Annotated in this window: 116 protein-coding genes (2 of these 116 running past the window's edge); 65 read left to right on the top strand and 51 right to left on the bottom strand. The window is 49.4% G+C overall.

Going from position 1 to position 115343, the window contains the following annotated elements; genetic code table 11:
• A protein-coding gene (dnaE, locus tag ACO0LH_RS17820; RefSeq protein WP_422942469.1) for a DNA polymerase III subunit alpha crosses the window boundary here: on the bottom strand, positions 1–91 show its 5' end (the start). Its footprint begins 3428 nt before the window's first position; 91 of the gene's 3519 nt are visible here — the first part of the coding sequence; its start codon is at positions 89–91; its stop codon lies beyond the left edge, outside the window.
• 277 nt (positions 92–368) lie between these two features.
• Here dnaE and ACO0LH_RS17815 point away from each other — a divergent pair, with 277 nt between their 5' ends.
• The 7 genes from ACO0LH_RS17815 (at position 369) to ACO0LH_RS17785 (ending at position 9131) form a co-directional block, all read left to right on the top strand.
• A complete protein-coding gene (locus ACO0LH_RS17815) occupies positions 369–2393 on the top strand; it encodes a TonB-dependent receptor plug domain-containing protein (protein WP_422942468.1) in 2025 nt (674 codons plus the stop codon).
• A gap of 3 nt (positions 2394–2396) precedes the next feature.
• Positions 2397–3377: an ABC transporter substrate-binding protein gene (locus ACO0LH_RS17810; RefSeq protein WP_422942467.1), complete on the top strand. Its 981-nt coding sequence runs from the start codon at positions 2397–2399 to the stop codon at positions 3375–3377.
• Complete coding sequence (locus tag ACO0LH_RS17805) at positions 3374–4702, top strand: diguanylate cyclase (RefSeq protein ID WP_422942466.1); 1329 nt, start codon at positions 3374–3376, stop codon at positions 4700–4702. The genes ACO0LH_RS17810 and ACO0LH_RS17805 overlap by 4 nt, the downstream gene beginning before the upstream one ends.
• 176 nt (positions 4703–4878) lie before the next feature.
• Entirely contained in the window at positions 4879–6612 is a 1734-nt protein-coding gene (locus tag ACO0LH_RS17800) for a glutamine--tRNA ligase/YqeY domain fusion protein (RefSeq protein ID WP_422942465.1), read from the top strand.
• A gap of 19 nt (positions 6613–6631) precedes the next feature.
• Entirely contained in the window at positions 6632–7219 is a 588-nt protein-coding gene (locus ACO0LH_RS17795; RefSeq protein WP_422942464.1) for a hypothetical protein, read from the top strand.
• Complete coding sequence (locus tag ACO0LH_RS17790; protein ID WP_422942463.1) at positions 7216–8274, top strand: DUF262 domain-containing protein; 1059 nt, start codon at positions 7216–7218, stop codon at positions 8272–8274. The genes ACO0LH_RS17795 and ACO0LH_RS17790 overlap by 4 nt, the downstream gene beginning before the upstream one ends.
• Positions 8275–8966: 692 nt before the next feature.
• Positions 8967–9131 (top strand): hypothetical protein, encoded by a 165-nt coding sequence (locus tag ACO0LH_RS17785; RefSeq protein WP_422942462.1) that lies wholly within the window; start codon positions 8967–8969, stop codon positions 9129–9131.
• Positions 9132–9214: 83 nt separating this feature from the next.
• On the opposite strand, the gene ACO0LH_RS17780 is transcribed toward ACO0LH_RS17785, so the two are convergent.
• The 3 genes from ACO0LH_RS17780 to ACO0LH_RS17770 all read right to left on the bottom strand — a co-directional run bounded on the left by ACO0LH_RS17780 (position 9215) and on the right by ACO0LH_RS17770 (position 12463).
• Positions 9215–10021, bottom strand: coding sequence for a hypothetical protein (locus ACO0LH_RS17780; protein WP_422942461.1), 807 nt, complete (start codon positions 10019–10021; stop codon positions 9215–9217).
• Positions 10022–10141: 120 nt separating this feature from the next.
• Complete coding sequence (locus tag ACO0LH_RS17775; protein ID WP_422942460.1) at positions 10142–11233, bottom strand: serine hydrolase domain-containing protein; 1092 nt, start codon at positions 11231–11233, stop codon at positions 10142–10144.
• A 318-nt stretch (positions 11234–11551) separates the two neighbouring features.
• A complete protein-coding gene (locus ACO0LH_RS17770) occupies positions 11552–12463 on the bottom strand; it encodes a LysR family transcriptional regulator (RefSeq protein WP_422942459.1) in 912 nt (303 codons plus the stop codon).
• Between the two features lie 115 nt (positions 12464–12578).
• On the opposite strand from ACO0LH_RS17770, the gene ACO0LH_RS17765 reads away from it, so the two are divergent.
• From ACO0LH_RS17765 to ACO0LH_RS17735, 7 genes are all read left to right on the top strand, one after another.
• The gene (locus ACO0LH_RS17765; RefSeq protein WP_422942458.1) at positions 12579–13376 is read left to right on the top strand and encodes a putative hydro-lyase; all 798 of its coding nucleotides are present in this window, start codon (positions 12579–12581) and stop codon (positions 13374–13376) included.
• Between the two features lie 37 nt (positions 13377–13413).
• Positions 13414–14307, top strand: coding sequence for a DMT family transporter (locus ACO0LH_RS17760; RefSeq protein WP_422942457.1), 894 nt, complete (start codon positions 13414–13416; stop codon positions 14305–14307).
• Positions 14308–14447: 140 nt separating this feature from the next.
• On the top strand, positions 14448–16190 hold the full coding sequence (locus tag ACO0LH_RS17755; protein ID WP_422942456.1) for a serine hydrolase domain-containing protein: 1743 nt from the start codon (positions 14448–14450) through the stop codon (positions 16188–16190).
• A gap of 248 nt (positions 16191–16438) precedes the next feature.
• Positions 16439–16852 (top strand): DUF4124 domain-containing protein, encoded by a 414-nt coding sequence (locus tag ACO0LH_RS17750; RefSeq protein WP_422942455.1) that lies wholly within the window; start codon positions 16439–16441, stop codon positions 16850–16852.
• Positions 16852–17205, top strand: a complete 354-nt coding sequence (locus tag ACO0LH_RS17745) for a YkgJ family cysteine cluster protein (RefSeq protein ID WP_422942454.1) — start codon at positions 16852–16854, stop codon at positions 17203–17205. Before ACO0LH_RS17750 ends, ACO0LH_RS17745 begins: the two co-directional genes overlap by 1 nt.
• Before the next feature lie 63 nt (positions 17206–17268).
• Positions 17269–17775 carry a hypothetical protein gene (locus ACO0LH_RS17740; protein WP_422942453.1) on the top strand — a complete coding sequence of 169 codons (507 nt, stop codon included), beginning with the start codon at positions 17269–17271 and terminating at the stop codon, positions 17773–17775.
• A gap of 23 nt (positions 17776–17798) precedes the next feature.
• On the top strand, positions 17799–18146 hold the full coding sequence (locus tag ACO0LH_RS17735) for a TfoX/Sxy family protein (RefSeq protein ID WP_422942452.1): 348 nt from the start codon (positions 17799–17801) through the stop codon (positions 18144–18146).
• A gap of 68 nt (positions 18147–18214) precedes the next feature.
• Here the strand turns inward: ACO0LH_RS17735 and ACO0LH_RS17730 are convergent, their stop codons facing one another.
• Positions 18215–18787, bottom strand: a complete 573-nt coding sequence (locus ACO0LH_RS17730) for an outer membrane beta-barrel protein (RefSeq protein ID WP_422942451.1) — start codon at positions 18785–18787, stop codon at positions 18215–18217.
• Positions 18788–19072: 285 nt separating this feature from the next.
• On the opposite strand from ACO0LH_RS17730, the gene ACO0LH_RS17725 reads away from it, so the two are divergent.
• The 9 genes from ACO0LH_RS17725 (at position 19073) to ACO0LH_RS17685 (ending at position 28748) form a co-directional block, all read left to right on the top strand.
• Positions 19073–19774: a hypothetical protein gene (locus ACO0LH_RS17725; RefSeq protein ID WP_422942450.1), complete on the top strand. Its 702-nt coding sequence runs from the start codon at positions 19073–19075 to the stop codon at positions 19772–19774.
• 271 nt (positions 19775–20045) lie between these two features.
• Entirely contained in the window at positions 20046–21311 is a 1266-nt protein-coding gene (locus ACO0LH_RS17720; protein WP_422942449.1) for an MFS transporter, read from the top strand.
• 441 nt (positions 21312–21752) lie between these two features.
• On the top strand, positions 21753–22589 hold the full coding sequence (locus ACO0LH_RS17715) for a heme-binding protein (RefSeq protein ID WP_422942448.1): 837 nt from the start codon (positions 21753–21755) through the stop codon (positions 22587–22589).
• Between the two features lie 140 nt (positions 22590–22729).
• Positions 22730–23923 (top strand): FAD-dependent oxidoreductase, encoded by a 1194-nt coding sequence (locus ACO0LH_RS17710; RefSeq protein ID WP_422942447.1) that lies wholly within the window; start codon positions 22730–22732, stop codon positions 23921–23923.
• Between the two features lie 57 nt (positions 23924–23980).
• Positions 23981–25996, top strand: coding sequence for a hypothetical protein (locus tag ACO0LH_RS17705; protein WP_422942446.1), 2016 nt, complete (start codon positions 23981–23983; stop codon positions 25994–25996).
• Between the two features lie 211 nt (positions 25997–26207).
• Entirely contained in the window at positions 26208–26570 is a 363-nt protein-coding gene (locus ACO0LH_RS17700) for a VOC family protein (RefSeq protein ID WP_422942445.1), read from the top strand.
• A gap of 2 nt (positions 26571–26572) precedes the next feature.
• Positions 26573–27070, top strand: a complete 498-nt coding sequence (locus ACO0LH_RS17695) for an EVE domain-containing protein (protein WP_422942444.1) — start codon at positions 26573–26575, stop codon at positions 27068–27070.
• 118 nt (positions 27071–27188) lie between these two features.
• Entirely contained in the window at positions 27189–28130 is a 942-nt protein-coding gene (locus tag ACO0LH_RS17690; RefSeq protein WP_422942443.1) for a hypothetical protein, read from the top strand.
• 99 nt (positions 28131–28229) lie between these two features.
• Positions 28230–28748, top strand: coding sequence for a hypothetical protein (locus ACO0LH_RS17685; RefSeq protein ID WP_422942442.1), 519 nt, complete (start codon positions 28230–28232; stop codon positions 28746–28748).
• A 59-nt stretch (positions 28749–28807) separates the two neighbouring features.
• Here the strand turns inward: ACO0LH_RS17685 and ACO0LH_RS17680 are convergent, their stop codons facing one another.
• Positions 28808–29182, bottom strand: a complete 375-nt coding sequence (locus ACO0LH_RS17680) for a nucleotide pyrophosphohydrolase (RefSeq protein ID WP_422942441.1) — start codon at positions 29180–29182, stop codon at positions 28808–28810.
• A gap of 276 nt (positions 29183–29458) precedes the next feature.
• On the opposite strand from ACO0LH_RS17680, the gene ACO0LH_RS17675 reads away from it, so the two are divergent.
• Positions 29459–30496, top strand: a complete 1038-nt coding sequence (locus ACO0LH_RS17675) for a phasin family protein (RefSeq protein WP_422942440.1) — start codon at positions 29459–29461, stop codon at positions 30494–30496.
• Positions 30497–30594: 98 nt separating this feature from the next.
• On the opposite strand, the gene ACO0LH_RS17670 is transcribed toward ACO0LH_RS17675, so the two are convergent.
• Positions 30595–30738: a hypothetical protein gene (locus tag ACO0LH_RS17670; protein ID WP_422942439.1), complete on the bottom strand. Its 144-nt coding sequence runs from the start codon at positions 30736–30738 to the stop codon at positions 30595–30597.
• 14 nt (positions 30739–30752) lie between these two features.
• Between ACO0LH_RS17670 and ACO0LH_RS17665 the strand changes: the two genes are divergently transcribed.
• On the top strand, positions 30753–31493 hold the full coding sequence (locus ACO0LH_RS17665) for a hypothetical protein (protein ID WP_422942438.1): 741 nt from the start codon (positions 30753–30755) through the stop codon (positions 31491–31493).
• Positions 31494–31630: 137 nt separating this feature from the next.
• Here the strand turns inward: ACO0LH_RS17665 and ACO0LH_RS17660 are convergent, their stop codons facing one another.
• The 3 genes from ACO0LH_RS17660 to ACO0LH_RS17650 all read right to left on the bottom strand — a co-directional run bounded on the left by ACO0LH_RS17660 (position 31631) and on the right by ACO0LH_RS17650 (position 33410).
• A complete protein-coding gene (locus tag ACO0LH_RS17660) occupies positions 31631–32164 on the bottom strand; it encodes a GNAT family N-acetyltransferase (RefSeq protein ID WP_422942437.1) in 534 nt (177 codons plus the stop codon).
• A 133-nt stretch (positions 32165–32297) separates the two neighbouring features.
• Entirely contained in the window at positions 32298–33143 is an 846-nt protein-coding gene (locus tag ACO0LH_RS17655; protein ID WP_422942436.1) for a PA4780 family RIO1-like protein kinase, read from the bottom strand.
• 9 nt (positions 33144–33152) lie between these two features.
• Complete coding sequence (locus tag ACO0LH_RS17650; RefSeq protein WP_422942574.1) at positions 33153–33410, bottom strand: hypothetical protein; 258 nt, start codon at positions 33408–33410, stop codon at positions 33153–33155.
• Between the two features lie 243 nt (positions 33411–33653).
• Between ACO0LH_RS17650 and ACO0LH_RS17645 the strand changes: the two genes are divergently transcribed.
• The 8 genes from ACO0LH_RS17645 to dut all read left to right on the top strand — a co-directional run bounded on the left by ACO0LH_RS17645 (position 33654) and on the right by dut (position 42201).
• The gene (locus tag ACO0LH_RS17645) at positions 33654–34487 is read left to right on the top strand and encodes a hypothetical protein (protein WP_422942435.1); all 834 of its coding nucleotides are present in this window, start codon (positions 33654–33656) and stop codon (positions 34485–34487) included.
• 13 nt (positions 34488–34500) lie between these two features.
• Complete coding sequence (locus ACO0LH_RS17640) at positions 34501–35436, top strand: fused MFS/spermidine synthase (RefSeq protein WP_422942434.1); 936 nt, start codon at positions 34501–34503, stop codon at positions 35434–35436.
• Positions 35437–35572: 136 nt separating this feature from the next.
• Positions 35573–35785, top strand: coding sequence for a hypothetical protein (locus ACO0LH_RS17635; protein ID WP_422942433.1), 213 nt, complete (start codon positions 35573–35575; stop codon positions 35783–35785).
• Positions 35786–35911: 126 nt separating this feature from the next.
• Entirely contained in the window at positions 35912–36889 is a 978-nt protein-coding gene (locus tag ACO0LH_RS17630) for a bifunctional riboflavin kinase/FAD synthetase (protein WP_422942432.1), read from the top strand.
• A 68-nt stretch (positions 36890–36957) separates the two neighbouring features.
• On the top strand, positions 36958–39822 hold the full coding sequence (ileS, locus tag ACO0LH_RS17625) for an isoleucine--tRNA ligase (protein WP_422942431.1): 2865 nt from the start codon (positions 36958–36960) through the stop codon (positions 39820–39822).
• A 108-nt stretch (positions 39823–39930) separates the two neighbouring features.
• Positions 39931–40467 carry a signal peptidase II gene (lspA, locus tag ACO0LH_RS17620; RefSeq protein ID WP_422942430.1) on the top strand — a complete coding sequence of 179 codons (537 nt, stop codon included), beginning with the start codon at positions 39931–39933 and terminating at the stop codon, positions 40465–40467.
• Positions 40468–40485: 18 nt separating this feature from the next.
• A complete protein-coding gene (coaBC, locus tag ACO0LH_RS17615) occupies positions 40486–41694 on the top strand; it encodes a bifunctional phosphopantothenoylcysteine decarboxylase/phosphopantothenate--cysteine ligase CoaBC (protein WP_422942573.1) in 1209 nt (402 codons plus the stop codon).
• Positions 41695–41751: 57 nt separating this feature from the next.
• Positions 41752–42201 (top strand): dUTP diphosphatase, encoded by a 450-nt coding sequence (gene dut / locus ACO0LH_RS17610; protein ID WP_422942429.1) that lies wholly within the window; start codon positions 41752–41754, stop codon positions 42199–42201.
• A 97-nt stretch (positions 42202–42298) separates the two neighbouring features.
• On the opposite strand, the gene ACO0LH_RS17605 is transcribed toward dut, so the two are convergent.
• Together ACO0LH_RS17605 and ACO0LH_RS17600 are read right to left on the bottom strand one after the other, a co-directional pair.
• Entirely contained in the window at positions 42299–42823 is a 525-nt protein-coding gene (locus ACO0LH_RS17605) for an NADPH-dependent FMN reductase (RefSeq protein ID WP_422942428.1), read from the bottom strand.
• A gap of 57 nt (positions 42824–42880) precedes the next feature.
• Complete coding sequence (locus ACO0LH_RS17600) at positions 42881–44797, bottom strand: lipase family alpha/beta hydrolase (protein ID WP_422942427.1); 1917 nt, start codon at positions 44795–44797, stop codon at positions 42881–42883.
• A 271-nt stretch (positions 44798–45068) separates the two neighbouring features.
• Here ACO0LH_RS17600 and ACO0LH_RS17595 point away from each other — a divergent pair, with 271 nt between their 5' ends.
• Positions 45069–45938: a pirin family protein gene (locus ACO0LH_RS17595; protein WP_422942426.1), complete on the top strand. Its 870-nt coding sequence runs from the start codon at positions 45069–45071 to the stop codon at positions 45936–45938.
• Between the two features lie 4 nt (positions 45939–45942).
• Positions 45943–46347, top strand: coding sequence for an OsmC family protein (locus ACO0LH_RS17590; protein WP_422942425.1), 405 nt, complete (start codon positions 45943–45945; stop codon positions 46345–46347).
• Between the two features lie 50 nt (positions 46348–46397).
• Here ACO0LH_RS17590 and ACO0LH_RS17585 read toward each other — a convergent pair whose 3' ends face one another.
• From ACO0LH_RS17585 to clpS, 3 genes are all read right to left on the bottom strand, one after another.
• The gene (locus ACO0LH_RS17585; protein ID WP_422942424.1) at positions 46398–46676 is read right to left on the bottom strand and encodes a hypothetical protein; all 279 of its coding nucleotides are present in this window, start codon (positions 46674–46676) and stop codon (positions 46398–46400) included.
• 83 nt (positions 46677–46759) lie between these two features.
• The gene (gene clpA, locus ACO0LH_RS17580; protein WP_422942423.1) at positions 46760–49060 is read right to left on the bottom strand and encodes an ATP-dependent Clp protease ATP-binding subunit ClpA; all 2301 of its coding nucleotides are present in this window, start codon (positions 49058–49060) and stop codon (positions 46760–46762) included.
• Positions 49057–49365, bottom strand: a complete 309-nt coding sequence (clpS, locus tag ACO0LH_RS17575; RefSeq protein ID WP_422942422.1) for an ATP-dependent Clp protease adapter ClpS — start codon at positions 49363–49365, stop codon at positions 49057–49059. The genes clpA and clpS overlap by 4 nt, the downstream gene beginning before the upstream one ends.
• A gap of 398 nt (positions 49366–49763) precedes the next feature.
• Here clpS and ACO0LH_RS17570 point away from each other — a divergent pair, with 398 nt between their 5' ends.
• The 3 genes from ACO0LH_RS17570 to ACO0LH_RS17560 all read left to right on the top strand — a co-directional run bounded on the left by ACO0LH_RS17570 (position 49764) and on the right by ACO0LH_RS17560 (position 52115).
• Entirely contained in the window at positions 49764–49967 is a 204-nt protein-coding gene (locus tag ACO0LH_RS17570) for a cold-shock protein (RefSeq protein ID WP_110257373.1), read from the top strand.
• A gap of 133 nt (positions 49968–50100) precedes the next feature.
• Positions 50101–51468, top strand: coding sequence for a cache domain-containing protein (locus tag ACO0LH_RS17565; protein WP_422942421.1), 1368 nt, complete (start codon positions 50101–50103; stop codon positions 51466–51468).
• Positions 51465–52115: a response regulator gene (locus ACO0LH_RS17560; RefSeq protein ID WP_422942420.1), complete on the top strand. Its 651-nt coding sequence runs from the start codon at positions 51465–51467 to the stop codon at positions 52113–52115. Before ACO0LH_RS17565 ends, ACO0LH_RS17560 begins: the two co-directional genes overlap by 4 nt.
• Positions 52116–52193: 78 nt before the next feature.
• On the opposite strand, the gene icd is transcribed toward ACO0LH_RS17560, so the two are convergent.
• Positions 52194–53447, bottom strand: a complete 1254-nt coding sequence (gene icd / locus ACO0LH_RS17555) for an NADP-dependent isocitrate dehydrogenase (RefSeq protein ID WP_422942419.1) — start codon at positions 53445–53447, stop codon at positions 52194–52196.
• A 329-nt stretch (positions 53448–53776) separates the two neighbouring features.
• Between icd and ACO0LH_RS17550 the strand changes: the two genes are divergently transcribed.
• Both ACO0LH_RS17550 and ACO0LH_RS17545 read left to right on the top strand, forming a co-directional pair.
• Entirely contained in the window at positions 53777–54322 is a 546-nt protein-coding gene (locus tag ACO0LH_RS17550; protein ID WP_422942418.1) for a pseudouridine synthase, read from the top strand.
• Between the two features lie 145 nt (positions 54323–54467).
• A complete protein-coding gene (locus ACO0LH_RS17545; protein WP_422942417.1) occupies positions 54468–54677 on the top strand; it encodes a hypothetical protein in 210 nt (69 codons plus the stop codon).
• Between the two features lie 334 nt (positions 54678–55011).
• Here the strand turns inward: ACO0LH_RS17545 and rpsT are convergent, their stop codons facing one another.
• Positions 55012–55275 (bottom strand): 30S ribosomal protein S20, encoded by a 264-nt coding sequence (gene rpsT, locus ACO0LH_RS17540; RefSeq protein ID WP_162040741.1) that lies wholly within the window; start codon positions 55273–55275, stop codon positions 55012–55014.
• A gap of 302 nt (positions 55276–55577) precedes the next feature.
• On the opposite strand from rpsT, the gene ACO0LH_RS17535 reads away from it, so the two are divergent.
• Positions 55578–56171 (top strand): GNAT family N-acetyltransferase, encoded by a 594-nt coding sequence (locus ACO0LH_RS17535; protein ID WP_422942416.1) that lies wholly within the window; start codon positions 55578–55580, stop codon positions 56169–56171.
• A gap of 18 nt (positions 56172–56189) precedes the next feature.
• On the top strand, positions 56190–57359 hold the full coding sequence (locus ACO0LH_RS17530; protein ID WP_422942415.1) for a vWA domain-containing protein: 1170 nt from the start codon (positions 56190–56192) through the stop codon (positions 57357–57359).
• A gap of 241 nt (positions 57360–57600) precedes the next feature.
• Here ACO0LH_RS17530 and ACO0LH_RS17525 read toward each other — a convergent pair whose 3' ends face one another.
• Positions 57601–58428 carry a response regulator gene (locus ACO0LH_RS17525; protein ID WP_422942414.1) on the bottom strand — a complete coding sequence of 276 codons (828 nt, stop codon included), beginning with the start codon at positions 58426–58428 and terminating at the stop codon, positions 57601–57603.
• A 149-nt stretch (positions 58429–58577) separates the two neighbouring features.
• Here ACO0LH_RS17525 and ACO0LH_RS17520 point away from each other — a divergent pair, with 149 nt between their 5' ends.
• Positions 58578–60569, top strand: coding sequence for a DNA topoisomerase IV subunit B (locus ACO0LH_RS17520; RefSeq protein WP_422942413.1), 1992 nt, complete (start codon positions 58578–58580; stop codon positions 60567–60569).
• Positions 60570–60620: 51 nt separating this feature from the next.
• A complete protein-coding gene (parC, locus tag ACO0LH_RS17515) occupies positions 60621–62948 on the top strand; it encodes a DNA topoisomerase IV subunit A (protein WP_422942412.1) in 2328 nt (775 codons plus the stop codon).
• Positions 62949–63030: 82 nt separating this feature from the next.
• On the opposite strand, the gene ACO0LH_RS17510 is transcribed toward parC, so the two are convergent.
• From ACO0LH_RS17510 to hutU, 8 genes are all read right to left on the bottom strand, one after another.
• Positions 63031–64674: a diguanylate cyclase gene (locus ACO0LH_RS17510; protein WP_422942411.1), complete on the bottom strand. Its 1644-nt coding sequence runs from the start codon at positions 64672–64674 to the stop codon at positions 63031–63033.
• Complete coding sequence (locus ACO0LH_RS17505; protein ID WP_422942410.1) at positions 64675–65067, bottom strand: response regulator; 393 nt, start codon at positions 65065–65067, stop codon at positions 64675–64677. It abuts the gene before it with no gap.
• Positions 65068–65119: 52 nt separating this feature from the next.
• Complete coding sequence (locus tag ACO0LH_RS17500; protein ID WP_422942409.1) at positions 65120–65332, bottom strand: hypothetical protein; 213 nt, start codon at positions 65330–65332, stop codon at positions 65120–65122.
• Positions 65329–69042 carry a DUF748 domain-containing protein gene (locus ACO0LH_RS17495; protein WP_422942408.1) on the bottom strand — a complete coding sequence of 1238 codons (3714 nt, stop codon included), beginning with the start codon at positions 69040–69042 and terminating at the stop codon, positions 65329–65331. The genes ACO0LH_RS17500 and ACO0LH_RS17495 overlap by 4 nt, the downstream gene beginning before the upstream one ends.
• Before the next feature lie 149 nt (positions 69043–69191).
• A complete protein-coding gene (gene hutI / locus ACO0LH_RS17490; protein WP_422942407.1) occupies positions 69192–70412 on the bottom strand; it encodes an imidazolonepropionase in 1221 nt (406 codons plus the stop codon).
• A complete protein-coding gene (locus ACO0LH_RS17485) occupies positions 70412–71020 on the bottom strand; it encodes a HutD family protein (protein ID WP_422942406.1) in 609 nt (202 codons plus the stop codon). The genes hutI and ACO0LH_RS17485 overlap by 1 nt, the downstream gene beginning before the upstream one ends.
• An 81-nt stretch (positions 71021–71101) precedes the next feature.
• Entirely contained in the window at positions 71102–72643 is a 1542-nt protein-coding gene (gene hutH / locus ACO0LH_RS17480) for a histidine ammonia-lyase (protein ID WP_422942405.1), read from the bottom strand.
• 214 nt (positions 72644–72857) lie between these two features.
• Positions 72858–74561, bottom strand: coding sequence for a urocanate hydratase (gene hutU / locus ACO0LH_RS17475; RefSeq protein WP_422942404.1), 1704 nt, complete (start codon positions 74559–74561; stop codon positions 72858–72860).
• 292 nt (positions 74562–74853) lie between these two features.
• Here hutU and ACO0LH_RS17470 point away from each other — a divergent pair, with 292 nt between their 5' ends.
• A complete protein-coding gene (locus ACO0LH_RS17470) occupies positions 74854–75261 on the top strand; it encodes a rhodanese-like domain-containing protein (protein ID WP_422942403.1) in 408 nt (135 codons plus the stop codon).
• Positions 75258–75743: a GNAT family N-acetyltransferase gene (locus ACO0LH_RS17465; protein ID WP_422942402.1), complete on the top strand. Its 486-nt coding sequence runs from the start codon at positions 75258–75260 to the stop codon at positions 75741–75743. The genes ACO0LH_RS17470 and ACO0LH_RS17465 overlap by 4 nt, the downstream gene beginning before the upstream one ends.
• Before the next feature lie 129 nt (positions 75744–75872).
• Here ACO0LH_RS17465 and ACO0LH_RS17460 read toward each other — a convergent pair whose 3' ends face one another.
• Together ACO0LH_RS17460 and ACO0LH_RS17455 are read right to left on the bottom strand one after the other, a co-directional pair.
• Positions 75873–76679: an isocitrate lyase/PEP mutase family protein gene (locus ACO0LH_RS17460; RefSeq protein ID WP_422942401.1), complete on the bottom strand. Its 807-nt coding sequence runs from the start codon at positions 76677–76679 to the stop codon at positions 75873–75875.
• A 166-nt stretch (positions 76680–76845) separates the two neighbouring features.
• A complete protein-coding gene (locus ACO0LH_RS17455; protein WP_422942400.1) occupies positions 76846–77625 on the bottom strand; it encodes a 3-oxoacyl-ACP reductase family protein in 780 nt (259 codons plus the stop codon).
• 165 nt (positions 77626–77790) lie between these two features.
• Here ACO0LH_RS17455 and ACO0LH_RS17450 point away from each other — a divergent pair, with 165 nt between their 5' ends.
• The 5 genes from ACO0LH_RS17450 (at position 77791) to ACO0LH_RS17430 (ending at position 80855) form a co-directional block, all read left to right on the top strand.
• Complete coding sequence (locus ACO0LH_RS17450; protein WP_422942399.1) at positions 77791–78735, top strand: LysR family transcriptional regulator; 945 nt, start codon at positions 77791–77793, stop codon at positions 78733–78735.
• Positions 78736–78819: 84 nt separating this feature from the next.
• Complete coding sequence (gene hutC / locus ACO0LH_RS17445; protein ID WP_422942398.1) at positions 78820–79509, top strand: histidine utilization repressor; 690 nt, start codon at positions 78820–78822, stop codon at positions 79507–79509.
• A 216-nt stretch (positions 79510–79725) separates the two neighbouring features.
• Positions 79726–79923, top strand: a complete 198-nt coding sequence (locus tag ACO0LH_RS17440; RefSeq protein WP_422942397.1) for a hypothetical protein — start codon at positions 79726–79728, stop codon at positions 79921–79923.
• Between the two features lie 66 nt (positions 79924–79989).
• Positions 79990–80631, top strand: coding sequence for a DUF2242 domain-containing protein (locus tag ACO0LH_RS17435; RefSeq protein WP_422942396.1), 642 nt, complete (start codon positions 79990–79992; stop codon positions 80629–80631).
• 8 nt (positions 80632–80639) lie between these two features.
• Positions 80640–80855 (top strand): DUF3820 family protein, encoded by a 216-nt coding sequence (locus ACO0LH_RS17430; RefSeq protein WP_422942395.1) that lies wholly within the window; start codon positions 80640–80642, stop codon positions 80853–80855.
• Between the two features lie 89 nt (positions 80856–80944).
• On the opposite strand, the gene ACO0LH_RS17425 is transcribed toward ACO0LH_RS17430, so the two are convergent.
• From ACO0LH_RS17425 to ACO0LH_RS17385, 9 genes are all read right to left on the bottom strand, one after another.
• The gene (locus ACO0LH_RS17425) at positions 80945–81337 is read right to left on the bottom strand and encodes a hypothetical protein (RefSeq protein ID WP_422942394.1); all 393 of its coding nucleotides are present in this window, start codon (positions 81335–81337) and stop codon (positions 80945–80947) included.
• Between the two features lie 174 nt (positions 81338–81511).
• Positions 81512–82339, bottom strand: coding sequence for an SAM-dependent methyltransferase (locus tag ACO0LH_RS17420; RefSeq protein ID WP_422942393.1), 828 nt, complete (start codon positions 82337–82339; stop codon positions 81512–81514).
• A gap of 165 nt (positions 82340–82504) precedes the next feature.
• The gene (locus ACO0LH_RS17415; protein ID WP_422942392.1) at positions 82505–82777 is read right to left on the bottom strand and encodes a hypothetical protein; all 273 of its coding nucleotides are present in this window, start codon (positions 82775–82777) and stop codon (positions 82505–82507) included.
• 268 nt (positions 82778–83045) lie between these two features.
• Positions 83046–83873: an SAM-dependent methyltransferase gene (locus ACO0LH_RS17410; RefSeq protein WP_422942391.1), complete on the bottom strand. Its 828-nt coding sequence runs from the start codon at positions 83871–83873 to the stop codon at positions 83046–83048.
• 151 nt (positions 83874–84024) lie between these two features.
• Positions 84025–84270, bottom strand: coding sequence for a hypothetical protein (locus tag ACO0LH_RS17405; protein ID WP_422942390.1), 246 nt, complete (start codon positions 84268–84270; stop codon positions 84025–84027).
• Positions 84271–84500: 230 nt separating this feature from the next.
• Positions 84501–84773 carry a hypothetical protein gene (locus tag ACO0LH_RS17400; RefSeq protein ID WP_422942389.1) on the bottom strand — a complete coding sequence of 91 codons (273 nt, stop codon included), beginning with the start codon at positions 84771–84773 and terminating at the stop codon, positions 84501–84503.
• 115 nt (positions 84774–84888) lie between these two features.
• Positions 84889–86637, bottom strand: coding sequence for a tetratricopeptide repeat-containing diguanylate cyclase (locus tag ACO0LH_RS17395; RefSeq protein ID WP_422942388.1), 1749 nt, complete (start codon positions 86635–86637; stop codon positions 84889–84891).
• A gap of 21 nt (positions 86638–86658) precedes the next feature.
• Positions 86659–86874 carry a hypothetical protein gene (locus ACO0LH_RS17390; protein ID WP_422942387.1) on the bottom strand — a complete coding sequence of 72 codons (216 nt, stop codon included), beginning with the start codon at positions 86872–86874 and terminating at the stop codon, positions 86659–86661.
• A gap of 102 nt (positions 86875–86976) precedes the next feature.
• Positions 86977–88686 (bottom strand): M14 family zinc carboxypeptidase, encoded by a 1710-nt coding sequence (locus tag ACO0LH_RS17385; RefSeq protein ID WP_422942386.1) that lies wholly within the window; start codon positions 88684–88686, stop codon positions 86977–86979.
• Between the two features lie 135 nt (positions 88687–88821).
• Here ACO0LH_RS17385 and ACO0LH_RS17380 point away from each other — a divergent pair, with 135 nt between their 5' ends.
• Positions 88822–89934, top strand: coding sequence for a threonine aldolase family protein (locus tag ACO0LH_RS17380; RefSeq protein WP_422942385.1), 1113 nt, complete (start codon positions 88822–88824; stop codon positions 89932–89934).
• A gap of 29 nt (positions 89935–89963) precedes the next feature.
• Here ACO0LH_RS17380 and ACO0LH_RS17375 read toward each other — a convergent pair whose 3' ends face one another.
• Together ACO0LH_RS17375 and ACO0LH_RS17370 are read right to left on the bottom strand one after the other, a co-directional pair.
• Positions 89964–90434 (bottom strand): SRPBCC family protein, encoded by a 471-nt coding sequence (locus ACO0LH_RS17375; RefSeq protein WP_422942384.1) that lies wholly within the window; start codon positions 90432–90434, stop codon positions 89964–89966.
• Positions 90435–90473: 39 nt separating this feature from the next.
• Entirely contained in the window at positions 90474–91301 is an 828-nt protein-coding gene (locus ACO0LH_RS17370) for an AraC family transcriptional regulator (protein WP_422942383.1), read from the bottom strand.
• Between the two features lie 75 nt (positions 91302–91376).
• Here ACO0LH_RS17370 and ACO0LH_RS17365 point away from each other — a divergent pair, with 75 nt between their 5' ends.
• Entirely contained in the window at positions 91377–91655 is a 279-nt protein-coding gene (locus ACO0LH_RS17365; RefSeq protein ID WP_422942382.1) for a hypothetical protein, read from the top strand.
• Here the strand turns inward: ACO0LH_RS17365 and ACO0LH_RS17360 are convergent.
• From ACO0LH_RS17360 to ACO0LH_RS17335, 6 genes are read right to left on the bottom strand one after another with little or no spacing between them, the layout of a single operon-like run.
• A complete protein-coding gene (locus ACO0LH_RS17360; RefSeq protein WP_422942381.1) occupies positions 91652–92986 on the bottom strand; it encodes a TAXI family TRAP transporter solute-binding subunit in 1335 nt (444 codons plus the stop codon). The genes ACO0LH_RS17365 and ACO0LH_RS17360 overlap by 4 nt on opposite strands.
• 5 nt (positions 92987–92991) lie before the next feature.
• Positions 92992–93798 carry a competence/damage-inducible protein A gene (locus ACO0LH_RS17355; RefSeq protein ID WP_422942380.1) on the bottom strand — a complete coding sequence of 269 codons (807 nt, stop codon included), beginning with the start codon at positions 93796–93798 and terminating at the stop codon, positions 92992–92994.
• A 24-nt stretch (positions 93799–93822) separates the two neighbouring features.
• A complete protein-coding gene (locus ACO0LH_RS17350; protein ID WP_422942379.1) occupies positions 93823–94665 on the bottom strand; it encodes an EI24 domain-containing protein in 843 nt (280 codons plus the stop codon).
• Complete coding sequence (locus ACO0LH_RS17345; RefSeq protein WP_422942378.1) at positions 94662–95642, bottom strand: sterol desaturase family protein; 981 nt, start codon at positions 95640–95642, stop codon at positions 94662–94664. Before ACO0LH_RS17345 ends, ACO0LH_RS17350 begins: the two co-directional genes overlap by 4 nt.
• Positions 95642–96400: a polysaccharide deacetylase family protein gene (locus ACO0LH_RS17340; RefSeq protein WP_422942572.1), complete on the bottom strand. Its 759-nt coding sequence runs from the start codon at positions 96398–96400 to the stop codon at positions 95642–95644. Before ACO0LH_RS17340 ends, ACO0LH_RS17345 begins: the two co-directional genes overlap by 1 nt.
• A gap of 55 nt (positions 96401–96455) precedes the next feature.
• Positions 96456–97430 carry a cytochrome D1 domain-containing protein gene (locus tag ACO0LH_RS17335; protein WP_422942377.1) on the bottom strand — a complete coding sequence of 325 codons (975 nt, stop codon included), beginning with the start codon at positions 97428–97430 and terminating at the stop codon, positions 96456–96458.
• Between the two features lie 410 nt (positions 97431–97840).
• Between ACO0LH_RS17335 and ACO0LH_RS17330 the strand changes: the two genes are divergently transcribed.
• From ACO0LH_RS17330 to ACO0LH_RS17320, 3 genes are all read left to right on the top strand, one after another.
• Complete coding sequence (locus ACO0LH_RS17330; RefSeq protein WP_422942376.1) at positions 97841–98197, top strand: FKBP-type peptidyl-prolyl cis-trans isomerase; 357 nt, start codon at positions 97841–97843, stop codon at positions 98195–98197.
• 9 nt (positions 98198–98206) lie between these two features.
• A complete protein-coding gene (locus ACO0LH_RS17325) occupies positions 98207–98635 on the top strand; it encodes a fosfomycin resistance glutathione transferase (RefSeq protein WP_422942571.1) in 429 nt (142 codons plus the stop codon).
• A 77-nt stretch (positions 98636–98712) separates the two neighbouring features.
• Positions 98713–99234 (top strand): DUF4410 domain-containing protein, encoded by a 522-nt coding sequence (locus tag ACO0LH_RS17320; RefSeq protein WP_422942375.1) that lies wholly within the window; start codon positions 98713–98715, stop codon positions 99232–99234.
• Positions 99235–99349: 115 nt separating this feature from the next.
• On the opposite strand, the gene orn is transcribed toward ACO0LH_RS17320, so the two are convergent.
• Positions 99350–99937 carry an oligoribonuclease gene (orn, locus tag ACO0LH_RS17315; RefSeq protein WP_422942374.1) on the bottom strand — a complete coding sequence of 196 codons (588 nt, stop codon included), beginning with the start codon at positions 99935–99937 and terminating at the stop codon, positions 99350–99352.
• A 42-nt stretch (positions 99938–99979) separates the two neighbouring features.
• Between orn and ACO0LH_RS17310 the strand changes: the two genes are divergently transcribed.
• The 5 genes from ACO0LH_RS17310 (at position 99980) to ACO0LH_RS17290 (ending at position 105150) form a co-directional block, all read left to right on the top strand.
• Positions 99980–101239, top strand: coding sequence for a M48 family metallopeptidase (locus ACO0LH_RS17310; protein WP_422942373.1), 1260 nt, complete (start codon positions 99980–99982; stop codon positions 101237–101239).
• Positions 101240–101249: 10 nt separating this feature from the next.
• A complete protein-coding gene (locus ACO0LH_RS17305) occupies positions 101250–101600 on the top strand; it encodes a 4a-hydroxytetrahydrobiopterin dehydratase (RefSeq protein ID WP_422942372.1) in 351 nt (116 codons plus the stop codon).
• Positions 101600–102505, top strand: coding sequence for a ribosome small subunit-dependent GTPase A (gene rsgA, locus ACO0LH_RS17300; RefSeq protein ID WP_422942371.1), 906 nt, complete (start codon positions 101600–101602; stop codon positions 102503–102505). The genes ACO0LH_RS17305 and rsgA overlap by 1 nt, the downstream gene beginning before the upstream one ends.
• A gap of 442 nt (positions 102506–102947) precedes the next feature.
• Positions 102948–104768: a tetratricopeptide repeat protein gene (locus tag ACO0LH_RS17295; protein ID WP_422942370.1), complete on the top strand. Its 1821-nt coding sequence runs from the start codon at positions 102948–102950 to the stop codon at positions 104766–104768.
• Between the two features lie 208 nt (positions 104769–104976).
• A complete protein-coding gene (locus ACO0LH_RS17290) occupies positions 104977–105150 on the top strand; it encodes a hypothetical protein (RefSeq protein ID WP_422942369.1) in 174 nt (57 codons plus the stop codon).
• A gap of 70 nt (positions 105151–105220) precedes the next feature.
• Here ACO0LH_RS17290 and ACO0LH_RS17285 read toward each other — a convergent pair whose 3' ends face one another.
• Genes ACO0LH_RS17285 through ACO0LH_RS17270 form a run of 4 tightly spaced genes read right to left on the bottom strand, consistent with a single transcriptional unit; the run spans position 105221 to position 109128 of the window.
• Positions 105221–106366 carry an alginate O-acetyltransferase AlgX-related protein gene (locus ACO0LH_RS17285; RefSeq protein WP_422942368.1) on the bottom strand — a complete coding sequence of 382 codons (1146 nt, stop codon included), beginning with the start codon at positions 106364–106366 and terminating at the stop codon, positions 105221–105223.
• Between the two features lie 9 nt (positions 106367–106375).
• The gene (locus ACO0LH_RS17280) at positions 106376–107773 is read right to left on the bottom strand and encodes an MBOAT family O-acyltransferase (RefSeq protein ID WP_422942367.1); all 1398 of its coding nucleotides are present in this window, start codon (positions 107771–107773) and stop codon (positions 106376–106378) included.
• Positions 107774–107793: 20 nt separating this feature from the next.
• Positions 107794–108450, bottom strand: a complete 657-nt coding sequence (locus ACO0LH_RS17275) for a cell division protein FtsQ (protein ID WP_422942366.1) — start codon at positions 108448–108450, stop codon at positions 107794–107796.
• 18 nt (positions 108451–108468) lie between these two features.
• Entirely contained in the window at positions 108469–109128 is a 660-nt protein-coding gene (locus ACO0LH_RS17270; RefSeq protein ID WP_422942365.1) for an SGNH/GDSL hydrolase family protein, read from the bottom strand.
• Positions 109129–109692: 564 nt separating this feature from the next.
• On the opposite strand from ACO0LH_RS17270, the gene argF reads away from it, so the two are divergent.
• The 3 genes from argF to ACO0LH_RS17255 all read left to right on the top strand — a co-directional run bounded on the left by argF (position 109693) and on the right by ACO0LH_RS17255 (position 112604).
• Complete coding sequence (gene argF, locus ACO0LH_RS17265; protein ID WP_422942364.1) at positions 109693–110607, top strand: ornithine carbamoyltransferase; 915 nt, start codon at positions 109693–109695, stop codon at positions 110605–110607.
• Positions 110608–110985: 378 nt separating this feature from the next.
• Positions 110986–112218, top strand: a complete 1233-nt coding sequence (locus ACO0LH_RS17260; RefSeq protein ID WP_186954132.1) for an argininosuccinate synthase — start codon at positions 110986–110988, stop codon at positions 112216–112218.
• A 71-nt stretch (positions 112219–112289) separates the two neighbouring features.
• Positions 112290–112604 carry a pyrimidine/purine nucleoside phosphorylase gene (locus tag ACO0LH_RS17255; protein WP_422942363.1) on the top strand — a complete coding sequence of 105 codons (315 nt, stop codon included), beginning with the start codon at positions 112290–112292 and terminating at the stop codon, positions 112602–112604.
• A 164-nt stretch (positions 112605–112768) separates the two neighbouring features.
• On the opposite strand, the gene ACO0LH_RS17250 is transcribed toward ACO0LH_RS17255, so the two are convergent.
• Positions 112769–112924: a DUF3096 domain-containing protein gene (locus ACO0LH_RS17250; protein WP_422942362.1), complete on the bottom strand. Its 156-nt coding sequence runs from the start codon at positions 112922–112924 to the stop codon at positions 112769–112771.
• Between the two features lie 510 nt (positions 112925–113434).
• Between ACO0LH_RS17250 and ACO0LH_RS17245 the strand changes: the two genes are divergently transcribed.
• Positions 113435–115343: the 5' portion of a DUF4214 domain-containing protein gene (locus ACO0LH_RS17245; RefSeq protein ID WP_422942361.1), read on the top strand. 212 nt of this gene lie beyond the right edge of the window; 1909 of the gene's 2121 nt are visible here — the first part of the coding sequence; its start codon is at positions 113435–113437; the stop codon falls past the right edge of the window.

Here is a 115343-nt window from a genome sequence, read left to right as displayed (position 1 = left end):
GGATACGTAAATGCACGAATGCTGGTTCATAGGGCTTGGCGACGGCAACTTCCTGGCCAGCTTCAGGGGAAATAGTTAATTCTGTAGTCATCCCGCTATTCTACAGCCTTGCCCCCGCTCTCCAGAAGCTTTGCATCATTCAAACTTGTTGCATACAGATAACAAAATTGCCAGAAAAATGCATGTATCTTAATAATCTAAACCAAATCGCAGGGCTGCAAGCAAAAAAATAACCTAAAAACAACAATTCTCAACAAACTGTAAAAGAGATGAAAAACTTAATAAAGTTTTCAGCTTTGCACTTAAACTCTGGATTGGGCTTGTTGTGTTACTCTAAATCAACAAACTTTCTGATGCCGGAGCCTATCTTGTCAGCTGAAAAAATCAGCCCCATTTATCTTTACCGAGGCATACTCTTGCACGCCAGATATGGTGCGTATGCCCTGCTCTTGCTCGCTGCCACGCAGGCACACGCTGCTACCGGTGGTGAAGAAGCGGTTTTGCTAGATGATATTCCGGTGGTTCTGTCTGCGTCGCGCCTGTCGCAACCAGTCAATGAAGCTCCGGTTGCCGTCACCATCATCGACCGGCAAATGATCAAAGATTCCGGCGCCTGGGATTTATCTGAAATTTTCCGGCTGGTACCGGGCATGTATGTGGCCTATCATGCTGACCCGTATTTCTCCGCAGACAGTACCGTTGCCTACCACGGCATGGTCACGACCACTACATCAGACCGCATGCAGGTATTGATTGATGGCAGATCGGTGTATTCCACCTTGTTTGGCGGCGTCAACTGGAGTGATCTGCCCATCGTTCTCGACGATATTGAACGCATAGAAGTCATACGCGGGCCTGATTCTGCCAGTTATGGGGCCAATTCTTATTCTGGGGTGATCAATATCATTACCCGGCATCCGACAGAGACCCAGGGCAAGATGGTGTCCGTGGCGGCCGGCAATGGCCGCAAAGAAGCGATTGTCCGCTTTGGTACCAAAAATGGCGCCTTAAGCTACCGGCTCACCGCCAGCGTTCGCGAAGATGCCGGGGAAGACGCCAATATCAAGAATGCCACCTCAGCCTTTACTTTCTGGACGCTGAACAAATACGACAACAAAACCATACAAAACCTGAATTTGCGTGCAGATTACCAGCTCAATTCTGCGGACACCTTTGAATTGCAGATGGGCTATAACGGCGGCCCGCGTGAGGTAGGTGAGTTCAATAACGTCTCTGCCATCAGTCGCAAGGCTGAAAACCATTTTGAGATGCTGCACTGGCGTCGCGCGCTCGAAGGTGGGGGTGAATTGTCGGTACAAGCTTTTCATACCGTTGAACGCGTTTATGCCAGCCTCAAGGATTCTGATGGCGTCAGCAATGGAGATGCCATACTGCGTCGTTATGATATCGAAGTGCAGCATACCTTCTCGGCATTTCAGGATGCACGACTGGTCTGGGGTGGTAGCGTGCGTTATGACCAGACCTATGCACCGTATTACCTCGGCGTCGGTGACAATCAATATTTATTCGGTGACTTCCCCTACCATTTGCGCCGCTTTTTCGGCAACCTCGAATGGCGCGCCCGCCCGGACCTGATTTTTAATGTCGGCGGCATGATGGAAAATAACAGCTACACCGGCACAGACACCACGCCGCGCTTTGCTGCCAACTGGCATTTCCAGCCCGGACATACGTTTCGCTTCAGCCATTCGCGGGCAACGCGTTCGCCTTCCGTATATGAAAAAGTCTATGACGCCTATTGGCGTGGCCCCAATTTTTACCCCGGCCTGCCAGAAATGCAGACTGAACGCGTGAAATCAACCGAAGTTGGCTATATGGGCAAGCTAGGCAAGGTCGATGTCGATTTCCGCCTGTTTTATGATGATTACAGTCAGCTTATCGATGTCAGAAACAAACGCTCTGCTGCCGGTGGCAACCTGAATGCAGGCAAAGCCATCATGCGCGGTTACGAAATGCAGCTGAAGGCTCCGCTGACTGACAAAACCCGTCTCATCTATGGCTTATCTGGCGGTGGTGTGAAAAGCGACAATGTCAATGGTGTCGTGTATAGCGATTCGCTGCCCAAATACAGCCAGAGCCTGCTGCTCAGTCACAAGTTCAATGACCAGTGGAGTGGCAGTCTGGCTGGCTATCAGGTCGCGCAAACCAAATTTAATGCCACTGACTATAATCCCTCAGAAAACCGTGGTTACTTCATTAATGGCAATAAGCGACTTGATGCCAGGCTCAACTATCAGTTCAAGCTGGCTGGCAGTCAGGCCGAATGCTCATTGATTATGCAAAACCTGGGTGACGCACGGTATTTTGAATACCGTCATGACAATGAAGTGCCGGGGCGCGTCGTCAGACTTAACTTCAGGCTGGATCTTTGAGATATGCTGTTCCGGCATGCCAGGCAACTTACGCAAAAATTTACGGTGCTTGCCAGCCTGGGCATGGCATTTTTTCTTTTGCTCCTGCCCGGAAAATGCCTGGCGATAGATAATCTCACCATATTGCTAAGTGAAGATGGGGCAGCCTATACAGAATTTGCGACCAGCCTCAGCAACCTGCTGGCGCAAGGCAATACAGCAAAAACCTCGGTCAAGATCATCAGCCTTCCCAACTTCAAGTATGAAGACTTGTCACGCAATGCCAATAACCAGTTACTGATCGCGGTCGGTACACCAGCCATGACCACCATGGCGCAAAAACCGCCTGCGATGTCTGTATTAAATGTCCTCGTTACCCATAACGCTTTCCAGAAAATCGCCAGGCAATATGGCCGTAATCAAGACCCGCATCACTTCTCGGCGATCTATTTTGATCAGCCATGGAACCGTCAACTAGCGCTCATCAAGGCAGCACTGCCCAATCGCAACCGCATAGGCCTGTTATCAAGCAAGGAAACTGCCGACCTGCTACCTGGCTTAACCACCGCGGCCAAAGAAGCCGAACTGCAAATCAATATGGAAACCGTCAATGAAGATGCCGACCTGCTACCTTCCTTGCGCAAGCTTTTGAACAACAGCGATGTCTTGCTGGCAGTTCCCGATGCGGCTATCTACAACCGCTACAACATTCCCAGCATTTTGCTCAACAGTTACCGCCAGAAGGTGCCTTTGTTCGGGTTTTCAGCATCCTATGTCAAGGCCGGTGCGCTGGCGGCGGTGTTCAGCACCGCCAGCCAGATCAGCCAGCAGACCACAGAGATTATTGCCAGCCTACCCACGCATGGCTATTTACCTTTACCGCAATATCCGCGTTACTTCACAGTGAACGTCAATGCGCAAGTTAACCGTTCCCTGAGTCTGGATGTGGAAGATGAAAGCAACCTCATGCGCAAGTTGAAGTCCGCTACGGAGCGTGCCCCATGAAGAACTGGCCACTCGCGCACCGCATATTATTACTGGCGCTGGCACCGGTCTGGATTATTTCTGTCCTGCTGGTGCTGCTGGTCGTCATTGTCGGCATTACTGAAATTGATGGGGCATTGAAAGCACGTGGGGTCGTCATCACCAGGCAACTCGCACCCGCCAGTGAATATGGTGCTTTTTCAGGCAACCGCGAAGTCTTGCAGGCGCTGACACAATCGGTCATGAAAGAAGATGATGCCAAAGCCGTCATCATTACCGATGCCAATAATAAAATACTTGCCGTCAGTGGCAAACCCAGCAAGATCAGCCCTGAACTTGCCAACGCTGCCGATAACGGCAAGGTCATCAAGGGGGAACATGGCTCACTGATTTTTGGTGCGCCAATTTACCAGGGCAAATCCACCAATGAAGCCTTTGACTTGTTTGACCGTGTCCCCAATGAAGACAGCAGCAAATTAAAATTGCTGGGTCATGTTTATCTGGAATTGAGCGCTGAGGCTAGTCGCCAGAGCAAGAATGTCTTTGTCACCATCAGCATACTGATAGGCCTGGTAGGCACCGCCTGTGCATCGGTACTGGCGATGCGCATGAGCCGCGACCTGACGCTGCCCCTGTCACGTCTGCTGGTCGGCGTACACCTGATGGAAAAAGGGGAATTGGGCACGCGCATAGAAGCCTCTTCCGGCGGTGAATTGCAGGAGCTGGAAGCCGGTTTTAACCAGATGGCAGAAAAGCTGGAAGCCAGTCACAAATCCATGATGGAAGTCAATGCCAATCTCGAAAGCCTGGTCATCGCCCGCACCCATGAACTGGAAATGCGCAATCATGACCTGGAATTATTATCGAGCACCGATCGCTTGACCAACCTGCACAATCGCCTGAAACTGGAAAAAATACTGGAAGAAGAACACCAACGCAGCCTGCGCTATGGCACCTTCTTTTCCATCGCCATTGTCGATATCGACAAATTCAAGCAGGTCAACGATACTTTTGGCCATCAAACGGGCGACAAGGTGCTGGTCGGTATCGCCAGTATCTTACAAAACCACGTACGCAGCATGGATGCCGTCGGACGCTGGGGTGGTGAAGAATTTTTGATTATTTTCCGTGAAACCAATATCCACGCCGCTGTCGCCATCGCAGAAAAATTGCGTTGCGCTATTGCCAACCATGAGTTTGAACAGGTGGGCGTCAAAACAGCAAGCTTTGGCGTCACCACTTACCAGCACCCTGACGGCATCAATGAAATGATGATACGTGCCGACAATGCTCTTTACTATGCCAAGAAAAGCGGCCGCAACCGGGTCGAATACAAGGCAGACTGATCAAGCAGGGCAATATTGCCCTAACACCTACAAACGTGGTCATTCAGACAAATCAAAGCAGACTGAAATCAGCGCTATCTGCCAGTGACACCAAACAGTCGCGCCTTCCATGCTGCGCTACGGTAAAATGCTTGTCATCTCCATATTTAAAAGATCATATTAATTGATCAACACCTATGAGCAACGATATCAAAAATAACGCCAACACTGCTGTACCAGCACCCATTTCGAATTTTCTGCGCGCCATTATCGACAACGACCAGGCTGCGGGCAAATATGCGCGTGATGGTTTGCCCACGGTCATCACCCGCTTTCCGCCTGAACCAAATGGCTATTTGCACATAGGCCATGCCAAATCGATTTGCCTGAACTTTGGCCTCGCACGCGATTACGCTGGCCGTTGCCACCTGCGCTTTGATGACACCAATCCTGAGAAAGAAGACCAGGAATATGTCGACACCATCATGGACAGCGTCAAATGGCTGGGCTTTGACTGGAATAACAAAGGTGAAGAACACCTGCACTATGCGAGTGACTATTTTGACCGTCTGTATGAAATCGCCGAATACCTGATCGGCGCAGGCCTGGCCTATGTCGACAGCCAAAGTGCCACCGACATGGCGACCAACCGTGGTGATTTTTCCAGACCAGGTGTGAACTCGCCTTTCCGTGATCGCGCACCAGCAGAGTCACTGGATTTGCTGCGCCGCATGAAGGCAGGTGAATTCAAGGATGGTGAACACATCCTGCGCGCCAAGATAGACATGGCGTCGCCCAACATGAATTTGCGCGACCCTGCCATCTACCGCATACGCCATGCCCACCATCATCGTACTGGCGACAACTGGTGCATCTACCCCATGTATGACTACACGCATCCACTCTCAGATGCGATAGAAAACATCACCCATTCAATTTGCACGCTGGAATTTCAGGACCACCGCCCTTTCTATGACTGGATCATAGAACGCGCTGCTGAAGGTGGTTTCTTCAAAAAACCAGTACCGCAACAATATGAATTCGCCCGTCTGAACCTGACCTATGTCGTCACCAGCAAACGCAAGCTGCGCCAACTGGTAGAGCAAAACATCGTCACCGGCTGGGACGACCCGCGCATGCCTACCATCGTCGGCATACGCCGCCGTGGCTACACGCCAGAATCCTTGCAATTGTTCTGCGAACGTATCGGTGTCACCCGCTCAGATGGATGGATAGACTACAGCACGCTGGAAGGCTGCCTGCGCGAAGATCTTGACCCCAAAGCACCACGCGCCACCGCCGTGCTACGCCCGCTGAAGCTCATTATCGACAACTTCCCGGAAGGCGAAAACATCGCCTGCACCGCACCTATCCATCCGCACCACCCTGAACTGGGTAACCGCGAATTCACGATAGGCAAAGAACTGTGGATAGAACAGGAAGACTTCATGGAAGAGCCCGTCAAAGGCTACTTCCGCCTCTTCCCAGGCAACAAGGTGCGTCTGCGTTATGGCTATGTCGTTGAATGCACAGGCTGCGACAAGGATGAAAACGGCAATGTCATCGCCGTGCATTGCAACTACTTCGCCGACAGCAAATCTGGCACCGAAGGCAGCGCCAATTACAAAGTCAAAGGCAATTTGCACTGGGTCAACGCTGCCGACGCACTGGAAGCCGAAGTACGCCTGTACGACCGCCTGTTCACAGATGCCAACCCCGATGCCGGCGGCAAAGACTTCATGGCCTTGCTAAACCCGAATGCGCTGGAAGTAGTACGCGCCTATGTAGAACCTGGTCTAGCAACGATCACACCAGATACACGTTTGCAGTTTGAACGCCACGGCTATTTTGTGGCAGATCGCGTGGATTCTGTTGTTGGCAAGCCTGTGTTTAACAGGGTGACGACGTTGAAGGATTCGTGGGGAAAGTGATTCTATAAGGGAAGTGTAAATGTTACATCGTGACGCAATTCAGTTGGGATTCAAAAACGAAAATCCATTAGATCAAATTGCAAGAAAAATTTATGTTACCTACCCTTCCTTTGTATTTGAAAAGAACTTTGAACTTAAGTTTGAAATTTTTAACGAAATTGCAAACAGATGGAATATTCCAATAAATCAAATTTTAATCACCGGATCGGCGCATACAGGTGAAAGTTTTCACAAAGCAAATCAATTTACAAGTGGTGAATCTGATTTAGATGTTGCCATCATAAGCGAACGTCTTTTTTTGGAATACTTAGACTACGCCTGCAAAGCAACGAATGGATATAAGGATTTGTCAAAATTTGAGCGCAGAGATGGCAAGAGTGTCTACGACGGTTTCGTAAACAATTTGGCGAGGGGCTTTTTTCGCCCAGACCTCATGCCACTATGTCAAGCAAGAACTTCATGGTTTGATTTTTTTCAAAAAATCTCTCAAAAACATTTAGCAAAATTTAAAAGTATAAACGCTGGCATTTATTCGACTTTACAGACTTTTGAATACAAGCAAATTGAAAATATTAATAATGCAAAACAGTTAATTGGAAAAAAATGATTAAATATCAAATTCGTTCTAGAGAACTGCTGGATGTCGCAAATGAAATTAAGACAGGTAGACTTATTATCTCTCCATACTTTCAAAGAGATTTAGTATGGCGTGAACTGCATAAAATTGATTTCATAAATACCATCTTACTTGGGTTTCCTTTTCCTCAAATATTTATCTCAAGGGGAAAAATTGATGTTGATACGATGACGTCGACTTCTTGTGTAGTCGATGGCCAGCAACGCATGAACGCAATAATGGGTTTTCTCAAGGATGAATTCTCTATCGCGGGGAAAAAATATAGTGAATTTACCCCTACAGAAAAAGAAAAATTTCTCAAATATGAAATTCCAATTATCGATCTTGATCTAGCGGAAGACGATCCACAAATCATTCAAATCTTCCAACGACTAAATAGAACGTTTTATTCTTTGTCTAAAATAGAAAAACTAGCCACCGAATATGCGCCGTCAGAATTTATGTTTGTTGCAAAATTTCTGTCAAAACAATTAGTACTAGAAGAAGAAAATGCACTCACAATTGATCCAAATGTACCACCGTCTTTCTATGATTGGGCGAAATCAAAAAAGATATCCTATTTTCATAAATGGTTAATTGACGGAGATATATTTTCAAATTATGAACTTTCCAGAAAAGTGCATTTACAATTTGTGTTAAACCTGATGGCCACGGTAATGGGAGGCTTTTTCAACCGAAATGATCTATCTGAACGTTACTTATCAGATTTTTCAGAATCATTCGTACGCAAAGATGAAATAGTAAAAAAACTTGAGGATTCAGCCCAAATATTTAATAGATTTCGCTTCCCCAAAAAATCATATTGGTTGAACAAGTCAAATGCTTTTAGCTTAATTATTGTAATTGCTAAACACTTAGATAGTTTGGACGAATCCAAGCTTTTAATAATTAAAGAATCACTTATTGAATTCGAAAGAGATGTTTCTCCCGATTACGCATTGGCAGCAAAAGAAGGTGTAAATAATACGAAAGAAAGAAGTATAAGGGATGCTGAATTAACTTCTCTTTTCTTACATGCAATGTAAATCGTCATCGGATATCCCAAGATTGCGTGGCTAAATAACCGCATAAAATTCTTCTGTCTCGTGTAAATCCAGTACGTAGGGTGCGCTATGCGCGCCCTATATCTTTAGAAAAATTCCGATGCAGAATTATCGACGATCTCGCATTCAGAGTGCCATCTATTTCTTAACTGTCATCGGCTTTCAAAAACGTACAATATTAACAAACCCATTATTACGATAAGCGATGCGAACAGCAATTCAGATAGCCCGTCACTTTCATCCATTTGATATTGATGCATGGGGATTACCTATGATTGCTACCATCAGGAGAAGCTGATTTTTCCTTGCGTCGGGCTATAATAAAATACCCGGCATCTCAAGACTGCACCGCTGAATTAAGAGCACAAGGCATTTCCGCTTCACGTAATTCAAGAGGAGAATTCGGCATCTAGCGAAGTCTTTTTTGGGGGCATTGAATCCGCGATGATGAGGAATTTACAAAGCACTTGGAGTATATACATTGGAACCCTGTCAAGCATGGCTTGGTAGCTAGTGCGGTCGATTGGCCGCATTCAACATTTCATGTTTACGTTAAACAGGAAATACTATCCCCAGATTGGGGGACCGATAGCAAATTACCTGTAACAAATGATTTTGGCGAGTAGTACTTGGTGCGAATGACGCATCTTACTTGCTATCTATGAGAACAGCATATGGAACAGCATCAGCAAGACCTGAGCGACCCTATCGCAGAAAAATTGCGTGATACCGCAACAATGGAAAAAATTATGCAACGTGCTGTCAAGGACGCCGTTGATAAAGCGCAGCATATGGGGTTTCTCCCGCCTCCACCATCTGCTGCGACAAAAGAGTCTTAAGACCAATACGCTTCTTGTGGAAGGACGCGCGATGCGCGACGCCCCGAACTGCTTAAGCAGCGTAGTCAGTTTCGATTATTGAATCAATAAGCTCTGTTACTGGCAGACTTGGCGCGTTGACCGGCGAACTGCCCTCGTCCAAAACCTGTCAAATTCCAGTGTCCGGCCACACCACCTGTCTTGAGATTGATGTTGCCGTCGAAACTGGCTGAGCCTGCCAGCCCCTTCCCTGTCATTTGCACGACACCATTTGTCGATACTTTACCGGTAATCGTGAAACTGCTATGGGCGGTGCCTGAATCGGCAGAACCAAAGATATTGCCGGTGTGATCAACGTGGATATAAAACGTACCTGTATCGGCACCGTTATAGCTGCCGTAGTAATCACCAAGAATACCCGTATAGCCAGCTTCACTGGCCTCGTTTTGTGCAGATTCTTTGGCGAGCAGTGTTGCCTGTGAGCGAAGCTGGTTAAGATTGATTCCGGTTTTGCCAGGCGAGTCTGTTTCGACATTCGCTGTTATCTCTGCAAACGATTTTGCTGCTGGAGGTGCAGGCAATTTCTCGGCTGATGCCGGGGTCAATGTCGTTCTGGGCGGCTGCACAGATTCTTTTTGAACCGAAGGGGGCGGCGTTTGATGCTTTTCTTCTTGATGCTTTGCTGCTTGATACTCTGCTTTTTCATGCTCTTTTTTTGATAGCGATGGATCTGTTTGTGGCATAACAGGTGCCAGAAAAGTCACTGTGCTTCTGGATGCATTCTTGTCTGTCTGGGGAGCAGTGCTGCGGGATAAAGCCAGGAAGAACAGGACGTGCATCATCAGGATGACGAACAAAGGCCGTATCCTGATATAGGTAGTTTCATGCAATGCTTGCTGCGTTAATGTCATTCACTTATCCACTGTCTTGCATGCCTTCCATCGCTCACGATGAAGGCTCTTGTGTTGCCGCGCCAGCTTTTTATTTCACTGATGGCTGCCTGCACATATGCGCAGGTAGCCATTCTCCACTTACTGGGTCAGCGGAAAATCAGCATTGATGATCTTGTTGCCGATATCGCTGACGCTGACATCTGCATTCGACAAGATTACGACACCTCTACCCGCTTTTTTATCAAAGGCGATATAACTGCTGTAGCCACCTGTCTTGCCTTCCAGACCGAGGATGGAACTATCGAATTTATTATTATAGCCACCCCAGACAAGCAAGAGGCGGTTGCCTGGCTCAAACGGCATTTGCAGTTTGCGCATGGTGCCGTTCAAGGGCGTCTTGGTCTGATCCATATTGGCAGCGAGGAATTTGAGCATGTCATTGGCAGATGAATGCAAGCCGCCCGCACCTTCGAATGAAGTAAAGTTCCAGGCAGGTACGGTGGCAAATTGTGCCTTGCTGCTATAACCCGTTGCCAGACGTTTTTGCAAACCTGCATCCAGATTAACGCCGGTGACTGTCATGCCCAGAGGGGTACTGACACGATTTTTGATCAGTGTGTCATAGTCTGTACCGGCACGCTGGCTGAGTGCCAGGCCCAGCAGCCCATTACCAAAACTTGAATAGACATAACGGCTGCCGACATCGTATTTCAATTGGTAGCCGGACAGAAATTCATAGGCCTTGGCAGCTGTAAAACCTGTATAGGGATTATCGCTGCCAGAGTTGCCGGGTGCAGCGGGCAGACCAGAGCGGTGCGATGACAGGTCTGCGAGTGTGATTTTTCTGTCGTCATAATAGGGCACCCTGATACCATCAGGCAGGTAAGTAGTGATTGGTTCCTTGAATCTGATTTCACCTTTTTCTGCCATGTCCATCATGGCTACGCCAGTAAACGCGCTGGTGATGGAACCAATTTCAAACAGGGTATCGGCATCAACCGGGCGACGCTCGGCCAGGTTGGCATAGCCGTAGCTAATCACTCTGCTGCCTTTTTCGTCAACAATGCCAACCACCATGCCGACACCTTTTTTGTCTGTATCGATGCGCTGTTTGATGATGTTCATGATGTCTGCATCAGACACGGATGTCGCTGCATGCGCCTGGAATGCGCCAAATGCCAGCGTTGCCATCAACAATTTGAAAGGGAGAAGGCGGTATGTATTTTTCATGTTCAATATGCTTTCTGATTCAGGATTAAGAAAACCAGATCTGTTCTTGGAGAGATCTGCAAACCAGAATTCATTTCATCCACAGAGATGAGATAAGTTCCAGTAAAACTTTGCGAAGACAATTTTTCCTTCGCCGGTGACGCCTGATTGCGTGCACATGGCGCAATATAGGCAATACCTTCCGCGCAAGTTGGCAGATTGAGACAGAAGCACAATTTATGGGATTGAACGTTGAATTTTGCGGGACGAAATAACTGAGCCGGGCATAGGCAGCGTGCACATGGCCGCTCAATTAGTCCTGAAAACGAACTGGCGATGTCAGCGGGCTAGTGGCAGCACAAGCCCGCTTAGTTGCAATACTTCACGCGCCATGGTGACGAGCTTGCCATCAGCCAGCCCTTGCTCTTGCCGCAAATAGGAAACGTAATACATCAGGGGATTCAGCGGCGGTTTTACTGTCAGCGTGCGGATAATTCCGCTCTTGATTTCTGCATCCACCACGGCGCGCGGCAGCACAGCGATGGCGTGGCCTGCTGCGACCAGCTTGATCATCATTGCCATGGAGTTGCAGATACTGAGGTTCTCAGGCTCATGGCCTGCCAGCCTGAACCATTCCATGACGACATTGCAGATCGTCGTTGGCGAGGGCATGGCGACAACGGGTAGCGTGGCCATGCCTGCAGGGTGAAGCGCTTGTTCATTCAATACGGTTTGGGTAGATGCCACCCAGGCCAGGTCAACATGGCCTATCGCAATATCAACGACATGCGGTGCCGAGACGGGGTCGCTGAGGATGGCGATGTCGAGTTCACGGGCATTGAGTTTGCGGCTGAGGTTGGCCCCCACATCGATAGTCAGTTCTATACGCACATCGGGGTACTGGGCTTTTAGCCGCCCCAGCAACTCAATCAGGCCCGACATGGCAGTGGATTCATTGGCGCCCAGGCGTAGCAGACCGCGCATGGGGTTGCGCCGTTTGCTGATTTGCTCGAGGTCGTCAGACAGGCGCAGCATTTTTTCTGCCTGTACCAGCACATCACGTCCCACCGGGGTGATAACGGCACGGTGGCCACCACGTTCAAACAGCTTGAGGCCGAGTATGTCTTCCAGCTCCTGGATTCTGGCACTGATGGTGGGTTGTGTCAGGTGCAGGTGCTTGGCTGCGGCATGAAAACCGCCCAGGCGGGCTATCCAGTAAAAGGTTTCAAGTTGTTGTAGTGAGGGGCGCATGATAGATAAATCTTATCAACTATTGGCAATAACTTCAATTATCTTCTATCAACAGTGCATTTTATACTGGCTGAACCCGCCCCTCTACGACACGTATCACAGCTATGGAGCAGCCATGTCAGTACCTTTATTTGCCTCTCAATCACCCGCGCAATTGCGTCAGGCCATACGACACGGCGTATGGCGCAAGGAAACATCTGGGCTGGCAGCCGGTTTCGTCCAGGTCAACCTGGTCATTTTGCCCGAGCAGGATGCAAGCGAGTTTCACCGGTTTTGCCAAAAGAACCCCAAGCCCTGCCCCTTGATTGCGGTGTCTGAAGTTGGCAATCCCTTTATACCTGCACTGGGGGCAGATCTGGATATACGCAGCGATGTGCCGCGTTACAAGGTATTTCGTGATGGTGAGGTACTTGCAGAACCGGATGACATTACAGATCTCTGGCGTGATGATCTGGTGACGTTTGCGATAGGCTGCTCTTTCACTTTCGAGCATTCGCTAATAGAAAATGGTATTGCCATTCGTCACATAGAACAAAACCGCAATGTGCCGATGTACCGCACTTCCGTTCAGACTGCACAGTCAGGTCCTTTTCACGGGCCGCTGGTAGTAACAATGCGCCCGATGAAGGCAGCAGATGCGATACGGGCGATACAGATTACTTCACGCTTCCCTGGTGTGCACGGTGCGCCTGTACATATCGGTGACCCTGCGCTGATCGGCATTTTTGATCTGTCGAGGCCAGATTATGGCGATGCAGTCGACATCCATGATGATGAACTACCCGTATTCTGGGCTTGCGGCGTGACGCCGCAAGCGGCGCTTAGCCAGGCCAGACCGGCTTTGTGTATTACCCATGCCCCGGGCCATATGCTGATGACAGATTTGCGCAACAATGATTTTTCCATACTTTGATCACTACCGTCACTGCGATTGAGGGAGTGAGCATTTAATGGGCCTGGTATATGGTTTGGTCGTGGCACTGATATGGGGTGCGCAACCAGTAGTCGCAACTTTTGGTTACCGTGCGTCTCTGGATATTTTCGATTTGACGCTGTTGCGCTTTACTGCCAGTGGCTTGCTGATGCTGCCCTTGCTCATCAGGCGCGGTGTGTGGGATGCCGCCGGAATAGGCTGGCCAAAAGCGCTGGTCTTGCTGCTGCTTGCCGGCCCCTTGTATAACATGGTGCTGGTGGGTGGACTGCATTGGGCACCTGCTTCACATAGTTCACTGATCTATCCGGCCTTTACGCCCTTGTTTACATCCCTGCTGGCGAAGTTGATGCTGGACAGGCGTGACAGGATACCCTTGCTTGGTCTGGGTTTGTTGGTGACTGGCGTACTGGTGGTTAAAATTGGCAGCGTTTTAGCGTCTGGGACTGGAATTGAGGCTGGCCATGCCAGCAATGCCGCCTACACAGAGGCATGGCGCGGTGATTTGCTGTTCATGCTGGCAGCGTTGATGTGGTCGCTGTATACGGTATTGATGCGGCGCTGGAATACGGACCCCTTATCTGTCGTCAGCGTGGTACAGGTAGGTGGTTTGTTGTATGTGCCGGTTTATTTTGTATTTGCCGGCACGGTATTGTTCCAGCGCGATTTTGGTGCTATCGCCATACAGACCGTCTATCAGGGCGTATTGGTGAGCGTCGTATCAACACTCCTCTTTAACCTGGCTGTGCGCCAGATAGGCGCTAAAGCGTCGATGTTTACCGCATTGATGCCGCTGGTAGGCGTATCGCTCGCCATCCTCGTATTGGGCGAAGCGATGAGCTTGTCCTTGCTGGCTGGCGCCGTGCTGATTTCTACGGGCCTGTTCTTTTCATTAAAGACTGGCGACAAATAAGCCCATGCACGACACGGCTTCAAGATCTCTGTTCTGCGTTTCATCCTCCGATTTTTGTATTCTGTCGCAAAGTCATGCTGCACCAAGCTGAAAACTTTTACATTAGGCTGCGATTATCCTGACCATCACCAGAGGAAACCATGTCCAGCCATCATTTAGCGCCGGAAACTTTGACACTTGAAACACCTGTACAGAAAAAATCCCGCTCTGCATTACTCAATAAGACAAACATCCTGGCCTGCTTTCTGGCGGCGACGCTCAGCCCCTTAGCGACCTTTGCCGCCAGCATTCCCCTGCCATCAGTAAAAAGCCTGGCGGGTGAATGTGATGCTGTTTTAAAAGACACGCCTGCTGATGGCCCCGGCACCGTGGTGCTGCTGGCAAGACGTGGCGAATTGATTTGCACTGCGGCACGTGGCATGGCAGATGTGGAATTGCAGCAGGCATTAAAACCAGAGCATCGTTTGCGCATAGGCTCCATCAGCAAACAGTTTACCGCTGCGGCCTTGCTGAAACTGGTGGATCAGGGTAAAGCCAGAATCGAAGATCCTTTGTCGACATACATTCCAGATTTTCCGAATGGCGGCAACATCACTTTACTGCAATTATTGAATCACACTTCAGGTATCGCCAGCATTACCAGTGTGCCGGGTTTTGACGAAAATACCCAGCGCATGGATAAAACCAGCAAAGAATTAATGAAACTGATTACTGATCTGCCGACTGATTTTGCACCAGGCAGCGCCTGGCGTTACAGCAATTCTGGCTATATTGTGCTGAGTGCGGTCATAGAAAAAATCACTGGCAAAAGTTGGCATCAGGCACTGGACGAGTTACTGTTCAAGCCACTGCACCTAAAAGAAACCACGTATGAAGACCCCGCACAAATCTGGCCGGGCCTGGTGCGTGGCTATCGGAAAGACAACCAGGGTCGCATCAGCCCAGCGGCCCCTATCAGCATGACCGTGCCACAAGGTGCAGGTGCACTCATATCAACAGCAAAAGATTTGTGGCAGTGGAATGAAGCCCTGCATGGCGGGCGTGTCTTGTCACCGGCTTCGTACAAGCAAATGATCACAGCGCAAGGTGCAGCAATCAAGGACAACTATGGCTTTGGCATCGGCGCACGCCCTGTTCGCACGCAAACGGCCATATGGCACAACGGTGGCATCAATGGCTTTGTTTCAGACCTCTACTATTTACCTGAAAGCGGGACCACCGTCGTGCAGTTAAATAATCTGGAAGCAAGGGTGCAAGCCTACGCCTTGAAGCTGGCAGCAATGGCCATCGGTGACCCTATTCTGGCGCTGGCAGCAGAGAAATGGACAAACGATCAGTTAAGCTCTGCGCAAGGTGAGTATGTGAAGGATGGCGTCAGCCGCACCTTGCGCTTGCGCGAAGGCAGGCTGTATTCGCAACGCCAGGGTGGCCGGGCCCTGGCTTTAAGTACCGCCAGTCAACAGCGTCTTGGCTTTGATGACGACGCCTTGAGTTCAATACAATTGGAGAGGGATGCGCAGGGAAAGGTGACTGCCCTGCATTTCTACCCGCAAGGCAATAGCAAGGCAGAAGTGTGGGTACGCAAAGGCGATTTACCAGCCGAAGCGGCTGTGGCCGCTTTGAGCGAAGAACAGATTGCCCGCGTCATCGGTTCTTATACAAGTCCAGGTTTCAGCACGGAAGTAAGACGCAATGGCAAGGGCGGGCTGGAAGTACAGGCCAAAGGGCAACCCAGCCTGGAAATCGTTCCTATCACCGCAAACAAATTCAAGCTGACTGCGGTTGAAGCGACACTAGAGTTTGAAACCCAGGGCAAACAGGCGCAAAGTGTCAATTTGCATCAGGGTGGGCGGATACTGGTTTTACAGCGGGTGCAAGAATAAACTTCGCAGATAAAAAATAACGTGGCACGAGAGCATAGTGCTGTTATAGGACTATTATCACTACTCTCGTGCAATTTTAAAGGAACTGGTACACTGCGCCAAACCAGATCGATACCAGATACGATCTGGTACATCACATTGCCAATGTAATTTTTTTCTGTATCATTTTGATGAATATGCTGTACCAAAACAAATTTCTTTTCAAATTCAGGCAAGGTGCTTTCGCCTGCAGCATCCTCGCATTGTTGATGTCAGGTGCAGTCCAGGCAGAAATATATAAGTGGGTGGATGCCAGTGGTCACACCCACTATTCTGAAAACAAGCAGGATGCTGGCAATGCCAAGGCTCAGGAAGTCAAGGTCAGCGACGCTGGTGGCAGTGGAAAATCAAGCACACAAAGCTGGCAAGAACTGGAACTGGCTTTCAAACAGCGCCAGGCTGCACGCAAGAAAGAAGCGCCCGGTTCCAATGCAGCACCCAAGACAAAAACCAGCCGCGGCGACCAAATTGTGACCGATGCCAGCCGCTGTGAAGATGCACGCCGCTTGTTACCCGCCATCAAAGAAGGTCGCGCTTATCATCGCACCATTTCACCAGGCACGCAGGCAGATGCAAATGACAGAACCATCGCTGAAAATGATATCAGTCAATTTTGCCATTGATGGAAAAAGCTTCGACTGACAAAAAAGAACCCTGTCTTGATTGTGGTGCCTGTTGCGCCAGTTTCCGGGTTTCGTTTTACTGGGCAGAAGCGGAAATATCAAAGATACCTGATTCCCTGATTGAAACCCTCACACCTGTCTATACCTGCATGGCTGGCACCAATAGCAGACAACCGCGCTGCCAGGCACTGACTGGCAAGGTTGGGCAGTCAGTGAAATGCGAAATTTATGCGCAACGCCCCTCCCCGTGTCATGAAGTGCAGGCTGGTGATGAGAAATGCCTGCAGGCGAGAGCACGCCATGGCTTGCCAGCCCTGTTGCCACCGGCGATACCCGCCCTTGCCGAAACCTGAATCTGTCAATATCTGCATTAAGGTGTAGGATGCAGGCTACGAACACATTCAAGAGAAATTCCCTTGCCACACGATATCCAAAACAGCAGCGACACCATCCCCAACGACGAAGATAAAATCCAGGAAGCACGCTTATGGCGTGACAAGGGCTGGACAGCACGTGTCATCAAAAATGATGATGACGAAGGCTGGGCCGTTGCCATGATCAAGGATGGCGAACCCGAACCGGCTCTGGTAGGCCCCTGGACCATGGGACGCGACAAGAAAAATCCCAAGCCACTGGACAATAATGCCTTCAGTACGCTGGTGAAAACCGCTTCAGAAGTCATACGCCGCCATGAACAGCAATTGCATGCCACACTGCACAAAAGCATGATGGTAGCAACCGCTGAAGCTGATTACAAAATCATGCTAGACATCGTACCTGATGAAGATGACCCGTATGCATGGTTAAGCGCACAAGATGCCAATGGCACTGACCTGGCCAAAGTCAGGGTTGCACCTAACTTCAAGCTGAACCTGCAAAATGCCAATGCCTGGATCGCTGACGAATTTCGCCGTCCGGAATAAGGTGGTTTCATCCCGAATAAATCATGGCCTCACAAGCAAGCTTTGTAGAATTTATCCTTGACCAGCTCAGTAGCTGCGAAGACGTGCAGGCGAAAAAAATGTTTGGTGAATATGCGTTGTATATGTCGGGAAAAATGTTTGCCCTGATTTGTGATGACCAGTTATTCATCAAGCCAACGACGGCTGGCCGCGGCCTGTTAAACATGGTGAACGAAGCACCACCCTACCCGCAGGCCAAACCCTGGTATCTGATCGACAGTGACTTACTGGACGACCGTGATGCTTTGAGCACGCTTGCACGCACCACAGCCGCAGCTTTACCCTTACCAGTTAAGAAACCAGGGAAATCGGCGAAAAAAGCCGGTACCTGAAAAGCAAAACAAATAGTGCGGCGGTGTCACTGGTAATGAGAACTGGCCAGTAAATGCCGCCATCTTACTTAGAAATTGTATTGCACACCTACAGAGAAGTTACTGACGGCGCTGCCCTTGTTGGAAAAAGTCTTGGGATTGTATTTTTCAAATTCTGTACGAACTGCCAGGTTGTTGTTGAACTTGTAGCTTAAGCCCACACCATACAAAGCCTGATTTTCTGAATAGGAACCACTATCCGGCGGCAAGCCTGAAGTCGCATATGTCGAATCGGTTTTCAAATGTGCGATACCTAGTTTGGCAAAACCGGTAAAAGCCTCGCTAAATTCATATTTGTATAAACCAGCCAGACTCAGGCCGGTTTTCTTTTGGTCGCTATTGCCAGGCACCAGGTTGAGGCTTCTTGATGTTGTACCCGAAGCAAAATAGCCGGCTTCGACTGCAAAATTTTTGTCTATATCGTAGCCGCCAAAGACCTTGAAACTGGTGGCTTTGGCATCACATGAAGCTGCATAGTTGCAACGATCATTGGTGTCGCTCTTGCCGACAGAGCCGCCGACATAAACCTGGGCAGAAGCAAAAGAGCTGAGCAATATGCCCGCGGCAGCACACGCGATGAGGGAAATTTTTTTAATCAACATAAAAATCCTTATTCATTTAAATACGTTTCTGAACTGAATCAGAAAATCTTGCCCGGAACAAGAATAAGCATTTGGCATTTGCCAATTTTATTGGCTCATTGTTGCTCTGGGAGCAATTTGCATTGTATAGAAAGCAATGTAAAAATAAAACCAAATTGCGCAAGTACTGTTTTAGTAGCTTATTGGTATCGCCTGAATAGACCTTGGCGACCAAACCCTGCATTCAAGGTGAGAGTGATTTCGTTTTTTAAAACGAAATCACTCTGCCTGCATCCTGGAGAATGAATGGCATTTGATCCATTAAATCTGAAGAAGGCGTCCAGCCATTTTGAAGACAGTCTGAATCGCGTCATTGATGAGCGCGTCGCCCCTCTGGTTGACCGTTCGATTCATCAACTGAGTAATGAAGTATCCGAAGTCATTCGCCAGGCCGGTGAACAGGTGGATCGGAATATCGCGTTGTTGTCTGATGAAATTCACAATCAGCGCAGCATGACCAAGGATGACATCAAAGCCCTGATCGACTACTCCACCGCACAGATCGGTGCAGCCATAGATCAGCGCATCGTGGCGATCAAGCATGAGACGTCCACACTGATTAATGAGAAAGTCGATCTGCTCAAATGTGAGCTCGAAGATGCCGCCGTCAATAGCCGCAAGACCATGTATGCCAACGTCGCCATCTCTATTGGTGCAGCCATGGTGATGGCATTGATTGGTCTGGTGTATAAAAAAATATCGCTTGGCGAAGTCAATCTTTTGAACGTATTTCGTGTTTCCCTCTTGTCTTGTGCCACCTTTGCCTTTGTGCTGTCAGTCTTGAAAGTGATACAGCGCTGGCGCAGCATGAAACGCGTCAAGAAAGGCGTGGCTACTGTAGCAATTAGCTACCTGGGTGTACTGCGCCCCAACGGTGCAGCGGGTTTGTTTTTATTGAGTCTGCTACTGTTGGCAGGCTGGGCCTGGCTATATCTGGGCAAGCTTTGAATGCGATGCCATCGCACCAGTATGGGCCGATAAGCTAGGTACTGGCGACAAGCTATTTATCAAACGTGTCCTTATTGCGACCCGGCAACAGGATTTGACAATTGAGCGTACAATTATTAAATCCTTGAAGTACCGACATATGCCTGAACTGGTGGCCGTGTAATTTGCCGTGAACTTACTTTGTTGCCGGCTATCTCACCCCAAGCTTCATCACAGACAAATGTGTCGTTTTCTGTTGGCACCAACACCCCGGTGAACGACAATTTTATCTATGCAAAACAAGACTTTCAATCCCGTATTTAATTCCTATCTGATCTATGTTGGAGTGGCCATTGCCTCAGGTGGTGTAGCCTTATACACACCCATCATCGTGTCAGAAACCGGTAAGGCTTTTTCGGGTTTTTGGGCGGCATCGATTTTATTTGGACTTAATCTGGGGCGTGTGCTTGGCTCTTATCTGGGTAGCCGTTTCCCGCGACTGGCCAATCATCCGTTTGCAATATCAGGCAATATCCTGCTCGAAGGCATTGCCCTGTATTGCATGGCATATTTGCAGCAAGCCTGGGCATTGGCACTATTTGCCTTGCTGGCGGGCCTGGGTAGCGGTCTGTCATTTCCGGGTTTGAAAAATTATCTGCTAAAACTAAAAGACTTGGATCAGGCATCGCTGTTCAGCCGTCTAGCGTTTGCCATACGCATGGGACTGGTCGGCGGGTATCTGACCGCGAGTTGGGTGCCGCACGAACAACTGAAAATCGTGTTTTTAATCGTCCTGATTACTTTCATCGTGTACGGCCTGTTCATGCTGATCGCCATGAAAGCGATCAGCACCAATGAAACCCAGGGTCTGGCGATGGCGCTTGAAAAACAAGTCCCCAGTGATGCGATGCTCGCTTCATCTGATTCCGATGAAAAACTGCCGTCAGCGCCAGAGCATCTGAGATTGCCACTGATGTTTCACTTATCCAATTCAGTGTTCTGGTGTTTTGCAGTTCAACCCATGATAGGCTTCAGTTTACATATTCCTAAATTTACGCCTGAAATCCCGGTTTCTACACCGTTCTGGCTGGCTGCACTGGTCATCATTTTTTTCCAGATTCCGATCTCCAAACGCGCAGTCCGTACCCGTGATCATTTCAGATTTTTGAAGATAGGTTATTCATGCCTGTTCCTGAGTTTTGCGCTGATGGTGGTATTTACCCACAGCGCAGCAGCAGTGATCGTTTCTGCGATCCTGCTGTCTTTTGGCCAGGTATTTTACGGCCCTTCACTCGATGTGCTGATCGCACGGTTTGCCAATAAATCGGCGGCAGATACCGGTAGCCTGATGTCGCAACAAATGTTTTATCAAAGTATGGGCACGATGGTGGGCAGCATGGCGGGTGGTCTGTTGTTCGATCTGGCACAAAATCTGCACTTGCCAGGCTTGAACTGGTTTCTGCTGGCAGCAGCCAGCCTTGCCATGATGGTCATGAGCAAGACCAAAATCCCCATGCTGTATCACAATGCCAGCCAGCAAACACCCGGGATTCATTAGACCGCTGCATCGTAACGTTGAAATTCAATCCGCTTGCTACTGACCGCAACGGCAGTCTGCTTTTTCACTTTGAAACGGATAAGTAGACAAGCAGGTTTTCGAACTCATTTCATCCTAATTGACTGATTGAGTTCTCATATATTGTCCAGGCACACCTATGCCTGCACCTGCGGTAAGTGGCCGCAATAGCGCCCCTCCTGTATTCCGTCTCTTCCTTTTATCTCTTGCATTCGCTTGCCTGCGAACAAAATCTCCCTTTTTATTTTAGAAAAAACCCCCTTTTCAAGTTAGTTTTTTTACTATACTATTCAATAACTTAAATTATCTTTTAAGCAATTTTACATTTCTTGCCTTACCTCACTGATTTCCTGCGTCTGCGTATGCCTTTAAAAGGCAAACCCAGATTTTTCTTGTGCAACAAAAACCGGAAGGATGTAACCCATGATCGCCAATATGCCATTGCGTGCGGCCCCACCGGGCAATCTCAGCTCTTCACCTTTAGGCCCTCTTGCAGAACTGGAGGGCACCTGGGCCGGGCGCGGATTCAATCTGATCGCAGTACCAAACAAGCAGCACAACGCCGATTTCAGACTGATCCTGAATTCAACGACGGAAAGAATACAATTCAGCGCTATTGGTGGTGTCGTGCCAAATCGCGGTTCTGCACAGAATGACATAGGCATTTTTGGTCTGACTTACTTGCAGCACGTCAATGACATTCAGACCATGGAAGGCATCCATGTCGAACCTGGCATCTGGTTGAATGTGCCTGCAACCACGGCACCGGCCGCCCCGGCAAGCATAGTGAGGCAATCGACAATCCCGCATGGCGACTCCTTGCTGGCCCAGGGAAAAGGCTTTTCAGTACAGGGCGGGCCACAAATTTCCCCCGTCAGTTCAAAACCGACAGGCCCAGGACTTGCCTCGAAACATCTGGGCTATCTGGCCCCCTACACCCTGACACAATTACCACCTGGCATGAAACAGGCCTATGTTGGAGATATGAATCAAGCCTTGCTCGATTCCATACAGGGCCAACACATCATCAATACGACTGTCTTGACTGTGGCATCCATCCCGGTAGGCGGCATCGTCAACATCCCATTTGTCACAGTCAATGCGAATGCCACCAAACTGGAAGCCATCTTCTGGATAGAAACCGTGCAACGGCCAGATGGCAGTCAGTTCATGCAATTGCAATATACCCAGACGGTCATCCTGCGTTTTCTTGATATTGACTGGCCCCATATCTCGGTGGCGACATTGATCAGGACCTGAGCTTTACTCAGGCGGCACAAAGAAAAGTCATGTGTGCATCGCGTCGGCTTTAGATAATTTTTTTGGCCAATGCGATGCCCATCGCCAGCAAGCCGGTGCAACAGACCGGGACGGTAAGCCTACACGTCAGAGGGAATCAAATGGAAGACGGAAAGCAGTTTGATGTCATCGTCATCGGTGGCGGACCCATGGGCTTGTCGACAGCCTATCACCTGAGCAAGCGCAGGACCAAAACCCTGGTACTGGAACAATTTACGTTTATCAATCAACTGGGCAGCTCTGCCGGTGTATCGCGACAGTTCCGTATTCCCTATCCTGATGAATACATGGTCAAGCTGGTTAAGCAATCGATACCGTTCTGGGATGAACTGCAAAGCCTGACACCCGTACCATTGATGGATGAGGTAGGTACGCTATGGTTTGGTGACCCGGATGTGCATTCCACCGAGGGCAATATCAGACAAGCTGAACTGGCCCTGAAAGCACAGGACGTAGCTTACACAAGCGTCAATGCGTCCGAACTGGAAAGCCAGTATCACTTCAAGAATTTGCCCTCGACTTATACCGGTCTGTTCCAGGCCCAGGGTGCCAGCATAGATTTGAAGGCAACCCAGCAAACCCTGTATCACTGGAATAAAGAATCCAGTCTGGTCACACTCAAGGAAGAGGCTCCGGTTACAAAAATAGAGCACCGGCACCAGCAATTTGAAGTCACGACCCCACTTGGCACTTTCACGGCAAAAAAACTGGTGCTGGTACCTGGCCCGTATGCGGACGCCGTTTTTAAATTACTTAATTTTCAGGTAGCCGCCACTTATTGGAATATGGCATCAGCTTTCTACAAAAAAACCGATCCCGCAATTCAATATCCCACCTGGTTTGTGTTCCAAAATCCGGTTGGCGATAACGGCAATCAGTTCTATGGTTTCCCGGAAGTCAGCTGGAATTATCCCGGCTATATCCGGGTCGCCTCCGACTTTGTGATGGCACCGCTGAATTCACCCAGCCAGCGCACATTGGTGCCCAATCCACAAGAATTGGCGTACACCGCCGAGTGGGTCAAAAATCACATGACAGGCCTGGACCCGATACCGCAATACACGTCCACTTGCATGGTTGCGCTGAGCAAAATACCGAACAAGGAATTGCTCATCGATTTTGCTCCCGCCTATGTCCCGGCCCACAAAGACATCGCCATTTATGCCACTGGCTGGGCTGGCAAGTTTGTGCCATTGCTTGGAAAAATCCTGGCCGACCTGACGCTGGACGGGCACACCCCGTTTGACATTTCGCACTTTGCCACAGGCTACAAATACTTCACGCAATGGAAGTAACTGGTCTTTGAAGTTCTCCTTTCAACTCATGCGAACCAAGCAGAAAACCAAGCTATCATGAAAACCAAAACCTATTCCATCTTCGGCGCCGGTGCTGCCGGTTTGTATACCGCATGGCGCCTGCTCAGCGGCCAGAGCAAGAAAGACCATCACGACACAAAATTGCTGGTCAAGGGCGATACCCTGGAACTGTATGACTGGGGCCAGTATGATTTCAGCAAAGATGATCCTGGTACGCGTGCCGCGGGTGCCCGCGTCTGTACCTGGCATTACCAGAATGACCCCGGCAAGTCCTATGTGGAATTAGGTGGCATGCGTTATTCAGAATGGAATACCAAGGCCAGCGACTGCAATAACGGCAAGGCCCCTGGTCACAGACTGGTGACTACCGTCATCGCTCAATTGGGCCTGGATAAATATGCCGTGCCCTTCAATGAATCGGACAACCCTTTATATTACCTGCGTGCCAGAAATTTCTACCTCAATGATATTTCTTCCACCAATCCTGCGCCCTACCGTGTCAATAACTACGGTGCCAGTGCCTCCCCCAATCAGGGCTTCACTATTGTTGAAGACCTGGCCGTCACTGCCACTACCGGGCCGCAAACCCGCCGTGAATGGGATCATTTTTACCAGCACGGCAAGATCAGCGCTGAACTGCCATCAACTTCGATTTTCCAGAAAGGGGATAAATTAAAAGACATTGGCTACTGGAATCTGATGTTTGATCAACTGGGTTCTGAAGGCTTTAATTATTCCGCCGATGGTAATGGCTATTCATCAAATGTGATCAACTGGAATGCCGCTGTCGCCTTCCAGGCCAATAATGAGTTCACGCCTGGCAATCAATACATGACACTGACAACCGGTTATTCAGGCATGTTCAAGGCCCTGTTTGCCACTATCACCCAACTTGCCAGGGACAAAGGCGTCAATTTCAATTATCAGCCCAACCGTCGCCTGCATTCGATACTGGATATTGACCACGTCATTCACTACAGCATTGCCCATCGTGACCACCCAAACAAAAAAGCCAGCAGTGCCACGACAGATGCAGCGTGGCTGGCCATGCCGCGTTATGCGCTTGAACTGGTAGCACAGGCAAGCCGCTATGAGACGCATGCCGGACTTGATGTGCTAAACCACCAGAAAGTACAGTTGTACATGGAAGCGTCCATCATGCAGCCTTCGTACAAGATAGGCATGTTCTTTAAGGAACCCTGGTGGCAAACCCAGGCTAGTTATGCGCCACAACTGACCAGTTTTGAAGTCACCAGAGATGTGATACTGGCGCTGGAAACTCAGGGTTTCCCGGAAAGATACCTGCTGAAAATCAGCAAACCTGCAAGCGGCAGCCAGCCAGAAATCATGAACACCCCCTTTTCCAACACCGAAAGTTTTCTGAAGGCCGTTGAACAACGCTTGCAAGAGCGCCTGACCGTTGTACAGGAAGAACAGTTGCTGGCGACATCAAGCCGCAATACCATAGGCCCCAGCATCACCGATAATCCGGTACGCATGGTCGTCTATTTCGGCAACAATGCGCTCGATAAAACCACGGAGCCGGTATATGGCTTACTGGCAGCCTATGATGATGAGACCTTCACCACATTCTGGCAAGAACTCGAACTGGGGCCAGAACAACAAAGACACGTACCGCTTTCAGAAAATACTGAACCCTTGAAAGGCCCGCGCAAAGTACCGGAGCGTATGCTGAAAATGTTGCGCAAACAATTGGCCAATATCCATTTTGGCCCGGGTGCTGATTATAGCTATGTGCCAGAACCACTGGATGCTGCCTATATAGACTGGTCTTTGCCACCATTCAATGCCGGCTACCATGCCTGGGCAGCGCATTATGATATCGGTGATGTGCAACAGAATATCCGCAAACCCTCACAGCTGATACCTGGTGCAGATACCAATATCTTCATCGTCGGTGAAGCCTATTCGAACGACCAGGCCTGGGTAGAGGGTGCATATTGCACGGCAGAATCCGTCCTCAATGATTTCTTTGATGTCATACCCCTCATTGACAATACCGAATATCCATTTATCTGCTCTGCCACGTAATTATCGCACCTTATAAAAAAGCCAGGCATCGTCACGATGCCTGGCTTTTTTAATTCCATAGCTTGATATCTCGTACTGGTCTCTCCTTTTCCCCAATGATCACTCTAATCACTGCTGACAAAAACTGACACTGCTCCGGCCTAAGATGTCATCGCTGTCAACGAAACGACGAAGCAAATATCCAATCAACCAGTATTGAGGAGCACTCATCATGATCACACCAAGCTACACACTTTTGTACGTCAACAGCCCAGAAGCCAGTGGTGCTTTTTACAGCCAGCTACTGGGGCTGACACCAGTTGAAACTTCGCCCACTTTTTGCCTCTTCGTGCTGCAATCCGGTACCAAACTGGGTCTGTGGTCGAAGCATACCGTAGAACCTGCTGCTACCCCGGTAGGCGGCAGCGAACTGGCCTTTGCTGTCAGCGACAATGCCATTGTCGACAGTACCTTTGCCAGTTGGTCGGCGCGTGGCATGCAGATTGCACAAATGCCATGCAGCCTGGATTTTGGCTATACTTTTGTGGCGCAGGACCCCGACGGTCACCGCCTGCGCGTTTTTGCGCCAGCCTGATCATGTCGCGCAACTGGATAGCCGTTGCCTCTGCCGACCACGTACAACGTGGTCAGGCTGAAGGTTTCATGCAAGTCTGCCACGGCAAGGCGGCGCCTTTACGCCGCCTGCACGTCGGGGACAGGGTTGCCTACTATTCCCCCAGCCAGGTTTTCGGCAGTAAAACCAGATTGCAGGTATTTACTGCATTTGGCCTGGTCAAACCGCGGGAAACCTATCAGGCTCAAATGGGCGAAGATTTTCATCCGTTTCGCCGCGATGTGCTTTGGCTGGCTTCTCAGCATGCGGCTATCCTGCCCATGCTGGAGAAACTAGAGTTTTCCAAAGGAGTAAAGAACTGGGGTTATCAATTCCGCTTTGGTATTTTCGAAGTCAGTACACACGACATGCAGATCATTGCCGCCGCGATGGGGCTGGCACATGGCGGACTAGATGAAATCGCGCTTGTGAATGCTACCGGTTCCAAGATTCCAGTACAACTCGGCTTGAATATGGAGTAAATTTTGCTCGCCAGGCGCTACAATGCCGACATATAGGCAATTGACAAGAGACTATTGATCGCCTATGGTCTGGCATAATTAGCGCCCCGTGTCTTATCTCTTCAAATGAAAGACCAGCTTGCGAGCATTCAACCAGTTATCTGCTTACCCGACACTTGCAGGCAAAATCCTGACCCGCGCCATCATGGCAATGCTGCCGTTGATGCTGGCCGCCTGCAATGACACGGCTGAAAACAAAACTATACTGCTCACCAAATGGCTTAAAGCGTATCGCCTAGAATCGACATCAGGCCCCAAGACAAACAAACCCGGGAACGATGTGGAATTCCACTATCAGGTACAGCGTCAAAAGAAGTGGTGGCTGTTTTCCATGGAAACGTGGGAAGACCTGGATTACGACCTGGTCAGCGTGCTCAATGATAAAACCATACTCGTCGCCAGAACCACAAAATTGGCCAGCGCTTTGTTTGGAGACAGCCTTAAACAATCGGACACCTACGTCAAACTGTTGACGCAAGATGGCGTAGGCGAAGTCAACATCTGCACTGCATCCACAGCCATCAGCGCCCCACCCCAGGCCAGCTTCGTCGATTGCATGGATGCCAGCGCCGACAAGAAGCGCATCATCAAACGCATGGATTTGAATGGCAAGCTGATACAAACTGTCAGCATGGACGCCAATCAATGGGAAGATCTGGCAACAGCCAGCAATGTCGCATTTTATGACAATAACCAGCAAGCATATTTACTGGAAACTGCCAAAGACAATAGCTATTGCCGCCTGGTCATGCCGGGCAAGGAAAAAAGCCTCAGCTTTGCATTGACTGACAAAACGACATTCAAGAATTGCAGCGATTTACCAGCCTGGGAAAAGGTCATGCAAAAGAAATTGAGCCTTGCAAACGGCTTCCATCAAATTGGCATGAACGCTCAAACAGGGCAAAAAAATAAACCTGCCGAACAATTATCACCTGCTGCCCGTCCTGCACTCACCCCGGCATTACCGCCGGCCAAGGCGCCCGCTGCTGAAAAGAAGCCGGATAGTATTACGGCCCAATAGCCGTGTTTTAAAATATTTAATCGCTGTCAGCCAAGCCAAAAGAGTAAAATTTCTTAAGCATTCAAAACCAAGTTCAACCACTACCCACAGAAGCATCACATGATAGTCAGAACCCTCGTCACGCTTTTTGCCATTTTTTCCATTTATCTCGGGATAGAAAATCTGCAAAAACTCAATACCATGCGCGTTTCCGATAGCGATTTTGAGCAGTTTGACGGCGCCATCGTCACCATGGTGCATGATGTCGACGACAACCCGGGCTATGCAGTGACTGGCGGTTTCAACAAACAACTGATACAGATTAACTTTGCCTATATGGTCAATGGCATCGAACACACAGCAAACAGTATTTCGCCGATTTGCAGCCGTTGCGAAGCCCATCATGTATTACGAATGACCGGCCTGAAACCGGCAGAACTGACACAAGGGACGCCTTTGAAAGTTTACGTGTCAAAGACTGATGACAACAAGGCCTATCTGGCGCTGCCAACCTCAGGCGAAAAACAATCGCAAATGCTCAGCGTGTTTTTATGGCTGGTGTTTGTCCCGGCATTGATGCTGCTGTTCTTTAAGCTTGAAGGCAGTGGCCGTAAACCTGATGAGACCGCTGCAAAATAAACTGATGTTTTATGCTGCCACGTTAATAGCGAAAATCAATGCGTGTTGTGTGCTTTAGCTCAGTTTTTCTGTTTGTCGTAATCAGAGTATTTTCTGGCGTCGCCCCGTACCTGGCTGACTGGATACTTAAGCGCATTGATGGCGATCTTTTCTTTACAGGCCGCGACCAGATCAACTTCGAGTTGATCAGCAAGCATGATCAGATAATTCATGACATCCGCCATTTCATGGCGCACTGCGATGCGTGCCTCGTCGTTCAACTCGGCTGGGCTACCAGTTGGCAGCCACTGAAAAACCTCCAGTAACTCAGCGGCTTCCACACTAAGCGCCATTGCCAGGTTTTTTGGCGTATGAAACTGCGCCCAGTCGCGCTCAGCGACAAAATGTCTTAGCGCATTTCTTGTTTCTCTATATGAATCTGCTGGTTCAGTCATGATGCCCCAATGTAAACAAAGTTGATGCGCTATTGTAATATTGTAAGCGCCGCCAAAGTTCTCGTTTATGCCAGCCTGTAGCATTTGCAAATGCGATTCAACTCATGAAGCATAGTCACGGCTAAAAGAATTTCGACGAAAATATATTGCAATGCAAAAATAATGCTTACAAATTGAGCAATCAAGAGATAAAATGCCTGATCAGGCAATAATGCTGCGACGCATCAATATTCAGCCGCCTCAGTTGCCATTATCTTATCCACTCTGGAGAGTTTCATGTCTTTGCTTCCCGAACAATTATCATCTGCTGCCCAGACTCAGATCGCGACTCAAATTGCTGTCTTTCGCGCCTTTGGGCAGTCCGCTTTTGGCGGCCTGGAAAAACTGCTTGCTTTGAATTTCAATGTAGCGAAACAGTCATTTGAAAACGTCAATACCGTCACGCATGAACTTCTTACCATCAAAGAACCGCAGCAATTGTTGAAATTGACCGCGGCACAAAGTCAACCACAAATCGAAAAAATCCTGTCCTATGGCCGCGAACTGGCAAGCATTGGCAGTGATACCCGCAGTGAACTGTGGCAGGCAATTAGCGCCAACACCCTCAGCGCACCAACAGCGCCAGTCAAGGCAATCGCCAGGATTGAAGCAACAAAGCCCACCCTGACACAAGTTGCAGTGCTTGCGGTTAAAGCTGCACCAGCAGCAGCAACAGTAAAACCAGCCGTTAAAAAAACAGTAGCTGCAAAACCCCTGAGCAGTCCAGGCAAACAATTGACACTACTGGCAGAACCAGAGACCAAACCTGGCAAAGCAGTAAACAAACAAAAAGTGCCGACGAAAGCTGTCGCAACTCCCAAGCCTGAGATCAAACCAGTGACATCAAAAACAAAAAAAACTGTCGTAGCAGTGACAAAAACCGAAACACCAATTACGATTGCCAGTCCTGTGACAGCAGTAGCTGCACCCGGAATAACGGTACCAGCAGCGGCCATAACGACAGACAAGAAAGCGGCAGCGCCTATTGCAGCAACAACAGCTGCGACAGCAGCTGCAACAACTCCCGTCGCTACAGCAGCGGCGAAAAAACCAGCGGCAAAACCTGTCGCAAAAGTGGCTACAACAGAAACGGTCGAAAGCGTATCAGCCAAGGCACCCGTAGTTGCAGAAAAAAAATCTGCCGTGAAATTCCCATCAGCAGCCATCGCCAAGGCAAAAAGCGGTGCCCCAGCCTTTCCCAATACCAATGCGCAGCCTGGCTATAAAGCAAAATCCAGCGCCGCCACTGGTGCAAAGAAACGTGTCCGTCAATAAATAATGGCAGATTCTGCATAAAAGCTGAGCAGCTTTTATGCCGTCAACAAATGCAGGCCGCACAAATGATCGCTGACCAGATCGTTTGTGCGGCTTGTTCAATTTAAGTCTGCACCAGCGCCCTCTACTGAAAATCCTCCTTGTTTTACCACCATGATGGTGACTGCATCTTCATTTTTGCTGCCTTTATCATTTGAATATGCACATACCGCTGCCTGATCGCTTAGAATGGTCTTAAACACTTCATGGCAATAAAATGAAAATTCTCTTGTTAGCGAGTACCGCAGCACTTTTACTACTCGCAGGTATGGCAGGCGCTGAAGATGTCATCACCGTTGCGTGGCGCATTAAACCACCTCATCAATATAGAGAAAACGGTGTGGAGAAAGGTATTTTGCTGGATCGCGCCAAACAGGTATTTGCTACCGCACAATTACCCCATCGTTTTGTTGAAGAACCAGCCAAGCGTATCTGGAGTAATTTTTCTGCAGGCACCAAAAATTACTGTTCGTTTGGCTGGTATAAAATTCCTGAACGCGAGGCGCTGGTGCAGTTTTCTGGCGTGTTCCATGCGGACCCACCCCATACTTTACTGGTCAGCCCCGCTGCCTTGACGACGGTAACGGCACATCACAACCTGAATTCATTGCTGGCAGATCCTTCGCTGACTCTGGGCGTGGTTGACGCCGTATCATATGGGCCAGAGCTGGATGCGCTGATAAAGTCGAGTAAAAATAAAATCGAACGCAGCACTACCTTGCCGATGATCATGGCGCGTATGGTAGGCGCCAACCGTGCCTCGTATATGTTTATTGATCGCGAAGACTGGGAGTATTTGAAGGATAAGGAAGACAGCCTGCGCCTGACCACACAAATGGATCTGGGTGGTATGCCACAAGGCTTAAACCGTTACATCGTTTGCAGTAAAGATGTAACGGCAGAGCAAATGCAGAAAATCAATGCAGCACTGGTAAAAGTTTTCGTGGCAAGAAAATAACAATCAAAAAATCAGTCGCAATCTCATTCCCAGCATGAAAAGCATGGCATCAGACAATCAGGCGTAGTCATTGCGTAAAAAATTAACGCTTAAAACATCAATCAACTTATCCTGGCGATCAACCGGAATTGTCCTGCCTATCGCTGCTCCCACTCTGCCCGCAACAGCGCATACATGGCAATGTCTTCATGTTTGCCACGCGAAAAAATCGCACCACGGGCGATGCCTTCCTTTTGAAACCCGCAATTGATCGCCACTTTTTCTGAAGCGATATTGCCGACATTCATATGAATTTCCAGCCGGTTGATGAGCAGGGTCTTGAACAGGTAATCTGTCAGCAGTTGCACCGCCTCTGTCATCAGACCCTTGCCATGCAGGCTTTTGCCAAACAGGCCGTAACCGATCTCCCGCGAATTAAAATATGGCACGGTTTTGAAATGGAAAACACGGCCGAGTATTTTCCCGCTTTCATTATCATCAATGATGAGGAAGGTTTCGCAGACATCTTTTGACCTTGATTCATCGTCAAATTTCTTTTCCGCCACGCCCGGCAACATCAACTCGATAGACAAATAATCGCCTTTCGATTCCGGGTGATTCATTAAATCGATCAGGGTCGGGACATCTTCTTTTTTGACGTGGCGAAGGTGGAAGCTGCTGCCTTTGATCATGCTTTGTTCTCCTGGTCTGTTTTCAACATGATATGCTGAATTGGATGTGGATGGACAGATCAGCGCAGCAAGAGTTCCTCCTGATTTGGCATGATGGTTATCAGGAACAAGACGGATACCAGAAAAGGATCACCTACATTTCCAGCAAGCGCCTTTGCCTTTCTTTTTCTTCCAGGATGGCCGATTCTATTTCTTCCATGACTGCACCGACATCGACTGGTCGTTTGTCAATTTCAACTTTACCTGTCAACACGGTTTCTGGTGTGAGCGTACCTGCTACATAGAGTTTCCAGATTTCCTTGCCATATTGAGTGTGCGTCAGTTGCGGCGCAAACTGCCCGAAATAGGTGGCTAGATTATTGACATCGCGTTCAAGCAAGACAGCAGCTTCCGTATTGCTGGAAGCGTCAATAGCCTGTGGCAAGTCAATAATGACGGGGCCTTCTGCGTCGACCAGAATATTAAATTCAGACAAATCACCGTGTATCACACCGGCACACAGCATCAATACCACCTGATGCAAAAGCTGGGCGTGATATACCAGCGCCAGTTCAGGCGACAACTCTACATCATTGAGGCGTGGTGCAGCATTGCCGTCAGCATCCGTGACCAGATCCATCAGCAAGACGCCTTCAAAACAGATGTAAGGTCTGGGCACCTTGACACCCGCTGCTGCGAGGCGATAAAGCGCATCAACCTCGGCATTTTGCCAGACTTCTTCCTGCATCTTACGGCCATAGCGCGTGCCTTTTTCCATGGCGCGTGCCTGGCGGCTGTTCTTGACTTTGCGGCCTTCCTGATAAGAAGCGGCATGGCGAAAACTACGCTGACTGGCTTCTTTATATACTTTGGCGCAGCGTATTTCTTCGCCGCAGCGTACGACATATACGGTTGCTTCTTTACCACTCATCAGTTGACGCATTACTTCATCAAGCAAACCTTCTTCAACCAGCGGTTGCAGTCTTTTTGGTGTTTTCATTCGTGCTGCTTATTCTTTTCGCGGCTTACCGCCGGTTTTCACCAGCTTGACCGGTGCATGACCGCGCGATTTATTGCGCATGTCGTATATCGTCTTGGCATCCTGCTCTGCCCTTTCCTGCGTGCGCATGGCAGGTATGTCATCGTGATGGGTGAAGAAATCAGCGGCCTGGGCACGCATTACGTGCTTGATGGCTTCGTCATCGCTGAGTTCGTATCTTTCCGTCATCAAGGTAGTGACTTCATCCAGGTATTCTTCATAGGTCATCATGTTGGTTCTCCCTGTCTGTCATGAAGTATGTTGTGTTTTTGTGTCTATATATGTTAGCGCCCCATCAATAACGTACATTGGCAATGTAGCAACAGGAACGCAGCAGGCACAGGCAATGTGCTGCACAAAGGTGAAGTATTGTACACGTGCTACCTGCGTGCAACGGTATCGTGTGCATTCTCGGCTACAATGCCGCCTTCCCGGAAATATCCTGAATATCCACGTCAAAGAGTAATTAGCATGAGTATCGTCATCCATGAAGCCCTGCGCGCCTACATCGACCCGCTGACCGAGCATGAATTTGCCGCACTGGAGCGCAGCATATTGACAGAAGGTTGCCGTGACGCCCTGGTCTGCTGGGGTGAAGTGCTGATCGATGGCCATAACCGCTATGCGATCTGTCAGCGCCATCATTTGCCTTACAAAACGGTGCAGAATGACAATTTCGCCAATATTGAAGATGTGCAGCTATGGATGATCGATAATCATCTGGCCCGCCGCAGTGTGTCGGATTTCCAGCGCGGCATGCTGGCCTTGCGCAAAAAAGAAATAGTCGCCAACCGTGCCAAAGCCCAGGAAGAGCAGGCTCTGCCAGAAAATACCGAAAGCGATGTCGCCGTGCCCGTCATCAAGGCCACGCAAAGCCGCCAGGATATCGCCCGTGCAGCAGGCATCAGCAGCAATGCCGTGGTACAGATAGAAAAAATCCAGAAAGCCGCTACACCAGAACTGGTGCAGGCCGTGCGCGACGGCACGATTTCTATCAGCGCTGCAGCGGCAATTGCTTCACTGCCAGACCAGGATCAGCTTACTGCCGTGGCAGGTGGGCGCAAAGAGCTACAGCAAGCCGCCCGGCAAGTCAGGGACAAGGCAAGGGAACAAAAAGCCCCGGCCAAAAACGCAGCCAGCCACGAAACCGCTGAAAGCCATGTGGATGACAGTGCACGCGCCTCCAGCCATACCGCAAATGATGAAATGAGCACTTTGCGCCAACGTGTCGCTCATCTGCAAACCGAAAATGAAGACTTGCAGCGTCAGATCGCTGCGCTGAAAGCCCAGTTGGGTTCTGTTTAAACATCATTCAGCCATGAAAAAGCCAAGGCAAAGCCTGTCCCGTCTGTTTTTGAATCAGGCCAGCGGCCCAGAGCGCGATCATATGCGTCACCTGCAAGCTTTGCATCAAGCCGGCGGTGGGCGGGCATTCATGCTTGATGACGACAATTTGCGCATGATGTACCTGAACCCGCAATGCATGCAAAGCGCCATGAAGCGTGACGCGCCAGATGAACTGTTATGCGCCTATTCGCGTGCGGTCATGGGGTTTCTGATGTTTGTTCCGCAACCTGCGTATATCCTGTTGATTGGGCTTGGTGGTGGTTCACTGGTCAAATACTGTTATCGCCACCTGCCTGGCTGCCGTATCACGGTCCTGGAAATCAATGCCGATGTCATCGCCATGCGTGATGCCTTCATGATCCCGGCTGATGATGAACGTCTGCAAATCATTCATTGCGACGCGCTTGAACACTTGCAACAACACACTTATCAGGCAGATGTGGTCCTGCTTGACGCCTATGACGAAAATGGCCTGGTGGCAGAATTGAATACCAGCAGCTTTTACACACTTTGCCACCGCCATCTTTTACCGGGTGGCGTACTCGTGGCCAATGTATGGGGCAAGCCCAGCGCACTGGCAGATATGCTGAGCCGCCTGCGCAGCGTATTTGCGCGTCAGGTCTACTGGCTGCGCTCAGCCGACAGCTACAATCTGATCGTATATTCAATTAAAACGCGTACAGACTCACAGGCAGTAGAGGCAAAGCTTGATGACGAGCTGGCTGCGCAGCACCCCGCTTTAGAATTATCACAATTACAAAGCCGCTTGCTTGCCCTTCTGAATACCAGTGCTGAGTCGGAAGACGTAGACGACATCCCGGCCTTAAAAACCAGCCTCAGTACCATCATGGTGGCAGATGACAATGTCCCACAAAGCTATGCTGACTGGAAAAAACTGGTTAACTGAGTGAAAAAGACTGGTTAATACTGGTTAATGCCAACAATGAGCATCCTCAACACATCAGCCCCCTACCCGGCTCGGTTAAAATACGGGCTAAATCATTGATTACCGTCTATTCGCCACCTCTTTTATCTAGCAAGCCATGAACAAACCACCACGCATCCTTACCTTCAAATGTAAAAATTGCAGCAAATCTGTCCAGGTATTCCTGCAAAAAGTCTCTGCCTGCTCCCATATCCAGCCTTACCAGGGCATCTGCACCTGTGGCGAAGTCATGAAACATGCGACCGGCAACAAGGACGCTGTCGCCTCTTTCATCAACTCCAATGATGTTTTGTGGTCACATCATCATTAAAATCTGGCCAGGTACCAAATTATCAGGTTTATCCACTTGTAGAATTTGCATTAAACCCGCATCTACGCCTAAACCATAGCTGAAAGCATTTATAATCATGGGCTTTGCAGCAGTTTTCTGGAAACAATGAAGGTATTTCGCGGACTTCCCAATGCAGCCTCCCGCGCCGCTTGTGCGCTGGCGATAGGCAATTTTGATGGCGTGCACCTGGGCCATCAGGCTTTGCTTGCCCGTTTGCGGGATGCAGCCACCAATCTGGGCATAGAAGCCGCCGTCATGACATTTGAGCCACATCCGCGCGCTTTCTTTGCGCAGATGATGGGCGACTTGTCAAAAGCACCAACCCGTATCGCCAATCTGCGTGACAACATGGCCTCTTTGCAGGTTGCCGGGGTAGACCGCGTCATTGTTGAACATTTCAATGCCCATTTTGCGGCCCTGTCACCGCAAGATTTCATTGAAAAAGTGCTGGTCGAAGGTCTGCACGTGAAATGGCTGATGGTGGGCGAAGATTTTCGCTTTGGTGCCAAACGTGCCGGCGATATCGCAACGCTGACAGAAGCTGGCCTGCGCTTTGGCTTTACGGTGGAAACCCTGCCTTCGGTACAAAACAAGGGCGTGCGTATTTCGTCTTCCGCTGTAAGACTGGCTTTGGCCAATGCCGACTTTGACGAAGCTGAAGCCTTGCTCGGTCACCCTTACCGTATATCCGGCCATGTGGTGCACGGCCAAAAGCTGGGGCGCACCATCGGTTTTCCTACGCTGAACCTGCGTATCGCGCATCATCGTCCGGCTCTGAATGGCATTTTTATCGTGCAGGTGCATGGTCTGGCAGATCAGCCTTTGCCAGCGGTCGCCAGTCTGGGTGTACGCCCTACTGTCGATGACAGTGGCCGCGTACTGCTGGAAACCCATGTATTTGATTACGCTGGTCACGCCTATGGCAAGGTCGTGCACATCGAATTTCTGAAAAAACTGCGTGACGAAGAAAAATACCTAGACCTGCCAACCCTGACCGCGGCCATCAACAAGGACGCTGAACAGGCACGTGCCTATTTTGCTGATAGTCACCGCCCAGCCCGCTCTGCCACTGACCGAATTTGAAGCTCACACATTGTTCGCTGTGATTGCCTGTGACTTCACCCTGATTTTAAAAAAATAGAAAACTCATTATGTCTGAAAACAAAGCGGCAAAAACTGCCAGTAAATACCCGGTCAACATGACCGAAACAGCTTTCCCCATGCGCGGCGACCTGGCCAAGCGCGAACCCAAGTGGGTCAAGGAATGGCAAGACAAAAAAATCTATGAGCGCGTGCGCAAGGCATCTGCCGGCCGTCCTAAATTCATCCTGCATGACGGCCCACCGTATGCCAATGGCGATATCCATCTTGGCCACGCCGTCAACAAGATCTTGAAAGACATGATTGTCAAAGCCCGCACCTTGGCTGGTTTTGATGCCCCGTATGTGCCGGGCTGGGACTGCCACGGCATGCCTATCGAAATCCAGGTAGAAAAACTGTTTGGCAAAAACCTGCCAGTGGCAGAAGTCCATGCCAAGGCACGCGTGTACGCAAATGAACAGATAGAAAAACAAAAAGCCGGCTTTATCCGTTTGGGTGTTTTGGGTGAATGGGATAATCCCTATAAAACCATGGCCTTTGGCAATGAAGCAGATGAATTGCGTGCACTTGGCAAATTGCTGGAAAAAGGTTATGTCTATCGCGGCCTGAAACCAGTCAACTGGTGTTTTGACTGCGGCTCTGCCCTGGCAGAAGCTGAAGTCGAATATGAAAACAAGCGCGACCCATCGATCGATGTCGGCTTCCCGTTTGCTGAACCAGAAAAACTGGCAGCCGCCTTCAAGCTGGACAAACTGCCGCTGGACAAAGGTTATTGCGTCATCTGGACCACGACGCCCTGGACCATCCCTTCCAACCAGGCGTTGAACATGCACCCGGAAATCACTTACGCTCTGGTCAAGACCCAGCGTGAAGGTGAAGACATCTTGCTGATCCTGGCAAAAGACCTGGTCGAAGCCAGCCTGACCAACTATGGTCTGACTGGTGAAATCATCGCCACTTGCCTGGGTGCGGATTTATCTGAAATCAAATTCAAGCATCCGCTGGCTGCACTCGATGCTGGCTATGACCGTTTTTCTCCAGTTTATCTGGGTGAATACGTGAGTACAGAAACTGGTACTGGCGTGGTCCACTCTGCGCCAGCTTACGGCATAGAAGATTTCCAGTCATGCAAGGCGCATGGTATGAAGGATGATGACATCATCGCCCCAGTCATGGGTGACGGCAAGTTTGCGTCCAGCCTGCCTTTCTTTGCCGGCATGACGATCTGGGAAGCATCCAAGCCTATCTGCGACAAGCTGCGTGAAGCGGGTACCCTGTTTGCGTTCAAGATGTTTGAGCATAGCTACATGCATTGCTGGCGTCATAAAACACCGATCATCTACCGCGCCACTTCACAGTGGTTTGCCAGTATGGACAATACGCCCAAAGCGGGTGGTGACAGCTTGCGCCAGACAGCATTGAAAGCCATCGATGACACTGCGTTCTTCCCGGCATGGGGCAAGGCACGTTTGCATGGCATGATCGCCAACCGCCCCGACTGGACCTTGTCACGTCAGCGTCAATGGGGCGTGCCTATGGCCTTCTTCCTGCATAAGGAAACTGGCCAACTCCATCCACGCACACCAGAACTGCTGGAACAGATCGCCAAACGTATAGAGCAAGAAGGCATAGAAGCCTGGCAGAAAATCGAAGTCGCTGATTTGCTCGGCGATGAAGCTGCCATGTATGTAAAGAACCGCGATACGCTGGACGTGTGGTTTGACTCTGGTGTGACGCATCAGACTGTCTTGCGCGGCTCGCACAAGCAACAACTGCAGTTCCCAGCAGATTTGTATCTGGAAGGCTCAGACCAGCATCGCGGCTGGTTCCATTCTTCGTTGCTGACAGCGTCCATGCTGGATGGCCGTGCGCCTTACAAAGCCTTGCTGACCCATGGCTTTACCGTTGATGGCGATGGCAAAAAAATGTCCAAGTCTTTGGGCAATACATTGGCACCGCAAAAAATATCCGACACACTGGGTGCAGATATCCTGCGCCTGTGGGTAGCCTCATCTGATTATTCGGGTGAGCTGTCCATCTCTGACGAAATCCTGAAACGTGTGACGGAAGCCTATCGTCGCATCCGCAATACCCTGCGCTTCCTGCTGGCCAACACCTCTGATTTTGATGTGGCAAAACATGCTGTTGCGATCAATGAATTGCTGGAGATAGACCGCTATGCCATCGCCAATATGGCAGCATTGCAGAAAGATATCCTGGCACATTTTGAGGCATTTGAATTCCATCCTGTGGTCAGCAAATTGCAGTCTTTCTGCTCAGAAGACCTCGGTGGTTTCTACCTTGATATCCTGAAAGACCGCCTGTACACCAGCGGTGCAACTTCGCATGCACGCCGTTCTGCCCAGACGGCTATCTGGCATATCACGCAATCGCTGCTGCGCCTGATGGCACCAATGTTGTCTTTCACTGCTGAAGAAGCCTGGCAATTCTTTGCCGCTGCCGATGCTTACCAAGACAGCGATGAAACCATCTTCACGCAAACTTATTACAGCTTGCCAGAGATCGCTGATGCAGAGGCCCTGCTGGCCAAATACGCCGCCCTGCGCGCGGTACGTACAGATGTGACCAAGCAACTCGAAGAAGTACGTGTGGCCGGTGGCATAGGCTCATCCCTGCAGGCAGAAGTGACAATCAAGGCCAGCGGCAGCAAGTTTGATGTATTGAACAGCTTTGCCGACAACCTGAAATTCGCCCTGATCACTTCAGCAGCAGGCGTGGAACAGGTTGCCAGTGAAGCGGAAGAAGCTGTTGTCGTTACCCCATCCAAATACGAAAAATGCGAGCGTTGCTGGCATTATCGTGCGGACGTAGGTAGCAATGCTGAGCACGTTGGCCTGTGTGGCCGGTGTGTCAGCAATCTGTTTGGTGCCGGCGAAAACCGTCGCTTTGCATAGATGTAAAGCGTGAATAACTGAAAGCTTTGCCGGGTTAGCCTCCAGATCCAGATCCCTTGTTGGCCCGGCAAATTGACTGAATATCTGCTCAAGAAAATTTCTCAGCCTATGGCAACCAAAAAACATTCCAATTTCAAAGCTGGGTCCAGTTCTTCAAGTTCATCAAGTTCATCAGGCAGCAAGCTGATACCCTGGCTGGGCCTGGCAGCAATCGTTATTTTGCTTGATCAGGTCAGCAAGATCACTATCAGCAAAGCGTTTGCTTATGGCCAGTCATTCAGCCTGACCTCATTTTTCAACCTGACGCTGCTCTTCAACAAGGGTGCGGCCTTTAGTTTTCTTGCGGCAGAATCTGGCTGGCAAAGATATTTGTTCACGGCGATAGGCCTGGTCGCTGCTGCATTTATCACTTATCTGCTGCTGCGTCATTCAAGCCAGAAAATGTTTTGTTGGGCATTGTCGCTTATCCTCGGCGGTGCTTTGGGCAATGTCATTGACAGGCTGATGTATGGTCATGTCATTGATTTTCTCGATTTTCATTATCAGGAAATTTACCACTTCCCTGCCTTCAATATCGCCGACAGCGCGATTTGCATAGGTGCGGCATTATTCATACTGGATGAATTGCGCCGCGTGAAAAAATAAGGAGTAGGCATCATGGCTTTGCGACTTGCAGGTAAAAAAATTGTGCTCGGGCTGACTGGTGGCGTCGCCTGCTACAAGATTGCCGAACTGACGCGCGCTCTGGGCAAGGTGGGTGCTACTGTGCAGGTTGTAATGACCGACGCAGCCACCCACTTCATTACACCAGTCACCATGCAGGCTCTGTCTGGCAACACTGTCTATACCGATCAGTGGGATGCACGCATACATAATAATATGCCGCATATAGACCTGACGCGTGATGCCGATGCCATTGTCATTGCCCCTTGCAGTACCGATTTTATTTACAAACTGGCGCATGGTGCCTGCAACGACTTGCTATCCACCTTGTGTGTTGCACGTCCCGCTCATTTGCCGCTGCTGGTTGCCCCCGCAATGAATGTGGAAATGTGGCAAAACCCGGCAACCCAGCGCAATGTGGCGCAGATCAGAGCAGATGGCATACAGGTGCTGGGGCCAGCCGCTGGCGATCAGGCTTGTGGTGAAACGGGTATGGGCCGCATGCTGGAACCAGATCAGTTGCTGACAGAGATTATTGCTTCGTTTCAAGCCAAATCGCTGTCCGGCAAACACGTACTGCTCACCGCCGGCCCGACCTTTGAACCGATAGACCCGGTACGCGGCATCACCAATTTATCGTCCGGCAAGATGGGTTATGCAATCGCCCGGGCTGCCTGGGAAGCCGGCGCGATTGTCACGTTAGTGTCGGGACCGACAGCACTGGACACGCCCTACGACGTACGCCGCATACAGGTACAAACCGCGCAGCAAATGCACGATGCCGTGATGGCACAATTACAGCTTCACAAGCAGGATGTCTTCGTGGCAGTCGCCGCTGTTGCCGACTGGCGGGTTGCCAACGCGAGCGAACAAAAACTCAAGAAGACGAGTGATACCGATACCCCTCAACTGCAATTTGCACAAAATCCGGACATTCTGGCGGCCGTTGCGGCCATGCCTGACGCGCCGTACTGTGTAGGTTTTGCGGCAGAGTCAGAAAATCTCTTGCAATATGGTGCAGCCAAGCGTTTGAAGAAAAACGTGCCTCTGCTGGTTGGCAATATCGGCCACCACACCTTTGGCAGAGATGAAAATGAACTGGTGCTGTTTGATGCAAGCGGCCACACTGCACTGCCCCGCGCCGACAAGCAGACCCTGGCCTTGCAACTGGTGGCTGAAATCAGCTTGCGCCTTGCGCTACCTCATTAATTTCCATTCATGCTCGAAAAGCCAGCGCTTTTTGAGCATTATTTTCTCCTCAATACCATGAAAAACATAGACCTGAAAATTATCGACAGCCGCATGAAAGACTTCCTGCCATCTTATGGCACACCGGGTAGTGCCGGTCTGGACTTGCGCGCCTGCATTGATGAAGCTATCACCATACAGCCTGGACAGACCGTGCTGATCCCTACCGGCCTGGCTATTCATATCGCTGATCCGGCGTATGCAGCCATGATCTTGCCACGCAGCGGCATGGGGCACAAAAATGGCATCGTCCTGGGTAACCTGGTTGGTTTGATTGATTCAGACTACCAGGGCCAGCTCATGGTATCGACCTGGAACCGTGGCCAGGCAGAATTCACATTGCAACCCATGGAAAGACTGGCACAACTCATCATCGTGCCCGTGTTGCAAGTGGGCTTTAATCTCGTTGATGAATTTGGCCAGAGTGAACGTGGTGAAGGTGGATTTGGGAGCACTGGCAAGCATTAAGAACTTTTGCCGGACTGGGAAGCCAAGTCCGGCAATTGCAGTGCCGCAATCCCCTTGAAACGCACTTCAGGAAAAATAGCGTATCACTCGTGTCTGCTTAAGAAAGTGCAGCCAGGGTCTCCATCAATTTCCCTTGCAACTCTTCGTTCTTCAATACCTGCTTCTCCACATCAAAATTGTCATAGAAAACAGGTATCGATAAACTCGCCTTTACCTGCGCCCCGAAGAAGGGTGCAGAGCCTGTCGCTGCGGCCAGTACACTGGCACCACCACGCGCACCAGGCGATGTTGATAACATCACCACGGGTTTGCCCTGGAAGACTTTCTGGTTCGCCCTTGAACACCAGTCAAACAGGTTTTTGTAAGCCGCACTGTAAGAACCATTATGCTCAGCAAATGAAATGATGATGGCATCACTGGCGGCAATTTTATCGAGGAAGGCTTGCGCCAACGCTGGTTTTCCCAGTTCGGCCTCGCGATCAGCGCTGAACAGAGGTAATTCATAGTCATTCAAGTCCAGCAATTCGACTTCTGCGTCCTTAACCAAAGACGCCGCATAGCTTACCAATTGCTTGTTGATCGATTTTTTGCTGCTGCTTGCAGCGAATGCGAGTAATTTCATCATGGCTTCCGTATTAAAAATATGTTCAAAAAATCTGTTCCCCTGATTAGGATACATTCAATTTTTCAGTGGCGTCAGGTCTATAGGTTTCAGATAATCATATTGCCCGGGAATGATATGGTAGGTCTGCCTGTAAGGCAGGTAGCCTTTCGCCTTGATGATCAGTTCATATTGGCCAGCTTTGAGTCCCATAAAAGAAAATGACGATTGATATGCATAATCACGGCCTGCCACATAGGCATTTATACCCTGATCTTTGATGTCATTTTGAGGGATCAGGGTTCTGGTTTCTGTTTCGCCAGTGAGTGTGATCGATTCGATTTGAATATCCTGATTCGGCGCACGATAACTGCCAGCAGGATTGTCACCCGCTTTAATATCGGCACCGACATATCCTGAAAGTACGCCTATCGGTGCGAGTGTAAATTTGAGATCAGGTATTTTACCTGTTGCAATGACGATGGGGATTTTTACCTGCATCGTTTTAAAGCCATACGCAATAATGCTGGCCTCGTACCTGCCATTGGGGAAAGGTCCTAGCACTTTACCGCTGTCACCGGCATGGATAGGCAGGATGATAGCTTCGCCACTGCCATCTAAAGGTGCCAACAGTAACGAGGGGTCGGATCTTGGTATATTGCTTCGCGCATCATACGAGAAAGCAATACGCAGATTGCCACTATTGTCTGTATTGTGGGCAGCATGTTTCTTGTCCGTAGCGGCAAGCACGGCAGCGTACTGGCGAAATACCTCAGGTGAAGAGAGTATACCGATATGACTTTCATTAAAGCCCTTCACCAACCTGGCCTCCGCCTGCGCCTCGGCGCGCAGTTCGCTGGCAAGGGTAATGCTGCCATCCGTATTGGCTGAATGCAGCAGGCTGTAAGTACCGCCATGCCCGAAGAACAGATAATAATCGAGGTCTGGCGGCAGCGGTTTCTGGAACAGGGTTTGTACGAAACGACCTTGCGATTGCATGTCATTCCATGACGGCACGACCACAGGCGAATAGCGCACGCCGTTGTCGGCCATCGTGTCACCACCCCAGGGAGTGGACAGTGAAATGAAGAGTTTAGCGGAGGAGAACTGTGCGCCGTAATTACTCAAGAAAGAACGGACGACCATGCCGCCCATGCTGTGAGCAGTAAAGTAGATTTTGTCGAAGTGGTAGCGCCTTTGCAGGTTCGCCAGTTTCCAGTACAACAAATAGGACATCGAATCCAGGGGGGCGCCTGATGGATAATAAAAAAACCAGGGCTGGTATTTATTGCGGTCTATATGCTCAAAAAAATACTTCCAGTCTTGCGGCGAGCCTGCCACGCCGTGCACAAACAATACAGGTATTTTTGCGGGATCATATTTTTCGAGGAAGTAGATGTTGCCACCAGCTTTTTTGAAAAACTCTACTGCAGTCCAGTAAGCACTCTTCCCGGATTCAGCTGAAAAAATAGGCGCACCAAGCTCTGCAATCGCCCCGACTTGTGTACTGTGCAACTTACCGCCTGCCGGGGGTTCACCTACCTTGGTGCCAAGCGGAATGCCGGATAATGCTGTAGCGGAAATGACAAGATTGAGTTCTGCAACCACACCCTCGCCTGACGCAACAACAGATGAAGAGGCATATTGGCCAATCGGTTCACCAGCATCCACCATGAGATTAGCATTGGCATCGCCAAATGCAAATATGGCATATTCGCCCTTGGGCACGATCAATTCATAGGCACCAGGTTCGTGCAACACGGTGTAATGCGCGATGTCCATTCGTCCATTACGCATTGTATAGGCCGCAACGACGATGGGCTTATCCCAGGGTAGATCAGTAGATACGGTGCCAACAAATACAGTGGATGAATAAATTGCCTTCGCTTCGTCATTAAGTTTGACAAATGAACAGGCGCTCAGCACGAAGCATAAGGCCAGCCCCAGAAAACTAGGTGATAACAGGTATCGCATCATCGCGAAAACACGATTCATGCGGGAACCTGTGCAAAAAGAATAAATGATGATGCCTGCATGATTCCCTGTTTTCTGATTTGCGACAAATAATGCCAAGGCTGGGTTAATTTGCAAAAATTATATCAAATATAATTTTTTACATCCGTTTATTTGTACCCTGATGCAGCAGGACAGGTGCTTTAGATTTAAAATTCATGGCAAATACAAAACAGCTTTTTGCTGATCATTATTGTTTCCAACAATATGCGCATCGGCCTCTCAAACAAGCAGTCAGGAAAGGACTATGCATATGAGCGTCATCAGTTTAACCATCTCGCCACGCGATAAAGACCTTGGTGGTTTCAGCGTTGGCCGTATCTTGCCGTTTGCCAAACGGCATATGGTGGGCCCATTTATTTTTCTTGATCATATGGGGCCAGCACATTTCTCTGCCGGCCAGGGCATGGATGTACGCTCTCACCCACATATTGGCCTGGCAACGGTGACTTATCTTTTCGAAGGGAATATGTTCCACCGTGACAGCCTCGGTTCTGAACAGGAGATTTTGCCAGGGGCCGTCAACTGGATGACAGCCGGACGGGGCATTACCCATTCTGAGCGCAGCAGCGACGTGCAGCGGCAAAGTGACAGGACCATGCATGGTCTGCAAAGCTGGGTTGCCTTGCCAGTGGAATTTGAAGAGATTGCGCCTGAATTTCACCATCACAGTGCTGACAGTTTGCCCACATTCAGTATCGATCATGTCGCATTCAAAGTCATTGCAGGGTCGGCATATGGGCACACAGCACCTGTCAAGATTTTCAGCCCACTGTTTTATGTCGAAGCCAGGATGCCTGCTGGTACGCAACTGCGCATGCCGGACGATTATCAGGAGCGCGCAATCTATCTGGTTTCAGGCAGCCTGAAGATAGGCGACGAAGTGATAGCCGCACGTACCATGCCCGTGTTTCTGCCTGATGTCAGCGTGACGATAGAAACCAGCAGCGATGCCCACCTGGTCTTGCTGGGTGGCGATACCTTGCCGGAAGAGCGCTTTATTTTCTGGAATTTTGTATCTACCTCGCAAGCACGCATAGAGCAAGCCAAGGCCGACTGGAAAGCCGGACGGTTTGGTATTGTCATCGGCGACGAACAAGAATTTATACCCTTACCGGAATGATGCTATGAGCGAAAAAATAATCTCTGCCCACGTTATTGAAACTGGCGAAAGTGCTTTTGCGGTGGATATTGCCGTCTCTGGCCACAGCATCAAAGGCGATGAACCTGTGGACGCTGGCGGTGGTGACCTCGGTCCCTCCCCATATGACGTGCTGACGGCAGCGTTAGGGGAATGCACGGCCATGACCGTGCGCTGGTATGCACGCCAGCATCAATGGCCGCTGGACAAGGTGGAAGTCAATCTCACCCACCACAAGGAAGGACCGCAGGATTTTTTCACCAAGGAAGTAATCTTGCACGGTGCAGACCTGACAGAGGAACAGCGCACCAGGCTGATTGCCATTGCTGGCAAATGCCCGGTACACAAAACCCTGGAAGGCACGCCCATCATAGAAACACGGGCGGGTTAAAAACATAAAAGCCCGGAAGAAAGATTTCTATCCGGGCTTTCTGCATACAGTTATTTCTTTAACTTGCGGCTGCGTCCTGCTGACTCACGCAAGATGGTATAACTCCATTCATCTGCGTGCGGGCCAGCATCTGTCGTTACTGACACCCTGAACATATCGCCTTCACCTTTAATTCTCTGGCCGGAAGCGACGTGTTTTTTGCTGACATCGTTGCGTTCGTACACATCAACTTCTACCGACTGCCCCTCAAGCGCCGCCGGTGACAAGACTGAATCAATGGTCTTGGTTGTATATTCGAGTACATATGTAGGAAGTTTCAGGCCAGCCATACTTTTCTCCGTCGTACAAAATATACAAGCTAAAAACTGGACATCAGACTGTCACAGGCTTAAAGAGCAATCCTACCAGGCGACTATTCGACTTCGACGATCTCCTGCGAAGCTTCTGGTGGTGCGGTATCACCTTCCGAGTATTCAAGCTTGATCTGGTCTTTATCATCCAGATCGACAATCACCCGACCACCGGTTACCAGCTTACCGAATAACAGCTCATCCGCCAAGGCTTTACGTATCATATCTTGTATCAAACGCGCCATAGGTCGTGCGCCCATCAAAGGATCAAAGCCTTTTTTGCCAAGGAACTTGCGCAGGTTTTCCGTGAAAGTCGCTTCCACTTTTTTCTCATGCAATTGTTCTTCGAGCTGCATGAGGAACTTGTCAACCACACGCAGGATGATTTCTTCATCCAGTGCACGGAAGCTGATAATGGCATCCAGACGATTGCGGAACTCAGGCGTGAACATGCGCTTGATGTCGGCCATCTCATCGCCAGCCTCTTTGCTGTTATTGAAACCGATAGAATGTTTCTGCAGGCTTTCAGCACCAGCATTGGTGGTCATGATGATGATGACGTTGCGGAAATCAGCCTTGCGGCCGTTATTGTCCGTCAGCGTGCCATGATCCATGACCTGCAACAAGATGTTGAAGACATCGGGATGTGCTTTTTCAATTTCATCCAGCAACAGCACGGCATGTGGTTTTTTGGTGATGGCTTCAGTCAGCAAACCACCCTGGTCAAAACCGACATAACCTGGAGGCGCACCAATCAGACGGCTGACGGCATGTCTTTCCATGTATTCAGACATATCGAAACGTATCAGCTCTATGCCCAGCGTGAACGCCAGTTGCTTGGCAACTTCAGTTTTACCCACACCGGTAGGACCTGAAAACAGGAAGGAACCGATAGGCTTGTCTGTCTTGCCCAGGCCAGCACGCGCCATCTTGATCGATGATGCCAGTGCTTCAATCGCAGGTTCCTGACCGAACACGACATTTTTCAGGTCGCGCTCTATGGTTTGCAGCTTGCTGCGGTCATCCTGATTAACAGTCTGCGGCGGAATACGGGCAATTTTCGAAATGATGTCTTCGATATCTGCCTTGCCTATGGTTTTCTTTTGCTTGGACTTGGGCAAAATACGTTGCGCAGCACCCGCCTCATCAATCACGTCTATGGCCTTGTCAGGCAAATGACGGTCATTGATGAAACGTGCAGACAACTCTGCCGCAGTCGTCAGCGCAGATGCTGAATACTTGACGTTATGATGTTCTTCAAACTTGGATTTCAAGCCACGCAGAATTTGCACGGTTTGTTCCACTGTTGGTTCGTTGACATCGATCTTCTGGAAACGACGCGCCAGCGCATGGTCTTTTTCAAAGACACCACGGTATTCAGTGTAAGTGGTCGCACCTATGCATTTCAGTTGCCCACTGGACAAGGCTGGTTTCAAGAGATTGGACGCATCCAGCGTGCCACCCGATGCTGAACCAGCACCGATGATGGTATGAATTTCATCGATGAACAGAATGCCATTGGGTGTGTCTTTCAACTGTTTGAGCACACCTTTGAGGCGCAATTCAAAATCACCGCGGTATTTGGTACCAGCCAGCAGAGAACCCATGTCCAGAGAATAGACCACCGCATTTTGCAGAATATCTGGTACATCGTTTTGCGTGATGCGCCATGCCAGACCTTCGGCGATGGCCGTTTTGCCAACACCAGCCTCGCCCACCAGCAAGGGATTATTCTTGCGGCGACGACATAGAATCTGGATCACGCGCTCAACTTCATTGTCGCGACCGATCAGCGGATCAATCTTGCCCTCAGCAGCAGCCTTGTTCAGGTTTTGCGTGAACTGGTCAAGCGGATTTTCCTTGGCCTGTGCTTCTGCCTGATTTTCTTCACTGCCTTCAGGCGCTTTCTGTGGTTCGTTATGGCTGTCTTTACGTACGCCATGCGAAATAAAGTTGACCACATCCAGGCGTGTTACACCCTGCTGATGTAAATAATACACAGCGTGTGAGTCTTTTTCGCCAAAGATAGCCACCAGCACATTGGCACCTGTGACTTCTTTCTTGCCGTTTGAAGCCGACTGCACATGCATGATGGCGCGTTGTATCACGCGCTGGAAACCCAGCGTGGGCTGGGTATCGACTTCACTCGTACCAGGCACGGTAGGTGTGTTGTCGGTAATAAAATTACCCAGTGTTTTGCGCAGGTCTTCAATGTTGACAGCGCAAGCCCTCAGGACCTCCGCCGCGGAAGGGTTATCCAGCAAGGCCAGCAATAAATGCTCAACCGTGATGAATTCATAACGAGCCTGCCTGGCCTCCACAAAGGCCATATGCAGACTAACTTCCAGTTCTTGCGCAATCATACTTCCTCCATCACACATTGCAGGGGGTGTCCTGCCTTACGGGCGTGCGTCAAAACGAGTTCCACTTTGGTCAGCGCAATATCTTTGGAATAGACACCACATATCCCTTTGCCATCCCTGTGTACCTTGAGCATGATCTGCATGGCAGTCTCACGATCTTTATTAAAATATTCCTGTACGATCGCCACCACAAACTCCATAGGAGTGTAGTCGTCGTTGAGTAAAATTACCTGGTACATGGAAGGCGGCTTTAGCTTCTGTGCCTGCTTTTCCAGTATCGTACCGTTTTCTTGCTTGTTTCCCATACGTATATTCTAGTACGTTGATTCATTTCAGAGACAAATAATAAGCGAATAAAAACGGCTTAATTTCCGCTCTTGGCAAATGTTACGCGCTTTCTGCTTTTCTCGCAGATGGTGATTAATTCCCTCAGATCAAGTTTTAATTGAAAATCTATTTATCAATCCCTTAAACAAAGGGAAATTTCTTGTCATTAAATAAAAATACAACAGTACTGCAAATGTACAGCAGATGTAACCAAAAGTTTCTTGACTTTAGCTTTTTTTCCGCCAAGAATGATATTTATTGACAAGATTAGTAATAATTAGTCAATATGAAGTGAGCAGGTCAAGGGGGAGGTAGCATAGTGCTAGGTTTCTTGCTTTTACGGCTCGTGTGATAGTTTCTATTTGAAAGATGCATTATGGCAACAGGTACCGTCAAGTGGTTCAATGACTCCAAAGGTTTCGGCTTTATCACTCCGGATGACGGCGGTGAGGATTTGTTCGCCCACTTTTCCGCAATCCAGATGAACGGCTTCAAGACCCTGAAAGAAGGTCAAAAAGTTTCGTTCGAAGTCACGCAAGGCCCTAAAGGCAAGCAAGCTTCCAACATTCAAAATCCTTAATCTCTGATTCTGGTTTTTATGAAAAACCCCGCAATTGCGGGGTTTTTTTTATTTTCTGCTGAAGTAAGGCTACTCCAGTGTCACTTCGGCGCTAAAGTAGATGCTTGAGACATGCGCAAGCCCGAATGACTGAATGAAACTACGTTATAAAATTATCTTGCTGGCTGTTGTACCCTTGCTGCTCGCCTTTGCAGGCATCGCTGTAGCGGTGTTTTATCAGGCCACGTTTTTGGCGAAACAGCAAAGAAGTACGGTCGAACATGCCTATGTCGCCAGTAAGGAAGCCGAACTGAAGCACTACGTCACCCTCGGCACCGCCGCCATTTCACACCTGTATAAATCAAAATCGCAAAGTCCGGCAACGCAGGAAGAAGCGAAGAAAATTCTGGCCGCCCTGGATTTTGGTGATGATGGCTATTTTTACATTTACGATTTACATGGCAACAATCTCATGCACCCACGCCAGCCTGATCTGGTAGGCAAAAATCTGTGGGAAATGAAAGACCCCGAAGGCAACCTGACCATACAGGATTTGATCAACAAGGCAAAATCCGGTGGCGGCGCAATCCGCTATATGTGGGAAAAACCATCCATCCATAAAGTCATGCCCAAACTGGGCTATGTAGTCATGCTGGAGCAATGGGGCTGGATGATGGGCACAGGGATTTATCTTGATGACGTCGATAGCGCCCTCAACAAGATCGATATCCAAGTGGCGAAAAACATACAAAGCACCCTGTCATGGATAGCTGGCATTGCCATTGTCAGTGCCCTGCTGATCGCACTGTCTGGCCTCGCATTGAATATCAGTGAATCACGTCTGGCAGAAGCCAAGCTGAAAGTGCTGGCGCAAAGCGTGGTCAGTTCGCAGGAAGATGAGCGGGCACGCCTGTCGCGTGACTTGCATGATGGGCTTAGTCAGTTGCTGGTATCGATCAAACTGCAAATCGAATCCGGCCTGGTGAAGCTGGGGCAGCACCCCGGCCAACCTGAATCGGCAAAAAATTCTTTCGCCCGCGCCACCGATCAGTTGAACGAGGCTTTGAGTGAAGTGCGCCGTATATCGCATAATCTGCGCCCTGCGCTGCTTGATGACCTGGGTGTGGTAGCGGCATTCAAACATCTGGCCGGTGAGTTTGAGAGCGCCTCAGAGCTGCCTGTGAGCTTTCATGCGGAGGGAGAGTTCCATGCACTCAACGAAATCAGCAATACGGTCTTGTTCAGGGTAGCGCAGGAAGCGCTGACCAATATCCATAAACACGCTGAGCGCGTCAGCCATGTCCACATGCAACTGATTTGTGAAGGCAACAATATCTGCCTGATTATTTCAGATGATGGCACCGGCTTTGACATCCCTGGCGTGGCAAACCACCCGCGTCGTGGCATAGGCTTAAGCAATATGCAAGAACGCCTGGCGGCAATCGGCGGCAGTTTGGAATTACAATCAAATGCGGCAGGCACCACAGTCACTGCACGTATCCCCAACGGAGATCAGACATGACCGAGCACATACCGGTCCAGGCAACACCAGAAGGCCAGTCAGTACACCTGCTGCTGGTAGATGACCACCCCCTGGTCAGGGATGGCCTGCGCGCCCGCCTGGAGACGATACCAAGTGTCCACATCGCTGGTGAAGCAGGTACCGCTGAAGAAGCGCTGGCCATAGCGGCCAACACCCGAGTCAATTTAATCTTAATGGACATCAACCTGGGTTCAGGCAATGGCATCAGCCTCACGGCACGCTTCAAGACTGAATACCCGGATATTGCCGTCATCATGCTATCCATGCATGAAAAAGCGGAATACGTGACGCAATCCATGCAGGCAGGCGCACGCGCCTATGTATTGAAAGACGCCCCTGCTGTGGAAATCATTGAAGCGATCGATGTCGTCACTGCCGGTGGCACATATTTCAGTTCGGGCCTGACCCGCCCTGCTGATGCCAGCGATAACCGCCAGGTACTGACCTCCAGAGAAAAAGCCATACTGAAAAGCATCGCCACCGGCAAATCAAACAAGCATATCGCCAATGAACTGGGTTTAAGCGTTCGTACAGTGGAAACCCACAGGCTCAATATCAAGCGCAAGCTTAATATTGAGGGCCAGGCGGATTTGATACGGTATGCGCTGAATAATATGATTGCTTAAGTCTGTTTCATCGGGATCTGATAATGAAAAAGCCGACCAAAGGTCGGCTTTTTGCATGTCAGGCAAGCTGCTGTGCAATTACATATTTTCGATCATGACATCGCCAAAACCGGAGCAAGACACTTGTGTTGCGCCTTCCATCAGGCGGGCAAAATCATAAGTCACTTTCTTGGCAGTGATGGCTTTTTCAGTCGCACTGATCAGCAGATCAGCCGCTTCCAGCCAGCCCATGTGACGCAGCATCATTTCTGCGGACAAGATCAGGGAACCTGGGTTCACATAATCTTTACCAGCATACTTGGGTGCCGTACCGTGAGTTGCTTCAAACATGGCGATAGAGTCAGACAGGTTGGCACCTGGAGCAATACCGATACCACCGACCTGGGCTGCCAGCGCGTCAGAGATATAGTCGCCGTTCAGGTTCAATGTAGCGATAACGCTATATTCTGCCGGACGCAACAGGATTTGCTGCAGGAAGGCATCAGCGATGGAATCTTTGACAGTGATTTCTTTACCTGTTTTTGGATTCTTGAATTTGCACCATGGGCCGCCATCGATCAGTTCAGCGCCGAATTCTTTTTGTGCCAAAGCATATGCCCAGTCACGGAAGCCACCTTCGGTGTACTTCATGATGTTGCCTTTGTGGACGATAGTCACAGATGGCTTGTCATTGTCGATCGCGTACTGAATCGCTTTGCGTACCAGACGTTCTGTACCTTCGCGGGATACTGGCTTGACGCCGATACCGGAAGTTTCTGGGAAACGGATTTTCTTGACGCCCATTTCTTCTGTCAGGAACTTGATCAGTTTTTTAACTTGATCAGAGCCTTCAGCGAATTCAATACCGGCATAGATATCTTCAGAATTTTCACGGAAGATGACCATGTCAGTTTTTTCTGGCTCACGCACTGGGGATGGCACGCCTTTAAAGTAACGCACTGGGCGCAGGCAGACATACAGATCCAGTTCTTGACGCAGGGCCACGTTCAGGGAACGGATGCCGCCGCCAACTGGCGTAGTCAATGGGCCTTTGATGGAAACAACGTAGTCTTTCAGGACTTTCAGTGTTTCTTCTGGCAGCCAGACATCAGGGCCATAGACTTTAGTGGATTTTTCACCAGCATAGATTTCCATCCAGCTGATTTTGCGTTTGCCGCCATAGGCTTTTGCTACGGCCGCATCAACGACCTTGATCATGACCGGGCTGATATCAACGCCAGTACCATCACCTTCGATAAAGGGAATGATAGGATTGTCAGGAACATTCAATGAAAAATCAGCGTTGACGGTAATTTGTTTACCTTCAGCAGGAACTTGAATATGTTGATACATCGTTTTCTCCGTAGTTGGGCGATCAAGCGGGTGGCGCTTTTCTCTTCGTTTGTCTTGCTAGCCTCTCAGCGGTCAAGCAGCTGCTAACTTATATTGCTTACATTGCCTGTATTGACGCTTTGCACTAACTCTTCTATAAGACACAAGACCATCATTTCGTATTATGCACTAGTATTTTACCGTATGCCATCAGTTTATGGACTTGGAACGGGTCGAAGCAATGCCATCGGTGTAATACTGTTAAGGAAACATTGTTTGCTGTACCGCAGCATTTCGCCAGATAGAATTTCGCTTATGATCGAGCGCAAATTTGCGGTTACCATATTGCCATGAAACTGATTTTGCTCAACAAACCATTTAATGTGATGTGCCAGTTTTCTGCGCATCCCACCCGCACTACTCTGGCTGACTATGTCAAGATTCCCCACATTTATCCGGCCGGACGGCTTGATGCAGATAGTGAAGGACTGATATTACTGACTGATGACGGCCAGCTGCAAAACCGCATCAGCCACCCCGACCACAAACAGGCCAAGACCTATCTGGTGCAAGTGGAAGGCACGCCTGACCGTGCAGCACTTGAACAATTGCGCCAGCCTTTGGACCTGGGTGATTTCATAACCATGCCGTGCACCGTCAAGCACATCCATGAGCCGGAGTGGCTCTGGCCACGTAACCCGCCGGTACGTCAAAGAGCTTCTATCCCGACAAGCTGGTTAAGTCTGACTTTATCAGAAGGGAAAAACCGTCAGGTAAGGCGCATGACTGCCGCTGTCGGCCTGCCAACTTTAAGACTGATACGCATCAGCATAGGCGGTTATTCACTGGAAACCCACCCCTTGCTACCGGGGGAATGGCAAAATATACAACTTTAAGTAAATAATTTATAAAAATATGAGGAAAATCTTAAAATTCCTGAAATTTATTGAAATTCCTGTCAACGCCCACGTCACCAGTCGCGTTATTTGCCTTGATTCGATTGAATCACATTTAACCAACTTTTAACTGAAGGACATTAAAATGAAAAAATTGATCGCCGCTCTGGTCGTAGGTCTGTTTGCTTCTGCTGCTTTCGCGCAAGCATCTGCTCCTTCTGCAAAAGCTTCTGCACCTGCCGCTTCAGCATCTGCTGCTGCCGCTGCTTCTACTGATGCTTCCAAGCCAGCCAAAAAAGCTAAAAAATCGAAAAAAGCAAAAGCAGCATCTTCTTCAGCTTCTGCATCGATGTAATTCTTTCGCTTTACTGCGTAAGAGCAAGGCAGGGTCTCCCTGCCTTTTTTGTTTTTTGCAGCAGTATTTCCCCCTCAAGGGAAACAGTCTTTGCCCACTCAATGCCTGCGGCGTGATGCTAATGACTCATTGCATGATTTAAAGAAGCACACCCAATTCTTTGTCGCAAAACCTCGTCGCGCCAGATCTCACTACCCTCACCAAGATTTTGCGCTTTCATGCGCCTATGCGGCACAGAAAAACAAAAAACCGCAATAAATTGCGGTTTTTTTCACTTCAGGCAAAGCTGACAGCGTGAGCTGTCAACATGCTAGCTTTAAAAACAGGCTTTAGATTAAGCCAGTGCTTTCAAAGCAGATGCCAGACGGCTCTTATGGCGAGCTGCCTTGTTTTTGTGAATGATTTTCTTGTCAGCGATACGGTCGATAACCGATACGGAGCTTTGGAAAATTGTTGCTGCAGCAGCTTTGTCACCAGCTTCGATCGCTTTACGAACAGCTTTGATCGCTGTGCGCAGCGTGGAGCGCTGGCTGGAGTTGTGTGCATTCAGTTTAACTGCTTGACGAGCACGTTTGCGTGCTTGTGCGGTATTTGCCATGAGATTTCCTAAACGTGGTCAAAGCGACGAGGTCAAAACATTTGATTAAATGCCACGCCGCAAAAATTCTATACAGCTTTGCAGTATAACTGGATTTATATTTGTTAGCAAGCATTCCCGGCATTTCTTGCAACAAGACCAAATCAAGCTGCGAAAACCACCTTATTTGCTCAACTGTCATGCTGATTTTATACGCGACTGTATCTATGCGCAGGGGATCAATCAATGCAAAGATGGCAGATACGGATTTGAGCCCTTCCCTTTGTTTACTCTATTCAGTATCTGATTATGAAAGGATATTCATGAACACCACACCTCTTACACTTAACGGAAAACACGTCACGCTGGAACCTCTGTCCCAGGTACACTTGGCAGACATACAGGCAGCAGCTGCAGACGGCGAGCTATGGAAGTTGTTTTTCACCTCCGTGCCCTCCCCCGACAATACCCAGAACTGGCTTAATATCGCCCTGGAAATGCAGCAACAACAAAAAGCCATTCCCTTTGTCGTCCGCGAGAACGCCACAGGCAACATCGTGGGTGCAACCAGATACTGTAATATGGATCTGAATAACAAGCGGTTGGAAATAGGCTACACCTGGTATGCACAGCGTGTGCAACGTAGCCCGGTAAATACAGAATGCAAATTGCTCTTGCTGGGCCATGCCTTTGAAGTATTTGGCTGCATCGCGGTAGAATTTCGCACCGACTGGTTTAACCGCCGCTCGCAGGCTGCCATAGAGCGACTGGGGGCAAAACGTGATGCGGTATTGCGTAATCATATGATTTTGCCTGACGGCCGCATCCGTGATACGGTGGTCTATAGCATATTGAATTCAGAATGGCCTGGCATCAAAAAGAATTTGCAGTATATGCAAAGCAAGTATGAAGAATGACAAGTATGGAGCCTAAAAGTGCTGATTGATTTTTTCTTTACCCTGAAAGATGCCAAGATACCGGTGTCGATAAAAGAGTTTCTCATGCTGTTGCAAGCCATGGAAAAAGGCCTGATCAGCATGTCAGTGGATGATTTTTATTTTCTGTCGCGCACCATCATGGTCAAGGATGAAGCGCATTATGACAAATTCGACAAAGCCTTTGGTCTGTACTTCAAAGGGATTGATACCATTTTCGAGAAGCACCCCGATATCCCGCTCGACTGGCTGAGCAAACGCATGGAGCGTGAACTGAGCGATGAGCAAAAAGCTGCCATAGAAAAATTTGGCTATGACAAGCTGATGGACAGGCTGCAAGATCTGCTGAAAGAACAAAAAGAACGCCATGAAGGCGGCAGCAAATGGATAGGCACAGGTGGCACATCCCCATTTGGCAACGGCGGCGCTAATCCTGAAGGCATACGCATAGGCGGCAAAGGTGGCGGCCGCAGTGCGGTCAAGGTATGGGAAGCACGTGCCTTTCGCGACTACGACGCTGAGCGCGAACTTGGCACCCGTAACATCAAGGTCGCCCTGCGCCGCCTGCGCAAATTCGCACGCCAGGGCGCAGAAGACGAACTGGCACTGGATGCCACCATCAAGGCAACGGCCAATAATGCCGGTTACCTCGATATCAAAATGCAGCCTGAGCGCAAGAACAACATCAAGGTATTGATGTTGCTCGACGTAGGCGGCACCATGGACGACCATATCGCTCAGACCGAAGAATTATTTTCTGCTGCCAAGACTGAATTCAAGAATATGGAATTCTTTTATTTCCATAACTGCGTCTATGACTATCTGTGGAAAAACAACCGTCGCCGCCATGCAGAAAAATTCCCGACCTGGGACATTTTGCGCAAATACACGCCGGACACCAAGGTGATCTTCGTCGGCGACGCCACCATGAGCCCGTATGAAATCCTGCAAGCCGGTGGCTCGGTCGAATATAACAACGAGGAAGCCGGCGCCACCTGGCTGCAACGTTTCACCTCCGCTTTCCCCAAATACATCTGGCTGAACCCTGAGCCAGAAGGCTTGTGGCAATACCGCCAGTCGATATCGGTGATCAAACAGATCATGAGTAATCGCATGTTTCCGGTGACGATAGAAGGACTGGAACGGGGGATGAGACTGTTGAGTAAGTGAGAGCAGGTCTCGGGCACCTTATACGAAATTCCTTTCTTTGAAGAAATAAAGAAAGGAATTTGAACGTCGATCCCAAACCCGGCCTGCGTCTGTGAAAGGCAGTCACTTTAATATCAACTCAGGCTTGCAATGAACACCACCAAGCTAGGGCCATCGCTGGAGCGACGTTAGTAATCATGATCGCGTATCGCCCAGATAGCCCTATCCCTTGAAGGGAAAGGGGAAACACATCTGGACCAATTTATCGCAATTGCAAAAACTTTTGTATTGTTGACAAAACTTGCTTTCGCGACAATGGTTTAGTCAAAAACCCATCACAATCCACCTGTTCGGCGGTAGACAGCTTGTAATTGAAACTCTTATCCACCAAAAAAACAACGGTTGTCCTGCGGTCGGTATTTTGTTTCTTTAACTCTCCACACAGGCGATAAGGCTCAATATCCGGCGTAGAAGTATTGATCATCGTCATGGCATGGCGATTGTTTTTATCCAGCATCAAGGCACTGCGCTCATCGCAGGCCAGTGTCACCGTAATGCCATAACGATCCATTATCATGGCTACATATTCACGGAAACGCATGTCTTTATCAACAATCATGATGCCGCTCTTGCTGACGGTAGGGCGACGCATCTTTTGATATTCGCTAGGGTCGGTCAGATCAAGATCCAGGCGCTCACGACGACGACGCTCAGGCACGGCAACCGCTGTATACGCGCTTAAAGTCGTCAAAAGAAGTTGACGACGATCTATCAATTCGTCCAGTATCTCAAACAATTTGCGCCAGCGTATGGGTCGTGGCATGAATTGATAAGGCAGGCTGATTGTTGTTTTACCAATCAATAGCACGGGCTGGGCATCGCCCAGGTTCAGGTCGGACAAAGTCGCCAGGGCCTTTAAATCTTCGGCATTGACGATATGAATGTCAGGATCTTGTAAACTACCGGTTTTTAAAACAAGATAGCGATACCCCTTCTCGCGCAGCACGGCGAGAACTGTTGAAAAAGTTTCTTCCTCTTTTGGGGAAAATCCAAGCAGTCGGATCGCGATCGTTGGAGTCTTTGTTGGCATCGTTTTTCCATCTACACATTGCAGCTACGATCATTGCAGCTACAATAGCTGCAAAAACGTTGCAAGAATACAGCCTAATTCTGCCAGCCTGACAAAAAAATTGCAAAACATCACTACAAATTTAACCAAAACAACAGATTTTCATTCGCATGGCCACTAAAAAAAACACATCTCCGTCCGACTATAGCGAATCATCCATCCGAGTACTAAAGGGTCTTGAACCGGTTAAACAAAGACCGGGCATGTATACCCGTACTGAAAACCCGCTGCATATTATTCAGGAAGTTATCGACAATGCCTCGGATGAAGCGCTGGGTGGACATTGCAAAAACATTCTGGTCACCATCAATGCTGATACCAGTATTACCGTAGAAGATGATGGCCGCGGCATTCCAGTCGGCTTGCACCCTGAAGAAGGCGTGCCTACTGTCGAAATCGTCTTCACGCGTCTGCATGCGGGTGGCAAGTTCGACAAAGGGTCGGGTGGGGCTTATGCCTTCTCTGGCGGTTTGCATGGTGTGGGCGTATCCGTCACCAATGCCCTGTCGAAACGACTGGAGATTACCGTCTGGCGCGAAGCGGGCCTGCATCAACTGACCTTTGCCCACGGCGATGTCATCGAACCCTTGCGCAGCCAGCCGCTGGCACGCGGTGATAAAAAGAGTGGTACACGTGTCACCATCTGGCCAGACGCCAAATATTTTGACAGCGCCAATATCCCGCAGAGCGAATTACAGCGTCTGTTGCGCTCCAAAGCAGTGTTACTGCCCGGCGTCAAAGTCACGCTGACTAACGCCAAAACCGGTGAAAGCCAGACCTGGCAATATGATCAGGGCTTGCGTGGTTATCTGACCGAAGCGCTGGCACAATCCTCCCACGGCGAACCGTTGATCCCCCTGTTTGAAGGCGAGCAATTTGCCAATTCAGACAGTGACGGCTTTGCTGAAGGCGAAGGTGCCTCCTGGGTAGTGGCATGGACGGAAGAAGGCAATGTCGTCCGTGAATCCTATGTCAACCTCATCCCCACCCCAGCCGGTGGTACGCATGAATCCGGCTTGCGTGAAGGCCTGTTTGGTGCAGTGAAGAGTTTTGCAGAAATGCACTCCTTATTACCTAAAGGTGTCAAGCTGCTGCCAGAAGACGTTTTCGCCCGCGTATCCTTCGTCTTGTCAGCCAAGGTACTCGACCCGCAATTCCAAGGCCAGATCAAGGAAAGGCTGAATTCACGCGATGCCGTACGCCTGGTGTCGTCGTTCACCAAACCACCGCTGGAACTGTGGCTGAATTCCCACGTTGAATATGGCAAGAAACTGGCTGAACTGGTCATCAAGCAGGCGCAATCACGCCTGCGTTCGGCACAAAAAGTTGAAAAGAAAAAATCGTCGGGCGTAGCTGTCTTGCCGGGCAAGCTGACCGATTGCGAATCGAATGACATTGCCCGCAATGAAATTTTCCTGGTCGAGGGTGATTCTGCCGGCGGCTCTGCCAAGATGGGCCGCGACAAGGAATTCCAGGCGATTTTGCCACTGCGCGGCAAGGTGCTGAACTCATGGGAATCTGAGCGAGACCGCCTGTTTGCCAATAACGAGATCCATGATATCGCCGTTGCCATCGGCGTCGATCCACATGGCGTGAATGAGATCGTTGATTTTACCAATCTGCGCTACGGCAAGATTTGCATACTCTCTGATGCTGACGTCGATGGTTCGCACATTCAGGTATTACTGTTGACGCTATTCTTCCGCCATTTCCCGCAACTGATTGCACGTGGCCATATCTGCGTGGCGCGTCCGCCGCTGTTCCGCGTCGATGCACCTGCACGTGGTAAGAAACCGGCACAGAAAATCTACGCACTGGATCAAGGCGAACTTATCGCCATCGAAGACAAATTGCGCAAGGACGGCGTCAAGGATGGCGCCTGGGCAATTTCCCGCTTCAAGGGCCTGGGTGAAATGAATGCCAGCCAGTTATGGGAAACCACCATGAACCCTGATACGCGCCGCCTGCTGCCAGTTTCTCTGGGTGAGTTTGATCAGGTCTTTTCTGAAGGTCGTTTCAATATGCTGATGGGTAAAGGCGAAGCCGCCGCCCGCCGTGCCTGGATAGAAGAGCATGGGAATGCTGTTGAAGCTGATATATAAAATATCTGACCTTACAGACCACAAAAGAATACAAAAAATACGAATAGAACCATGAGCGAACAAGCGAATTTATTTGATCAAACTCCACCGCCACCGGGCGATGGTGAAACCCTGACCCTGGCGACCTTTGCTGAACGCGCCTACCTTGACTACGCCATCTCGGTCGTCAAAGGCCGCGCCCTGCCCGATGTGTGCGACGGTCAAAAACCAGTACAACGCCGCATTTTGTATGCGATGAATGAGCTGGGCCTGAACTCTGCCGCCAAGCCGCGCAAATCTGCCGCTGTGGTTGGTGATGTACTGGGTAAGCTGCATCCGCATGGTGACCAGTCTGTCTATGACGCCTTGGTGCGTATGGCGCAGGATTTTTCGCTGCGCTACCCACTGATTGATGGCCAGGGTAACTTCGGCTCTCGCGATGGTGACGGTGCAGCGGCGATGCGATATACAGAAGCGCGCCTGACACCGATCGCCAGATTGCTGATGGATGAAATCGACCAGGGTACGGTTGATTTTCAGCCTAACTATGACGGTACTACCGAAGAACCAAAGTTGCTGCCCAGCCGCCTACCGTTCGTCTTATTGAATGGTGCATCCGGTATTGCAGTCGGCCTGGCGACAGAAATCCCTTCACATAACTTGACTGAAGTCGCCAAAGCCGCAGTGGCCTTGATACGCAACCCGGCCATGAAGCATGCCGAGCTGATGGAATACATCCCCGGCCCGGATTTTCCGGGTGGCGGACAAATCATTACGCCAGCATCCACCATCGCCGATATGTATGCGACTGGCCGTGGCAGCATGAAAGTGCGTGCACGCTGGAAGATAGAAGAAATGGCACGTGGCCAATGGCAAGCGGTAGTCACTGAATTACCACCAGGTACCTCCTCGCAAAAAGTGCTGGAAGAGATCGATGAGCTGACCAACCCTAAAATCAAGCTGGGCAAGAAGACCCTGTCGCCAGAACAGGTGGCGTTGAAACAGGTCATACTGTCGGTGCTTGACACCGTGCGTGATGAATCTGGTAAGGATGCACCTGTACGTCTGGTACTGGAACCAAAATCCAAGAACCAGGACCAGGCCGAGTTCATGCAAATGCTGCTCGCCCATACCTCTTTGGAAACCTCGGCATCCATCAACCTGGTGATGATAGGCGGCGATGGCCGCCCGCGCCAGAAAGGTTTGCTCGATATTCTCAGTGAATGGATAGCTTTCCGCTTTACCACCGTCACACGCCGTACCCAGTTCCGCCTAAAGAAGGTAGATGACCGCATCCATATCCTGGAAGGTCGTGAAGCGGTACTGTTGAATATCGATGAGGTCATACGCATCATCCGCGAATCTGATGATCCCAAGCCTGCGCTGATCACCGCGTTCAAGCTGTCAGATATCCAGGCCGAAGACATCCTCGAAATCCGCTTGCGTCAGTTGGCACGTCTGGAATCTATCAAGATACAGCAGCAACTTGACGAATTGCGTAAAGAAAAAGCGGGCCTGCATGACTTGCTGGAAAATCCATCCTCGATGAAGCGCATGCTTATCAAGGAAATCGAAGCCGATGCCAAACAATTTGGCGATGCCCGCCGCACTGTCATTGAAGAAGCCGCCAAAGCTTCGATAGAACAAAAAGTGATTGATGAACCAGTCACTGTCGTCATATCGGAAAAAGGCTGGGTACGTGCACGTACCGGCCATGGTCATGACAATGGCCAGTTCACCTTCAAGGCAGGCGATAGCCTGTATGGCACGTTTGAATGCCGCACGGTAGACCAACTGCTGGTATTCGGTTCGAATGGCCGCGTGTATTCCGTCGCCGTATCTGCCCTGCCCGGTGCCCGTGGCGATGGTGTGCCTATCACCACCCTGATCGATCTGGCCGCCGGCAGCAAGATTTTGCATTACTTCGCAGGTAGTGCTGACATCAGTCTGTTGCTGTCATCCACTGCTGGTTATGGCTTTACGGCCAAAGTCGGCGACATGGTAGGCCGCATGAAAGCGGGTAAGGCTTTCATGACACTGGAAGAAGCTGACCAGCCATTGCCACCAGCCGTGGTGACTGGCGACGCCAGCGCGATTGCCTGCCTGTCAGAAAAAGGTCGCCTGCTGGTCTTTGGTCTGACAGAAATCAAGCAATTGTCCAGCGGTGGCCGTGGTGTGATTTTGATGGAACTGGAAGACAAAGAAAACCTGCTGGCCGCCCAGGCTATCAGCCAGCGTGGCGTACGTGTGCTGGGCATAGGCCGTGGTGGCAAGGCACAGGAAGTGAGTCTCAGTGCAAGCGGTCTTGGCATACACATAGGCAAGCGCGCACGTAAGGGGAAAACGCTGGAAGCAAAAATCAAGGCGGCCAGTTTGCAGAAAATTGAGCCTAAAGAATAGGGCCCGAGTCATTAAAAACAAAAAGCCCGTCATCACATCATGACGGGCTTTTTTCTTGCCTGGCAAAGTAAAACCATATTTATCAGGCCAGATTAATGCGATTGCGCCCTGTCTGCTTCGATACATACATGGCGGCATCGGCAAAATCAAACAATTCATCCGCATCCAGCGTTGATTCCAGATCTGCCACGCCACCAGAAAAAGTCACCGAGAAGTGCCCGCCTTCGCAATGTTGCTGAATTTTTTCAAATGCCAGCCTGACCTGATCCAGTACACGACGCGCAATCGTGGCCGTCGTATCGGGGAAAATGACAGCAAATTCTTCACCGCCGTAGCGGCCAACAATATCGCTGCGGCGTAAACGTTGCCGCAACAAACGGGCAAGCGTACGCAAAACCTGGTCACCTGCAGGATGACCATAGGTGTCATTGATGGTTTTAAAATTATCCAGATCTATCATCGCCAGCGCCAGTGGCGCACCATTTCGGCCAGCTTGCGAGATTTCAGAAGACAACTGCTCCTTGATGGCAGTATGGTTATACAAGCCTGTCAAGCCGTCACGCATGATCAGTGCGCGCAATGAGCGATAACGTTCAGCCCTGGTCGACAGGGAAGATTTTAAATACTCGGGCGCGACCGGCTTGGTGATGAAATCATCCGCACCGGCACGCACAGCGTCAAGTTGCTTGCTGAGATCGGCTTCACTGGACAGAAAAACGATGGGCACATCGACATAAGAATTATCCTGGCGTATCAGACGCGAGAGTTCTACGCCACTACAGACTGGCATGTAGATATCCATCAACAGCAATTCAGGACGAAAATCAGTCATGACCGTCAGGATTTGTGTAGGGTCATTGAGCAAATGCACGACCATGCCTGCGTCACGCAAGATGGCCCCGTAAAATTTCGAGGTTACGGCATCATCATCAATGATCAGTACTCGGTATCCCTTGTTTTCATCTGCCTGTATGATGGCTTCTATACGTTCTGTCAGCGCGACCACATCGACAGGTTTGGTGAAGTAACCATCTCCACTTGCGCGCACAGCCAGCAAACGTGACTCAAAGCTGCTGGAACGCGACACAAATATGGTGGGAATACGGAAGCGCTCAATCTGCTTGATTCGTGCAATTTCTTCAGCGCCTGCGACTTTGCCTTCAGGGAAACTCAGCTCTATGACGATCACATGCGGTCTTCTGGTGGCAACAGCCACTGCCAGAGCACCAAGATGATTCATGCGTACTACTTCGTAGCCGAAATGTTCGAGTTGTACCGTAATCTCGTGATTTTGCTCTTCATCTTCATCGACCAGGTAAATCAGGTGGGGATCACTTAAATCCCGTTCTTCTTCCTGTACACTCCCGGCCACGCCGTTGACTGGCTTGTCATCACGTTTTAAGGCTTCGTCAAAATTGGCCCTCATTTCTGCCGCATAGGCTTGTAGTTCTTCTGTCGACCAGCGTTTACCTTCCAGTAAAGGCTTTAATCTGAATTCAAAACCTCTTGCAAGCGCGCCGATTTCAGCAAAACCAAACGTGCCAGCAGAGCCAGCCATGGTATGTAAATGCCGGTGCAGAACAATCAGGGCTTCTTTATCATCAGGGCGTTCAAGCACCTGTTGCAGGGTGGAGGTAATTTCCCCGATTTTTGACGGCAGCTTTTGCAGAAAAATTGCTTCGAGAGCACGCAATTTCTCTTGCAGGCTATCATTTTTTTCAACCATTTACGGCTTCTCCTGCCATAAACTCCTTACCTGCGTTGACAATTCCATAGGGTCAAACGGTTTTGCTATGACACCGATTGCGCCCAGCGATTTATAGAATTCCATTTCTGAAGACTGAACTTTAGCAGTCATGAAAATAACAGGCGTTGCTTGCGTAACTGATAACTTTCTGAGTTCTGCGAGGGTGGTGGGGCCATCCATGTTGGGCATCATGACATCCAAAAGCAACAGGTCTGGCACAAACCCATTGCTGACTTCAATGATCGCCTGCGCACCGGAGCTACAGGTTTTCAGGCTGAAACCGCCGACAACTTCCAGAGCAATCTGAGCCACGGTTTGTATATCAGCATCATCTTCGACATACAGAATGTTGGCGAGCGTTGCAGAAGTCATTACTACTCCTTATTGCGATAGGTAAAACGGATAGAATCAGGATAAATCAAGATTACCCATAAAACAACAATAAATCCCATGCAATATGCAGAGTTTCGCCAGGAACTGCCACATAAGCGCAGATTTTTATCTGCAATGCGACAAAAAAAGACGGAAAATCAATTCCCCTGCCAGGCCTGTCATCCTGGACAAAAACCAATATCTCTGAAGTAGCTTGCCAAAATCCGGGCATGTCAAATGTATTGCCCACCTTTGTAAAACTCATTTCAGGGAAAAATCCACACGATTTGGACTTCCTTTATCCTTGATGCCGTCGGCGTTCAATTTCGGTGCGATCAGGAACAAGCGCTCTCGTTCTATGCCTGCCACATCTTCGAGATAATCACGAACGGTATCCGCACGTTTTTGCGCCAGTACCCGCAAGGCATCTGGCGTGACCGTCGTATTGGTCAAGATCATTTTCTCCGCTTCTGCTGTTGGCAAGGTCTTGCTCATGCCTATTGCATTGCGTGGTTTGGCGAACTTCTCTGCCTGATACAGCTCTTCTATATATTTGGCTTTTTCAGCATCACTGATGACAATATCTTCTTTTATGACGGTGCGGTCTTTTTGATGCGCGTCTTTCCATTTCAATTCCCGCATCTTTTGCAACAAAATCATCTCGCGGATTCCGTCACTGTCAGTTGCAGTATCGACACGGCCAATAATGTCCAGTTTCAAACCTGAGCGGTTCTTGAGCGCCTTAGCAAGATTATCCAGTTTGGCCGTCGAAGCCGGGGTCAAACTGCTCTGTCCGGGCAGGAATTCGGTGTAAGCCAATTCTTCACCGCCACCAAACATGGAGCCCAGCAGGGCAAATGGCGAGGTAACTGCCTTCGTAATCACATTCACGAAAACCTTGAAAATAATCCCTCCAACTGAAAACTGCGGATCTGACAGCGAGCCAGACACAGGCAGGTTGATCGCAATACGCCCTTCATTATCACGCAGCAAGGCCACCGCCAGCATCACCGGTAATTTTGTCGCCGATGGGCTATCAACCCGCTCACCAAAGGTCAGTTGATCCAGCCTGACATCATTTTGTGCCAGCAACTGCTGGTTTTCTACTTTGTAGGCAACCTGCATGGATAACTTGCCCTTTTCGATGACATAACCCGCATATTTGGCCGCATATGGCGTCAACCTGGTCAATTCCAGGCCATTGGCACTGGCTTTGATATCGAGAAAGATGGGGGTGGACAAAGGATTGACCGAACCAGAAATAAGCAAGGGAGCATCATCATCGACCTTGCCGTTCAACTCTATCGTCGCGGCTTGCGGGGCATCCGATGCGATCGCACCGATATTGCCTGCCACCCCCGTCAAATTCGCTGTGTAGTTGGGTTTGACAAAGTTATCGGTAAAATTGATATTGCCACCACTTAGCGTGGTCTGGGCAATACGCACTGTCAACGGGTTTTTCGCCCTGGCCGGGCTGGCATCGAGTTTGATGGCCGCGCTGGTGCCTGTGGTAAAGGCACTTGCGGCAGGTTCCGGTTTTGCTGCGTCAGCACCGGCAGCCGCCACCTCTTCTGCATCAGCCTTTTTGGTACTGAGTATCGTCTGAATATTGAGCTTGCCCTTTTCAGACAAAATAGCGCGTGCATAAAAATCATTCAGCGCCATTTTTTTCATACTGACGACTTGCTTGTCACTAGCTATTTGTGCGCTGATACCTTCCAGCGAAATATTTTTCCATTCAAGAAAATCTTCATCAGCACCATTTTCAAGCAGGTGAAAATCCGTCAGGGCCAGCATGCCTTCGTAATTGATCTGCCTGTCATTTGACAGGACATTATTCAAATTCAGTTTCCCTTTCAAATCAGCGCGGCCACGTGTCAACGAAGCATTCACATAGGGTGAAACATAGGGAAACAGAACTGAAACTGGCAAAGCCTGTCCGTCCACATTAAGAACAATATTTTTTAGCTGGGCAGATGCCGTACCTGTCATGCTGAATTTGGCCTTGCGTCCCACATTTGTTTGCACATTCAGCTTGAGCGGCTGCGACATATCGCTGCTGAGCTTTTCTGCATGCAGCGTAAAGGCATCGAGCTTCAGTGCGACTTCAGGTGAAACAGATTTATCGCTGAAAGCCAGCACGCCCGCCTTGAAATCCAGATTTGCCAGATTGATTTTCCACGCCGTGGCAGTTGGTGAACCTGCTTTATCGCTATTGCCGGTGCCAGTATCAACCTTGCTGGCGCTCGTATCAGCAGCGACTATGGTGCTCGCATTGGTTTTGGCGGTGCGCAACCATTTACTCACATTCAATACGGCTCGCTCATCACGCCGTATATCAGTATCCAAACTATCCAGCTGTATGCTGCCAATATTGACTTGCCGCGTCTCTGTGTTCAAACTCAATTTATCGACACTCAGCATCTTCAGGCTGATATTGCCATCCTCAGCCGACCGGGTTTTGATATTGAACTGGGCAAGTTTCAAATTCATATCATCAAGCGATAACACCCCCTGCTGCAATTGAACTTTTGCATCCATATCCAGCTGTCCGGCTACACTGGCGGACAGATACTTGTTCAAAAATGGCTGGTAATTCGCGACAGACCACCCTGTCAGCGTCAACTGCCCCTTCAGCGCAGCAGTCATTGCCTGCATTTCGCCCTCAAATTTCAGGGACTCATTTTTTTCGCCATTCAATGCCAGATTAAAGGTCGCGGCTTTGGCATCGGCAACGTTCGATAATTGATGCGCAGCCAGGGCGATATCTTGCAGGTTGATCACTTGAGCCGGTGCTGCATGCGCCGCATCGCGAAAATGCACTTGTCCTTTAGCAATTTGTAGTTCAGCCAGGTGTAATACAGGTAATGCTTTTTTTGCTGATGGTGTCGTGCTTGCCGGTTTTGTCTGCGTCTTTTCAGATTTGTTGTCGCCTGCACTCAGGCCAGCCCAGTTCAATTGCCCCTGTTGATTTATATCGAGCCAGATTTCTGGCGCAGATAATTCCAGTTTGCTGATACTGGCGGCAGCAGTCATGACATTGATCTGTTTGATCTGGCTGTGCAAACTACCCAGCTTGAGCAAGGCTGTGCCTGACTTGTCGTTAAGTGCCAGATCATTCAGGTGGATATCACCTGCCAGCAATAATTCTGGCTGGGCATTTTTGCGACTGAAAATCAGGTCCAGTTTGCTTGATAGCTTTGCGCTCTGGATTTGCACCGGCAATGCCATCGGTACATAAGACACATATTGAGTCAGGTCAAGTTGATCAAGGTCTATCGCCAGCGAGGTATCGAGCGTATTGGTAAAAGGCCTGGCACGACCCTTCAATGAAAAATGAGATCCATTGACACGTGCCGACAGCATGGGTTCGACAAAGCTGTTGACCTGGTTCGGGAAATTAGACAGAAATGGCACGCCAATTTGCAATGCATCTATCTTGAATTGCTTGTTGATGACACTGTCATCAAAATCTATTTTCCCGCCTTCCAGTTGCAGGTTCGCCAGCGAGAAGCGTGCCGGGGATTCACTCTTGGGCATGGCGGCGATTTTTTCGAGTATATCGCTGAAATTGTAGCGGCCATAGCCCTCGCCTGAGGTGCGTACAACACGGACATAAGGTTCAATGAGCTTGACTTCATCGACTATCAGGGCCTGGCGAAAAACCGAGCTCAGCGACAAGTTCAATACCAGCTCCTTGATCCTGACAGCAGAAGCGTGCTGATCTGCCTCATATAAATTCAGGCCATTGACAGTCAATGTCAGTGTGAATGGAGAAAACCTTACTTCGGAGATTTCCAGCTTGCGCCCGATCTGCTGTTGCACCTGCTCGGTAGCGATGCGCTTTACTACTGACGGCAAGAATGCCCAGCTCAACGCTGCCAGTACTAATATCAGCCCCAAAACCCCTGCTGCCCAACGTCCAAGATGCCAACGGTGATAAGCAGTCATCAGGGTTTGTTTGAGTTTTGTCATGATAGGGGAGAAACAGAATGTGTTGAAATAGGCTTGACAACATTATACGTCTCAAGACCTGGCGAGCAAAAGCCATACCCTACCGTGGCAGGGTTAAACAATGTGAGAAATGTGCGGCGTGGCCGACGTTGAATGATCGCTAATGATCGCTAGGCCAGCAACTTGCCTGCAAATACCCTGGCCTGCGATGGATTGGCAGCGATATGATAAGCCAGGTCAGCCGGTCGGGTAATCGCCCACAAAGCGAAATCCGCTGCCTTGCCCACTTCCAGGCTACCTGTTTCGGATTCGATACCCAGGGCACGCGCTGCATGGCAGGTGACGCCTTGCAAGGCTTCGAGTGGAGTCATGCAAAATAAGGTACACGCCATATTCATGGTCAGCAACAGCGAAGTCATGGGCGATGTACCAGGGTTGCAATCCGTCGCCAATGCGATGGCAATGCCAGCCGCACGCAATTCTGCCAGCGGTGGATATTTGGTTTCGCGCAAAAAATAAAAGGCACCTGGCAATAGCACGGCCACTGTACCACTGGCGGCCATCGCGCTAATCCCAGCGCCAGATAAATATTCGAGGTGGTCAGCAGACAAACCCTGGTATCTGGCCGTCAAAGCCGCCCCACCCTGGTCGGACAACTGTTCGGCATGCAGTTTTACCGGCAAACCCCGTGCCTGTGCTGCCTGGAACACCCGTTCTGTCTGAGCCGGACTAAAACCGATTTTTTCACAAAACACATCAACCGCATCGACAAGATTTTCTGTCATCAAAGCGGGCAGCATTAGTTCACAAACCAGGCTGATATAGTCATCTGCACGTCCGGCATATTCAGGCGGCAAGGCATGTGCACCGAGGAAGGTGGTTTTGACACGCACAGGAAATTCATTACCGATACGCCGCGCCACACGCAAGATACGCGCTTCGGTTTCCAGGTCCAACCCATACCCCGATTTGATTTCTATCGTGGTCACACCCTCTGCCAACATGGCATGCAGGCGTGGCAAAGTCTGGGCCAGCAACTCGTCTTCCGTGGCTGCTCGCGTTGCCCGCACGGTGGAGATGATGCCTCCGCCTTGCCTGGCGATTTCCTCATAGGCGACACCGTTGAGGCGTGCTTCAAATTCATTGCTGCGGTTACCTGCATACACAAGATGGGTATGACAATCAATCAGGCCTGGCGTCAGCCAGCAGCCTTTGCCATCATGTGTTTTGCTTGCGCTATACCCTGCGGGCAGATTGCCCTGTTGCCCCAGCCAGACTATCTTGCCATCTTTGACTGCGATCGCCGCGTCCCTGATTTCACCATAGCCTTCTGTCATGCAGGCAAGGTGGACATTCAGCCACAGGCTGTCCCATAAGATATTGGCCGACATCAGCTATCACCCGTAGTCAAGAATCGTATGCGTATCAGGTACAACACGGCATCTTCAGCCGCATGCAGGTTCAAGCGTATGCCTGCGTGTTCATGTTCTTCATCAAACAGGCAGCAATCATAGTCCTGCAGAATCTCACCGGTGGACAGGCTGGCATTCCCTCTGGCGCAAAACAGTAACAGCTGCTGGGCATCATTGGCTTCGATAAAATGACTGCCAGCTTCCAGCTTTTGCATGTGATGCGTGCACACGTCACGGCGCGTCATCATGTTCAGATCAATCACGGTACCATGCAAGAGTTCGGCATTGATCGGCGTTTCACCGCTGAACTGGTGCGGCAGGTTGTCTTGCCTGAGCAAGACGCTCTGCGCATGACTTTGCTCGCTGTCGCTATGCAGGATGAGGCCATCTCCTGACAAAATTGCCAGGGTTCTGTCGATCTGGCTGAAATGCGAAAAAGGGCCATTGGTGCTGACTTCTGCCGTACTTAAACGCCAGACAAAGTGATCAAGGCTGGCTCCTGTCGGGAAAACCGCCAGCTCAGTCGTGCTGCCACCGCCATTTTTCCACGGCATGGTTTGATAGTCTTGTCGTGCCCACTTACGCATAGTAATCAAAAGCTTTCAGCAAAATACAGAATGGCTCCCCATTGAGAGAGCCATTATCTTAATACAGCCAGGGACAGACGGTCAGAACAAATACAGATTCTGGTACAGATCCTGACATTGTGCGCTCAATTGCCCTTCGACAACCAGGTTTTTTGCGGCTTCAATGTCTGGTGCAAAGAAACGGTCTTTATCATAGAAGGCGACCTTGTCACGCAAGAGCTGGTGCACTTGTGTGAGCCTGGCAGAAGTCTGCAAAGGCGCGTGAAAGTCCACCCCCTGTGCAGCTGCCAGCAATTCTATACCTACGATGGTTGCTGTATTATGGGCCATCTCATGCAGGCGGCGCGCACCAAAGGTCGCCATGCTGACATGATCTTCCTGGTTGGCAGATGTCGGTATGGTATCGACGCTGGACGGATGCGCATGCGATTTGTTTTCAGAAGCCAGGGCAGCAGCCGTCACATGAGCAATCATGAAACCGGAATTGAGGCCGGACGAAGGCACCAGGAAAGGCGGCAAGCCGGAAATGGATGCATCAATCAGCAACGCGATACGGCGCTCGGAAATTGAACCGATTTCTGCGATCGCCAGCGCCAGCGTATCTGCGGCAAATGCGACAGGTTCTGCATGGAAGTTGCCACCTGATATGACTTCGCCAGTTTCGACAAACACCAGTGGGTTATCGGTCACAGCATTGGCCTCGATCAGCAAGGTACGGGCGGCGTTATTGATGATGTCAAGGCAAGCTCCCATGACTTGTGGCTGGCAGCGCAGGCAATAAGGGTCTTGTACACGTTCGTCATTGACCAGATGGGATAAACGAATTTCACTACCCGCCAGCAGGCTGCGATAAATCTGTGCGGTCGCGATCTGGCCCGGCTGACCACGGCTGGCATGGATGCGTGGATCAAACGGCGCATCACTGCCTTTGGCAGCGTCCACTGACAAGGCGCCTGTAATGGTGGCAGCTTCCAGCAGGCGCTCTGCCAGGAACAGGCCATTCAGCGCCAGAGCGGTAGAAACTTGCGTACCGTTGATCAGGGCCAGACCTTCCTTGGCTGCCAGCACGACAGGTGTAATACCAGCTGCGGCCAGCGCTTCTTTGGCAGGCACGAGCTTGCCATTTACACGCGCATCACCCTCCCCCAGCAAAGCCAGGGTCATATGCGACAAGGGGGCAAGGTCACCAGATGCACCCACTGATCCCTTGACCGGTATGGTTGGCATGATGCCCGCGTTATACATGGCAATCATGCTGTCAATGACGGAAGCACGTATGCCTGAATACCCACGCGCCAGGCTAGCGATTTTCATCGCCAGTATCAAACGCACCACTTCATCAGAAATCAATTCGCCAGAACCAACAGAATGCGAGAGGATAAGATTGCGCTGCAATAGTTCCAGCTGTTCATCCGGGATGCGGGTCTTGGCCAGTTTGCCGAAACCGGTGTTGATACCGTAGGCAGCGTCGCCTTTTGCGACGATTTTATCTATCGTCGCGGATGAAGCATTGATGGCGGCATAGGCAGACTCGGCCAGCTTCAAAGGTTGCGACTTGGTCCATATGGCGCGCAGGTCAGTCAGGCTGAATTGGCCGGGTTGAATTTCAAAATGATTACTCATGTGTTTTCCTGAATACTTTTAATAATTTGCATGGTCAAATTCGGAGGGTAATCTACTCCTTCCCCTTAAAGGGGAAGGTTGGAATGGGGATGGGTTTCTTCAGCAATTTGGATTCGTAATCGATCAACCGAAACCCATCCCCACCCCTTGCCCTCCCCTTGAAGGGCAGGGAATATAAAAGCAAATTACTATTCTCGCGATAAATAAAATCAGCTTACTTGGCAGTACCCTTAATCATAGGCAATTTCAAACCCTCACGCTCTGCACAGGCAATAGCCTGCTCATAGCCCGCATCCGCATGACGCATAACGCCAGAACCACAGTCATTGACCAGTACACGTGCCAGGCGTTTCGCAGCAGCTTCAGTGCCATCAGCAACGATGACCATGCCAGAATGCTGGGAATAACCCATGCCCACGCCGCCGCCATGATGCAGCGATACCCAGCTTGCCCCGCCTGCGGTATTCAACAAGGCATTCAGCAAAGGCCAGTCGGACACTGCATCTGTACCATCGCGCATGCCTTCGGTTTCGCGGTTGGGGCTGGCGACTGAACCTGTGTCCAGATGGTCACGGCCAATAACGATCGGTGCTTTCAATTCGCCATTCTTGACCATTTCATTGAAGGCCAGACCAGCGATATGACGCTCACCAAGGCCCAGCCAGCAAATACGCGCTGGCAAACCCTGGAAGGCAATGCGCTCACCGGCCATTTCCAGCCATTTGTGTACGCCTTTATTTTCAGGGAACAGTTCCTTGATCTTGGCATCGGTCTTGCGGATATCTTCCGGATCACCGGACAAGGCTACCCAGCGGAACGGGCCTTTGCCATCACAGAACAGCGGGCGGATATAAGCTGGTACAAAACCGGGGAAATCAAAGGCATTCTTGACACCAGTATCAAATGCCACCTGGCGGATATTATTACCGTAATCAACTGTCGGTATGCCCATGGCATGAAAATCCAGCATGGCTTGCACATGCACAGCGCAGGCTTGTGATGCATCGGCAGTCAGCTTTGCATGTTGCGCAGTATCTTGTTGCGCGGCCTTCCACTCAGCGACTGTCCAGCCTATCGGCAGATAACCGTTGATGAGGTCATGGGCAGAGGTTTGATCTGTCACCAGATCAGGTTTCATGCCGCCCGCTTTGGCACGCTTGACCAGCTCGGGCAATACTTCTGCGGCATTGCCGAGCAAGGCGATGGATACCGCTTCTTTGCGGTCGCAATGATACTTGATGAGCGCCAAGGCATCATCCAGGTCTTTGGCTTGCTTGTCGACATAACGGGTGCGCAGGCGGAAGTCTATGCTGGATTGCTGGCATTCGATGTTGAGCGATACCGCACCGGCAAAGCTGGCAGCCAGGGGTTGCGCCCCCCCCATACCACCGAGACCGGCGGTCAATATCCAGCGGCCACCCCAGTCACCATTGAAATGCTGGCGGCCTGCTTCGGCAAAGGTTTCATATGTACCCTGGACGATGCCCTGGGTCCCGATATAAATCCAGCTGCCTGCAGTCATCTGGCCATACATGAACAGGCCCTTGCGGTCGAGTTCATTGAAATGTTCCCAGTTGGCCCATTTCGGCACCAGATTGGAATTGGCGATCAACACACGAGGTGCGTCTTCGTGCGTCTTGAATACGCCTACCGGCTTGCCGGACTGTATCAGCAGGGTTTCATCTTCATTGAGTTCTTTGAGTGATGCCAGGATCTGGTCATAGCATTCCCAGTTGCGGGCTGCACGGCCTATGCCGCCATAGACGACTAGATGCTTGGGGTTTTCTGCCACCGCGGGGTCAAGATTATTCTGGATCATGCGGTAGGCCGCTTCGGCTACCCAGGTCTTGCAGGTTTTCTCTGCGCCATGTGGTGCATGAATTTCGCGGCTGGCATCCCAGCGTGGGTCGTTGTTCATCGTCTCTCTCCATTAAGTAAATGCAGCATGGCGGCAAAGCAATCATAGGTGGTGCGCCGCCTGAATACCAATCCGGTCTTGCAATAAAACCTGGCAAATCAAAATCAGTAAGAGAAAGTTTAAGTTGTATATACAACTTTTGCAAGCGCATTTTTTGTAAATAAAGAATATTTTTTGCCTTGATCAGTTTGGCGCGATATTACCGAAACCTGCCGTTAACGCCACTACCAACAAACAGCCGACAGGCCGACAATAGCCACATCTTCCACCACAACATGAAAGGCAACACCCCATGTCCATCGTCACTGAAGTCGCCGCTGCCAGCAGCGCAGAAGCACTTGCCCATTTCTCCGAAACCCTGCGCTTCGAAACAGACTGCTGGGATACCAATAACGCCTTGTCAGAGGGCAAAGCAGATTTTGTACTGCTTGACGTACGAAGCCCTGAGTCTTATGCCAAGGGTCATGTACCAGGTGCCATCAACCTGCTCAGGGGCAAAATAATCGCCTCGAAACTGGCCAGCTATCCTGCCGATACACTGTTTGTGACTTATTGCGCCGGACCACACTGCAATGGTGCTGCGCGGGCAGCGATCAAACTTGCGCAACTGGGTCGGCCCGTGAAGATCATGGTGGGCGGCATCACCGGCTGGCTGGATGAAGGTTTTAAGCTGACGACAGAAATCGCTGAACTGGCATGAGTGCCATCACAGAAGCATCGACATTCTGCATACGCCCTGCCGTCGCCGCTGACGCGGCAGGTTTGTTGCAAATGATGCGTGAACTGGCCGCTTTTGAAGGCTATCTGGCTGAATTTCGCGTCAACGTCGAGGATTTGCTGGCACGTGGTCTGGATGCAGTTAGCCCGCAATTCAGGGCTTATGTGGCAGCGACACCAACCGGAAACTTGTTGGCTTACGCAGTTCTGAACGAAGTTGCTTTCACCTATGACTTGCGCCCGGACTGGCGACTCAAAGAGTTATATGTCACCGGACCGGCACGCCAGCTTGGCGTGGGCCGGACATTGATGCAAACCGTGATAGCCGATGCCAGGCAATATGGTTGTGGCAGATTGAAATGGGATGTACTGCCAGGCAATAGCAACGCAAAGCGGTTTTACAGACAGCTAGGTGGTGAACCGGTAAAAGATTGGGAAGCATGGGTATTGCAGTTTACGCCCTGAGTTCATCAAACAAAATCAGCATGACGACCGCAGCCCAAATAATGCGTGTGGGTGAAGCAACATAGAATATTTTCATCCGATCATCCTGCGTGGATGATCGGATTTTCAGCCCGTTGTCACCTGCTAATCTCAGCCATCAGCATTCAAGGCTGCATTCATATAGGGATAACTTAGTTCGTGATTGAATAATGAAGCTGTCTGTCCCTGATGCAAAAACTGGCGTACGCCTTCCCTGCCGTGGTGATAAGCGAGCTGGAAAGGCACAGGTCCCAGGGAAAAACGGCGACAACCGGCAGTAAATAACAACATGATGTCCGGCATGCCAGGCACAGCCATGATGTTGACAGGGATGTCGAGTGCCTGTGCAATTGCAGAAATTATCGCGGCGTCGCAAAGCCCGGGCAAAAACGCAGCGCTGGCTCCGGCAGCCTGATAGGCTTGCGTACGGCTGATTGCCATTTGCAGGGCAGCATCGCCACTCGCCAATCCACGCAGATAAACATCTGTCCTGGCGTTGATGAAGAACCCAGCATCGCCAAGCTTGCTACGGATAGCCTTGATTTTTGCAACCAGCAATTCAGGTGTACCACTACCATCTTCCAGATTGATGCCGGCCACGCCGCATTGCTGCAGGTCCGCTACCAACGCAGCAACAGCGTCAGCATCGTCGCTATAGCCCTCTTCAATATCCACAGACAAAGGCACTTTGATGACGCGCAAAATGCGTCGCACAGCTGCCAGCAATTCTTCACGTGGTACGGTGCCACCGTCAGCATAGCCCAGCGCCCAGGCCAGCGATGCACTGGAAGTGGCAATCGCCGTGGCGCCGTCACGCTCAAACAAAATAGCGCTGGCAGCATCCCAGGCATTGGGCAAGAGCAAGGGTGCATTACCCTCATGTAATTCTTTGAATGTACTGAAACTTGTGCTTGTCATGAAAAACTCCGGATATGAGTCAAGTAAAAAACATCACCATCTTACGCAATGCGATAGTGTATATCCCGCCAGATTCGGACATCATTGTCACACAAAAAAAACGGGCTGCGCTGCACAAGTTTGCAGGCAACCCGACTCTTTGTTTCATACATCTTTACTTACCATATCAGGCATCAAAGCCGCCATCCGCCTTCAGGTTGGCACCGGTAATGAATGCGGCGTCTTCGCTCGCCAGATAAGCAACCAGGCTGGCGATCTGCGCGCCTGTGCCGTATTTACCAGTCGCCATGTAGCTGCGCATGGTGTCGGCAAAAGCACCGTTGGCGGGATTCATTTCAGTATCTACCGGGCCGGGTTGTACATTATTGACGGTGATGCCGCGTGCGCCCAGGTCACGTGCAAGGCCACGCGTGAATGCGGCTACAGCCCCTTTGGTCAGGGCATACAGCGACAGCCCGGGCACAGGCACAGAATCGCTGTTGACACTACCTATGTTAATGATGCGGCCACCCTCTTTCATGTGACGTTGCGCTTCTTGTGAAGCAACAAAGACACCTGTGACATTGACAGCGATCAGGCGTTGGTAATCGGCCATGCTGATATCGGCTATGCCACCGGCGACCAGTGCACCAGCATTGTTGACCAGAATATCAAGGCCGCCAAATTCTGCTACCGTAGTCGCAACTGCCAGCCTGACAGCGTCTGCATCTTGCGCATCAGCGCGAATAGCCAGTGCCTTGCCACCGTCTGCACGTATATGTGCCACCAGTTCTTCTGCCTGTTGCGCACTGCTTGAATAAGTGATGGCAACTGCTGCACCATCAGCCGCCAGCTTGCGGGCGATGGCTGCGCCTATGCCACGTGAACCGCCCGTGACCAGGGCTGTTTTGCCAGCAAGATTTGCTGTGGATTGGCTGGCTGCTTTGGTATTGAATGCTTGTGTCATGTTATTCCCCTTAATAGTTTCATCGTTGACTGGACATTGTTTTGTCTTTAATCCGTGATTGGATGAAGCTATTTTGCGCTTCAAATATCATTACAAATAGTCCATAATTGATTACATTACTTTCAACCGATAGTTGAAAGTAATGACCAAATACAAGGACGTCTCATGGAAACTCTCAGCAGCATAGAATCCTTTGTGCGCAGTGCCGAAGCTGGGAGTTTCTCTCAGGCGGCGCGCAACCTGGGACTGACGCCAGCCGCTGTCAGCAAGAATGTCGCCAAACTCGAGGCAAGGCTGGGCATACGCCTGTTCCAGCGCAGCACACGCAGCCTGGTATTGACCGAGGCGGGAGAATTGTTTCTGGCCCAGGTCAGCAGTGGGCTGGGCAGCATACAGGCCGCACTGGCGAATGTGGAAAACGTGGCTGGCAAACCCGCGGGCACACTGAAGATCAGCCTGGCGCTGTCGTTCGGGCGCGATTATGTGCTGCCTGTCGTGCATGATTTCGTACAGGCCTACCCTGATGTCATTCCCGACTTGCATTTTGATAATCGTAGTGTCGATATCATTGCCGAGGGCTTTGATGTTGCCATAGGCGGCGGCATAGAACTGGTGCCTGGCGTGATTGCGCGTGAAATTGGCCGCGCCCATATCATTCCTGTCGCATCGCCTGCTTACATGGCCAACGCGGCGCCACACAAAATGCCTGACAAGCCAGCCGAACTGGCTGCCTATGATGGTATCTTGCGGCGCTCACCGCAAAGCGGCAGATTGCGCTCATGGACATTGCGCAATGCTGCTGGTGCAGAAGCACCTGTGGAATTAAATGCGCGCATTATCATGGATGATCCTGAAGCCATGTGCCATGCTGCCCTGCTGGGCTTGGGCGTGGCTATGGTGCCCAAGCTGCATGCCCTGCCCTATCTGGAAAGTGGCAAACTGTTGCGGCTGCTACCGAAATGGCATGCTGATATCGGCCCGTTGGCGCTTTACTATGCGAGTGGCCGTCTGATGCCCGCCAAGACCAGGCTGTTCGTCGACTTCATCCTTGGCCGTTTTCGGGAACTCGACATTGCTGGCAAGTTTTCTGCCCTGCCTCGCAAAAGTTAAAAATATCGCACTCAGCTATGAGAAAATGCAGACACACTTATTTTGCCTACCGCACCTTATCCTGTGAAACCCAGCAAGCCAGACATGCCCGCCTTTCAAGTTATTAAAGACACCCTGCTCAGCGAAATCCAGTCGGGCAAATGGAAAGAAGGTGATGCCATTCCTGCCGAAACGGCGCTGGCTGAACAGTTTGGCGTCTCGCGCATGACCGTCAACCGTGCAGTACGCGAATTGACCAGCGAACAGATACTGACACGCATACAAGGCTCTGGCACCTATGTAGCTCAGCAAAAATACCAGGCCACACTGGTAGCCATCAAAAGCATTGCTGAAGAAATCCGCTCACGTGGCCATGTGCATCGCAGTGAGTTGCACGTACTGAAGGCGGAAGCAGCAACAGAAGCATTGGCAACTGAATTTCAGGTCAAGGCAGGACACCCGCTGTTTCATTCCGTCATCGTGCATTTTGAAAACGATATAGCGATACAGGTTGAAGACCGCTGGGTCAATTCCAGCGTCACGCCCGAGTATCTGCAACAAGACTTCAGCGTCATGACACCTAATGAATACCTGGTCGCCGTCGCCCCCTTGCAAGGTGTTGATTACCGCATAGAAGCCGTGCTGCCACCAAAACAGATTGCTGACATGCTGCACATATCAGCCAAAGAAGCCTGCCTGGTGCTGCACAGGAAAACCCGCTCACAAGACATGATCGCGACCAGTGTCACCATGTGGCACCCAGGCAATCGCTATCAGTTTGCGGGTAGTTTTTAAGCTAAAGCCCCTCGACACAGAGGAGGGAACGGCCGGAACGGCCTTCATAAATCTTCCGGGTCTTAAAATTTCGCCTCCATGTCACCCAAATCATCTCCAGCTGCGTTATGACTTAATAATCTGATACATACAGTTAGCAACTGGTAACACCTCAAACAGGCCAGCAAGTTAAAATGCGGGCTACGCAGTGACTTACTGCCACAGGAAAGAAATATCATGGCTAAAAAAAATGAACTAGATCCCGAAACTGAAGCTCTTATAGCCTGGTGTACAGAAGTCGAAGGCTTTCTCATCGCCGGGGGTGCCAGCCGTGATCAGGCGCAGGATCACATAGAAGAACAGATTGAATGGTTCACCGACTTATTTTTTGATGGATTATCGCCAGAAGAGGCAGCAAAAGAAGCGCTCGCATAGGCGCAGGATGGCGAGATGCCATTAATCCTTATGCGTAATCAATTATGCAAGGTAACCGAAATTAACATGATTCACCGATTTTTATTACTGCCGCTAGTAGTGGCTCTGACCAGTCTGACCGCATGCACCACCACCAAACATGCAGGCTTGCAACATGAAGAATTTGGTGCCACGGGCGTCTTCACTCGCAACTTCCCAGGCACAGAAAAAACTTCTTGCGAAGCCGCGCGCCGCGCTTTGCTGAGCCAGGGTTATGTCATCAGTGACTGGAAACCTGTGGTCATCAAGGGCCGCAGAAAATACCAGCCAGAAGCCGATGTCCATGCAGAAATAGAATTCAATGTCGTATGCGTGGCCGATAGCAAAGGCAGCAATAGCACCACGGTTTTTGTTAACGCCGTGCGTGACCGCTATTCTTTAAAGAAAAGCAATACTTCGGCCAGCATAGGCGTCAGCGCCATAGGTTCCGTTTCCCTGCCGTTTGGCTCTACCGATGATGCCCTGGTCAAGGTAGCCAGTGAAACCATCCCCACCGGGCAGTTTTATGAACAGTTCTTCGAATTATTGGAGCGCTATCTGGATAGCGTCCCCTATGTTGAAGAAACAGAAGAAGAGAAGAAAGCAATTGCCAGCGCACCAACGCCTGCCAAGCCAGTAGCGACACCAGCCACTGAGACCAAAGAAATCAAAGAATCGGAAGAAGATTGAGTCCAAGCATGCAAGCCGATGATCTGCAACGCCTGTTAAGTTTCAAGATGCCTTACGGCAAATATAAAGATACCGTGATCGCCGATTTGCCCGGCAACTATCTTGGCTGGTTTGCCCGGGAAGGTTTTCCCAAAGGCGAAATTGGTCGCTTGCTGGAATTGATGTACGAAATTGATCACAATAACCTCGGTGAATTGCTGGCACCATTGAGGAAAAAACCATAAAAAAAAACGGCAAACATGGCGTTTGCCGTTTTTATCAACAATCAATAAGCAATCTAAACACCAGACTGACATCTGGCGCAAAAATCAGATTATTTGTTTTCTTTGCTTTGACGCTTGCCCGCAGCCGTTGCTGGCAGGTATTTCATCGGATCATTCGCGCCGGCAGCATAAGCTGTTACCAGGCTACGCTGACGCATGCAGGAAGCGCTCAGGACAGTAGAATCAGGCGCAGCAGAATTCACGCACACCTGCAAATCCTTGACTGTATCCAGAGGGATGCCAGCAGCAGCAGCGACAGAAACGATGGATTGTGGATTAGCACCACTGGCCACCAGGCTATCAACCGTAGCTTGCAGATTGGAGCTGGATGTCAGGGCATTGAAAATGCCGTCAACAGAAGTATCAGCACCTTCAGCAAAGGCTACCGACAAGCCACCAGCCAAAGCCAGCCCAACGAGTGTATTTTTAAGCATTTTTTTCATAGATATCCCCCAACAGGTCCGACAAACCATTTTGTCTTCTGCAAGCAATTCTAAATAAGTGTAAATCAAATTGAAAGCAGTTATTTGTAACCTGGAAACGGCTTTCAAACTACTTGCAATTTAGGCAAATGAGCAAGAATGCAAGCTTTTAAAACTGGACTGCTTACAAGCATTTCAAGCTACCTGCTCCGCCAAGACCCTTTGCGCAGCCAGCGCATTCAACTGATCGATAATGGCCTGGTCTTTTTCCAACGATTGTGCAGGTGGTATTACCAGTGTCGTAATTTGTCTGAATGCAGCCTGTGGCAAATCGCATAAATGGAGCTTTTCCTTGCGGGTCTTTTCCAAGGGATCGGTGGCGGCTTCATACAAAATAACTTCATGTTCCGGTGGATATGTCCTCGTTAACTTGTCTACGATAATCTGCAAATGCGCTGGTTCAGTATCAAAACGCTTCAAACTCAAATCGCCAGCTATGCCAATTTGCCACAAAATCAACAGCGCACTCGGATCTATTTGCCTTTGGTAAATCATGAACTGGGTTGACTCCATGGATTGCATGCCATGACTACCAGGATCAATTCCTAAATCGGCAACCAGACAATCCAGCGCAGAAATGCCAGGCTCCATATGCGCTTCATAACCTTCTGCACGGGCATCAGCTATTGCCATATGCGAAATGCAGGCAAAAATTCCAGGATGCCCGTAAAAAGCCGCACAGACTTTTTTCCCAGCTCTGACTTCTTCCAATATGGTATCGGCCATACGACGATAAGTATCACGGCGAGACTTGCCATCAATTTTGGTATCTTCGTAATGACCATTCAAACAAACATATTCTTTCGCGACATCTTGTAACCACTTGCGGGTAAAGATATTTGGTATAGCAGCAATAACAATATCAAAAGTTTCAATATAGCTCAGCGCGATTGGCGTCAACTGCCCCCCCATGCGCATACCAGTGCCAATACAGACCAGCGAACCCTGTTTTTGATTTGTCATGGACATTTAAAATTGAGATGATTGCGAACGAATCAGGAAAAACAATAATATTCCCCCTGAAAATGTTATTAAGGCACCATTTTAAGCTGAGCAACAAGTCGTTGCTCAGCTTAAATAACTATTAAATTAAGTCTAAAATTCAACAACTTAAATCAATTTATGAAATTAAACGGCAAGCGCTTCTTCGTCTTTATGCTTCAAGCATGCGGTTTCAGAATCAAGACTAAAAGGAGTTTCAATTGTATCGATTGCATCAAAATCTCTAAAGGGAATATCTAAGAATGCAGCGACCCCTTGCCTACCCTCACCAAATAAAGCAGTTTGTTCTTTTTCAGATAAACCAAATTCTGTTGCGGCTTTGAGCGGATCGCTTTTATGCGCTTGGATAAGAACAGCATTTGTGTCTAGTGCATTCAGATAATCTAAGAGCTTGGACATACTTTTCTCCTTGGTTGACAAAACTATCGGGATCATCCCAAAGATGATTTTATGTCATTTCTCAAACAGGAATAAGTATTTTTTCCACAGCTTCTAAATCAAGGACGCAATTTAACATTAACAATTTAACACCATCTATGTTGTCTATTTTAGATAACACAGAACAAAAACTGCTATGACAGCCTCAACCCTGAAATTACCATATGAAAATATCCTGCTAGTTGAAGTTTTATCCAATTAGCATACAAGCATTTAATATGCATGATCTTCAGGCAGCCGCACGCAATTTCGTCAGTGATGCAGTAATAGCATTGATCTGATCAATAATTGCCTGATCTCGTTCCAGGGTCTTTGCAGGTGGTATTACCAGTGTGGTAATTTGTCTTAATTTTGCCTGAGGCAAGTCGCCAAGACGAATTTTATCTATGCGTGTTTTTTCCAGCGGATCAGTGGCAGCTTCATAGAGAATGACTTCGTGATCAAGCGGATAGGTTAAAGCGAGCTTGTTGACCAGCACCTGCAAATATTCTTCATTGGTCTCCAAAACCTTCAGTGCCAGTTCACCAGCAATACCAGGCTGCCATAAGACCAGTAAGGTGGTTGGATCTATCATTCTTTGATAAATCATGAATTGGGTCGATTCCATAGACTGCATGCCGTAACTACCGGGGTCTATGCCCAGATCCGCTACCAGGCAATCCAGCGCAGAGATGCCCGGCTCCATATGAGCGTCATAACCTTCCGCCCTGGCATCGGCAATCGCCATATGTGAAATACAAGCGAAAATACCGGGATGTCCATAAAAAGCAGCACAAACCCGTTTCCCCGAACGCATTTCAGACAATATCGTATCGGCCATGCGCCTGTAGGTATCGCGCCGGTTTTTGCCGTCAATTTTCATATCCTCATAATAACTATTGAGACAAATGTATTCCTTGGACACATCCATGACCCATTTGCGCGTAAAGATATGCGGAATTGCAGCGACAACAACATCAAAAGACTCAATATAACTTCTTGCTATAGGGGTCAATTGCCCTCCCATACGCATGCCAGTGCCAACACATACAAGCGAACCTTTGTTTAAATTTGTCATGAGTAACAGGAATTAAGGTAAGGAAGGAGTTACAACAAAAAACCGAAAAAAAATTAGAATTATTCCAAACACAGCTTTAATTTTACTAAGCAAGATCGCTTGTTTAGTTCAATTTTCACACATGATTAATTACTTATTTTCCAACGAAATTTTAAGCAGTTACGGCATCTTTTTCTGATTGACTGAATAGAGTCTCAACAGAATCAATTGCATCAAAGTCTCTAAACGGCAAATCCAGGAAAGCAGAAATTTTCTGCTTATCGCAACCAGCGACTGCCAACTGCTCTTCGACTAAAAGCCCGTATTCTTTCGCAGCTCTGACGGGATCACTTTTATGCGCGTGAATAAGAGCAGCATTCGTGTCTAGTGCATTCAGATAATCTAATAGCTTGGACATACTTTTCTCCTTGGCTAGCACAACTTTCGGGTATAACCGAAGATAATTTTATGTCATTTTTTACATCGAAACAAATATTTCTTTCGCAACTAATTCAACCAATAAATGTAACTTAATAACAATTATTAAGCTGGGTTACATCGCAAAATAAAGAAAGGGGCCAAGCAAACATTTATTACTTGGCACACACGCCTATCATTAATAAGCAATTCAAACACTATGCAAAAGATTTATGCGGCAAAAGCTTCTTCTCTTGTGTCAGCATTTTCATGATCTATTTCCCAAGACCTAAAGCCGATTTCAGTCGTATCAAGTGAGTCAAAATCTGCGAACGGGATATCGAGAAAAGCAGCAATTTGTTGCCGACTTTGTTTTAACAAGACGGCTTGTTCTTCAATAGTCAAACCAAATTCTTTTGCAGCTTTGTATGGATCACTTTTGTGCGCTTGGATAAGAACAGCATTTGTGTCTAGTGCATTCAGATAATCTAATAGCTTGGACATACTTTTCTCCTAAATTGGCAAAACGCTCGGAATAATACCGAACTTAATTTTATGCCATTTTTACAACACTGGTAAATATTTTTTTATTAACTATTTTGTAGGAGAACTGCTCGCCTTAGCGGAAAACATTAACACAATTTCTACCCTCTGCCTTGGAACTGTATAAAGCCTTGTCAGCAGCTTCCAAGGTGGCATCAAAGGTTGTCAGGCCACTGCTATCGACGGTGGCAACACCAAAACTTGCAGATAGTGGGAAGCGATAGCCACTGGGTTCGGTATCTATCATGGCAATTGCCATGCGGCAGCGTTCTGCGAGTTGCAATGCCGTGGCCTGATTAGAGTCTGGCATGCAAATGCCAAACTCTTCGCCGCCCAGGCGACCAAATAAATCAACTTTACGCAAATGAGTTTTTACTGTCTCACAAACATTCTTGAGCACCCAATCGCCCGTTGCATGCCCAAAAGAATCATTAATATTCTTAAACAAATCCATATCAAAAAGGATGATACTCATGCTGCCGGTACGCATTTTGAACGCCTCATTGGCACACGTCATGAAATGCATGCGATTGGCAGCCTGGGTTAAACCATCTGTCTGGGAATATTGACGGAACTGATTTTTCTGTTGCAGGGTCTTGATCAACCAGAGCGTTAATAGAACAAGGATGATGGCGACCAAGGCAATGGCAAGCCATAAATTCTGATTATTCTTTTTTTCCAGCTCACGCTCAACTGCCAAGATCTTGTTTTTCTGTTCTAGCAGACTGAGTTGATTTGCTTTGTCTTGGGTGTCAAATTTCACCCGCTGATAAGCGAGATTTCTATGAAGTTGATCGTCCAAAACTCGATTCTTTAACGCAAGTGCCGCATCAAAATATTCCAGCGCGATGGGAAATTGGCCTTGCGCGCGTTTTATACCAGCCATCGACTCGGCGGTTTTTTCCATTAACTGAACTGCATTGCCCGACTTTGCATGATGATAAGCCTGAAGACCATAGCGCTCTGCTTGTTCCAAATTACCCGTTTGGAGAAACGCTCGCGCAATCGCTTCTTCCAACATCGTCAAATAATCCGAGCTTTGATTCAATTTTGAAAATTCAACTAAAAGAGCTAAGCCTGCTCCCTTGCCTTGGTGGTAATTTCCTGAATCAATGAGATCAATACAAGCCAAAACTTGAAGCAATAATGAGAAAAATTTTCTACCATGTGCCTCACAAATATTAATTGCTTCAGGCAAAAGTGATCTCGCTCGCTGGCGCTCACCTTTTAAAAAATTGATTTCAACTAGGTTACCAGTGCCTATGCATTTTGAACCGCTTTTTTCTACTTCGCCTTCTAACGCCAGCATTCGCTCTGAATAAACTAATGCTTCGTCATACGCACGTAAGGAATTGAGCAAAGTTATGGCAGCTTGCAAAGTGTCTACTTTCGCATTCTGGTTTGTGAGTTTTGGTAAAAGTATGACACTCTCATTTATCGCTGCAAGTGCCTTTTCATATTCACCAAGTGCGGTGTAACCAGAAGACAACTGATAAAGATAACGAACCCGATAATCAGGATCTCTCACCAGATTCAAGCGAGACTCAACTAACTCTACCCTTTCCTTATGTCTGCCCTTAAAGCCATAAGAGGAAGCCAAGAATAAATAATAACGATTCCGCTGTGCTTCGGTAAATGTGGGTTCTAACTGACTTAACTTTGACAAGGTCTCAGGCTGACCTTCTGGAGCACTTCGGATTGTCTGTGCCATTTGAGATAGCAAGTCATCTATTTGAGAGTCACTTGCATAGGCTGCATCAAATAAGCATAGTCCACAAACAAGCAAAAGGGTTGAGAAAATCTTTTGCTTGAAAGCTGACGTCATCACTTATACCAGACTAGTTTATTAGTAGACTGATTCTGTTGTATCCAACGCAGGAACCTCTTCAGCAGAAATTCCCAACAAACCAGCTACAGCTTCTTTGTCTCCCGACAAAACAGCAGCTTGTTCATCGTCAGAAAGGCCAAACCCGCCCATTGCAGCTTTTGCACCGCTCTTGTGTGCGGCAAGTGCCGTGGCATCAGTATCAAGGGCATTCAAGTAATCAAGCAATTTAGACATAATTATTCACCTTTCAGTTAACTTCAGAGGATTGAAAAACCTACGTAATACAAGAAAAGATTCTATTATGATTCTGTAATAAGTTGTAACAAATTTAAAAGATTAAGAGATAAGTCGCAACACGGGATAACGACGCCATTCCGGTTCTTTAAAGCGCTGGCAGGCGCTGAATATAAAATCCAGTACCGCTTGCTGATTGCCAAGTAAATCCGGGTGTGTATGCTTCCATGCTTCAAAGGCCTTTTTTACTTCAGGCTCTGCTGCCAATATCTCACTGGCGGTGTCTTCAAATACATAATCTGAATAAGCTTCTTTCTTTTCCAGTACGCTGTTAAAAAATCCCCAGCGGAAGAAACTGTCGTGTGCCTGTGGCTCCAGGGTTTCCACGATATAGCGCGCCTGGGGCTGATCCAGCGGAATCAGGTAATCGCCTGCCCTGACTTCCAGGGTTTCGTTGTAGCCTTGCAGTTGCACATCATCGTGAAACATATGCCCTTCGTATGCATGCGGGCGTGATTCTACTGATTTGATCCGGTAAACCTCGGCTTGCAACTGGGTATCCTGTTCCAGCCTGTGCATTTGCACGCCATTCCATTGCAGGCGTTCAATCACCGTCCGCCAGGCTTGCGGTAACAGATAAGCCTTGGGTTGCTGCACGAGGGTATCGGGTACAAACCGGTCAAAATAGGCAATCGGCTTTTCCCATGGCTGGCTGCGATCATAAGACAGGCGCGTGTAATTTCCCAATATACTGGGCTTGTACACGGCCTGATAGCCCTTGAACAGGAAACTGGAAGGCTCACTATGATCAACCGACCAGTGCACGGCCACTTGCTGATTGCTGGTTGCAGCCTGTCTTGCTTCAGCACGCAGGCTTTGTATCTGTGCTGCATGTTTGACGGTAAATGCCAGGACACTTTCGACCAAAGCACGCATGGATGCATAACGATCTGCAAAAGGCTTGAGCATATGCGTTTCAGGCATGAAGCCGATGGTGTGGTGCAGCGCTGCATAGCCGGTAGAGAAACGCGGGGTTTCCAGAAAATCTTCTATGCCATGATCGGGGCTGTCTTTAACGGGATTCACATACGGGCAGGTTGGCCAACCGCGTTCCTGCATGTCCTGATAGATGGCAGGCAGCATGTCATTGCGCAAGAATGGACCCAGGCCATAACCCAGTTTGTCTGCCTGGGTTTGTATCAGGGTCATGGTGTAATGGTAGTCGGCACCATTGGAAGTATGGGTATCGACCATGACGTCCGGGCTCCATTCGCTGAAAAAGCGGTTGAATACCTGGGCATTTTCGCTGTCGCATTTGATGAAATCACGGTTCAGGTCAAGATGCAGGCTATTGCCGCGAAAGCCGAATTGTTCCGGCCCATCCTGATTGACGCGCGACGTATTCTGACGATTCAGGCAGCCATCAGCGTTATAGACGGGAATGAACAGGAAAACTGTCTTGCCCAGGGCCTGCAGACGTTCTGGCTGGATACAAAAATCGCGTACCAGCGCCATGCAGGCATCAATACCTTCAGGCTCGCCAGGGTGAATGCCGTTATTATTAAAAAAAACCGGACGTTGCTCGCGCTTGAGTTGTGCCTGCTCAAATACGCCATCCGCAGTGACGATACCTGCGTGAATGGGGCGACCGCTATCAGAGACGCCAATTTGCCTGAACTGCAAAATACCTGGGAAATCTGCCACCAGTTGCTGATAAAACGAGATGCAGGCTTCCCAGCTTGTGGTCTGGTTTTGATTGCCCGCCTCGTAAGGCGTGACATAACTGGCAGTGCTGGCGAATTTTGCAGACATATGATGCACAGGATGGAGTAAACGATGACACTGATTTTAGCGCACAAGCAAGGTATGCGGCATGGCATACTGATGCCTGATCGAAACAAATTTGTATAAACCCTGATACAGACCCTTTATTTGCCGGAGTATCTTGTGACTGATCCTGAAATATTGACCTTGCGCCTGAGTTGTCATACCACCCTGCCCGGCCATAAAGCAGTGAGCCCCGCAGAAACCTTTAGTCGCATGGCCAGTTGGTGCGAGCGTCATCAGGTGCAGCACGATACCTATGGCGAAGGTGAACTGGTACAGGCGTTTGAGCAAAAAATTGCTGCCCTGCTAGATATGGAATCCGCCTTGTTTTGCGTGACAGGCACCATGGCACAGGTCACTGCGTTAAGACTGGCATGCGAAGAAAGGGGAAGCCAGTTGGTTGGCCTGCACCCGACTTCCCATATTTTGCTTCATGAAAAAAATAACTTTCAATTACTTGGGCATTTCACAGCCCTGCAAATTGGCAATCCGCATCGCCCATGGTCGGTAAAAGATTTGCAGGCCGTTCCGGAAAAACTGGCAGCCGCCCAATATGAACTGCCGATGCGCGAAATTGGCGGGCAATTACCCCCTTGGGAAGAACTGGAAGCCATAAAGACGTATTGCCAGCAGCAAGACATCCATCTGCATATGGATGGCGCCCGCCTGTGGGAAGCTGCCACAGGCTATGGCCGCAACCTGGCAGATGTCGCAAAGGGTTTTGATACTGCTTATGTTTCCTTTTACAAAGGCATAGGCGGCCTGGGTGGCGCGATGTTACTGGGCAGCGCCGAGTTTATTGCAAAAGCTAAAGTATGGATGCACAGGCAAGGTGGCAGTGTATTTCGCCGCAGTCCGTATGTAGTGGCCACCGCCATGCAATTTGATGAACGCCTGGCAAGCATGCCAGCCTGTTTTACACGCACACAAGAACTGTACAGATTGCTGGCCAGTTATCCACAATTCAAGACAAACCCGGCGGCACCACAATCGAATATGCTGCATCTTCATTTACCCACAGATAAAGACAGCGCGATCGCCATCCGTAACCGTATTGCAAAAAATCATGGTATCTGGCTGTTCGGCAATGCCGTTCATACTGCCTTGCCAGGTCAATGCATGTTTGAATGGTATGTCGGTGACCAGATGTTATCGCTGGATGACGATGCCGTGCGTCAGGCACTGGATTTGTTGGCGGCAGAGATCAGCAATAGCCAAAACACCACGCAATAGATTTTCAAAGCGCCATAACGCCAGGGATATTATTGTGTTGCTGCGGTTAACACCACTTGACTATGGTGTTCAGCATAGGCCGTCAGGGCCACGATGCGCTTATCGGTTACGCGCTTGAACTGAAAGCAAAGTATCGGCGTCAGCAACCATGAAAGCCATCTTGGCCTGGCAGTAATGTTGTATGAAAAACGTACGCGTGTCAGACCGGCAGACAATTCCTTGAACTGCCAGCCACCTGCAAATTTATCAAAAATATAGGGGCCCTTCACCATCTTTACCGCAGCAACTTCATTGGGTTGATAAGACACGTAGACGATGTCCATGGAAAAGCCAATGCCGTCTATGCAGCGCGCGGTTTCACCAACACCGGCAACTTTGGCATTCATCAGAAAGGATTCTTTGGTGAAGGTGTCCCACTTCGCCCTTTGTGTATAGTCCTGCGTCAGATCAAACAGATACCTGGCATCGGCACGCACTTCGAATTCATGATGTATGAGCATGTTGGCCTCTAATTTAATTCAATGATTTTATTTTTGATTTCATTTCTTTGACAAAGTATCTGCCTGGCTGACATCCCCCGGCGCAACAAACAAACTCGGCGGCACACCCAATTGGCGCTTGAACATCGCAATAAAGGCGCTCAGGCTGTCATAGCCCAGCTCGATGGCGATGGTAGTTACCGGGGTGCCGGTTGTCAGCATTTCTATCGCGCGCATCAGTCTGGCGCGCTGTCGCCACTCAGAAAAACTGAGCCCTGTCTCTTGTGCAAAACGTCGTATCAGCGTGCGTTGTGCAATGCCTGCCCAGTCAGCCCATTCTTGCAAAGAACGCTGGTCACCAGGGTCATTCAAAATCTGGGTAGTAATTTTTAATATTCGCTTGTCCGAAGGCAGCGCCAGCACAAATGCCTGTCGCGGCAAGGTCTGGACTTCATCAAGAATAACCGCCAGCACACGCTCTTGTGTCTCATTGAGCGTCGTTGAAACCGCCCAGGTCGCCGCCCGTAAAACCGCTTCGCGCAACAAGCCTGAGACTGGCATGATTTGTGGTTCTGCTGGCAAGCTGGTACAACTGTCCGGTGCGACATAGATACTCCAGCCGCTGAACTGGCCGCGTGAAAGCATCGCATGCAGGTTCATCGGAGGCAGCCAGATAGCATAACCCGGTGGCACCACCAGATGCTGTTGTTCTGTCGTCAATGTCATTACGCCAGCGGTGGCTGCCAGCAATTGCCCACGCTGATGAGAATGAGCGGGTGTAGCACGGGCTTGCGACATCGCAGTAACGGCAAAGAGAATCGATCCCCCGGCCTGGTCTGCACGAACAGGATCGATCAAGGATGGGGGTGTGGCCTCAGTGCGATACATGTTGGCATTATATAGCAAGCCACCTGAGCGCAAAAACCGCATCATGATGACTCTACTCACTACGAAAGAATCAAAATGAAAGCAGAAGACATCCTCCCGGACAATATCAACATCGCCAATTTTGCAGGCATGCAAATCAGAAAAGGGACAGTGGCTGCATTTATCGCCAATGCGCGAATCCACCTCGCCCCCTCCAGCACAATGGAAGAACGGCAATTTGCCCAAACTGATATGTTTGAAGCCTTGCCTGCATTGCAAGCCATCGGTGTATTGGATATATTTAAGATTGCCGACGCTGGCCTGCGCAAACTGGTTGATGAGCACCTGCTTGCGTCATCTGGCAATCAGACTTAAGGCTTTGCGCTCTGGCTCATGGCTTCCACCCTTGCGCGGACAAAATTAATATGGCTGCGCAAGCCATACAACTCTTCGGCATAAGAAAGCGGGATGGTGATGCGATTGACTTTTTCTTCGATCTCATCGAGATGGCGCAACTGTTTTTCTGCGACGCTGGCACGTTCGTCAGCCGAAATATTCTCTATCGCCTGTTCAACCAGACGCAGCTGTCCATACCAGCGATAAATCCTTGAACGGATGCGCCATACGTACAATGGCGGAATAATCTTGGACAGGGGCAGCAGCAATGCCCCTAAAGCCACCAGCACCACCCACATGCGTTCAAAGAAATTAGCTATCCAGAATGTCAGGTAGCGTTGCAACATGGGTGGGCCATTTTTATAGAATTTTTCTGCCTCGCGTGCGACCGGTATTTCAGTATATTTGTCCGAGGGGAACTCGCCCTGGCGACTGAACCAGTCCGCCCCGCTATGTATTTTATGTGCTGCCTGCAATAACAGGCCTATCAGGGCCGGATGCAGGCTTTCGTGCGCCACCAGGGTGGCGGTTGGAGCGATCAGGTGATAATCGCGGGAAGGGATATCACGCCCTATATCAACAATGCCACGTGGTAAAACCACATGCGATAAAAACGGGAAACGCCTGGTATAGGCTTCTGCCTGAACAAAATCAAACAAGCGAATATCTGGCGTTTGCAGCAGCATCTGTACCAGTGGCGAATCGCTGGCAGAACTAAAGATGAGTACGTCGACCTTGCCATCCAGCAAAGCCATCGTGCCTGGCGTGTCAGCCAGTTTTTCCAGCTTCACATCGCTTTCTGACATGCTGTTAACACTCAATATCTGGCGGAACAGGCGCGCCACACCAGTACCATCTGGCCCTACATTGACCGTCTTGCCCTTAAACTGGCTGATGGTGCTGACTTCTTTGGGGCTGCGGTAAAACACCCAGATCGGCTCATAAAACAGGCTGCCCAGCGAGATCAGACCTTTTTCCTGTGCCTCAGTCTCTTCAGCAGAACCGCTACGCACAAAGCCGACTTCAATTTCGGAATCAGGATCACTGATGCGGGCCAGATTTTCTTCTGAGCCCTGCGAGCTTTGCGCCCGCAATTCAATCTGGTTCTTTGCCAGTTCTTTCGCATACAGTTTTGCAAAACGGGCATAGGAACTATTGTCTTGCCCGGTCGACATATCCACAGTACGTGATGGAGCCGGGTCAACCAGCCAGTAACCAAGCCCACAGACAATAATGATCATCAGGGTCACCGGGCCAAACGCGACCAGCAGGTCGCGTAAGGAGAACAAGGTGAATTTAAATTTCTGCATAGCGCTCAGGCTACGATGCCGGCACCAGGAATGGGGACATATTCAGCCTGTAACTGCTGCAAGCCTTCCAGCATTTTTTCATAGGCTATATCCACTTGCTGCGCATCGCCCTTGACACCCAGTTCTATATGGCGGCGCTCGGTAGCACTGCCCACGCTGGGCAAACTGAACACCTTGATCAGGGGGTAAGCCGCTTCCAGCTCTTCCATCAATGGGGTGACGACAGATTCAGCAGTTTCATACACCAGGACTGATTTCTCAAACTGCTCGGCTTGATGAAATAAATGCGAAAAATAAGTATCAAGCACCCATTCCAGCATGGGCCAGGCCATGACAGGAAAACCCGGTACAAAAAAATGGTTGCGGATAGAAAAACCGGCAATCTTGTTGAACGGGTTGGGGATCAAATCTGCACCTTGCGGGAATTCGCCCATTTTCAGGCGGTGCTGATGATCAGGTGTATCCAGGTCAGCCACTTCGCCTTTCTCTTTGGCGATATCGATGATGCGCTCCTGTATCAATAGCTTGGCACCAGGATGCAAGACAATAGGCAAACCGAGCGCAGCAGCGGCGCACTGGCGGGTATGATCATCCGGCGTGGCACCAATGCCACCTGTAGAAAACACGATATCGCCACTGGCAAAACTACGCTGCAAGGTGGCAGTAATACGGTCGCGGTTATCGCCTATGTATTCTACCCAGTCCAGTTGCATGCCACGTGCTTTAAGCATGGCGATAACCTTGGGCATGTGTTTGTCTTCACGTTTGCCGGACAAAATTTCATCACCAACAATGATCAAGCCTATTGCCACAATTCACTCCTCGTTATGGATTGCTTACTGATTACCATGGATTGCTGATGCTTGATATGAGTTGGCGGCTGCCTCACGCTGCCTCTGCAAAGCCTCAAGGCAATAATGCTGGAACCATAAACCTGTAAACACAAACACCAGCACATATACCCAGATCGCCACACTGGCCAGCACTGGTAAAAACAATACCGACAAAACACCACCCAGCCACAAAAGACCAGGCGCAGCGCCGAACAGACCAGCGATGATCCCTATCAATAGCAATGATAAGCGATGTTGGCTGACAAGCTGAAGGCGCTCTTCTTCATCGGCATGCTGTGCCAGCGCATCATAGACCATCACGCGATAAGTCAGCCAGCCCCATAAAAAGGGTTGCAGGAACAGGCTCAGGGGCGGCAACAAGGCCAGAGGCAAGGTAATCAACCATACCAGGGCAAAAATACCGAAAGAAGACAATGAATGCCAGAGACTGCCAAAAAGGGAACCGCCATTTTTCTGTTCCAGCTGCGGATAATGGCGCGCGCCCACATGCTTGCTGATAGCAGGCATGGCAAACAAGCCTATACATACCAGCGAGGTGAACACCATCAGGGGCAATAGCACCCACATTGCCAGAAACGGCACGATAACGGCTTTGAATGCGATCAGGCCAACAAAGCTCAAGACCCCACTGACAGCCTGGTAGCCATCATGCTCATTGAACCAGGTCTGGATGAAATCGATCAGGCTTTGCAAGCCCCACCACATCGCCACACCCCAGAGTACGAATGCCGCCAGGAATGGCAAGAAAGTCAGCAACAGCATGCGGTAATGCAATTGCCCTGCTACCGCCCTGCCCCATGCCCGCATGACTGCACCCATATTCATTGCTGCCCTCTCTTGTCCAGACCAAACAGGCGTTTCAAGCCCAGCCATTGCTGTGACCAGAAACCCTCGCCATAGTTGCGTCCATTCCCTTCCGGTGCGGGTAACTGGTCACGTATGCCAGTCAGTGCAAATTCCTTGCTGAACAGGGCTGTGCCAAACAAGATATCCCAGATGGTGAACAGCACGGCAAAATTGTGGCCGCCCAGCGTGCCCTTGCCATGGGTTTCATGGCCTATACCGATGGCGTGATGGGTGCGATGATAACGCGGCGACACCAGTATGTATTCACCTATGCGGCCAAAATGAATGCGTGCATTTGCGTGCTGGAGGCTTTGCAGCATTTGCGATGCCATCACCAGCATCACATATTGCCCAGGCTCGACACCTATCGCCAGGGCAATCAGCCCCATATAGATATCGCGCAGGAAATCGTCGAGCAGGTGATTCCTGTTATCGCTCCATAAATTCATGTCGCGCTGGCTATGGTGCAGGCTGTGCAGGGCCCACCACCAGTTGAACTGATGTTCGGCACGGTGATACCAGTAATCAAAGAAATCAAGTACAACCAGGTAAGTCAAAAACAGCAGCACCGGATTTTCCAGAAAACCCGGCCAGATGTTTTCCAGATTGAATGGGTTGACCCCCTGCAAATGCAAAATGGCGGTCAGTTGATCCAGCAAGGGATCAAGCACAAAGAATATCAATATCGAAAACGCACCCAGTCTGTGCAAGGCTGTGTAGATAAAATCATTCCACCTGGCATAACGGTTTTTCAGCGGGTGCACAGGTACCCAGGCTTCCAGCGGGCGCAGGATGATAAATAAGATCGTCAATTGCAGGACACCGAGCATGAACCATTCGACGCCTTCAAATGCGTCTTCCACAAACTCACCCAGCCCCAGATAAAACATGGCAGGCTGCACTATCGTTTCAAAAATCCATGCTTGCAGATTTGTGAACAGATCAGAAATAGTCATTATTTTTTCAGTTGAGTTGATGTTTGATAAGCAGGATGCTCACGTAGCGTAGCAAAACAAAAGGATTTCTGCTCAAGCCCCTGAATCAATGCTTCCAGGTTTGCTGGTGCCCAGGCCTGTTTGCGTGACCAGATGCCCATATGGGCAACAAAGATATCACCATCCTTGAGCTGAGTCAGCGCACGTTGCAATAGCATGAGGTTGCTGAATTTTTCGCTAGGCAATTCATCCCCCGAAAAACCCGCAGGTGACCACCCCACGTGCTGGTAACCACAAGCTTCACCAGCTTTTAATAAGGCCGGCGTCAGCTTGCCACCAGGCGCACGCCAGTAAGGATCAAGCTTTTTACCTGTCAGCTCAAAAAACCGTTGATCAACGCGGCGCAGTTCCTGGCAATATTGCTGGGCTGTCCAGTTCAGTGTCTTGCCCGCCTGTGCGCCAAACTGCGGTTTGACGGCAATGCGCCCGTCGGGCAAATCACCAACTACATAGACATGATCGAAAGTATGCGTGCCAAAGGCATGGCCTTCATTTGCCAGGCTTTTCCAGTAAGCAGACCAGCTCATATCCAGCGAATAATCGCCATTGACGGTTTTTTCATTGGCCAGAAAGAATGTGGCCTTGATCTGGTGGCGACGCAAAGTCGCGGCAATCAACTCTGCCTGCGACTGGCTGCCGGTATCAAACGTCAGGTAAATGCTGCCTTTGCAAACGCCCCCTGCAACCGGGGCAGCAAGAACCGGCTGCGCAAACTGCATTGCCAGCAGCACAGGCACGATGCGCGCCAGGCGGGGTCGCAGAGGCGCAGCCAATTTACATATTGGGCGCACGATTGGCAAAGTAGACACCATGAGGGGAACGTCCAACCGGTATCATTTTGATGACTTTGCGCGTAGGGATATCAATGACAGCCACTTTTTTGATCCAACGCAGTGTTGTCCACAGGGTTTTGCCATCAGCACTGACTTCCATGCAGTCCGGGCCACCGGGAACGGGAATTGTCCCTACCATTTCCAGGGTTTGCTGATCCAGGATATTGATTTCATTGGATGTGCGATTGGATACAAACAAATGGCGCTTATCGCCCAAGGCGCGGAAATTATGGGTGCCCTCGCCCGCCTTGATCTTTTTGACGGTCTTTTGGGTGCGCCAGTCAATGACCTCGACATAGTTGCTACCCATGATACCGACGAGCAGGTATTTGTCGTCAGGTGTCATGGTAATGCCTGCTGGCAATTTACCAACAGGAATAGTCCATTTGATCTTCTGGGTTGCCAGGTCAATCGCTGAAATCTGGTCGCTGCCCTGTTGGGTAATGAAAACCGTGGTACTGGCTGCATCAAAAGCCATGTGACTTGGCAACTTGGCCAGGGGTACGCGCTGGGCCAGGGTCATTTCTTTGCCATCGTATTTATAAAAATCGACACGATCCAGGCGCAGGGAATTCGAGACAAACCACTTCTGATCAGGTGAAAAACCTATCTGGTAAGGATCGGCAATATCTTTCATGCGGCGCTGTATTTCACCCGTTTTAGGGTCAAGAAACACCAGCTCATTGCCAACTGCATTCGCCACGATCAAGGATTTGTTGTCCGGCGTTGCCATCAGGTGATGGGGCTCTTTGCCAACCGGAAAGGTGCTGAGTTCTTTATAACTGGTCTGATCAAGCAAGCTTACCGTCGCATCGCGCGAGTTTAATACCACCACGACATTGGTCTGGGCAGAAACGGCTGAAAAACTTGAAAGTAAATAAAACGCCAGAGACGACAGCAAAAAACGACTACGCATGAAAGAAGACCGCAAAAAAATGAATCAAGCACGCATTTTACAGCGCATGACAATAAGCAAAGGACTTTCCTTGCATTGTTTTTACGCTTTTTAGCAGAATTTGCGCAAAATCAAGCATGGAAAGCTGGCTCAACAGCCAACAATTGTACAGCGACTGAGCATGGCGGTTTTTTTTGTTCTACAATTGCGCCAACTTTTTCGAAGAAGGGTGGCACTTCCCGCAGTCAATTGTGTTTTCATATGGGAATTTATTGCCATATTTCAACTATATAGCGATTGTGAACAAGGATCGCCTGCCCAGACCGAAATCGCCTGAAAACGCCTTCGCAAGCCCTGGCTTGACAACGAAAAGCGCAAAATGAACGAAGGGTGTGAAAACCGCCCGCTAAATGCCAGATAAAGGAAAAATGATGAGCACAACTACTACCGTCAGTGGCTTGCAATACGAAGATAAAGTCGTTGGTGAAGGCGCAGAAGCGCAAGCAGGCAACCACGTTGTCGTGCATTACACTGGTTGGTTGCAAAACCCCGATGGCAGCGCTGGCAAGAAATTTGATTCCAGCAAAGACCGTAACGATCCGTTTTCTTTCCCATTGGGCGCTGGTCATGTGATCAAAGGCTGGGATGAAGGCGTGCAAGGCATGAAAATCGGCGGTACCCGTATTTTGACTATTCCATCCAGCCTGGGTTATGGCCCGCGTGGTGCAGGCGGTGTCATTCCAGGCAATGCAACACTGATATTTGAAGTGGAATTGCTGGGCGTATAATTGTCTGACTTGGATGCCCATCCATCATACAGCGTCACAGGTGTCAACCACCTGACGCTGTCAGTATCGGATCTGGAACGTTCTTTTCGCTTTTATGTGAACGTTCTGGGTCTGAAACCTGTTGCCGAATGGCAAAATGGCGCCTACTTGCAAGCCGGCAATGACTGGATTTGCCTGTCATTAGATAAGAATTGCCGCACCACTACCCCTGCCGAATATACGCATAGCGCGTTTTCTGTCACACCTGAAGCTTTTGCCGGTTTTGTACAAAAAGCTGTCTTTGGTGAAATCAAACTGTGGAAAATCAATAAAAGCGAAGGCGATTCGCTGTATCTGCTTGACCCGGATGGACACAAGCTGGAATTGCATGTCGGTGATTTGCAAACACGGATGAACAGCTTAAAACTTAATCCATACCAAGGATTAATTATTTTTTAAATATGTTGTAAAGACAAGTGCTTTCGAGTCTAATGGCGGGCCGTAATTTCACGGTCAACAATTATTAAAGGAAGTTCATGTTCGCTCGCCTCATAGTTACAAGTCTGATTGCATTTTCCCTGGTAGGCTGCGCATCTGGCGTCAAGCACGCAGATATAAGCAACAAGCAATATCTGTCAAACCGCCCGGCAAAATCGATTTCTATTTCCTTGTCTGATGATGCGAAGAAGCAAGTCAGCGACAATTTGAAATTTGATCAGAACGCTCTGGTCGATAACGTAAAACGAGCAATGTCCTCACAAAACCTGTTGAGTGAAAATAATCCTGAGGCAACGAACACTGTTGAAATTTTGGTAAAAGATTTTCGTGTGCGTTCCGCTTTTACGGCCATCATGTTCGGTTTTATGGCTGGCAATGACCATATCGTCGGTGATGTTATTTTGAAAGACGCGACAGGCAAGGAAATCAATCGCTTCGAAATCAGCGCTTCTTATGCGCTGGGTGGCCTTGCAGGTGGTCAGGACGGAATGCGCCTGAGCTGGTTATATGAAAAATTTGCTGAATTAACTGTAGAACACCTGCGCGGCAAGAAAGTGTAATCAAACTTGGCGCGGTTCGCTAAATTGACAATAAAAACGCCCCGTATGCATGGCAACTCGGGAGCGTTTTCTATTGAAGCCTGGCAAACTTTATCAAAGACAATCTTCAACAAGTTTATTCTTTAATAAAATGCTCGCGGTAGTACTTCAACTCTTCAATCGATTCAAGAATATCTGCCAGTGCCGTATGTTTTTGATGCTTTTTAAAGCCTGAAGCCAGTTCCGGCTTCCAGCGGCGACATAATTCTTTCAGGGTAGACACGTCCAGATTACGATAATGGAAAAACGCTTCCAGCTTGGGCATGCCACGTGCCATGAAGCGGCGATCCTGGCAAATGGTGTTACCGCACATTGGTGATTTGCCTGCAGGCACATAAGGTTTCAGGAAGGCGATCAGCGCAGTTTCGGCGTCTGCTTCGGTCACGGTAGACGCTTTAACCTTGTCAATCAGGCCAGAGCGGCCGTGTGTGCCCTTGTTCCAATTATCCATCTTGTCCAGGGTTTCATCCGATTGGTGAATGGCAAACACGGGGCCTTCAGCCAATACATTCAACTGAGAATCAGTTACCACAACGGCTACCTCAATGATACGATCTGTATCCGGGTCAAGACCGGTCATTTCCATGTCCAGCCAGATCAGGTTTAACTCATTTGGACGGGCAGGAATGGAGGTGTTTGTTTGGATGTCGGTCGCTTGTGACATAATTCTTCCTTAGCTATTACTTATCGAATGTCACATTTTCCCATGATTTCAGTCGTTTTTTCGGTTTTATTCATTTCCTTCCTGCTGTTGACACTGGTTTTTCAGTTCTGGCTGGGCTCCCGGCATATCCGGCATATACTTCGCCACAGAGCGGCAGTACCTGATCAGTTCGCTGAAAAGATCAGCCTGACCTCGCACCAGAAGGCAGCTGATTACACGATTGCCAAGACCAAACTAGGTATGGTTATGCTGCTGGTGAATGCGGCCATCCTTGTCGGCTTTACCCTGTTTGGTGGCTTGCAATGGCTGTCTGCCTACCTTGTAAAACTGACCGGCCCGGGCATGTGGTATCAAATCAGCCTGCTTGTGGCCTTTACCGTTATCAGCAGCGTGCTTGAATTTCCGTTCAGTTATTACTCGCAATTCGTACTCGAAGAGAAATTTGGTTTCAACAAGATGACACGCAGTCTGTTTTTTATCGACATGGCGAAATGGGCAGGGATTAGCGCAGTACTTGGCTTGCCACTGGTCTGGGTGATTTTAAGCCTGATGGAAAAAGCAGGAAGCCTTTGGTGGCTGTATGCCTGGGCAGCTTTTGTTGGCTTCCAGCTGTTGCTTCTGTTAATTTTCCCGGTCGTGATTGCGCCGCTATTCAATAAATTCTGGCCACTCGATAATGCAGAAGTACGTGACCGCATAGAAGGCCTGAGCAAACGCGTCAGTTTCGCCCTGAAAGGTATTTTTGTCATGGATGGATCGAAGCGATCTGGCCATGGAAATGCCTATTTCTCCGGCTTTGGCAGCGCCAAGCGTATCGTTTTCTATGACACCCTGCTCGAACGGCTCGCACCACATGAAATTGAAGCTGTCCTCGCCCATGAACTGGGTCACTTCAAGCTTAAACACATCATCAAACGTATGGCCGTGATGTTTGCCCTCTCGCTGGCCTTTATGGCCATGCTTGGCTACTTCAAGGAACAGGTATGGTTTTATACCGGCCTGGGTGTAGACCCTATGCTGCTGGCAAAAAATGATGCGATGGCGATCATACTATTCATGCTGGTGCTGCCGGTATTTACCTTTGTGCTGTCACCCTTGAGTGCGATCACATCACGCAAACATGAATTTGAAGCCGATGCCTTTGCCGCCAAACATACCAATGCGCAGGACCTGGTTACCGCACTGGTCAAAATGTACGACGATAATTCATCGACGCTGACACCAGACCCATTGCATTCAGCATTTTATGACTCCCACCCTTCTGCCTCTGTGCGCATTAATCACCTGATGGCCACCCAATAAAGGAAACACCATGATCAAGACTTCAGAATTGCTGGAAAAAAAATCCCATCACACAGAAACCGGCCTGGATGACGCCAGCCTGCCAGCTTACTTTGCGGCTACCCCAGGCTGGGCGCAGGATGGCCCACGCATCGTCAAGACTTTCCAGTTCAAGAATTACTATGAAACCCTGGCTTTCATCAATGCGATTGCCTATGTCATTCACGCAGAAGATCATCACCCTGAACTGGTGGTGACCTATAACCGCTGCATCATCAAGTTTGACACGCATACGGTGAACGATGGCAAAGGTGGCATTTCTGAGAACGACTTTATCTGCGCCGCTAAAATTGATGCAATTTTCCAGCAAAGTTTTTCCTGATGGCGCGTTCACAAGCACTGGTCATTGCTGCGCATGGCCGTCATTATCTGGTACAGGCAGACATTGATGGCGTGCCCACCAAACTGCATTGCGTCACTCGTGGCAAGAAAAGCGATGTGTCGGTCGGCGACATTGTCGAATATGCGCTGACATCAAAAAACCAGGGCGTGATCGAAGCCATCACTACGCGCAAGACCTTGCTGTACAGGTCGGACCAATATAAATCCAAGATGCTGGCCGCCAATCTGACACAATTGCTGATCGTGGTGGCGACTGAACCCAGCTTTACCGACGACCTGGTTTCACGCGCACTGGTGGCAGCAGAATCATCTGGCATCAAGCCACATCTGATTTTGAACAAGGTTGATGTCACCGCATCCTTGCCAAAAGCACGTGAACGTGTGGGCCTGTATGCAAAACTCGGTTACCCCGTACATGAAGTATCGGTCAGGACTGACCCAGACGGCACACGTCAACTCATGCACGATCTGATGCAGAGGCAAAGTACGATACTGATAGGCCAGTCAGGCATGGGCAAGTCATCACTGATCAACCTGCTGATACCGGATGCAGAAATCGCCACCCGTGAAATTTCTGCCGCGCTCGATACCGGTAAGCACACGACGACCTTCACCCGGCTGTACCATATGGATGCTGATTCCTACGTCATTGATTCACCCGGTTTCCAGGAATTTGGTCTGCATCACCTCAGCGAAGGCATGCTGGAACGCGCTTTCCCCGAATTTTTGCCGCACCTGGGAAAATGCAAGTTTTACAACTGCCACCACCACAGCGAACCGGGCTGTGCGATACTGGCAGCAGTGAAGGATGGCGAAATTTCAAGCATGCGGCACGATATGTTTGAACAACTGGTGCATGAATCGAAGCAGACGGTGGGGTATTAAAATTCATGAATTTGCTGCGTGCAATACGACTGTTTTTAATGCTCTGCATACTAGCTAATTTATCGATTGCCCAATCTACTAAATCTGACGTCGACATAAACGGGCTGCCAATAAGCTTTTCAGGTTTTCCTTAAGCTACAGGAGTCTATGAAATAAGTTCTAGTTAGCAAAACTCGTTTTACTCTAATGAACAAGTGATTAGCGCAGGTTTTTTCATAGAGATGGAATGTTAAAATCGTCAGAAACTCAAGAAATGGCACAATAATCCGAATGCATCATTAGGATACTTTTTATGCATTGGCTTGCTTCATTGGCTCATTCAGACTCACACTTTGCGCAAGCAACCAAATAAAAATACCAAAAGCATACAAATTGAGCCTAGCTTTGCGTGATTCGCGTAGTTTACTCAACAAAGAAATATTACTGAAGACATAATAAAAATATGCTCAACAAAGTACTCAAATTCTTAAATTCCAAACTTTCGATAAGTGACAAGCAAGCTTCATTATCCAAGCCTGCAATTGCAGTTCCAGTTAACGAAGATATACGCTTAAAACGCGAAGGCGATACCTTTCTCCATCAGGGAAATCTGATTGCAGCAGAAACAGCTTACCGTCAAGCAATTCTACTCAACCCGCTTTTTGCCAAAGCCCACAGTAATTTGGGGTTTGTCTTACGTGAAATGGGGCGATTGCCTGATGCAGCTAAAAGCCTGCGACAAGCGAGGGAGCTAGACTCGTCCGACGCAGACACACAGTATATATCTGGCACTTTGGCCTTAACGATGGGCCATCTGACTGAGGCGGAAACCCATTTTAGACAGGCACTTGCAATCGCTTCCGATTTTGCGTTCGCGTATCATGATTTGGTTCGTCTGCTATTACAGCAAGACAGGAATGAGGATGCATTACAAGTCATGGCAAACGCAGTCAACCAAAACGCTGATGATGCAAACATGCAATTTATGATGGGGGAACGCTACCAGGAACTGCAACGTTTCGCCTTAGCACATACCTGTTATTTAAACGCGCTAAAGATCAAGCCTTCCTACCCCGAAGCTAGTGCAAGTTTAGCTACTGTACTCATAAAACTGGGACAGGCCGAGCAGGCATATCCCTATTTTACGCAAGCGATAGACGGATATAAGGAACAGCTTTTATTGTCCTCTAACGATGCCACCGGACATTTTAATTTGGGTTCAGTCTTGCTGACACAAAACCGTTGTGCTGAAGCCAAAACCAGTTTCGATCATGCGCTGCGAATCACACCTCATTTTCCCGAAGCTCGCCTGGGGCGCAGCCTGGCGAATTTAGCAATGGGCAACTTTGAAGAAGGTTGGGCTGAATACAACTACAACAAACAAGAAGAAAAGACCACGACAGCTGATAACGCACTCCAAAAGCCAAGTTTATCTCAATGGAAAACTCGGGATGACATAATTGGCAAATCAATTGTTCTCTACGCCGATCAGGGACTGGGCGACACCATGCAATTCGTGCGCTATGCTGAATGTATTAGGGCAGTAGGAGCAGTTGCCGTTTATCTGGATGTTCAGCCGCAATTGAAATTATTGATGGAAACTATACCTGCAATCGACAGAGTGTTAGTTAAGGGAGCAAACTTAGAAAGCTGCGATTTTCAGTGTTCCCTTTCACGTTTGCCACATTTACTAGGAACTCGCATTGATACTATCCCAAATACCGTACCATATATTCAAGCAACACCTGAACGTGTGACATTATGGAAAGAAAAATTGCACCTTTATGAATCTGCTTCACCTCAACATAGTGTCGGCAAGAAGCGTGTGGGCGTAGTATGGTCAGGTAACAGATTTTTCAAAAACGATTTCAACCGTTCTCTACCGCTATCCAATTTCAACATTTTGCTTCAGCGAACTGACGTCAACTTCTATTCATTACAAAAAGACCTTCGTGAAAACGACGCGATAGTGCTAACAAGACAGCCAGGCATCATCGATTTGACCAACGACTTCACCGATATGTCAGAAACTGCTGCGACCATAGCAAATCTTGACTTGATAATTTCAGTGGACACCGCCATCGCACACCTTGCTGGCGCAATGGGAAAACCAGTCTGGATCATGCTCCCGTTTGCTTCCGATTTCCGATGGTTACTGAACCGAAACGACAGCCCTTGGTATCCCACAGCCCGACTATTCCGCCAACAAAAAATCGGTGACTGGAAAACGGTAATGCAAGATATCCAAGCGGCGTTGGACGAATGGATTTTAGGTTCTGATTAACTCAGCGAAGCATACTTTTCAGTTCTCTTCAACTCTCTACTTCGCCTGTGCAACTGTCACCGCACATTGCACAACCATATCAGACCAGATTCATCAAAATGTTTAATTTTGCAAAAAAACTGGTAGTCTCTGAGACAAGGAATACAATGCCAGTAACAGTGCTATCTGTTTTTAGCGAAATTTGTGCCAATTTCTGAAGGGGATCAACATGAACCGCAAAAATGCTATTGTCAGTTCCATACTTTGGGCAGCAGCCATCATTGCCTCGGCAGCCAACGGTGCGCCTTCTATTTTAACCATGATAATTTTGCCGGGTTTGGCTGCAACGTTTTTGCTGGTGACCACGCCGAGATCAAAAACCAGGAAGTGTGTACGCAAATAAACGACGTACCTGGCCAATAGCGCCAATCACCAGTGAGGCTGACTCCAGCATAGCCTCACTTTAATTCCCGTTACCTACTCTTCAAACCCAGTTCACTCAACCACTTCTTTTCAGAAGCGGTCAGCGTTTTTTCCAGCATGCGCTCTGGTATTTCCCACACCAGCACTTTTGGTGCTTCTTTCTTGAATTCGGCGCTGTTGATGTAGCCATAGGCGGCGCCATCAAAATCACCGCCATCCTTGGCCAGGTTGGCGACGGGCTTACCGAGGTGCTGGCTGAAGAAAGGCACAAAATTCGCTGCGCGGCTAAATGAGGTGCCGACAATGGCGACGGTCGGCAAACCGGCATCGCCGAACAGGTCATCGCTGGCAACGACGACTGGTGCTACCTTGCTAACTTGTGTGATTTCTGTTGCAGGACGCATCCAGGCAGGTAAACCTTCGAGATTGGAAACGCGCATCAAATCACCGGAACGTGGGCTTGTTGTTGAGACGATCGCGCCGGGGTCAGGTGCTTTTTTTGGTGCATCTACCAGATTGAGAGCCACTAATTGATCGGCCAGCGTCTTCGCTGCGGCATTTGCGCCGCGCTCATTCCAGTGTGAATCGCTGCGGTAATAACGCTCTTCAGTCAGACTCATCAGCGGCGCACTCAGGTCAACGACTTCGACTTTTTTATCGCGCAGGCTATTTACCCATGAATTCAGCCGTCCAGTAAATGCGGTCGGCCTGTGCAGGCTGCATAAATGACTTTGCTCAATACGGGTTTTGTCAGGTACCACAGCCACAAGCAGCTTGATGCCCTGTTTTTGCAAATTGTCGGCCACTTTGGCAACGATATCGGCTCTCGCCGTTGCATTGTCAGCAGCATGTGAATAGGGCGTCAGTTCATCTGACAAAAATAACCAGTCAGGACAACCTGTGCGCACCGATGCGCCAGTATCGCCTGCAATGGTCCATGTTACTGCGCGTTCAATTTTTGCGAACGGTTTGCTGAGTAGAAAGTGATCATTAAGCTGACCAGAAAACTGCCGTGTTGCCTCACCATCGAGCAGACGTTTAGGCTTGCCGATGCCATCCCATTTTTCTTCTGGCACTTCATACAGGGAAGTCAGCGTTACCGCAAACCCACCGAGCATGATGATGGCAAAGGCAGCAACTGGTATAAAGCGCTTCCAGCCAGCTTTTCCAGGATCATATGTAAAACACTCGCTCATACTTGCTTCCTAAAACTGGAAATACAGGAAGGGAATCGCTTTTTGCCCCGCCAGTACGACAACTGCATAAGCAAAAGTCAGCGCCGGCCAGGTCATGCTCCAACCTGCAAAGCCAAGGCCATGTCTTTTGCCGACAGGGGTTGCCGGATACACCACGCAAATCAGGCCAAGTGCAAAGGTCAGAATAATACTGGGGCGCAAAGCCAGACTGATTGCATCGCCCATGGTGATTCCGTGAAAACCAAATTGACCTGCCCAGATGTCTGTTGCGGTAGCGAAGCTATCCGCACGAAACACCGTCCAGGCGAGCATGACGACCAGGAGAGTCAATGTGCGCGACAAATAATTTGGCATCGACAGGCCACGCTGGGTGAAAGCGCGATCGCAGCACAATGCCGTGCCCTGGATAATGCCCCAGATCAGGTAATTCCAGTTTTCGCCACCATGCCACAAACCACCTATTGCCATCGTCAGCAAAAGATTGACATAGGTACGTGCGGCACCGCCACGGTTACCACCCAAACTGATGTACAAATAATCGCGTAGCCATGATGACAGTGTCATGTGCCAGCGCCGCCAGAAATCCTGTATGGATACTGAGAGGTAGGGATTATTGAAATTTTCCTGGAAATGAAAACCCAGCATCAAGCCCAGGCCAATCGCCATGGCGCTGTAACCGGCAAAGTCAAAATACAGTTGCAGGGTATAGGCGGCGCAACCAGTCCAGGCATCAATGAAAGTAGGATTTTTCAGGCCAAATGCCAGTGTCACTACAGGTGACAGCGTATCTGCAATCAATACCTTCATGGAAAACCCCACCATGAAGCGGCGTACGCCAGCGGCAAATTTATCGATGGAAAAGACCCGCTCACGCAGTTCGGTATCAATGACTTTATAACGGACGATAGGTCCGGCGATCAGATGCGGGAACATCGCCATATAGGCACTGAATGAAATGATGCTGTATTGCGCCGGCACAGTCTTGCGGCGCACGTCGACAATATAAGAAATAGCATGCAGGATCGTGAATGACAAACCGATGGGCAACATCAGGTTTTCCCACGGTATGGTGGGCATGTCGCGGCCGGTCAGGATGGTGTTGAGTGAATACACCAGCATGTTGGTGTATTTGTACCAGACCAGGGAAGCCAGGTTAAGTACGATGGCAGCGACCATCAATTGCGTTTTAACGCGCTCGTCGCTGCTCTTGTCTATCAGTATTGCCGCCCCCCAGGCCAATATCGTCAGGGCGATGATCAGCAACAAGAATTTTGGCGTCCACCATGCATAAAACAGCCAACTGCCAACCAGTAAAGTATGGTTGCGAAAACGTTGCGGGGTGACGAGATAGACGGCAAAAAACAGGGGCAGGAAGAGTGTCAGAAACTCTAAAGAAGCAAATACCATGGCGTTGGCCCGTACTCAGGTCAGGATGTGCTATCGCGTACAAAGAAAGTCTGACGTCCCTTTTTGCCAGGCATGACGATGACGCTGTAACGCTCACCGGCCTGTAACTGCCCGAGGTTGACGCCCTTGCCTGCATCTTTACCATCGCAATTGGCCTGTACTTCCAGGCTGACCGGGTTGACCAGGCGACGCTGTAAAGTGGCAGGTTTTACTGCCTCAAAGATCATGGTATTTTTTGCGCCACCACTTAAACTGGCAGCATCGCATGAGGCATCCAGGCTCATGAAGGCGACTGAAGACCGGCTGGCATTAAAATCCGTTGGGGTATCCTTAACGACCACGGCTTCTATACCGGCGCCTTTACTGACGATGGCAACAGTGACAAATTCACCTGGTTTGGCGACCACTTCCACCATCAGCTTGGCAGCACCAACCTGCACGTTAGCAGCCAGTTTGGCGCCCGCCTTGACAGGGTAAAAACGTGATACACGCGCATCACCCTGCACGCCCAACGCCACTTTTGCAGTGCCATTGATGACGCTAGCCTTGTCATCACTGGCATTAAGAAAGCGCACAAAAGAAGAATCCTGGCTAGGCCCGGTTTCGTATAGAGGGTTATCGGCAGCAGCCGCCAGGGTACACGCCAAACCAAGACCAGCAAGGATAATTTTTTTCATAGGAGTCAGGCGCAATGTTTATTTTTTAATGTTTTGCAAAACCGCTGGCGAAGAAATGGCATTGCCAATGGCAGAACCCCATGCCTTATAACCAGCCACATCGAAATGCTGGCCATCAGAAGATGCCCACTCACCTGGTTTGGACAAAGTCAGAGAATCAACATAAGTACAAGGCGCGACGATTTCTGACAGGTAACCAGACATTTCTTTAGCACGTGCAAAGGTCTTGTTGAATTTACCGCCTTCAGTTCCCCAGGCCGGCCCAACCCAGACGCAATTTACGCCATTGTTTTTGATACCTTTGGTCAGGCGCGACACTTGCTGCCAGATCCAGGTTTTTGGCAATTCTGGCGCTGCATAGGAAGCCATGGTGTCGCCATTGACGACGACGACCAGATTTGGCTTATAAGTTTTTACCAGTTCATTAAACGGACGTGTCATCGCGTCCTGGCCAGTTTTAACCTCAACCGGGCCATCTTTCAGACGTACCGCACCACCGCATGGTGACTGACTCTTCACCATCCAGTCACCGGCCGCGACACCGCAGGCACCAAACGAATACACGACAGCACCCTTGCTCATCAGATCATCATGCAAGGTAGTGATCAGATAGTCAGGGGTGGACATATGGCTATCGCCAATGATGAGGACGGTCAGTCCGGCTAAAAGTGCGCTCATGGTTTTAAATTAATATTAAGAATTCGTTATGAAAGTGTTTAGCAACTTCCTGATGCCAAAATAGTCAAAGAGGAAGGCAAACTTCTTTGTTACATTTTTACACTTGTTACATTTTCTGTTATTGCCCGCGTTACGACACCACTGCTTTAAAGCATGAATTTTTCCGGTGATAACAACAAGTTAAGTAAGTGTAATCAAACCTTTTGAGAAAACCACAGAATTGACGAAAGTTCACAAATGCAATAATTTTTAAACCGCACTGTTACAAATTGTCTATGAACTTTACGGCGAATACTTGAAGTCCTGAATATGAAAATCGTTAAACATTATTAACTCGCGTACAATAAATTCGCGTACCGTTGAAGTTACAGGGCTTGACAAAATTTATTGTTTTTGCATAAGCGAACAACAAATGGCAAATGCAGCGTTGGCAGGTCAAAAACTAAGCAAAAGGGTTTTGATTTCGCTGTTCTCAGAATTTAATATGGGTAAGCCGAAATAATCCCTTATAATTAAGCAGTTATGACAAGCGGCGGCAAGCTAACCTTGCTGCCCGTTTTATTTATGGCTATCAAACATTTCCTGCAGTTCTCCGATTTCACGCTCACTGAGTTCGACTATGTGATGCAGCGTGCCCGCATCATCAAGCAGCGTTTCAAGGCTTACCAGACTTATCATCCTTTACTGGATAGAACGCTGGTGATGGTGTTCGAAAAGAACTCCACACGCACTCGCCTGTCGTTCGAGGCTGGCATGCACCAGCTGGGTGGAGCGGCGATTTATCTGAACACCCGCGACAGTCAACTGGGGCGTGGCGAACCGGTAGAAGATGCTGGTCAGGTCATGTCACGCATGTGCGACATCATCATGATCCGTACCTTCGAACAGGAAATGATAGAGCGCTTTGCCGCTAATTCACGTGTACCTGTCATTAATGGATTAACCAATCAACATCATCCCTGCCAGGTTCTGGCGGATGTGTTTACCTATATTGAACATCGCGGCTCACTGACAGGCAAAAAAGTGGCCTGGATAGGTGATGCCAACAATATGCTGTATTCATGGTTGCAGGCAGCGCAGGTATTTAACTTCCACCTGCACATCTCTACGCCAAAAGGCTATGACATGGATATGTCGCAAGTGACGGCAGATGCTTCGCAATACACGGTATTCGACAACCCGTCTGATGCTTGCGAAGGCGTTGACCTAGTCAACACCGATGTCTGGACCAGCATGGGCTATGAAGACGAAAACCAGGCACGTTTGAAAGCTTTCGATGGCTGGATAGTCGATGAAGCCAAAATGGCGCGCGCCAACCCAGACGCCCTGTTCATGCACTGCCTGCCCGCGCACCGCGGCGAAGAAGTATCTGCTGGCGTAATTGATGGCCCGCAATCCGTCGTATGGGACGAAGCCGAAAACCGCCTGCACGTGCAAAAAGCCTTGCTTGAGTATTTGGTAGTTGGGGAAATCCGCTGATACGGTAATTTTTGGGTAAAGACCTCTCAACACAGAGGCACAGAGGAAGGAAAGACTTCTTGCAAGAAGTCTTCGTTACGCAGGCGAGTGGCATGCCACCCTACGCGGGTCGCACGAATTCCCTGCTGCACCACAGAGTAAAACAAGAGAAAATCTTGTGGCTTGAGATTTAATCTACGTCAATAAAGACTGTCTTGGCTCAATATCTCTGTAATCGTTTTGTATTGGAAGGGACAAGATCAAATTAAGAGTAGTCATCGTCGCTAAGTCGCAGATAAATAAGTAATGTTTTTTCTCATGCTTTTCTCTGTGTCTCTGTGCCTCTGTGGTGATCTTTTCGGTCTTAAGCCTTAAGTTTTAATTTTTCGAAAGCACATCATGAGCGATACTAAAAAAGTCGTCCTCGCCTATTCTGGCGGTCTGGATACCTCTGTCATTTTGAAATGGCTGCAAGATAATTATCAGTGCGAAATCGTCACTTTCACTGCCGATCTGGGTCAGGGTGAAGAACTGGAGCCAGCGCGTGCCAAGGCCATCAAGTTTGGTATCAAACCTGAAAATATTTATATCGATGATGTGCGTGAAGAATTCGTGCGCGACTTCGTCTTCCCGATGTTCCGCGCCAATACCGTGTATGAAGGTGAATACCTGCTGGGTACGTCCATCGCCCGTCCATTGATCGCCAAACGACTCATCGAAATCGCCAAAGAGACTGGTGCTGATACCATTTCCCACGGTGCGACTGGCAAGGGTAATGACCAGGTACGTTTCGAGCTGGGTGCCTATGCGCTGATGCCTGGCATCAAGATCATTGCTCCATGGCGTGAATGGGATTTGCTGTCCCGCGAAAAATTGATGAAATACGCTGAAGATGCGGGCATAGAAATTGACCAGAAGCATAAAAATGGTGGCGCGCCCTACTCCATGGATGCCAACCTGCTGCACATCAGCTTTGAAGGCCGTCACCTGGAAAACCCAAGTGCTGAAGCCGAAGAATCCATGTGGCGCTGGACGGTCAGCCCTGAAGCCGCACCAGACCAGCCTGAATACTTGGATGTAGAATTTGAGCGCGGCGACATCGTCGCTCTGAATGGCGTGCGCATGTCGCCAGCGACGGTGCTGACTGAACTCAATCGCCTCGGTGGCAAGCACGGCATCGGTCGTCTGGACCTGGTAGAAAACCGTTATGTCGGTATGAAATCACGCGGCTGTTACGAAACGCCAGGTGGCACCATCATGCTGCGCGCCCACCGCGCGATAGAATCCATCACCCTGGACCGCGAAGTCGCCCATCTGAAAGATGATCTGATGCCACGTTACGCCAGCCTGATTTATAACGGCTACTGGTGGGCACCAGAGCGCGTCGCGCTGCAAACCCTGATTGATCATACTCAACACACAGTCAATGGCTGGGTACGCCTGAAGCTGTACAAGGGGAATGTCATCACGGTATCGCGCGACTCCAAAACCGATTCGCTGTTCGACATGAACATCGCCACCTTTGACGAAGATGGCGGCGCCTACAACCAGGCAGATGCTGGCGGTTTCATCAAACTGAATGCATTGCGCATGCGTATCGCTGCCAATGCCCGCGCAAAACGCGGTCAGTAATCGCTTGAATACTTAAGTTATCCCTGACCCGCCCATTGACATGCGCGGGTCTTTTTTTGGAGTTTTATCGTATGTCTACCCAATTTGATCAAGTCAGCGTCGTTAAAAAAGCCAATCTGTATTTCGACGGCAAATGTGTATCCCACACAATCCTGTTTGCCGATGGCAGCAAAAAAACCATAGGTGTGATTTTCCCGTCCAGCCTGGTTTTCAATACAGGCGCAGCCGAGATCATGGAACTGAATGCAGGCAAATGCCGGATTCGCCTGAAAGGCGAAACTGAATGGAATACTTATGAAGGTGGCCAGCAATTCAGCGTACCGGCCAATTCAACATTTGAAATTGAGACTCTGGAAACACTGGATTATGTCTGCAATTTTGTTTGATCTTTTATCTGCAATATAAAGCATCGCCAGAAAATTAAATGATACCGCTATCTATGGATGGAGTAGCGGTATCAAGAAAAAAGAGCGATATTTTTCAATACCAGATCCTTCGCCCTGCTCGCAGCAAAACATTTCTTTATATTTCACTTCACACTTCATTTGGTTTAATGAAAACCAAAGCGCCCCAAGCCCAATATCCCAATTAAGCCTACCGCGATCAGGTATAAGGCGACGATAAAGCTGACTAATTTTGGTTTGATCAGAATACATATGCCAGCGATGAGTGCCAGGATAGGCATAAGGGATAAATGTATATTCATGAATTCGTATTCCATAGTTTAAAATTGATTATCAGTTGCACGATATGATGAGTTGAATGCACTGCGTTTGAGCGCAAGCAAAAAAATGTATTTGGCATACAGCATGAACATGCCTGGTTTACATTAAAAATTCACATTCAAGGTTTTAGAAGCCTTGAATTTGTAGCTGCATCTTACCAAAAGATGCCACACTTATATATCTGTACGCTACGAATTATTTCCGGGAATCTGCACGCCAGTGGCAAGACGTATTTTTATGCAAATGCGAAGAAATTCTGCAGCCCAAGATAAAAAAAGCTGTCCTGACATTTCTTGTCAACCTAAATGCATTTGCCCGCGTTTGAGCCAAGTGTCAGATGTACAATTTAAAACGATAAGTTTCAAATTTAAGCTGCGTTGTGGAAAATTACATTTCGGCGGCCATAATCTAATTCCCTGTCTTACATGCATACGCAGGCATTGATGATCAGGTGAAGTCTTCCATATTTAATTTAAATTCATATATCTGCCATGGCAACTTATATCCCGTACACCCCTACGACTGCGATCGCCAAGGCGATGTTCAATTTCGATGCCTCCGGTATCCCGAATTATATTTTGACCGGGCTTATACGGGTGACGGTATCAGATGATTTCAGCTATGCGAATTATTATTCGGATAAAAATTATTCCTTGTTCACCAGCGGCATCTACACTTCTGGGCCGAATGAATATAATTGGACAGGCACGCAGTTAAACAATATCAATGGCATCCTCGATATCTATTCCCAGTTTGCCAATCTGTCGTTCACCAAGGTCATTGACTATGACAGCACAAATACAAGTTCGATTGCCAACCCGGAAGACGTAGGCAGGTCCAACGTATCGGACATCAACATCAACTGGATATACAGAACAGATGTCGATTTCAGCGGCATATCTGGCGGCAGTTCAGATAAGAACTTTGGTTATACCGGTGGAGCGGGAGATATTTATATCAACCAGGCCGCCAGCAAGTATCAGGGCGATTATTCCTTTGATCCTTTTAGCCCTGCCACCAAAACTTTAATGCATGAACTGGGACACTCTCTGGGTTTGTCACATCCGCACACAGATATCGTCAACGGTACACCGGTCATTGCGGCAGATTATGCGGCAACGCAGTACATGGGCTTCAACAAATTAGGCTTTAAGACCAATAGCGCAGCCGATATGTACAAAGAGTATTTCTCTATCATGTCGTATGACGATCAAAACCATTCATCGGTCCTGCATGCATTCACGCCAATGATACTGGACGTCATTGCGCTACAACAGGCGTATGGAGAGGGCACAGGTACCAGCAGCAGCGGCAATGACACCACCGTTGCCGGCACCGATGGCTACCGCACCTATTTCGACAAAGGCGGCATTGACACGGTAGACCTGTCTTTGTATAGCCAGGGTGCCTATTTCAATATGGGGACGACCATTACCAGTGCGGCGCATCTGGTTGGTGTGGCGATGAGCTATTTCGATGGGAAAAATACCATCCTCAATGGCGGCGACCCGGTCAGCCTGCGCTGGTTTTATGGCGAGTTTGAAAATGCCATAGGTTCAGCACAAAAAGATCTGATAGTGGGAAATGATCTGGGCAATTTTATTTCAGCAGGTGATGGGGACGATTTCGTTGCAGCCCAGGGCGGCAACGATACCATTCTGGGTGGCGCAGGCAATGACTCGATAGACGGCAACGCAGGCAACGACAGCATAGACGGCGGTGCTGGCAATGATAGCATGACTGGTGGCGATGGTAACGATACGATATTCGGTGGTGACGGCAATGACACCTTCGACTGGGATGCGAATGAACGTGCAGGTAACGACCTTTTTATCGGTGGACTTGGGAATGATGTATATGTTCTAGATACCAGTCTGGACAAAGTCATCGAAAATGGGGGTGAAGGTGTAGATACCGTATGGGTAGATTTTAGTACGACGCTGACCAACTATCAGTTTGTGGAAAACATACGTGCTTATGGCTCGGTTGGTATCAGCATTACCGGCAGCTCTTACGGCAACGTGATGTCAGGCTCGAATGGCAATGACACCATCGACGGCGCGGCAGGAAATGACCTCGTCCTGTGCGCCGGGAAAATCGCCAATTACCAGGTAACAAAAAATGGTACCAGCTATATTGTAAAAGACATGACAGGCGCAGAAGGGTCCGATACGCTGATCAATATAGAACTGATCAAGTTCGATGACAACTACCTTTCTTTTGATACAGCCGGCATCGCCGGCCAGGCCTATCGCCTGCATCAGGCGGCATTTGATCGCAAACCCGATCTGGCAGGTCTGGGTTACTGGATCAATGATATGGAAAACGGCTCCAGCCTGACGACCGTTGCCTCAGGCTTCTTTTCGTCAGCCGAATTTCAAAGGCTGTATGGGAAAAACC

The organism is Undibacterium sp. TJN19 (assembly GCF_049339485.1).
In the GTDB taxonomy this organism is placed as follows: Bacteria; Pseudomonadota; Gammaproteobacteria; order Burkholderiales; family Burkholderiaceae_D; genus Undibacterium.
The sequence above is the reverse complement of the archived record's forward strand: the minus strand, read 5'-3'. Positions and strand labels throughout refer to the sequence as shown.

Coding starts and splice junctions, on each gene's coding strand:
- ACO0LH_RS17770 (WP_422942459.1), bottom strand. CDS start 12,463: ATGCGCCCCTCACTACAACAACTTGAAACCTTTTACTGGATAGCCCGC.
- ACO0LH_RS17765 (WP_422942458.1), top strand. CDS start 12,579: ATGTCAGTACCTTTATTTGCCTCTCAATCACCCGCGCAATTGCGTCAG.
- ACO0LH_RS17495 (WP_422942408.1), bottom strand. CDS start 69,042: ATGACAAAACTCAAACAAACCCTGATGACTGCTTATCACCGTTGGCAT.
- ACO0LH_RS17665 (WP_422942438.1), top strand. CDS start 30,753: ATGAAAATTCTCTTGTTAGCGAGTACCGCAGCACTTTTACTACTCGCA.
- ACO0LH_RS17725 (WP_422942450.1), top strand. CDS start 19,073: ATGGCATTTGATCCATTAAATCTGAAGAAGGCGTCCAGCCATTTTGAA.
- ACO0LH_RS17550 (WP_422942418.1), top strand. CDS start 53,777: ATGAAACTGATTTTGCTCAACAAACCATTTAATGTGATGTGCCAGTTT.
- clpA (WP_422942423.1), bottom strand. CDS start 49,060: ATGATTGCGCAAGAACTGGAAGTTAGTCTGCATATGGCCTTTGTGGAG.
- rpsT (WP_162040741.1), bottom strand. CDS start 55,275: ATGGCAAATACCGCACAAGCACGCAAACGTGCTCGTCAAGCAGTTAAA.
- ACO0LH_RS17385 (WP_422942386.1), bottom strand. CDS start 88,686: ATGTCTGCAAAATTCGCCAGCACTGCCAGTTATGTCACGCCTTACGAG.
- ACO0LH_RS17335 (WP_422942377.1), bottom strand. CDS start 97,430: ATGCGTAGTCGTTTTTTGCTGTCGTCTCTGGCGTTTTATTTACTTTCA.
- ACO0LH_RS17310 (WP_422942373.1), top strand. CDS start 99,980: ATGATTTCAGTCGTTTTTTCGGTTTTATTCATTTCCTTCCTGCTGTTG.
- ACO0LH_RS17290 (WP_422942369.1), top strand. CDS start 104,977: ATGAACCGCAAAAATGCTATTGTCAGTTCCATACTTTGGGCAGCAGCC.
- ACO0LH_RS17255 (WP_422942363.1), top strand. CDS start 112,290: ATGTCTACCCAATTTGATCAAGTCAGCGTCGTTAAAAAAGCCAATCTG.
- ACO0LH_RS17565 (WP_422942421.1), top strand. CDS start 50,101: ATGAAACTACGTTATAAAATTATCTTGCTGGCTGTTGTACCCTTGCTG.
- ACO0LH_RS17695 (WP_422942444.1), top strand. CDS start 26,573: ATGTCGCGCAACTGGATAGCCGTTGCCTCTGCCGACCACGTACAACGT.
- ACO0LH_RS17795 (WP_422942464.1), top strand. CDS start 6,632: ATGTTACATCGTGACGCAATTCAGTTGGGATTCAAAAACGAAAATCCA.
- ACO0LH_RS17800 (WP_422942465.1), top strand. CDS start 4,879: ATGAGCAACGATATCAAAAATAACGCCAACACTGCTGTACCAGCACCC.
- ACO0LH_RS17295 (WP_422942370.1), top strand. CDS start 102,948: ATGCTCAACAAAGTACTCAAATTCTTAAATTCCAAACTTTCGATAAGT.
- ACO0LH_RS17525 (WP_422942414.1), bottom strand. CDS start 58,428: ATGCCAACAAAGACTCCAACGATCGCGATCCGACTGCTTGGATTTTCC.
- ACO0LH_RS17415 (WP_422942392.1), bottom strand. CDS start 82,777: ATGTCCAAGCTCTTAGATTATCTGAATGCACTAGACACAAATGCTGTT.
- ACO0LH_RS17650 (WP_422942574.1), bottom strand. CDS start 33,410: ATGACCTATGAAGAATACCTGGATGAAGTCACTACCTTGATGACGGAA.
- ACO0LH_RS17600 (WP_422942427.1), bottom strand. CDS start 44,797: ATGAATCGTGTTTTCGCGATGATGCGATACCTGTTATCACCTAGTTTT.
- ACO0LH_RS17500 (WP_422942409.1), bottom strand. CDS start 65,332: ATGAGTTTTACAAAGGTGGGCAATACATTTGACATGCCCGGATTTTGG.
- ACO0LH_RS17705 (WP_422942446.1), top strand. CDS start 23,981: ATGAAAACCAAAACCTATTCCATCTTCGGCGCCGGTGCTGCCGGTTTG.
- ACO0LH_RS17460 (WP_422942401.1), bottom strand. CDS start 76,679: ATGACAAGCACAAGTTTCAGTACATTCAAAGAATTACATGAGGGTAAT.
- ACO0LH_RS17605 (WP_422942428.1), bottom strand. CDS start 42,823: ATGAAATTACTCGCATTCGCTGCAAGCAGCAGCAAAAAATCGATCAAC.
- ACO0LH_RS17590 (WP_422942425.1), top strand. CDS start 45,943: ATGAGCGAAAAAATAATCTCTGCCCACGTTATTGAAACTGGCGAAAGT.
- hutC (WP_422942398.1), top strand. CDS start 78,820: ATGCCCGCCTTTCAAGTTATTAAAGACACCCTGCTCAGCGAAATCCAG.
- ACO0LH_RS17680 (WP_422942441.1), bottom strand. CDS start 29,182: ATGACTGAACCAGCAGATTCATATAGAGAAACAAGAAATGCGCTAAGA.
- ACO0LH_RS17545 (WP_422942417.1), top strand. CDS start 54,468: ATGAAAAAATTGATCGCCGCTCTGGTCGTAGGTCTGTTTGCTTCTGCT.
- ACO0LH_RS17520 (WP_422942413.1), top strand. CDS start 58,578: ATGGCCACTAAAAAAAACACATCTCCGTCCGACTATAGCGAATCATCC.
- ACO0LH_RS17360 (WP_422942381.1), bottom strand. CDS start 92,986: ATGCAGAAATTTAAATTCACCTTGTTCTCCTTACGCGACCTGCTGGTC.
- ACO0LH_RS17435 (WP_422942396.1), top strand. CDS start 79,990: ATGATTCACCGATTTTTATTACTGCCGCTAGTAGTGGCTCTGACCAGT.
- ACO0LH_RS17340 (WP_422942572.1), bottom strand. CDS start 96,400: ATGCAGTTTGCGCAGCCGGTTCTTGCTGCCCCGGTTGCAGGGGGCGTT.
- argF (WP_422942364.1), top strand. CDS start 109,693: ATGGCTATCAAACATTTCCTGCAGTTCTCCGATTTCACGCTCACTGAG.
- ACO0LH_RS17700 (WP_422942445.1), top strand. CDS start 26,208: ATGATCACACCAAGCTACACACTTTTGTACGTCAACAGCCCAGAAGCC.
- hutU (WP_422942404.1), bottom strand. CDS start 74,561: ATGAACAACGACCCACGCTGGGATGCCAGCCGCGAAATTCATGCACCA.
- ACO0LH_RS17775 (WP_422942460.1), bottom strand. CDS start 11,233: ATGAAAAATACATACCGCCTTCTCCCTTTCAAATTGTTGATGGCAACG.
- ACO0LH_RS17425 (WP_422942394.1), bottom strand. CDS start 81,337: ATGAAAAAAATGCTTAAAAATACACTCGTTGGGCTGGCTTTGGCTGGT.
- hutI (WP_422942407.1), bottom strand. CDS start 70,412: ATGTCGGCCAATATCTTATGGGACAGCCTGTGGCTGAATGTCCACCTT.
- ACO0LH_RS17630 (WP_422942432.1), top strand. CDS start 35,912: ATGAAGGTATTTCGCGGACTTCCCAATGCAGCCTCCCGCGCCGCTTGT.
- ACO0LH_RS17785 (WP_422942462.1), top strand. CDS start 8,967: ATGGAACAGCATCAGCAAGACCTGAGCGACCCTATCGCAGAAAAATTG.
- ACO0LH_RS17810 (WP_422942467.1), top strand. CDS start 2,397: ATGCTGTTCCGGCATGCCAGGCAACTTACGCAAAAATTTACGGTGCTT.
- ACO0LH_RS17345 (WP_422942378.1), bottom strand. CDS start 95,642: ATGACTATTTCTGATCTGTTCACAAATCTGCAAGCATGGATTTTTGAA.
- ACO0LH_RS17750 (WP_422942455.1), top strand. CDS start 16,439: ATGTCAGGTGCAGTCCAGGCAGAAATATATAAGTGGGTGGATGCCAGT.
- ACO0LH_RS17510 (WP_422942411.1), bottom strand. CDS start 64,674: ATGGTTGAAAAAAATGATAGCCTGCAAGAGAAATTGCGTGCTCTCGAA.
- ACO0LH_RS17450 (WP_422942399.1), top strand. CDS start 77,791: ATGGAAACTCTCAGCAGCATAGAATCCTTTGTGCGCAGTGCCGAAGCT.
- ACO0LH_RS17365 (WP_422942382.1), top strand. CDS start 91,377: ATGAAAGCAGAAGACATCCTCCCGGACAATATCAACATCGCCAATTTT.
- ACO0LH_RS17420 (WP_422942393.1), bottom strand. CDS start 82,339: ATGACAAATCAAAAACAGGGTTCGCTGGTCTGTATTGGCACTGGTATG.
- hutH (WP_422942405.1), bottom strand. CDS start 72,643: ATGAGTAATCATTTTGAAATTCAACCCGGCCAATTCAGCCTGACTGAC.
- ACO0LH_RS17400 (WP_422942389.1), bottom strand. CDS start 84,773: ATGTCCAAGCTATTAGATTATCTGAATGCACTAGACACAAATGCTGTT.
- ACO0LH_RS17350 (WP_422942379.1), bottom strand. CDS start 94,665: ATGAATATGGGTGCAGTCATGCGGGCATGGGGCAGGGCGGTAGCAGGG.
- ACO0LH_RS17805 (WP_422942466.1), top strand. CDS start 3,374: ATGAAGAACTGGCCACTCGCGCACCGCATATTATTACTGGCGCTGGCA.
- orn (WP_422942374.1), bottom strand. CDS start 99,937: ATGTCACAAGCGACCGACATCCAAACAAACACCTCCATTCCTGCCCGT.
- ACO0LH_RS17455 (WP_422942400.1), bottom strand. CDS start 77,625: ATGACACAAGCATTCAATACCAAAGCAGCCAGCCAATCCACAGCAAAT.
- dut (WP_422942429.1), top strand. CDS start 41,752: ATGAAAAACATAGACCTGAAAATTATCGACAGCCGCATGAAAGACTTC.
- ACO0LH_RS17395 (WP_422942388.1), bottom strand. CDS start 86,637: ATGACGTCAGCTTTCAAGCAAAAGATTTTCTCAACCCTTTTGCTTGTT.
- ACO0LH_RS17710 (WP_422942447.1), top strand. CDS start 22,730: ATGGAAGACGGAAAGCAGTTTGATGTCATCGTCATCGGTGGCGGACCC.
- ACO0LH_RS17260 (WP_186954132.1), top strand. CDS start 110,986: ATGAGCGATACTAAAAAAGTCGTCCTCGCCTATTCTGGCGGTCTGGAT.
- ACO0LH_RS17485 (WP_422942406.1), bottom strand. CDS start 71,020: ATGCGTAAGTGGGCACGACAAGACTATCAAACCATGCCGTGGAAAAAT.
- lspA (WP_422942430.1), top strand. CDS start 39,931: ATGGCAACCAAAAAACATTCCAATTTCAAAGCTGGGTCCAGTTCTTCA.
- ACO0LH_RS17430 (WP_422942395.1), top strand. CDS start 80,640: ATGCAAGCCGATGATCTGCAACGCCTGTTAAGTTTCAAGATGCCTTAC.
- parC (WP_422942412.1), top strand. CDS start 60,621: ATGAGCGAACAAGCGAATTTATTTGATCAAACTCCACCGCCACCGGGC.
- ACO0LH_RS17745 (WP_422942454.1), top strand. CDS start 16,852: ATGGAAAAAGCTTCGACTGACAAAAAAGAACCCTGTCTTGATTGTGGT.
- ACO0LH_RS17505 (WP_422942410.1), bottom strand. CDS start 65,067: ATGACTTCTGCAACGCTCGCCAACATTCTGTATGTCGAAGATGATGCT.
- ACO0LH_RS17470 (WP_422942403.1), top strand. CDS start 74,854: ATGTCCATCGTCACTGAAGTCGCCGCTGCCAGCAGCGCAGAAGCACTT.
- ACO0LH_RS17675 (WP_422942440.1), top strand. CDS start 29,459: ATGTCTTTGCTTCCCGAACAATTATCATCTGCTGCCCAGACTCAGATC.
- ACO0LH_RS17270 (WP_422942365.1), bottom strand. CDS start 109,128: ATGAGCGCACTTTTAGCCGGACTGACCGTCCTCATCATTGGCGATAGC.
- ACO0LH_RS17645 (WP_422942435.1), top strand. CDS start 33,654: ATGAGTATCGTCATCCATGAAGCCCTGCGCGCCTACATCGACCCGCTG.
- ACO0LH_RS17595 (WP_422942426.1), top strand. CDS start 45,069: ATGAGCGTCATCAGTTTAACCATCTCGCCACGCGATAAAGACCTTGGT.
- ACO0LH_RS17660 (WP_422942437.1), bottom strand. CDS start 32,164: ATGATCAAAGGCAGCAGCTTCCACCTTCGCCACGTCAAAAAAGAAGAT.
- ACO0LH_RS17760 (WP_422942457.1), top strand. CDS start 13,414: ATGGGCCTGGTATATGGTTTGGTCGTGGCACTGATATGGGGTGCGCAA.
- ACO0LH_RS17305 (WP_422942372.1), top strand. CDS start 101,250: ATGATCAAGACTTCAGAATTGCTGGAAAAAAAATCCCATCACACAGAA.
- ACO0LH_RS17320 (WP_422942375.1), top strand. CDS start 98,713: ATGTTCGCTCGCCTCATAGTTACAAGTCTGATTGCATTTTCCCTGGTA.
- ACO0LH_RS17375 (WP_422942384.1), bottom strand. CDS start 90,434: ATGCTCATACATCATGAATTCGAAGTGCGTGCCGATGCCAGGTATCTG.
- ACO0LH_RS17735 (WP_422942452.1), top strand. CDS start 17,799: ATGGCCTCACAAGCAAGCTTTGTAGAATTTATCCTTGACCAGCTCAGT.
- ACO0LH_RS17535 (WP_422942416.1), top strand. CDS start 55,578: ATGAACACCACACCTCTTACACTTAACGGAAAACACGTCACGCTGGAA.
- ACO0LH_RS17410 (WP_422942391.1), bottom strand. CDS start 83,873: ATGACAAATTTAAACAAAGGTTCGCTTGTATGTGTTGGCACTGGCATG.
- ACO0LH_RS17275 (WP_422942366.1), bottom strand. CDS start 108,450: ATGAAAAAAATTATCCTTGCTGGTCTTGGTTTGGCGTGTACCCTGGCG.
- ACO0LH_RS17585 (WP_422942424.1), bottom strand. CDS start 46,676: ATGGCTGGCCTGAAACTTCCTACATATGTACTCGAATATACAACCAAG.
- ACO0LH_RS17370 (WP_422942383.1), bottom strand. CDS start 91,301: ATGTATCGCACTGAGGCCACACCCCCATCCTTGATCGATCCTGTTCGT.
- ACO0LH_RS17755 (WP_422942456.1), top strand. CDS start 14,448: ATGTCCAGCCATCATTTAGCGCCGGAAACTTTGACACTTGAAACACCT.
- ACO0LH_RS17715 (WP_422942448.1), top strand. CDS start 21,753: ATGATCGCCAATATGCCATTGCGTGCGGCCCCACCGGGCAATCTCAGC.
- ACO0LH_RS17440 (WP_422942397.1), top strand. CDS start 79,726: ATGGCTAAAAAAAATGAACTAGATCCCGAAACTGAAGCTCTTATAGCC.
- rsgA (WP_422942371.1), top strand. CDS start 101,600: ATGGCGCGTTCACAAGCACTGGTCATTGCTGCGCATGGCCGTCATTAT.
- ACO0LH_RS17720 (WP_422942449.1), top strand. CDS start 20,046: ATGCAAAACAAGACTTTCAATCCCGTATTTAATTCCTATCTGATCTAT.
- ACO0LH_RS17570 (WP_110257373.1), top strand. CDS start 49,764: ATGGCAACAGGTACCGTCAAGTGGTTCAATGACTCCAAAGGTTTCGGC.
- ACO0LH_RS17390 (WP_422942387.1), bottom strand. CDS start 86,874: ATGTCTAAATTGCTTGATTACTTGAATGCCCTTGATACTGATGCCACG.
- icd (WP_422942419.1), bottom strand. CDS start 53,447: ATGTATCAACATATTCAAGTTCCTGCTGAAGGTAAACAAATTACCGTC.
- ACO0LH_RS17640 (WP_422942434.1), top strand. CDS start 34,501: ATGAAAAAGCCAAGGCAAAGCCTGTCCCGTCTGTTTTTGAATCAGGCC.
- ACO0LH_RS17790 (WP_422942463.1), top strand. CDS start 7,216: ATGATTAAATATCAAATTCGTTCTAGAGAACTGCTGGATGTCGCAAAT.
- ileS (WP_422942431.1), top strand. CDS start 36,958: ATGTCTGAAAACAAAGCGGCAAAAACTGCCAGTAAATACCCGGTCAAC.
- ACO0LH_RS17730 (WP_422942451.1), bottom strand. CDS start 18,787: ATGTTGATTAAAAAAATTTCCCTCATCGCGTGTGCTGCCGCGGGCATA.
- ACO0LH_RS17330 (WP_422942376.1), top strand. CDS start 97,841: ATGAGCACAACTACTACCGTCAGTGGCTTGCAATACGAAGATAAAGTC.
- clpS (WP_422942422.1), bottom strand. CDS start 49,365: ATGGGAAACAAGCAAGAAAACGGTACGATACTGGAAAAGCAGGCACAG.
- ACO0LH_RS17465 (WP_422942402.1), top strand. CDS start 75,258: ATGAGTGCCATCACAGAAGCATCGACATTCTGCATACGCCCTGCCGTC.
- ACO0LH_RS17780 (WP_422942461.1), bottom strand. CDS start 10,021: ATGACATTAACGCAGCAAGCATTGCATGAAACTACCTATATCAGGATA.
- ACO0LH_RS17280 (WP_422942367.1), bottom strand. CDS start 107,773: ATGGTATTTGCTTCTTTAGAGTTTCTGACACTCTTCCTGCCCCTGTTT.
- ACO0LH_RS17405 (WP_422942390.1), bottom strand. CDS start 84,270: ATGTCCAAGCTATTAGATTATCTGAATGCACTAGACACGAATGCTGCT.
- ACO0LH_RS17635 (WP_422942433.1), top strand. CDS start 35,573: ATGAACAAACCACCACGCATCCTTACCTTCAAATGTAAAAATTGCAGC.
- ACO0LH_RS17250 (WP_422942362.1), bottom strand. CDS start 112,924: ATGAATATACATTTATCCCTTATGCCTATCCTGGCACTCATCGCTGGC.
- ACO0LH_RS17685 (WP_422942442.1), top strand. CDS start 28,230: ATGATAGTCAGAACCCTCGTCACGCTTTTTGCCATTTTTTCCATTTAT.
- ACO0LH_RS17285 (WP_422942368.1), bottom strand. CDS start 106,366: ATGAGCGAGTGTTTTACATATGATCCTGGAAAAGCTGGCTGGAAGCGC.
- ACO0LH_RS17655 (WP_422942436.1), bottom strand. CDS start 33,143: ATGAAAACACCAAAAAGACTGCAACCGCTGGTTGAAGAAGGTTTGCTT.
- ACO0LH_RS17560 (WP_422942420.1), top strand. CDS start 51,465: ATGACCGAGCACATACCGGTCCAGGCAACACCAGAAGGCCAGTCAGTA.